Source organism: Pseudoalteromonas sp. 78C3 (assembly GCF_002836695.1).
Classification (GTDB): Bacteria; Pseudomonadota; Gammaproteobacteria; order Enterobacterales; family Alteromonadaceae; genus Pseudoalteromonas; species Pseudoalteromonas arctica.
In genome coordinates, this window is sequence record NZ_PJAV01000172.1 from 1 (window position 1) to 106,626 (window position 106,626).

Genomic DNA, 106,626 nt, shown 5'->3' on the forward strand with positions numbered 1-106,626 from the left:
AATAACTAGATAATTGCATTTTTGGTTAATCTATCGTTAATATAACAAAACATAAAACATCATTTAAAATTAAATAATTGATAATTAAGGTTATTATATTTGGTGCGTGCTTTGCATATAAACATCAAGAGCTGTATTAATAGTAAATATAATAAGGAATGCCCCATGTCTGTAAAAGTCGAAGACCGCCCAATAGAGCAAGTACGCGAACAAGTAATTGATCAATTAATTTATAATTACAGTCATGGGGTTATTTCTGTTGATGCATTTGAGAGACGCTTAGATAACGCGATGGATGCACCTAATAACGAAGCTCTTTTAGCCTTAGTAGAAGATTTAACACTTAATACTGATCAGCAATATAAAGCAGAAAAACAATCGCAATTTACACCACATTATAGTGCACAACAAAACAGTGATGATGATTTTACATTACGCAGCATTTTAGGCTCTAACGAGCGAAGCGGTCAGTGGGTCGTGCCAAAGAATATATATTTGAGTAACTTTATGGGATCGGTGGTGCTAGATTTTACCGATGCCATTTTTGCGCATCAAAATGTAACTATTCACGTTAACTGTATTTTTGGTAGCGATGAGATTTACGTACCAGAGCATGTAAATGTAGTGTCTAAAATGTTTTGTATTTTAAGTAGTCTTGAAAATAAATCTGTGTCGCTTAACAAACGCCAAGGTCCTACTATTCATATTGAAGGAAAGGCAGTTATGGGATCGGTTGAAGTAAAAATAAAGCGCACAATTAAAGAAAAATTTATGAGCTTTGCAAATGAGCTAAAAACCCAGTTTGGCACGGGTAATAATAGCCGCTAACTATAATTGAGTAGCAGCACTTTAGCGTGCTGCTTGGTATTTTATTATAAATCGTTATTTCGCTCGCTTGGTATGTCACTTAAATACTCTACAAATTCCACCTCAAACCCGGCGGGATCAATAAAGTAGACATTCTTTCTGAAAGGATTCTCGCTACCTTGCTTGCTTAGAGTAAAACCCACTTTATTTAAGCGCATTACTACTGCGCTTAAATTATTAGTTACATAAGCAAAGTGTGCAAAACCAATTTGATGGCCCGATAAGTTTCTGTTTTCACCCTCACCATGATCGCTTATCGCAATGTAATGCGTGTCATCTCCAAAGTGTACCCAGCGTCTTGGTTTTCCATGCCAATCGCCTCTGCCCTCACTTCTAATCGACCAATGTGGAAATACAGCGCGATAAAATTTAAGCATGCTACCTATATCACTCGCGACTAAGTTTACGTGCTCTAAATGCATAATGTTGTCCTATCAATTAAGTTAGGAGCACGATAAAACCTCAAGCTAACTTTAGGTAAAGCGTTATTTAAAATTAATTCGATTTAATAAACACATAAAGGAACATAATGACTTATTAATTGCTCATTATTATTTTTTAAAAATATATACACATTTCAATCTTGTATAAAAAACAAACATAAGTATTTGGGGTTTATTGTTTACTTTATGTCAAAAGTCGCTAAAATACGCCGGCTGAAATATATAAACGTTCTTTTACAACCCAAAGGTAATACCATGCATCCAATGTTAAACATTGCGGTTCGCGCTGCGCGCAACGCAGGCAAAATTTTACTTCGCGCAAGTGAAGATTTATCAAAAGTTGAAGTGCAACAAAAAGGCGCTAACGACTTAGTAACTAACATTGATAAAGAAGCCGAAGCCGTAATTCGTGACACTATTTTACAGTCTTACCCTACTCACTCAATTGTTGGTGAAGAACTAGGTGAGCATAAAGGCAAGGATGATGATTACCAATGGATTGTAGATCCTATTGATGGAACAACTAACTTCATCAAAGGTATCCCTCATTACGCGGTTTCTATCGCACTTAAAGTTAAAGGTCGTTTAGACCAAGCTGTTATTTATGATCCAATTCGTGGTGAGCTTTTCACTGCATCTCGCGGTCAAGGCACTCAGTTAAACAGTAAACGTCTACGCGTTAGCAAAACTACGGTTCTTGCAGGCACTGTACTTGCTACTGGTTTCCCTTTCAAAAACAAAAACCACATGGATGCATACACTGAAGCGTTTAAAGCATTATTTGTACACACTGCTGATATTCGCCGTGCAGGTTGTTCTGCTTTAGATATGGCATACGTTGCAGCTGGCCGTGTTGATGGATTTTTTGAAATTGGTTTAAAACCTTGGAACTCTGCTGCGGGCGAACTAATGGTTAAAGAAGCGGGCGGTATGGTTGTAGATTTTGCCGGTGGTAATAACTATAATCACAGCGGCAATATTATCTGTGGTTCACCAAAACTGACTCAAGCAATTATTCGCGAAATTCGTCCAGTATTAACTGAGTCGTTACTTCGCTAATTAAATGCTATTAATAGCATACTAAAAAGGAGCCCAGGCTCCTTTTTTTGTGCCTAAAAATAAGGGTTATCGAGTTTAATCTCTATCGTTTTACCTTTTGTATAAGGTAGTGTATTTAAATCCTTTGCGAAGTATTCATTAAATAATGCATCAAACTCGCCGTTTGTCTGCATTAATATTAAGCCCTCCTCTACTGCCTTTGCCAATTCGGGTTTACTCTTAGTCACAAAATAATAAATACCCGTTGGGTAGCTTATATATAAATTAGGCACAACGACTAAGTTACTTTGTTTGTTTTCAATAAGCTCAGAATTAACCTCAATAAACGAGCGAGGAAAGTAATCTATCCGCCCACGGCTCGTTAAAGTGAACATGGCTTGGTAATTGGTAAGCGGCCTTACACGTAAGCCGTTATAGGACATTATTCTTGTATCTGGCCAATCATGACCTTGCACCGCAGAAAGCCTACCTAACTGCTCTAAGCTCGTAACACCTTTAAATCTAGCAATGCTGTTCTTACTTGTTAATAGTGCCCTTTTACCTATGTAGCCTTTAAATAATGGGATTTTAATCGCAATAGCTAAAGACTCTCTTTCGGGGCTGCTCATACTCCAGTATAAATCTAAATTTTTTGTATCTAGTGCTATTAAAGTACGTTGTTGATGGGGATGAATTAAAACGGGGTTAATCTCTGCAGGGTATTGTGCGCTCACCAATGCTTTTTCTAATAGCTCGTTAAGGTAGTCGTCACGAGCATATTGCACACGCTACTCCTGCGCTACATTTACGATATTTACCTCACTCGCTAAAGCGCTGCATACAAACAAACTTACTACGTTAATCAAATACTTTAATGGCAACATAATTATCACCCTAGTTATTATCGGTAGTTTTAACAGTTATTATTGATAGTTTAAATTATCGCGTTATTTAAGCTAAACAGCTTCCAGCGCCTAAATATAAGATGACGATATTATGATTAATAACCGCGCTATTAATACTTATTTTAAATACATAGTACGACGTTACACTCATGGCGTGCTCTACAAAGTTAGCACTGTTTATTCATACTTGCACAGTAAAGCTAAAACAATCGTGAGCATAAATATATTACAGGCAATAAAAAACCGCTCATAAGAGCGGTTTTTATTAAGTACAAACCTAGTTACGGCATAGCGTCTTGGTCTGCGCCTTCTTTTTCTATCACTTCTGGTATTAAATCTTCTTTGCTTACGCCCATTGCTATAGCAACAGAGCTTGCAACATAAATCGAAGAATAAGTACCAATAAACACACCAAACAGTAATGCAGTTGCAAAACCATGAATGGTTTGTCCGCCCCATGTAAACAAGGCAATCAATACTAAAATAGTCGTGATTGATGTTACAAGTGTACGGTTAAGTGTTTGCGTAAGTGAAATATCAATAATTTCTATCGTATCGTCAATGCGTACCTTACGGAAGTTTTCACGTATACGGTCAGATACAACAATCGTATCGTTAAGTGAATAACCAATTACCGCAAGAATGGCCGCTAATATAGTTAAATCAAACTCTAAACCTAATACCGAAAATAAACCCACAGTAATGATAACATCGTGTAGTAGTGCACCTACCGCACCTACTGCAAAGCGCCATTCAAAACGAAACGCAACGTAGATTAAGATACAAATAAGCGCAGTTAACATGGCAAGGCCACCCTGCTCTTTTAAGTCCTCACCTACACTTGGGCCTACAAATTCAATACGGCGCATTACTACGCTGTCGTCTGCTTTTTTAAGTGCATCGATTACTTGGTTACCAATCACCTCAGCTTTTACATCGCTACCGCGTGGTGCTAAGCGAACTAAAATTTCTTGGCTTGAACCAAATAGCTGCACTGATGCATCAGCAAAACCATTATCAGCTAGTGCATCACGTACTTTTTTAAGGTCAGCCGGTTGTGAAAAACCCACTTCTACCGCCGTACCGCCGGTAAAATCTAAACCAAAGTTTAGGCCCTTAACAAAAATTGATGCAAACGACGCTAAAATTAATAACGTCGAAAAACCCATAGCCACTTTTCGAAGAGACATGAAACGAAGGGTTCTACTACCCAAACTTAAAATTTGCATGTCAGCTCCTTAAATCGAAAGTTTATCAATACGTTTACCACCAACAAATAAGTTGATTACCGCACGGGTACCAACGATGGCTGTAAACATTGAAGTTAAAATACCAATCGCAAGTGTTACTGCAAAGCCCGCTATTGGGCCGGTACCTACTGCAAACAGTATAATGGCAGCAATTAGCGTGGTGATGTTGGCATCGAATATAGTGCTAAATGCGCTATCGTAGCCAAAATGAATTGCTTGTTGAGGGCTTCGGCCATCGGCTAGCTCTTCACGGATACGTTCAAAAATAAGTACGTTAGCATCAACCGCCATACCTACCGTTAATACAATACCGGCAATACCAGGTAGCGTAAGTGTAGCGCCTGGAATTAAAGACATAACACCAACAATCAGTACTAAGTTAGCCGCAAGCGCAAGGTTTGCAACCATACCAAAGCCTTTGTAGTACACAAGCATAAACACAAGTACAAACGCAAAACCAAGTGCAACCGCAGTCATACCCGCTTCAATATTTTCTTGACCTAAACTTGGACCTACAGTGCGCTCTTCAACAATTTGAATTGGTGCTACAAGCGCACCTGCACGAAGTAGCAAACTTAAGTTATGTGCTTCAGCTGGGTTATCGATACCGGTAATACGGAACGAGCGATCAAGACGTGCTTGAATTGTTGCTACGTTAATAACTTCTTCAACCTTAATAGGCGGAAGCGCTTTACCGTCTGCATCTTTTTTACCTGATGGCTTGTACTCAATAAATACCGTTGCCATACGCTTACCAATAGCACGTTTGGTAAAGGCATTCATTTTTGCCCCACCTTTGCTATCTAGCGTAATACTCACTTGCGGGCGTTGGTATTCATCAGCGCCAGATTGCGCGCCAGTTATATGGCTGCCTTCTAGAATAATACGCTTTTTAAGTACAACAGGGTAACCGTCGCGGCTCATGATCATTTCAGTACCCGCAGGGATACGACCTTGAGCAGCAGCGCTAATATCAGCGTTTTCGTCTACTTCACGAAATTCAAGTGTTGCTGTTGCGCCTAAAATTTCTTTAGCGCGTGCTGTGTCTTGAATACCAGGTAGTTGAACAATAATACGCTCAGCGCCTTGGCGTTGTACGTTAGGTTCTGCAACACCAATTTGGTTGATACGGTTACGAATAATCGTTTCATTTTGCTTGATAGCGTAGTCACGAATTTCTTTGAGTTTTTGCTCACTCATTGTCGCAAAAAATGCTTTATCGTTACTGCTGTCATCAATGTAGACATTTAGCGGGTAGCGAGTTTCTAAGAAGCTCTCTGCTGCATTTTTGTCTTCTTCAGTACGCATTTCTACACGCATACGATCGGAGCCTGCTACGCGGCGAACACTACGGTAACGTAGTTTTTCTTCGCGCAGGTCGCTACGAAAATCTTGTTCCATTTGCTCAAGCTGGTTATCAACCGCTGTTGCCATGTCGATTTCCATGGTGAAATGTACGCCACCACTTAAATCAAGACCTAGCTTCATAGGGTTACCACCAACTGCTTTTAACCAAGCTGGTTGAGCAGGTGCCATATTAATAGCAGAAATGTAATCGTCGCTCAGCGAATCACGAAGTAAGTCATGCGCTTTAAGCTGTTCTTCAACATTTTTTAAACGAACTAAAATTTGCCCATCTTCAAGTATTGTCGATTTAGCGGTTACATTATTTTTTTCAAGGATTGCGTTTACTTTGTCTACAACACTGAGATCGACATCAGCGCCTTTAGCACCTGAAACTTGTATAGCCGGATCGCGACCATACAAGTTTGGAGAGGCATATAAAAGGCCAATGGCTACCACAGCTAAAACAAGTAAATACTTCCAAACTGGAAACTTGTTTAACACGGGGTCGTCCTTATTATTTTTATAGCGACTTCATTGTGCCTTTTGGCAATACTGCAGATACTGCAGATTTTTGTACTGTTACTTCTGCTTGCTCGTTTAAAGAGATAACAATGAAATCTTTCTCTTCAGAAATCTTCACAATTTTACCCACTAAACCGCCTTGGGTAAGTACTTCATCGCCTTTAGCCATCATACTCATTAAGCTTTTGTGCTCTTTAACGCGCTTAGCTTGCGGGCGGTAGATTAAAAAGTAAAAAACCAAACCGAAAATAGCTAACATTATTAGCATTTCCCAACCACCGCTTGCCGCAGGTTGACCAGCTGCTGCGTGTGCATTTGAAATAAATAAACTCATGATACTTCCTCTTTAATTTTAAAGTTTAATTTTTTATATCTACTAGCTCTGGCACGTCTTGGCCTCGGCGAGCATAAAAATCTTGTACAAATTCTTCTAATTTACCTTCGCTAATTGCATTACGTAAACCTTCCATAACACGTTGATAGTAACGTAAGTTATGAATTGTGTTTAGTCGCGCACCTAAAATTTCGTTACATTTATCAAGGTGATGCAAATAAGCTCGTGAATAGTTTCCACACGTATGACAATCACACTCAGGGTCAAGTGGCCCTGTGTCTGTTTTATGTACTGCGTTACGTATTTTAACGACACCCGTGGTAATGAATAAATGGCCGTTACGCGCATTACGTGTTGGCATAACACAGTCAAACATATCAATACCACGGCGAACAGACTCAACTAAATCCTCTGGCTTGCCTACACCCATAAGGTAGCGTGGTTTGTCTTCTGGCATTTTAAACGCACAATGATCAAGAATATTCATCATTTCGTTTTTAGGCTCGCCTACTGATAGACCACCTAATGCATAGCCATCAAAGCCAATTTCTTCTAAGCCTGCTTGCGATTGTGCACGTAATTCTGGGTACATACCACCTTGAATAATACCAAACAAAGCAGATGGATTGTCGCCATGCCCTTCTTTTGAGCGCTTAGCCCAACGAAGAGATAACTCCATAGAATCTTTAGCTTCTTTTTCAGTTGCTGGATATGGCGTACACTCGTCAAAAATCATAACGATGTCTGAGCCTAAGTCGCGCTGTACTTCCATCGACTTTTCAGGCGACATCATAATTTCATCACCATTTACTGGAGATTGGAATAACACGCCTTCTTCAGTGATTTTACGCATTGCGCCTAAGCTAAATACTTGAAAACCGCCTGAGTCAGTTAAAATTGGGAAATCCCAATTCATAAAGTCGTGTAAATCACCATGTTGCTTAATGATTTCAGTACCTGGACGAAGCATTAAATGAAAGGTATTACCTAAACATATTTGCGCACCAGTGGCTTTTACTTCATCTGGCGTCATACCTTTTACAGTACCGTAAGTACCAACAGGCATAAATGCAGGTGTTTCTATTACACCACGGTCAAAAATTAAGCGGCCGCGGCGCGCTTTTCCGTCAGTACAATCTAATTCAAATTTCATATCATCCTCAATGTCAGAAAAACAGTCCAACAAGCTATAATTTAACCGCTCGATTCTACCCTTTTTGCCTCATTAATACTATTAGCTGCGATAAATTCAGTTTTGCTTATTATGCTAAACAAAAACCCCAGCTTCGTTGCTGGGGTTTTTAGTGTTTTTTACTGAGTATTAAATAATAAATGGTTACTTACGTGTTAAAAACATCGCATCACCGTAACTAAAAAATCGGTACTGCTGCTCTATTGCCGTATTGTATGCACCCATAATATTGTCTTGTCCGCTAAAAGCGCTGACTAGCATTATAAGCGTTGATTCTGGTAAGTGAAAATTAGTGACCATGGCATCAACAACATTAAATTGGTAACCCGGAAAAATAAATATATCGGTATCACCAAAATACGTATCTAATTTGCCGCCGTGAACTTTAGCTGCCGACTCTAATGAGCGTACTGATGTTGTGCCAACCGCAATTACGCGCCCGCCACTTGCTTTGGTTTGTGCAACGGCAGCAACTACATCATCGGGTACTTCAATGTACTCGGAATGCATTACATGCTCATCAACACTATCCACTCGTACTGGCTGAAAAGTACCGGCGCCAACGTGCAAAGTAACAAAAGCCATGTTTACACCTTTATCTTTTAGTGCCGTCATTAACTTATCGTCAAAATGTAAGCCCGCTGTTGGCGCAGCAACTGCACCTGGCTTTTCTCCATAAACAGTTTGGTAACGTTCGCGATCAGCTTCGGTATCAGGTCGGTCAATATAAGGAGGCAGTGGCATATGACCAATATCATTAAGTATATCTAGCACGTTTTGGCTATGATCAAACTCAAGCTCAAATAATGTATCGTGGCGTGCAACCATTATTGCCTTGGCTTTGCCTTCAAGAATAACTTCGTTACCAACCTTAAGCGACTTGCTCGCGCGTACGTGCGCAAGTACGCGATGTTCATCTAGCACTCGCTCTACAAGCACTTCAACTTTGCCGCCAGAGGCTTTTTGACCAAACATACGTGCTGGAATTACGCGTGTATTGTTAAAGACTAACAAATCGCCTTCGTTTACTAAATCAAGTATGTCGCTAAACACTTTATGTTCTAGAGTTCCGCTTGGGCCATCTAAAGTAAGTAAACGGCTGCTAGTTCTGTCCGCTTTAGGAAAACGAGCTATTAATTCATCAGGTAAGTCAAAGCTAAAGTCAGCCACGCGCATAATTAGTAATCCACATCATTTAAAATCGCGCCAAGTGTATATGTATCGGGTATTAAGCTCAAGAAATCAGCCAAACTTATAATGTCTTGTTTGCGTGTTTCTCATTAAATTTTCTTGTTCTTATGGTTAAATGTCACTATTCTTGTTCGGCTGAATTATTATAAGTTACATTAGGGGTGTTCAACACGTGCCAAACCAGCTTAAATTGCTAATATTAAACGCAAGTAGTGCTGAACGTCGCGCGATTAAGGGCACTTTAGATAGCTTAAATGTATTTACCTTTATTGATGCGCAAGATAGCCAACAAGCTTTAAAGCTTTTAAAACAACACCCTGTTGATATTATAATAACGGGCATTAATGTTGGAAAAATTGACGGCTGGCGCTTTTCGAGGATGATCCGCTCAGGATTATTAAAAACACCAAAAAACACCCCAATTTTACTTATTCCGCCAATTTACTGTGAGCGTATTGCCGAAACAACAGCCCGAAGCTACGGGATAGATGCTGTACTGCCGTTTGAACATAAAGACATGCTCCCTCAAGTACTTGCGAATGTTTTATCTACTCACTTAGAAAAAAGTAGTCGGCTAAACTTATTATTATTAGAGCCACTTCAAAATACGGCCGAAAAAATTAGTGAACAGTTAAAGTTAAACTTTGCTATTACTCACGTTACCTCAGCCAAAGCAGCACTAAACGCTTACAACCAACAGCAGTTTTCAATTGTGCTACTCGATGCCACTACATCAAGTGCAGAGAGCTCAAGTGTACTCGTTGAAGAAATCCTACAGCACAATTCTAAACAAGCTATTGTTACGATTATAGAAAGTGATGATGCTGATTACGCTGAGCAGCTTTTGCTGTCTGGTGTTACCGATTTTATTAGAGCCCCATACGACCCTTCATTTTTAAATAAAGTGTGTGACCACGCCGCACGACGTGAAGATTTTATGGTGAGTTATGCTGAGTTTGCTTACAAAGTAGAGCAGCTAAGCGTGAGCGAAGTGCGTTACAAAGAGTTATTTTCGGCTCATCAGCGTATTTTATTGCATTTGAATACGGTTGTTTTAGAGCTTGATCAGCAAGGGCATATTCGTTTTATTAACCCTGCATGGGAGACATTAAGCGGTTTTGGTGTTAAATCATCACTACAAACCCCATTAAGCGCTTATTGTAATAACGAAGATAAAGGAAGACTAAATTATACTATTAATGACATTTTACATGGTGGCGAGCAACAGCAACAAATAGAAGTAAAGCTCACCCATAAAAATGGCAATTTAATTTGGGTCGAATGCAGATTACAGCTAATCAAAAATAGTCGTAATAACGCGACCATAACCGCCACTATCGACAACATACACGAACGTAAACAAGCAGAGATCCAACTACGTCATTTAGCACACCATGACCCATTAACTGGTTTACATAACCGTTATTACTTTGATCAACAGCTTAATAAAATATGCCAAGATAAATACACGTATGATGGCATAGAGCATGCTGTTATTTATATTGACCTCGATCACTTTAAAATAATAAACGACAGCAAAGGTCACCACCAAGGTGACATAGTATTAAAAGAAGTGGCGCAATTATTTAAAGCAAATATTGGCGAAGACCATTTGGTGTGCCGAATAGGCGGCGATGAGTTTGCAGTCATACTTACCGATATGAATTTACTGGATGCACACCTTATTGCTGAAGGTGTGTGCAGCGCAATAGAAAAACATGCTTTTAAATCAGAAGAGCAGATATACACAATTAGCTGCTCTATCGGTTTAACTCAAATTACGACACAAAACAATGATCCTAATGAATGTTTAAAACAAGCCGATATTGCTTTGTATATTGCCAAAAATTTAGGGCGTAACTTAGTACATTGCTACTCAAAAGAGGATGCTCAAAACAATACGCTTCAAACAGGGCTTGAATGGGGTCACGAAATTCGCCAAGCACTGCAGCAAGATAATATTGAACTGCATTACCAACCTATTTGGGATTTTAAAGAGTGCAAAGTTGCTTATTTTGAAGCGCTCTTACGCTTAAAACTCAAAGGTGAACTTGTATACCCAAATCAATTTATTCCCTCTTTAGAGATGCTTAACGACACATTTTTGATGGATCAATGCGTTATACGTAATGCCGTTGCTTGTGTGTCTAAGCACCCAGAGTTAAACCAAGTTGCTATTAATTTGTCAGCACAATCATTCTTAGATGAACGCTTATTGCCATTAATTGAATCAAACCTTGAAAAGTATAACGTGCCCCCTTCGCGGATAATTTTTGAAATAACTGAATCAGCAAGTATTAACAACTTAAAAGCGACTCGTAAAATGATTGAGAAGCTTAATAGCTTAGGCTGTCATTTTTCTATTGACGATTTTGGAACTGGCTTTAGTACATTTAACTATTTAAAGCAGCTTCCAGCACAGCATGTAAAAATTGATGGCTCATTTGTAAGCGACATGCTTAATGACCCTATAGACTTAGCGTTAGTAAAAGCAATAAATGATATTAGTCGGTCTCTCGATAAGCGCTCTGTAGCTGAGTACGTTGAAAACGAAGAGATATTTTTTGCACTAAAAGAGATAGGTGTTGATTATGGACAAGGCTACTTTATTGCACGCCCAGTACCTGTTGAAAAAGTAAAAGATGAACTTGAAAAAATTTCAAAAAATAAAACGTTTTACCAACAACAAGCTAGCCCAAAATAAACAAAATTAAACAATTTGTTACTACCAATATTACCTTTCTTGCCTATACTTTCAGTATCAAATAAAAAATGTCGTGCCTTTTAATGTATTTCACTTTAAAAACATGACATTACCTTTTGGCGACGTAGTGCTGATATTTATAGTGGGTTTCAAAGCTATTTAAGCTTTTAAGGAGAAAGGTATGACACAGCTAGTTATGTTATTACTGATTATACATTTTGCAATCGCGTATCAGTGTTATCGTTACGCAAATATTAAAGGCTACCCAGTTAAGGTTTTTACTGTATTAGGCTGCGTGCCTTACTTTAACTTGGTGGTATGGATTTATTTACTATTTTTACCCGAACTTGAGCCTTTTGAAAGCCATCTTCAAAATCAAAAGCAGCCTTTATAGGCTGCTTTTATTCATTTCCTATTCTTATTTAGAAAAATCTAAACTACATTGGCGCTTTAAAAATATCTCAAGCTGTTGACTAAATAATTTAAAGTCGCGGATCCGCCCTGTAGTTTTACGCCACAATATGCCAATATCTCTATATGCATCGCTTTGTGATGGTGTCGCCACCATATTTTTATTATCTAAAATTCCGGCGTTAATCGCCATTTGTGGTAAAAAAGTCACCCCGAGCTGATGCTCAACCATACTCAATAATGTATGCAAGCTTGCTGCTTCAAATGGGTTAATACAACTAGCACGGTTTAAATGACATGCACTAAGCGCATGGCCTGTCATACAGTGCTCACGCTCGAGTAAGAATACGCTAGCCTCTGGTAATAGATTAAAGTCGACTACGCCCTTTGCAGCGCTGTAGTCCTTATGGTGCACTAAACTAAACTGATCTTTTGCCAATACTTGTGTATGAAATTTATCGGTTTCGTATGGCAGTGCAAGTAGCGCTAAATCAATATGCCCATGCTCAAGTTTATCCAGTAGCTTATCACTCGTATCTTCTATTAATACCAGCTCTAAATCACAAAAGGTTTCTTTACAAAAGTGATACAGAGGAGCCGCTATAAAGCTAGCAATTGTAGGTATAACACCCACCGTTAATTTACCACTCAGTGGTGTTAAAAAGCTTTTAGTGAGCTCTTTTAAACTAATTGTATCGTTAATTATTTTACGAGAGCGCTCAACAACCTCTTCACCAATACTGGTAAACATAAGGCTGCGATTTTCGCGTTCAATAAGCTGGCAACCCAACGTTTCTTCAAGATTTTGAATAGCACTGCTTAAAGTAGATTGCCCAATAAAACAGGCACTGGCAGCTCTGCCAAAGTGCTGATGTTGATGAACAGCTAATAAATACTGTAGCTGTTTGATACTTGGAAGATTGGTCATTTTTTCTTTCCACAAATAAAAAGACCCCAACACCTAGGGCATTGAGATCTTTTCAAGCTAAAAGTCTTTGAGTACTTTTTTGTTAAACCCCAAATGCGGTTCTTAGTACGTAGAAAATAACAATAGCAAGGGCAGCGCCAACTGGCAATGTAATTACCCAAGAAACTACAATGTTTCTGATAACACCCATGTTAAGTGCACCAATTCCACGTGCCATACCTACACCTAATACCGCACCTACTAAGGTTTGAGTAGTAGAGATTGGCATACCAGTACCTGATGCAATAACAACGGTAGAAGCAGCGGCTAGTTCAGCAGCAAAACCACGACTAGGCGTTAAATGTGTAATGCCTTCACCAATCGTTTTAATTACTTTTTTGCCCAAAATAGCAAGACCCGCAACAATACCAAAACCACCTAGAGGTAGAATCCACCAAGCAATAGCCGCTTTTTTAGCAATTTCACCATTGTTTTCAACAATATTTACAACAGCAGCTAGTGGACCGATTGCATTAGCAACATCGTTAGAACCATGTGCAAAGGCCATACAACATGCTGTTAATACCATAAGAACAGCAAACACTTTTTCAACATTGTTGAATTGCATTTGTTTATCTGCTTTTGGATCGATATTTAAACGAGAAATAGCAATTTTACCAATTATAGCAACGACAACTGCTACAGCTATTGCTAAGGCGTACCCTTCGGCTGCACCTAAATCAACACCAACATGCTTTAAGCCTTTTTTAATTGTAACCAAGGCCATTATAAAACCGGCTAAACCCATATAAAGTGGTACATAGCGTTTAGCATTTTTTAGTGGTGCATCTGTATTAAAAATAAGTTTTTGTGCACTCATAAATATTAAGTATGCAATAAAGCCTGATATGGCGGGCGTTATAATCCAACTACCAACAATACCACCTACTTTATCCCATTGAATCGCCTCAGTACCAACAGCAACTAACGCAAAACCAATGATTGCACCAATGATTGAGTGAGTCGTTGATACTGGCCAACCCAAGAACGAGGCCATTAATAACCAAGCACCCGCTGCAAATAAAGACGAAATCATACCCAGAACCATAAGTTCAGGAATGTCTGCAAATGGTGCGGCATCGATAATTCCTTTACGAATTGTTGATGTAACCTCACCACCTGCTAAGTAAGCGCCTGCAAATTCAAAAATCATCGCTATAAAAATAGCTTGTTTGATTGTTAGCGCTTTTGAACCTACAGATGTGCCCATGGCGTTCGCTACGTCGTTCGCGCCAATACCATAAGCCATAAAAAAGCCGACTGCTGCGGCAATTAAAATTAATACCGTGCCGTAAGATGCAATGATATCCATTGTAAAACCTTAATCTTTCGTGTTTGAACTGATTTTAAATTAACGAGCTAACATCAGCTCAAGACGTGATCCTACGCGCTCTGCAATATCTGCAAGCTCGCCAACCCATTCAATGATTTTGTACAAAAACATAACATCAATTGGATTTAACTCACCCTCTACATCACGTAGCTGGCGGCGTACTTTTATCTGCATTTCGTCCGTGTCTTGTTCTATGGCATCCAATTCAACTAACATTTTTTCTACTAAGGTGACTTCTCGACCTTTAAAACCCGTTTCTAGCAATTCTTCTAATTCGTTAATTGCTTTAGATGCTTGTTTAGTCGCATCTACACAACGGGTTAAGTAAGCTAAGAAATCAGCTTGCATAACTTTTGGAATGGTCATTTCACGACCAATCACTCGCCCTGCAATGTCTTTCGCTTTATTAGCAATCTTATCTTGTTGAGTTACTAGTTCGAGAAGATCTGTACGCTCTACCGGCATGAATAAACCACGCGGTAATTGTAAACGTATATCTCTTTTCATATCATCAGCTTCACGTTCTAAATTGCGAATAGTGATGCGAAGCTCTTCTGCTTGTACCCACTCTTCTTTAAATACGTGATTAAAAAAAGGTATCAAAGCTTTACTTGCTTGATGAACCTTCTTGATGTGTTCTTCCATTGGTTTGATAGGAGATTTTGCAAATACTCCTAAAAACGCGTTTGTAGGCATAACTGACCCTTTAATCAAATTGATATGCTTTGCAGCATGAATTTTACAGTATTAACCAAGATTGTGAACGCTTTTTATTACTTCACTAAAGCTTGCAACACACAAAGCGACACTAAGCCGCTTTAATAGAAAAGCATGATGGGTAAAAAATCATAGTGATTTTTCTATATCTTCTTGAGATGTATGGCGAATATCTTTGCCATTAACAAAATAAATAATGTATTCAGCAATGTTCTGACAGCGATCACCAATACGCTCTAATGAGCGAACAGACCAAACTAAGTCCATGATTTTAGGGATTGAGCGTGGATCTTCCATCATGTAAGTCATTATTTGACGTGTGATAGCTTCATATTCGCGGTCAACTTTTGCATCTTCTTTATGTACTTGAAATGCACGTTGCACATCCATACGCGCAAATGCATCCAGTACGTCGTGTAGCATTTTTAAAACTTGACGGCCCATATTTTCAATATTTACTAATAAATCTTGCTGATCTTTGGTAAATGAGTCTAGTGCAACTTTAGCAATTCGCTCAGCTTCATCGCCAATACGCTCTAAATCAGCGATTGTTTTAGCTATTGCAATCACTAAACGCAGGTCACTTGCTGCAGGCTGACGACGAGCAATAATACGCGTACACTCTTCATCAATGCTTACTTCCATAGCATTCACTTTATAATCGTTCTGACGTACCTTTTGAGCAAGCTCTGCATCGTTACGGCTCACAGCATCAAGCGCACTATTTAACTGCTGCTCAACTAAGCCACCCATGCTTAATACATGATTACGTACATTTTCTAGTTCTTGGTTAAAACGCCCAGAAATATGTTTATTAATATTATGTTCCATAGTTACCTTCTCTCTTAATCTTGCACAACACGCTACAACGGGCTAATTAACCGTAACGACCGGTAATGTAATCTTCGGTCTTTTTCTTCGTTGGTGTAGTAAATAAGGTATTTGTGTCTGAGTACTCAATCAATTCGCCCATATACATAAAGGCTGTTTGATCAGATACACGTGCTGCTTGTTGCATGTTATGTGTAACAATAACAACGGTAAATTGGTTTTTTAAATCGTTTATTAGCTCTTCGATTACCAAAGTAGAAATAGGGTCAAGTGCTGATGTAGGTTCATCTAATAAAAGAACTTCTGGCTCAATTGCAATTGAGCGAGCAATAACTAAACGCTGTTGCTGACCACCCGATAAGCCAAACGCGCTATCGTGTAATCTGTCTTTTACTTCATCCCATAAAGCAGCACCACGAAGTGATTGCTCTACCACTTCGTCTAACTTACGCTTCTCTTTAATGCCTTGTAAGCGTAGGCCATAAACCACATTTTCATAAATTGATTTAGGAAATGGGTTAGGACGCTGAAACACCATACCTACATTACGACGAAGTGCTGCTACATCTACGCTCTTATCGTAAATATTTTGACCGTGAAGTAATATTTCACCTTCAATACGGCAAATATCAACCAAATCGTTCATGCGGTTAATACAACGTAATAGAGTTGATTTACCACAGCCCGATGGTCCTATAAACGCAGTTACTTGGCCTTTTGGAATGTTCATATTTACTTTATTAAGCGCTTGCTTATCACCGTAGTAAAGATCGAGATCTTTAATCTCTAGCGCTTTTTGGTCATCCGTTAAATTTTCTAGGTCTAACTTCTGGCCTATATTAGCTTGGTTTACTTTTGGAGCGACTGTAATCATTTTTGTTACCTATAAAATCTTTACTAATTAGTGTTCAAGCGATCTGAATTTTTCACGTAAATGGTTACGTATACCAATGGCCGTTATGTTTAGGGTAATAATCACCGACACCAATAAAAAGGCCGTTGCGTATACCAGCGGGCGTGCCGCTTCAACATTAGGGCTTTGGAAGCCAACATCGTATATATGAAAGCCTAAGTGCATGAACTTTCTATCTAAGTGAAAATACGGGAAGTTGCCATCAAGTGGTAATGTAGGAGCCATTTTTACAACGCCTACTAGCATTAACGGTGCAACTTCACCTGCAGCACGCGCAACTGCCAGTATTAAACCTGTCATAATTGCAGGGCTTGCCATTGGAATAATTATGCGCCATAACGTTTCAACTTTTGTTGCGCCAAGCGCTAGTGAACCATCGCGTACGGTACTTGGAATACGAGATAAACCTTCTTCAGTCGATACAATAACAACTGGCAACGTTAGTATAGCGAGCGTTAATGCCGACCACATTACACCTGGCGTACCAAATACTGGCGTTGGCGACGATTCTGGATAAAATAATTGGTCTAAGCTACCACCTAACATGTATACAAAAAAGCCGAGGCCAAATACACCGTATACAATTGAAGGAACACCGGCCAAGTTAATCACTGCGATACGAATCATTTTAGTGATTGCATTTTTTGCGGCGTACTCGTGTAAGTAAATTGCAGCAACAACGCCAAACGGCGTCACAATTACAGCCATCAGCATAACCATAAATACAGTACCAAATATAGCAGGGAAAACACCGCCTTCTGTATTTGCTTCACGTGGATCATCGGATACAAACTTACCTAGTTGCACAAAGTAGTGGCCTAGCTTTGCAAAAAAGCCCATATCGTTTGGAAACCAAACATCAAGTACTTGATACATAGGAATTGTAACAACTTCACCGCGCATATCTTTTACAGTTACGTGGTCACGTTTAGCTTGTTTGCGTAGTGCAAATAAATCTTTTTCGAGTACACCATACTCTGCACGTAATTCAGCACGTGCTTGAGCAAGCTCAGCAACACGTTCATCAGTGAGAGCGTTATCAAGTAAGTAGCCTTTTTCTTTTAAACGTAAGCGTTCAAGTGCGTAGTTAATATGCCCAATGTCGCCATTTTGCAAATCAAGTGCTTCGTCATTTAAGTCTACTGCACGCTCTACAAGCTCATGTAGCGCTTCAATCTTATCGCCTTCGACTGGTTTACCGTCTTTAATAACGTTTTGCACATAACCATAAAAGTTACCGTTTTTACTACGCTCAAATACTGCAAGCGCCGCTGGTGCTGTTTTATTTGTTATGTCGGTTTCTAATATCCAACGAAAATCTAAATCTACATATTCGCGGTTACCTGTTTTAATAAGTAAGCGCTCTATTTCTTCTTTTTCAAATCCGCTAACATCAATACCTGTGGCGGCTAAACGCGTTTTTGGTACTAATTCACGGTCGTAAACTTCGCCAATAACAGTTTGCTTTGCAATCGACCCTTCAAGTTCAAACTGTACAACTTCTGAAGGCCAGAAAAAGCTTAACCCTTTCCAGGCTATCATTGCTAATAAGCCTAAAACTGAAATCAAACTGATGCTCACTGCACCACCGGTCATCCAAATCCAAGGAGAACCAGACTTAAACCACTGCTTTACCATGTCATGTCTCTCCGCTTACATTGAGCTGTATTTTTCACGCAGTTGCTGGCGAACAAACTCAGCGACTGTGTTAAAAATGAATGTGAATATGAATAATACAAAGGCCGCTAAGAATAATATTCTATAGTGCGAACTACCTACTTCTGACTCTGGCATTTCAACTGCAATATTTGCCGCAAGCGTACGCATACCTTGGAAAATGCTCCAATCCATAATCGGTGTATTACCGGTTGCCATAAGTACAATCATGGTTTCGCCAACTGCTCGGCCAAGTCCCATCATTACCGCAGAGAAAATACCTGGGCTTGCTGTTAGTAATACAACACGTATTAGTGTTTGCCACTGCGTTGCACCTAATGCTAATGAGCCATTTGATAAATGCTTTGGAACACTAAATACCGCGTCTTCTGCAATTGAGAATATAGTAGGAATAACCGCAAAGCCCATCGCAATACCTACAACAAGCGAGTTACGTTGATCGAATGTCATACCTAGCTCATTTGTTAAGTACTGACGTACATTGCCGTCAAACATCCAAAGTTCAACAAATTCGCTCATAGCAAACGAAAACCAACCAATAAGTAAAACGACCGGAATAAGGATGATTGAATGCGAACCATCAGGAATTCTATGGCGTATTTTTGTTGGTAATTTAGTCCAGGCTAAACCTGTCGCTAACATACCTAAAGGTAATAATATGAGTAACCCAACAATGGCAGGTAAGTGCTCTTCTATTAATGGGGCTAACCAAAGACCCGCTAAAAAACCTAAAATAACGGTTGGTAATGCTTCCATTATTTCAACGGTAGGCTTAACCACTTTACGTAATTTGCTCGACATAAAGTATGCCGTGTAAATAGCCGCCGAAAGCGCAATTGGTACAGCAAACAACATCGCATAAAGTGCTGCTTTTAATGTACCGAACGAAATTGGCACAAGTGAAAACTTAGATTCAAAGTCGTCACTGGCTGATGTTGACTGCCAAATATAACCTGGCTCTGGGTAACCTTCGTACCACACTTCTTGCCAAAGTGCTGACCAAGTAACTTCTGGGTGCTCGTTATGAATGTCTAATACTGTTAGCTTATTATCCGCTAAAATTAACGCAGCATTTGAACGTGGTGCAATTGCAAAGTTCTCTATTGCGCCTTCACTTACTTTTCCCTGCCATAATTTTGCTTCGCTGGTTGTGTAGTACACGCCTAGCTCACCATTATTGCCGGTAGTAAAAAAAGTACGACGGTAAAACTCAGTAAATACATTTAATTTACTTTGCTTAGTTGTTTCAAATGAGCGAATTTTTTGATATTCACGGCCTGTGTCAGTGTTTACTTCAAACCACTGCGAAACCTCACCGTTATCATTAGCAAGCATGAGTGAGTTTGCGCCCGCTAGCAGTTGTGCAGATACAATATTTGCATTTTCTTCGTTAGCCGAAAGCAACTGAATTTGCTCCACATCACTTGGGTCGCGAGTATCGTATACGTACACTTGATTAGCAGAACGTACAAAAGTACGTGTTGTATCTGGCGACATTAATAACTCGTCTACACGTCCATCAACATCAAGTTCTGTGCGCTCAACAACCCACTCTACTTCACCGGTAAACATATTCTCTTCAGCAATAAAGCTGCTAAATAATACACGCTTATCTTCTGTAAGAGCTACAACCGCTGTTTTGTCTTCATAGTGACTAAATGCAAAGCGTTTAATAGCTGCACCTTGTTCATCTACTTCTAAAGCCATTTCCCCTAGAGGAAAACCTAAGCGAGGTGTTAATTTACGCTCGTTGTTTGGAAAGGTAACTAAAAATTTAGGTGCAACAACCATTACGGTGCCATCTTCTAAACCAAACGCATAATGCCCTTGAAAAGGCGCGCTTGTTGCAAAGCTTGTTGCATCACTTGGTAAATCTGCATTAAGTGTTTTGAGTTTTTTACCAAAACTACCTGACTCAACACTGTAAAAATCAACCTGACCTTGCTGACTTAGTAAATAAGCAACTTCAGTTTGCTCTTCTACACCTAAGCCTGCTATTTGCTGTGAATTAGCAACATGAAAGCTATCGCGTTTTTCTACTTTTGCTGATTCAAAAATTGGCTGTACTACATAAAGAAGGTAAAAGAATATTAATAGCAGTGCTACCAATACCATTATCCCACCAGCGGTTATGCCAAACTTGGCAAACCGATCTTTAAATAGACGGCTTCGATCCGTATTAAAAGTCGGCTTATTCGGATTTGAAGTCATCAAAACACCCTTAAATCTTAACGTTGCATAAATTATATTTCATCAAGATGACAGTAATGTTACAGCAGTAATAATAAGCACTCTAAAACAGCTTTAAATAAAACTAACGAGGGAAAAGTCTAAATTAGCTTCAAATAGGTGATTTATAAGTGAACTAAATTATAAAATAATTGGACAAAGTATTTATCGAGGTCAATACTAAAAGAGTACTTAGTAAATAATAATGACTATTAATACTGCGTATAGTCAACACAACTATATCCATTTTTTTAATTTATAATCAAAGATTTATAAAAAAGTGCAACAACACACAATTTAAATTAGACAACATACTTAATGCCTATGCATTTACTTTCTTTGGGCTTAAAAAGAGAATTACTTATGAAGCAGTTGGTTATAACTATTTTAGGGAAAGATCGCCCTGGTTTAGTAGAGAGCATCTCATCAGTCGTATTACAAAATCATGGCAACTGGCTTAGTAGTAACTTAAGCCATTTATTAGGTCATTTTGCAGGTATTATTCAACTTGAAGTTGCTGAGGAGCATTTTCAATCATTACAAAGTGCTTTAAATAAGTTACCTAAGTTAGACGTTCGTATTGAAACCGGAAACACAGAGATTGAGCCATCAACACTAGAGCAAATTAATCTAGTTATAACAGGTAACGACCGTCCTGGTATTGTTCAAGAACTGGCAAGTGTAATACGTCATAAAGGCGCTAATATTACTCACTTAAATTCAAGGCAACAAAGTGCACCTAATTGGGGAGTGCCTATTTTTAGCGCTGTTGCTACCGTTACTTTGCCAAATGGTATGGATAAAGACGAAGTTATTGAAGCATTGGAATCAATTACAAGTGATTTAATTGTAGATACGGAAGAAGTTTAACCTCCATTTATGCGTGCCATACAACTGACACGCATACCATTTTAGTCCATCAAAATGCTCTGCAGATTATTTAACGCAGACATAAAATAAGCCGATGCAAGCATCAGCTATTTTAAATAATCACCTTAAAGCTAATAAGAGCAAGATAAACTCAGTAACCCCGCTCTTTTATAAAGCTACATATCCATATGACGATTAGTACTTTGCATCATTTGCTTTATACCTTGCTTTTCAAGCTCTAGTATTTGTTGAAGCTTTTCTTGCCCACTTTGAGTTTCGGCGCGTTCAAGTAAGTATTCATATAACTCAATCACTTTTTGATGTTGCTGTGCTAAATAGCCTTGAATGACTTCTTCATCGAATTGCTGATCTTTACTAATGTCTTCAAAAGTAATTAGCTCAGGATTTTTAGCAAAGTATTCATAACTGTACGTATCGAGCGTATTTATTTCAGTTATCGCTTTAAACCCGACTAAATCTTCGGCGAGTTTTTTTTCGTAATTTAGGTAGTAGTCCACCAGCATTGCATTATGTTCATCGAGTAAATCCTTTACGCTATAAAAATTAGCCGCCATTTGCGTATGAAACAAAACGGTCCAATCGTATACCTCTTTAATTGTTTTAACTTGCATGTGCATTCCTTACTTAGTTGACTGTATAGGTAATACACTGCGTAAAGCATGCCAATTAAAAAGCTATTTAAAAACAGTTAGTTAATTTAAATGTGAGTAATAACTAGCTATTTAATAGAACAACTTACAAATTATAGGTAATTTTTATAGAGCAATGCGTGGGTAGTAACAGCATTGCTCTATCGTCTGTTGCTTTATATTATTTAAGTCCTTGTTTGCGCCATAGTAGGTAAACCGCAGGAATAACAAGTAAGGTGAGTACAATTGCACTGCCCATACCGCCAACCATAGGCGCTGCTATTCGGCTCATTACTTCGCTTCCGGTGCCCGTGCCATAAAGTACAGGTAATAAACCGATAATAATTGTCGCGACAGTCATCATAACTGGGCGTACTCGAAGCCCTGCTCCTTCAATAATAGCTTGCTGTAATTGCACTAAGCTAAGCGGTTTTCCGGCTTGCTCTGCTTCGAGGCACTTTTCTTGATAGGCTTGGTTTAAATACACCAACATAATGACCCCAATTTCTACCGCTACCCCAGCTAAGGCAATAAAGCCTACACCTACTGCAACTGAAAAGTTAAAGCCCTCTAAATACATTAGCCATACGCCACCAATCATTGCCAGTGGCAACGTAGCCATAATAATAGTGACCTCAGCAAAGCTTCTAAAATTAAGGTAAAGCAATACAATAATAATCGCTAATGTAAGTGGTAATACATAAGTCAGTTTTTCTTTAGCGCGCTGCATGTATTCATACTGCCCAGCCCACGTAATTGAGTAGCCAGCAGGTAGTATTAGGTCTTTATCGAGCACTTGCTGAGCGTGCTCAACGTAAGTACCAATATCAACGCCATCTATATCAATAAAACTCCAACCGTTTAAACGTGCATTTTCGCTTTTTATACCAGGCGGTCCATCTTCAATAAATACATCGGCTACATCACCAAGTGCTATACGCTGCCCTGTAGGCGTTACAATAGGTAACAACATTAACTCTTCTGGCGAGTCTCTGTATGCTTGCGGATAACGTAAATTAACAGGGTAACGCTCTTGCCCTTCTACCGTTTGTGTTACGTTTGTACCACCTATTGCAGTAGATACAACTTGCTGTACGTCGCTGATGTTTAAGCTATAACGCGCGGCTTTTTCACGATTTATATCTACTTTTATATAACGTCCACCGGCTACTCGCTCTGAGTAAACCGATGCGGTGCCTTGCACATCTTTTAAAAGCACTTCTATTTGTTGACCAATTTTTTGAATTTCACTCAACTTTGGTCCCGCAACTTTAATTCCCACAGGGGTTTTAATACCCGTTGCAAGCATATCAATACGCGTTTTAATTGGCATTACCCACGCATTCGTCAACCCAGGAAACTTAACCAAACCGTCGAGTTCTTTTTTAAGTTTTTCAAGAGTCATACCCTCGCGCCATTCGTCTTTTGGCTTTAGCTGAATAAACGTCTCTATCATTGTAAGCGGCGCAGGATCTGTTGCAGTTTCTGCTCGCCCAACTTTACCAAATACTGTTTTAACCTCGGGCACTGTGGCAATTAGCTTGTCGGTTTGCTGTAATATTTCGCGCGCTTTACCTACCGATAAACCAGGATACGTTGTGGGCATATACATTAAATCGCCCTCATCGAGTGGCGGAATAAATTCACTGCCTATTTTATTTACCGGGTAAAAGCCAATAACAGAAACAACCACCGCGAGTACCAGTGTCATTTTTGGAAATTTAAGCACCCAGTTAAGTAGTGGTCGATACGCTGCGACGAGTAATCGGTTAACTGGATTTTTTTGCTCCGAAATAACTTTACCTCTAATAAAGTAACCCATCAATACCGGCACTAAGGTAATCGCAAGCCCAGCAGACGCTGCCATAGCATAGGTTTTAGTGTAAGCGAGTGGCGCAAACATACGTCCTTCTTGCGCTTCTAAAATAAATACCGGCATAAAGCTGACGGTAATAATTAATAAACTAAAAAATAATGCAGGACCCACTTCACTCGCCGATTTAGCCACAACTTCCCAGCGGTTTTCGTTGGTAAGGGGCGTTTTTTCCATATGCTTATGCATATTTTCAATCATGACGATAGCACCGTCGGTCATTGCGCCTATCGCTATTGCAATTCCTCCTAAAGACATAATATTGGCGTTAATCCCCTGCCAATACATAATTATAAATGCCGTTAAAATTCCAAGCGGTAACGTAATAATCGCCACCAGCGATGAGCGCACATGAAACAAAAACACCACACACACTAAGGCAACTACAATAAGCTCTTCAATTAGCTTACTTGTTAAATTATCTACCGCGTTATTTATTAAGTTGGAGCGATCGTACACAGGGACTATTTCAACGCCCTCTGGCAATCCCTTTTTAAGCGATTCTAATTTTGCTTTTACAAGCTCAATGGTTTTTTGTGCATTTTCGCCATAGCGCATAATAACAATGCCGCCGGTTACCTCGCCTTCACCATTCAGTTCTGCAATACCACGGCGCATTTGCGGTCCGACTCTAATATCGGCTACATCACGTAATTGCAGCGCAGTACCGTTGGCGTTTACACCAAGCGGAATAGCTTCCAAGTCGGCAACACTCTTAATGTAGCCTGTGCTTGTTACCATGTATTCTGCTTCAGCCATTTCAACTACTGAGGCGCCCATCTCTTGGTTGCCTTGTTGAATAGCGGTTTGAATGAGGCTAAGCGGAATACCATATGCGCGTAATTTATCGGGCTCTACATTGACTTGGTATTGCTTAACCATGCCACCAACAGCAGCCACTTCAGATACACCGGGCACAGTTTGTAGCTCAAACTTTAAAAACCAATCTTGTAAGCTTCGTAGCTGACTAATATCGTGTTTATTTGTTTTATCAATTAGTGCGTATAAGTAAATCCAACCTACGCCTGTTGCATCAGGGCCAAGCTCTGGCGTAGCGCTATCGGGTAATCTACTCGCTACTTGGCTTAGGTATTCTTGTACTCGGCTACGCGCCCAATACAAATCGGTTTTTTCGTCAAAAATAACGTAAACGTACGAGTCTCCAAAAAACGAAAAACCCCTTACAGTTTGTGCACCCGGCACAGAAAGCATTGCTGTGGTGAGCGGAAATGTAACTTGGTCTTGCACTACTTGCGGCGCTTGCCCCGGGTAAGTGGTTTTTATAATGACCTGAACATCAGATAAGTCAGGCAAGGCATCCACGGGAGTATTTTTTACAGCAAACAATCCTCCACCCAGTAAAATTAATGTAAGCAACAACACAAAAAAGCGATTGCTAACAGACCAGCGAATAATGGCAGTTATCATAATGGCTCCTAGTGAGAACTATGTTGCATAGTAGAATGATCAATCGGCTCTGCGTTTTGCGCTTTAGTAATTACAAATTCATCGTTAATAATGCTAAAAGTAAAATTAATATACTGGGCATTTTCAAACTGACTAATATCAATATCTGGCGCTAATACAAAGTCCATTGTGGCGGGTTCTCGATTCCATTTTTCAATGGCTTCTCGGCTAATATTAATAATGCGATTTTGTGTATCTATGGCATTAATAGTGCCGTTAACCGTGGCGTTTTGTGGCTGCATATCCATGTTCATATTCGAGCCTGAAACAGAACTCATACCTGAGCTAATACCAGAACTAGGCATTTCCATTCGTTTAAAGTCGGAGCTTTTACTCGATTCAGAGTCTATTAAAAATTGCGCTGAAGTCACTACCGTGTCACCTGTCATTACACCTGACAAAATAACCGCTTCATTACTATTAATTTGCCCAACTTCAACTTCTACCGATTTAAAACGACCCTCACCTAATGCAATAACCACGCGGTTTTGATGCTGCGTGCGGATTACCGCTTCTTTAGGGACTGTAAATTGCGCCTTACTCGCTTTAGAGTGAATGCTCACTTGTGCAAACATATTTGGTTTTAACCGATGATCTGCATTTTCAAACCTAAGCCTTACACGCAGCGTCCGGTTTTTAGCATCAAGCGCGGGGTAAATGTAATCAACCTTACCTTCCCACTTTTGACCTTTTAAGTAATCAAGCGTCATCGTTACAGGTAAACCAACGCTCACTTGTTCTGATTGGCGCTCGAACACTTCCGCCTCTACCCAGATTTCATCAAGCTGGGCAATACTCATCATTGATGTGCCTGGTTTAACATAAAAGCCTTCTCGTACTGTTAGCTCATCTACCACACCACTTTGCTTTGCGTAAAAAGTAATATTTTGCATTATCTTTTTATTTTTTTGTAAGCGCTCGATAAATCCATCAGACACATTTAACGACTCTAAACGCGCCTTTGCAGCGCGAATTAACACGGTATTATTACGATTAACTGCCAATAAAAGCTCTTCCTGTGCGTTCACCAATTGTGGTGAATACAATGTATATAAAGGCTCACCGGCTTTAACTTCTGCGCCTTGTGCTTTAACATATAAACTTTCAATCCAGCCTTCTACACGCGGATGAATGTGAATAAGTTGGTCTTGGTTATATTGCACATAACCCACAGTATTTATATCGCTGTGAAGTGTTTTAAGCTCTACTTTAGCCGTTCTTACGCCAAAGTTATTAACGACTGCAGGCGAAATAGTTACAGCACCTGGCCCATCCTGAGCGTTGCTAGCGTTTTCATACACAGGTACTAAATCCATTCCCATTGGCGAAAGCCCTGGCGCGTCACGCCTGTAATTACTATCCATAGGGGCTACCCAATATAAGGGCTGTTTGTCAGCGCTTTGTTGTTCATTTATTGCCGAGTTGCTAGGTAAAAACTGCATTACTAAGCCGCCTATTAACCCAAAGGCGCCTGCGCCAACTAAGGCGGCAACAAGTAACTTTAAATTAGTATTCATTGTGTAATTCTCCAGTTTGCTCGCTCATTACTTGGGGGTCTAAGCTACTTGCATAATAATTAAGGCGGGCGGTAATAATATGTTGATCTACTTGAATATTCAGTGCATCAATTTTGGCGTTAAGCTCACTAATACGCGCGCGCATCACGTCAGAAAAATCCCCGTCGTCGCGTGTATAAGCATTTAGTGTTGCTTGAGATTGCTCTGACATTTGCGGTAATAACGTATTTTGATAAAGCGCATCGCGTTTTTGCAAACGAGCGAGTTGGCTAAACTCCTTAAAGTACATGCCTTTGAGTTTTTGAAGCGCCACCAGCTTTTGTGTTTTAGTAGCTTCTGCACTAGCAATAGCCGATTTAACTTGTTGATCTTGTCTGTTATCAGTAAACAATGGCAAATCAATGCTAAATCCTACTGAAAGTAAATCAGCTCGCGACTCACCCATCGGGGTATCATCTCGGTAACCATAACCCACATTAACGCCCATTTGAGGTTTGTAGCTTTGCTTAGCGAGTGCAACTTCGGTTTGCTTTGCCGTTACGGTTTTATCTATCGCAATAATTGCGGGATGCGCCATAAGCAACTGTATTAGTTTATCAAATTCAAGGCTCGCAAAATCAACCAGCCCTGCGGTTTTAGTAAACTCAGTATTTAAAGGCTGCATAAGCATATCCATAGGTAACCACTGTGCTAAGCGGTTTTTAGCACTTTCAAATTGCTGCTCAAGCATAACCAGCTTATCTTCAAGACGGGTGAGTTCTAATTGCGCACGAATAATATCTTGCTGACGTGTTTTACCTAAGGTGCTTGCGTAGCTTGCTTCGGTAATGTCAATAAGTTGAGTAAATAGCCCTTTATCTTGCTCAATTAAAGCAATACTTCGCTGAGCACGATACGCGTTTAACCACGACTCAATCACAATTGCTTTTACTTGTGCTAAGCGATCGGCGCGCTGCCAAGGGTATTGTTGAGCAGACTGTGCTAATGCTTTTTTTCTAAGCGCTAAACTATTCCCTCGGCTAAACTTTTGGCTCAAATCAACTTTAAGCTGCGTCATCCCTTCTTGGTCAAACGCATAACCGTTAGTAGGTAAGTTGAGTAAGCCAACCGTTAAAACAGGATCGGGTAAGGTGCCTGCGGCAATGCTTTGCGCTATTGCTGCATCTTCTTGGTAGCCACTCGCTTTTAGCCATGGCTCATACGTTAGCGCATAATTAAGCGCTTGCGTTAAGCTAAGCGTTTGCTCATTACTAGTTTGCTTTAGTATTTCGGTATTTAGGTTATTTTGATTGTTTTGCGCATTAACAGCTGTGCTAAATAACACAACACTACATAATACGACTTTAATACTTACAGCGTGGTTCATCACCTGCTCCATCTAAAAATAAAAGAAAATCTTAAATTAGAAAGCAAAAAAGGTGTTTAGGAGTTTTACAAAAACCTTTTATATCAATTGCATTGAATTAATGATCTATTATTGCGGTAGGGAAATAGCTCTATAACAAGGAAAAAATTACGCAGTATAGTTGCTTTATATAAGTAATTTTTAACGCAGTTAGAGAGTTATTTAACTCGCTAGAATGAGCATGTTTTCAATAAAATTGATATTACACCTATCCTGCTATTAAGCAGACATAGGAGGGCGATAGAGTGAACGAGGTATATTAATTTGTGTAGTAAATACACGTACATTTACTTTTTCAGATTCAAGTAAAGTAACGCTAAATAAAGTATCAACATTAAGCATTGAGTTAGCAGCGCAGCCACTCATAGGGCATTTACAGTCATTTTGTGGCGTACTTTCGTCGTCGCAACAATCCATCTGCATCATATTTTCAGACATGCTAACGACAGCTGTTGCATCACTACTTTGTATCATTGGCATTTGGGCATGCGTTGCTGTTTTAGTTGGCATATGTGGCATTTCGCATACCATAGCTACAGACGCAACTGCCTGACCCACAAAAGTGAGCAGTAAAGTTATCATGAGTAAACTAGAGTAAAAACGTTGCAACATTATGCCTTTTAATAAACTTTAAAATGATTGTAAGGCAACCTAACGGCAACCACAAATACTTTAATTATGTAGACTGCGGTTTAGCAGGTGTTTTAATTAAGTTACTCGCGATAATTGCAAATATACAATATGCGCTAAAATACCAAAACCCTTCACCAAATTGTGCATTCATAACAAGTAGCTCGCCACTTTTACCATGGGCGTTACCTGCTAAGTAAGTCACTATTAATGCAATAACAAATACATCAACCATGCTCCACTTACTTAATGCACAAATAACCAGACCGAGCTTTTGCTTAAACCCATTCAAAGGTAGGCTACAATAAAGCAACTGTAATAATAGCTTTAAGCTTGGAATAACAATAGAAAACAACCCCACTAAAGCGGCTACAAATAAATTATTATTGCTAGCAAGCTCTTTAACTGTGCCTAAAATACTTTGTGTTTTGTTATAGGCGCTAATCTCACCTTCTAACTTATCAAGCCCTAGCATGTTCGAGAACATTATTAGCATACTGCGAGTTCGACCATCGCCCTCTTCAGCCAGCATTTCAATACCCGCTTGCGCTAGTTTTGATTTATCTATGTTGCCCTCTATTGTTAATACTGGTTTTGTAATACCAGGAAACAATAAACAAAGAGCAACCACTACACTTATAACCGACAACCAATTACGCATATTTATTCTGCTATTGCCTCAATAATATCGTCACTGTATAAAACAGCATCCAGTAAAAAATTAAATATATCGCCAATGTGTAGCTCTGAGTTTATGTTGGCCAAATGGACCATAGCTTCATCTACATTATCTAATTCAAATTCTTTTATAAGCGATAAACAGCTCCCTAAAATGCCGATCTCTAATAGTAACGCATCAGATATAGCTGCATCTAAGGTAAACTCTTTAACTATGTCTTTTAAATCAGCATCTAAAATAGCATCAAGCACCGAGAACAAACCCACTAGATACCCTTGCTCGGTCAGCTCTTTATTATTTTGCTCTAAAATAAGCGACATAAATTGAGCTCGCGTTAAAGCAAGCTTAGTTAATTCGGTTGGTTTTTCGACCCCCAACTCACTAATTGCTAATACACGAACAAATTGCCTTATTGTATCTTCACCTAAATAAATAACCGCTTGTGAAATAGAAGTAATAACTAAATTTGCTTTTCCTGAACGCGCGTTTGCCAGCTTTAAAACCCTGGCTGTTATGGCTACATCTCTGGCCACTCGTTGATAAACTTCTTTAAAGCAAAGTTTTTGTTTTGCTGTAAAACGCAATAGATCAAAAACAGTTAACTTTGAAGGCTCTACACCTTTATACGTAATCATTTCTGGGCGAGAAAAAAAGAACCCCTGAAATAAATCACAGCCTGCCAATTTTAATATATTAAATTGTTCATGCGTCTCTATTCGTTCAACAATTATTTTTGCATGTGGATTTGCGCGTTTTATTTTTTTAATGCGCATATTGGTTTTAATAACCGGATCATCTATCTCAATTTTTATGTAATCAACATGTGCTAATAGTGGCTCCCATTTTGGATCGCCATCGTAATCATCAAGTGCAAAAACATACCCTTCTTTTTTAAGTTCTTGCACACGCTCAGCAACCGCAGGAATATTGCCCGTGCGCTCTACTATTTCAATAACACTATTTTCTGGCAATAAAAGTTTGGGAAAGTTATCGAGAATAGTTTCTGATGACAAGTTTATAAAAGCTAAATGATGCGCGGTAAGTCTATCTAAACCTACCAACATTAATGCATTAAAAAACAGGCGGCTTGTCGCATGCACATCAGAAGTGCCCACAGGAAACGCATTGTTGGCTGAGTCTCGATAGAGCAGTTCGTACGAGAAAACATTCTGGTCTATATCAAAAATAGGTTGCCGCGCGACAAACTGAGTTATTTTTTGTACCTCATCAGGTATGTTATTTAATTTCACTTGGCTCTAAACCTATAAATAAGAGATGGCAAAACAGCCAATAATATGTGTACTTTAATGCAACTCGCATAAGATAAACATAGTCGTCATTGCAAAAATGTTAAAATTACATAACACTAATATAAAAATATTAATATAAAAGGTGGAGATTTGGCTAACTTTATTCGGTTATTAGTACTGAGCCCTCTGCTATTTGTATTTTTTAGCTATGCCAGCATTAACCCTACTCCCCTCAAATACAATGTTAGCGCGTCAGGTAGTCATTATCCATATTATACAAATGATCCAGAAAAGCCTGGTGTATTACCCGAAATTATTGAAAAAGCACTCGATGATGCAAATATTGCAGCTTCTCATATCGACCTACCCACAAAGCGTATTACCAAATATTTACAAGATGAAATAATCGATTTTGATGTTATTTCATTAGAATGGCTCCCAAAGGATGAGAGAAATGACTCTCGTTATGTTTTTTCAGAGCCGCTTATTTATGCCACAGAAATGATTGTTACCTTGCCTCAAAATGCCCAGAACTGGCAAAGCGCTGATAGCTTAAAGGGCAAATATATAGGAACAGTACTAGGTTACTATTACTTTAATGACAACACCTTTGAGCGCGTTGACTTTCCATCCGAGAAAGAACTTATGACCGCTCTCTCAAGAAACCGTGTAGAAGCTGCACTAGTAGGTAAGTTAACTGCGCTCTATTGGGCAGAGCAGTTAGAGATAAACATTGCCTTTGGCGCACAGCATTCCCATGGTTTTTTAAGAATTCGCTTATTGAGCAAACATAAAGAATTATTGCCACAAATAAACCTAGCAATTAAAAACCTTCACGCTCAAGGATATATAAAAAGTATTGAAGATAAGTATATGAGTAATATACCCACACAAAATTAAGGGACTAATGGCGCAGAGCTCGTGTTTTGGAGTATAATAGTAGCAAATGTTAACTCGACCAGAATCAGAAAGAGCCCCATGAGTATTGAAAAAGCCTTAATCGAACGTAGTAATAATCAATGTGAATTGTGTGCAGCCACCGAGAACTTATCTGTTTATGAAGTACCACCGGTAACTGAAACCCACTCAGATAAATGTATTTACACGTGTCAAACATGTAAAGATCAAATCGAGAATAACAGCGAAATAACACCTACACATTGGCACTGTTTAAACGATAGCATGTGGAGCCAAACTCCTGCAGTACAAGTTGTAGCTTACAGAATGCTTTCGCGTTTAGCGCCTGATAATGGCTGGGCACAAGATGCGCTAGACATGATTTACCTTGAAGAAGACACGCTAACCTGGGCTAAAAAAGCACTTGCCGAAGATGACGATTTAAAGCATGTAGATAGCAACGGTGTAGTACTTCAAGCAGGCGATACTGTTACCCTAATTAAAGACTTAGACGTTAAAGGTAGTAGCCTTACAGCTAAACGTGGAACAGCTGTTCGTAATATTGGCCTAACCAGCAACCCTGAACATATTGAAGGGCGAGTTGACGGCCAGCGCATTGTTATTTTAACTAAGTTTGTTAAAAAATAATCGTTTGTTTTTAATTATTAAAGGCGCTAATGCGCCTTTTTTTATGTTTAAAATAAGTTAAGGAATGATTAAGTAACTAGGTAATACACTAAGGACATAATATTGAGTAAGGATAACCAACATGGAAAAGCATCAAGCAGTATCTTCGCGTAAAAAGGCAGTTGCAGGGATTGGCTTATTGGCGCTTAGCGCTTTTGCAGTAACTGGCTGCGGTGAGCAAACTAAATCGACTGAAAACACAGAAATTGCAGAAGCAATAACCAGCCTAACTATCCAAGCTAGCTACAAAGATCGCAGTATGCTTCGCCCTGGCTCGCAATTAATAGTTACGCTTTCCAATGTATCTAAAATGGATGTAAAAGCCGATATAATCACACAAGAAGTGATTGATGTAACCCAAGCCCCGCCATTTACCGTTGAGCTAATTTATGATGCCAGCAAAATTAGCGATAAACATCGCTATAGCCTAAGCGCCAGAATTATAAATAAAGACAAAGTGCTTTACACAAGTACAACAAATCATGACCCGTTTGCAGAATCACAGTTAACTACCCCCTATAAAATTGAGCTTTCAAAAGTGTCGACTCAAAAACCCGATGTAACACTCACAAATACTTACTGGAAAGCAATAACAATAAATGCTCAAACTGTGAATGTTACAACTAAAGAACCATTCATTCAGTTCAATAAAGACCACCGCGTTAATGGCTTTTTAGGCTGTAATAATTTTAGCGGAAGCTATAGTACCGAGCAGCAAACAATTACACTTAGTCAGCTAGCAAGTACAAAAAAGATGTGCTCGGATAATATGAGCCAAGAAGCGGCTATGTCTGACGTACTTAGCAAAACTTCAAAGTGGGAAATAACAGGTGAATCACTAAAACTTAAAAACAGTCGCGGTAATACACTTGCTACTTTTAGTGCGGTTTATTTTAATTAATATTTAGCTCCCTTATATAAATATTACCTAACACATTCGTATTGATTTTAAATAAAATGCCCAGCAAAGCTGGGCATTTTATTATTCGTTATAAGCGCTATTTAAAGTTACTCATCAACGAGTTGTTCACTTCTGTAAAAACCACTTGGCTCACTTAACAAACTAACAAGTTCAGGCATTATTGCATCCATTGTTTGCTTTAGCTTCCATGGAGGATTAATTACAATCATGCCCGATGCTGTCATACCGTGTACATCAGTATCGGCTTCAGTGCCTAATTCAAATAACTGAATGTTGCGCATTCCTGAATCAATTAAGCCCTGCTCCATATTATCAATGCGTTCTCTATCAACAACCGGATACCAAATCATGTAAGTACCTGTAGCAAAGCGCTGATGAGCTTTAACTAAGGTTTTTACAACCGTTTCGTAGTCATCTTTAATTTCGTATGGAGGATCAATTAATACACACGCTCTGCGAGATGCTGGTGGTAACAAACCAACTAAGCCTGCAAAACCATCCTCTCCACGTACACGAATAGATCGCTTACCTTGCATGTTTTCTTCAAGTAATAATAAATCGCGCGGGTGCAGTTCAAAAAACCAACCCTTATCTTGGCGGCGTAAGTAGTGCTCTGCAATTTTTGGTGAACCTGGATAAAACGCAAGTTCGTCAGTGTCGTTAAATGACTTAATTAATTCAATGTATTCATTAAGCTCAGCATGCTCACTTTTATGATGCCAAAGTTTTTCAATACCATCTTGATACTCTTGCGTTTTTTGCGCATCGGCAGCTGCAAGTTCAAAAAAGCCAGCACCTGAATGTGTGTCTATATAATCAAGCGGTTTATCTTTAATTGTTTGATAATTTAGCACTTGTGCCAGTACTAAGTGTTTAAGTACATCGGCAGGATTACCCGCATGAAATGAGTGTCTGTAACTAAGCATTATTTATTTTCGCCATACGCAATTTAATATCGTAAGTGAACCATAAGCACTAGGCTTTGGCAACTTACACCAAGATAAGAGAGTGTTTAAGTGAACCATTTCTGAATGAAAAAGCCCATATGCTGAATTATCCCTTAACGCAAAAGAAAAATCAGCTAAAACCACCGTAAATGCTGGCAAATCAACACACTTTGCTTTACATTTGCATGACATTAATTACAGTTATATGAGCGCCTTTATGAATAACACTACTCTTCAACAACTCGAACAACTGATCGATTCTTTAATCGAACGTAATAACCAATTACAAACAGATGTTGTTACTTTAAAAGAACAGAACACTAAACTAAGCGATGACAACGAATTGCTACAACTTGAAGCTTTAGAAAATGAAGAAAAGCAAAAAGATGCCAGCACTACTTTATCTGGTCTTCTTGATAAGTTACAAAGCGCACAACAGGCTAGCTAATGTCTGAGCTGCAAAACCAGCGGGTCACTGTTGAGTTGCTAGGTAAAGAGCAGCAATTTGCTTGCCCTGAAGGGCAGGAAGATGCATTAATAGCAGCAGCTAAAAATCTAAATGACTTAGTTGAGCAAATGAAGCAACGCTCAACCGTTAGAAACGATCAAAAAGCCCTACTAATGGCAGCATTAAACTTAAGCCACGAATTGCTAGAAGCAAAAACACAGGCTACAGTTGAGCAACAGCATCAAGACCAAATGATTGATAAACTCAGTCAGCATTTGGCAAATGACCCCAAACACCAAAAATAAAAAGCGCATACTGCGCTTTTTGTTTATTATTAAAGTAATTAAACATCAGCGTAGAGATAATAAATGAAGTTAAAACTTTCAAACATAGCCTCTTCATGTAAGCACTTACTATTAGCATGCACTTTATTATCAATAGTACCTAGCACCTATGCAGCCGTCACTTGGAATACAATAAACCCTCATATTCAGTTTTTAAAGCAACAAGACAAGCTTCGCTTTTACGACTCTAACCAAGTGTTAATTGAAGGCGAGAAATGTGCCCTACTTGTTGATACGAGCGCCAATTTTGCTGCAGTTGAACAACTTGCTGAAGATTTAAAGAACCGCCTTAAAACACCCTTATGCTATTTAGTGGCTACCCACTACCATGACGATCACTTGCTAGGTATGGCGGTTATGCAAAATTTTTATCCTGATGCCAAGCTCATTGTTCATCAGCAGGTAAATAAAAATTTTAACCTTTATCAAACAGCATATACCGACAAGCTAGACACGTATGAAAAGAGCATTGAGCTGAGCTACCAACGATTAGCGAATGTGCCCAAAGAAGAGCAAGCTAAATGGCGAAATAAGTTAGAGCTTGCAAAAAAACGACTTTTTCGCTGGCAAGAATATCAACTTGGCGAACCAAAAATAATAATCGATAATCATAAAACTATCGACCTTGGTGGTTTTGAGATAACCATTGAGCCGCAGCAAGCCCATACTAACGGTGATTTAACTATTACTACTAATAATGGCAGTGTGCTGATTGGTGGCGATATCGTTGACTGGCTTCCTTACCCTGGACACGGTGAACTTAAAAGTTGGCAAACGTTGCTTAAGCAATATATTAACGACGAAAAGCTCACTATTATTTTACCTGGGCACGGCGGTACATTAACAAAAGAGCAGCTGAAACAGCCTCTATCATTTTTAACAGCCATAACAGAGCACGTTAAAAACAATAAAGATCAAAGTATTGAGCAGTTAATGCTGTCGTTTCCTGAATCAGTTATTGAGCCTTATAAACAAGAAGCGCTTAATATAAAATCGAGCAACTTCTTTTTACAAGCTGGCCTAAATCGCGCAAAAAGCGCAGAATAACTCAACACAACGGATTGTGTTAAAATAATAAAAGGAATTTACAAAAGTGATCACTATGCGCAGTTTGGTTTTATGTTGTTTGGGTATTTTGTTATTTGGTTGTCAATCAACGGAGCAAGAACCACAAGAAGCTCCACAAATATTTACTCATTTTGAGCCTGACTATACTTATGATATTGATGATGAAGTAGCTCAAACGCCCCAAGTTAGTGAGCACGTTACGCCACTTCAATTCAAAAAAACAATCGTAAAAAAGCGCCCACCAAAAACCACCGATCTGTGGGTGCATATAGCCAACAATCTACACTTTACGGTTTATCAAAATCGCGCGTTAAAAAAGCGTATCAGCTGGTACGCAAAGCAACCTAACTACTTACAAACTGTGAGTAAACGCGCAGCGCCTTACCTGTATCATATCGTAAAAAAAATTGAGCAAAAGCAACTACCTATGGAGCTCGCTTTACTACCATTTGTAGAAAGCGATTTTAGACCAACGATAGCCTCATCACAGCAAGCTGTTGGTGTTTGGCAGTTAGTTGGCGCAACAGCGCATCACTTTGGAGTTAAGTCAGACCAATGGTACGACGGTCGCCAAGACGTACTTGCTTCAACCGATGCTGCACTTGATTACTTAAGCTACTTACATAAACGCTTTGATGGTAATTGGCTACATGCTTTGGCTGCTTATAACAGTGGTGAGGGCCGCGTTAAACGCGCAATCGAAAAAAACAAAAAACGCGGTAAAAGCACCGATTACTGGTCACTCAGTCTGCCAAAAGAAACCGCCGACTACGTACCCAAGTTACTCGCTTTAAGCTATTTAGTTAAGCACCCACAAAAGGGCATTAAACGCCCAAAGCTTGCATATAAGCCATTTACAACACAGATGAATATAGGCCAGCAGTTCGACTTTTCAGTCATCGCTAAGCTCTCTGGTATAGGTTCAAAGCAGTTACACGCGATTAATCAGGGATATTTAAAAAATCAAAGCTCACCTAACGGGCCGCATACTTTACTGCTTCCTATAGGACAAGAGGCTTTATTAAAAAGTCAGTTTTTTAAATCAAACTTTGCTGGAGAGTACATCGTTAAACAAAACGACACGCTTTACGGTATTGCTAGACGTTTTAGTATGTCGGTAAAAGCTTTAAAACAACTTAATAACAAAAATAATAATTTAATAGGCGTTGGAGAAAAGTTATTAGTTGGACAACCTAAAACCCTGCCAAGCACATTAACTGTTGATTACAAAATTAGCCCTTATTTAGAACACCAAGAGATTGCGATTCCCACCATTGAAATAGATTACGAAGTTAAGTCGGGCGATAGCCTTTGGAGTATAAGTCAGCTTTACGATGTACCTCATAGCGACTTGGCAAAATGGAACAAACTCTCTGCATCTAGCATTTTAAAGCCTGGTACTCAATTAGTGCTGTTTATACCACAGGCTGAAAAGCAAAAAGCAGCCCCAACAAAAAAAGATTTTCTGCTAAATTTACAAAAAACACTAAATCAGCCACGTTAAGTTTATAAACAAGTATATTTCGCGTAAAATTGCGCCCTAACATAGTTATTATTTGAAGAGACAAGCATGCAAATTAGCAAAAATTCAGCAGTTGAATTTCATTACACCCTTAGCGAAGCGGGCGAGCAAATTGAAAGTAGCACAAACGAAGCGCCACTTACTTACATTCATGGCAGTGAAGGCATGCTTCCTGGTTTAGAAAAAGCACTTGAAGGCAAAGAAGCTGGCGAAAAATTTAGTGTAACTCTAGAGCCAAGTGAATCATACGGCGAGCGTGTTGATGACTTAATTCAACGTATTCCGCTTAAGCACCTACAAGGCGACGTTAAAGTATGGAAACCAGGTATGACAGCAATGGTTAGCTCTAACCAAGGTCGTCATCAGGTTACTATTGTTAAGGTTGGTCGTTTTAACGCAGATTGTGATTTAAACCACCCATTTGCAGGCAAAACACTAACGTTTGACGTTGAAGTTATATCGGTACGTGAAGCAACAAGTGAAGAAGTTTCTCACGGACACGTGCACGCTGAAGGCGGCTGTGGTCACTCTCACTAGTTAGCAATAAAGGAAGTAAGTATGTCTAAAGTTGCAGTCGTTACAGGTGGTACAAAAGGTATTGGCTTAGCCGTAGTAAAGCGTTTGCTAAACAATGGCTATGAAGTACATAACCTTGATATAGAACTGAGCGAAATCGGTATATTTCATCAGTGTGATGTAAGTGATGTATCGGCGGTACAAAGCTGTATCAACGCTATCTGTGAACAAAGCAAACGTATTGATGTACTTGTTTCTAATGCTGGAAAACACTTAAGCGCAAATATAGAAAGCACCGACGAGCAAACTCTCGATGCACTTTTTGCGCTTAATGTTAAAGGCGCTTATGCCGCAATACAAAGCGTATTGCCAAGCATGAAAGCGCAAAATGGCGGCGCTATTATATTAGTCGCTTCCGATCAGGCAATTATAGGTAAGCAAAACTCTTTTGCGTATAACCTAACAAAACATGCCCTTGCCTCAATGGCTAAAACAACAGCGCTTGATTACGCGGGTTTTAATATTAGAGCAAATGCGGTATGTCCTGGCACAATAGAAACCCCGCTATTTCATAACGCGATAGATGCGTACTGCGCAAAAAGTGGCGCAAACAAAGCTGAAATAGTTGCCGAGGAAGCAAGTCTTCAACCGCTTAACCGATTAGGTCAAGCCGATGAGGTTGCTGCCCTTGTGAGCTTTTTAGCAAGCGACGATGCCAGCTTTATTACTGGCAGCCTACAAAGCATTGACGGTGGTTACACAGCGCAATGAGCATGCAAATTATTGACCCTCATGTGCATTTTTTTAATCTTGCCGAGGGGCAATATACTTGGCTACAAGGCGAAAACCCGCCAGCATGGCCTAACCTAGAAAAAATTAAACAACCAATAAGTGCAGAGCAACTTGTTAAAAGTACTGATTTTGAACTTGCGGGTATTGTGCACATTGAGGCTGGATTTGATAATCAATCACCTATAAACGAGTTAAACTGGCTAAGCTCGCATTTAAAAAACCTTTCATTTAAGGCTATTAGTTACAACCAAATTGACTCATCGGCTGATCAGTTTATAAACTCGTTAGAAGCTTTAACTCATCTGAGTTTGTGTGGCATTAGAGATATAACCGAAGGTACTGACGCAAAGCGTTTATTAGATGCTAATAGTTTTAAAAACCTAACAATATTATCAGATACCCAACTGCATTTTGAAGCTCAATTTGATATTGAAAATAGCGAAATAACCAAACAAATAGCTTACTACGCTAAGCAGCTACCGCAGCTTCAAATTATAATTAATCATGCAGGACTGCCAAGTAATTTAAATGATTGGCGACAAGGTGTTGAGTTACTTGCTCAGCATGACAACATAGCAATTAAATTCTCTGGTTTTGAATTACTACAACTCACCAGCGAGCAACAAGCCGCGTGTTTTAGTTTTCTTTTTAATCACTTTGGCCAGCAGCGTATTATGTTTGCTAGCAACTTCCCTGTGTGCCAAATAAATACAAGCTACAACAATCTATGGCACTGCCATAAGGCGTTATGCTCAAACAATAAGACATGGCATGACCTTAGCTATACAAACGCTAAGCACTACTACCAAGTGTAAGTAAAACTAGTTATATTAAACTCTCTTTTTATGATAATACGGCCAATTTATGAAAATGTACTTTTTACTAATCGTTGTATTTTCAGCGCTTCTTCTCAATGGCTGCATATCTCAAAATCCAGACCCGACACCTAAGCTGCAACATGCTCTACTGGCAAAGCCAAATAAAACAGCGGTTAGCAAAGCAATTAAAATACTTGTACATATGCAAGAGACTCAATTAGCTGATGATGTATTTACTACCAGCAGCACAGTAACCCTTAGCAATGTAGATGGTAATAATATTATCGACACGCAAAGTCGCAATACACCCGATCAGTTTGAATTGATGATTAAAGGCAAGCAATGCTATATACGCCACCTTGATAGTAAAGCAACTATTGAACTTAAAGACGTGGAATGTAAAATCAACGAGTTATAACAAGCTTTACCTCCCCCCAAACGAGTAAAAGCCGGTAAGTGACTAATCACTTACCGGCTTTTTAATGTATGACCTAAAGTTAGGTTAAAAGGCTATTATTTTATTTCTACGCGTTGAGAACGCATAACAATCTCATCGTTTAATTCAATACCCAATCCAGGCTCTTCTGACACTTCAAAGAAACCATTTTTAGGTTGTGGGTCTTGTAAACACAACTCGCGGTTCCACTTTTTAATCGCATAAGTGTGGTGCTCATGAATCAAAAAGTTAGGGATAGCCGTTTCTAAGTGCAGTGATGCTGCCGTTGCAACAGGCCCGCCACATACGTGAGCTTGAATACGCACATCAAAAATATCAGCGTAATCACACACTTTTTTGGTTTCGGTAAAACCACCACATAAACCAATATCAGGTTGTAGAACATCAATACTTTGATCTTCTAAGTACGGGCGCACACCCCAGCGATTATACAAACGTTCACCACCAGCAATTGGCACATTAACTTTATCTGCTACTTTTGCATGTAATGAATGGTTTAAATAGTTAACTGGCTCTTCAAAGTACATACAGTCAAATTCTTCTGCAATTTCACCCAACTGAATGGCTGTTGTAACACCCGGTAAACTGTGGCATTCAAAAATAATATCTACTTCGTCGCCTACCGCTTCGCGAATAGCTTGCATGCGTGCACGGTATAGCTTCATTTCAGTGCGTGAAATTATTTTTGTACGGTCGTAATAAGTATTGCCGTCTTTATCGTACTGAATTGGGTCTACTTTTACTGCGTCGTAACCTTCAGCTATCGCTTTTAAAGCAGCTTCTGCGTATTCTTGCGGCTGTACTAGCGCTTTAAATTCGCTATCCCAGTCAAACTGTAATTGCGATGCGTACGTACGTAGTTTGTCGTTAACTTTACCGCCTAATAATTGATATACAGGTAAACCAAGCGCTTTACCTTTAATATCCCAAAGCGCGGTATCAATTGCGCTCATTGCAGCATATACAACAGGTCCGCCGCCTAAGCCCCAAAAGCTTTCACGTAACATACGAGACCATAGTTTTTCTGTTTGAAATGGGTCGTGGCCGATTAAAAAGGCGTCGGCCATTTCTTTAATCATAGCCGCTGCAGCACTGTGACCTAAATCGTATGCAAGGCCCGCTTCGCCAACACCACTAATACCTTCGTCAGTATGAATACGTACAAACACAGGTGTCCAAGAAGGTCTATCAGGACAGTGAATATCAAATACTTCAACGCGATTTACTTTCATTAAAATTCCTTATTAACCGCTATGGGTTATTTTGCAAAACTAGGGTCAAGTCGATACGCTTTACGTAACATAGCAGGCCACGCAAGTTGCCCGCCAGTGCTACCACTGTGTACTACGTTTGCTTGATTATAAATATTGTCGATTATAGGTTGCGGTACTTCAATCACCTCTTGCGAGCTTGATTGTAGCGCTAGTTGTATTTCACACGCTCGCTGTAAATCATAAAAGCGCATAAACGCATCGCCTACCGTTGGGCCTACCGTTAAGCCACCGTGACTTACCAATAACATATGGTTGGTGCTGCCCAAATCATCTTGTAACACTTTTCGCTCGTCGTCGTTTACTGCAAGCCCTTCGTAGCCATGATAAGAAAGCGATGGCAGTGAAAACATTGAATACTGGCTAAGCGGTAATAAACCATTTTTTTGTGTAGCGACAGCGATTGTTTCTTTGGTATGAAGGTGAATAACACAATGAGCGTCTTCGCGTACCTCATGAATCGCACTGTGAATAGTAAAGCCAGCAGGATTAATACTAAATGGCGTATCGTCAATAATGTTACCGTCTAAGTCGACCTTCACTAAATTAGAGGCAGTTACTTCATCAAAGGTTAAACCAAAGGCATTTACTAGGTAGTGATCGGTGCCAGGCAAACGTGCTGATAAATGCGTATAGATTAAATCCCCCCAACGAAAGTGATCTACCAGTCTATAACACGCGGCTAAATCAACACGAAGTTGCCACTCTTGTGCTGATACTTTATTTTTTAAATCGAGTTGGGGTAAATCAAACATAATGAGCCTTATAAAAACGTACATTATTAACCTGTACGAACAGATGTTTAGAAGTCTAAAGCAGTCTCTATTTTATAGCAAACACCAAACAAAACAGCCACACTATTGTGTGGCTGTTTGTAAAACTAAAATACCAATTGTATTAAAATGGTATAGCTGCGTAAATTATTTTACGTTAGCTAGGTAATCTGCAATTGCTTCAAACTCTTCATCAGTTACCGTTGCAACCATTGCTTTCATAGCCATGGTCATACCGTTATTACGTGCACCTGATTTGATGTCTTTCATTTGCGCTACTAAGTAGTCTTTGTTTTGACCGTTTAGTTTAGGGTACATACCCATAATTGGTGCTTTACCTTCAGCGCCATGACAAGTTTGACAATTTTTAGCGGTATAAAGTGCAGCGCCATCGGCAGCAGCTGCATTAAACGAGAAGCTTGCGGCTAAAGTAATACCCGCGCCTAATAGTAGTGTTTTCATCTTGCTCATTGTATTTACTCTTCTTTTTTGACGGTTAGAAAAACTGTTCTATTGATTGTAGTAAACAATCAAATAAAAAGCATACGTACGAAACGACGCTAGACGATCAACTTAACCAAAAACCGCTAACTCGTCTCTGTCTCACTTTTATATACTTTAGCAAATAAAAATGAGCTTACCCTTAATAGACTATTACCACACTATATCATCTGGTACTTCAAAGTCTGCGTACGGGTCATCTTCATCTTTTGGTTTGTTTTCTGGCTCTACATGAAAAACAATATACTTTTCGTCAACTTCAGCCACTTTGCGTGCTGGTTCGTCGTCTAATACGTAAAATTGCCCTTCTAGTACACAAATAGCTAAACGACCGCCCGATAACGCTTTTTGCGTTTTCTCGTTCACGTCGATATTTTTTACTTTGTTTTGATAAGTAAAATTAAATGTGCGCTCACCACGAATAGCGTCTTGGTTGTGGTGCTCTAAAATTTGTTTAACACGCGCTTCTTGCTCGCGCTGCTTTAAACTCACTTGGCGTGTTTGGTTAAGCTCTTCAGCTTTTTTTTGCTGTTCTAGCTTGGTTTGTTGAATATGCTTTTGCAGATCACTTGGGTTGCTAGTAGCCCCTTTCTTTTGCTTTTTTTGTTGCTTACGCTTTTCTGATTTAGCAACTTTAGCATTATGCGATGTTGTTAATCCTGCTTGAAGCAATTGGTCTTGTAATGAACCCATGGCTTTGTTCCACTAAAAACTAATATTATCGCTATTTTAATCACCAACGAGTTCAAATAACAGCGCTATCGACATTAATCTAGCAAACTAGTTAAAACAAACCATGATATAGCGCAATGACTATGGTTTTAATTATGAATTAAAAGCAATTTTTAATACAATACCACGCAATCAATCAGCAAATGCACGAGCCATATAATGCGTTTACCTCATCTACTCGTTTGCTCGGTATTTATATTTTTTGTGCTTTATGCACCCCAACCCCTACTTAGCCTTTTTGCGAGCGAATTTAATGTAGCACCTGCGGTAGCTGGCAGCTTAATGACTGCAACTATGCTGCCCTTAGCCATTGCCCCGCTCGTTTATGGTTTATTTTTAGCAAAAATAAATCCACTACTTATATTACGTATTGCAATGGTGCTTTTAGGCCTTAGCTGCTTACTTTTTATTTATGTACCTAGCTTTGAGCTTTTATTATTAGTCAGATTTTTACAAGGTTTAACGCTCCCCGCAGCTTTAACAGCAATGACTAGCTATATAGGTATGAGCTATAGCGCTGATACACTTCAAAAAAACATGACCCTATATATTGGTAGCAGTATAGTTGGTGGTTACTTTGGTCGTGTGCTCGCAGCTTTGTTTAGCGACTTATGGAATTGGCAGAGCTTTTATTACGTAATTGCTTTTATGCTTATTTGCTTAGCTTTGACAATTAAGCATTCTCGCTTTACAAACCCAGCTACACCGTCGCAGCTCTCCCCTCTGGATTACATTAAACAACTTAAAGAAGGCGCTATCCTTAAAGTGTACGGTGCCGTCTTTTGTATGTTTTTTTGTTTTGCTGCATTACTTAATTACTTACCGTTTATATTACAAAACACGTTTTTAATTACCAATACTCGTGACATAGGTTTAGTTTACAGTGGTTATTTAGTTGGGGCCCTCGCCTCTATTGCTGCACCTTGGTTGCTTAAAAAAGTCCCTTCGCCTTGGCATTTATTAACTGCGGTATTTAGTTTTTATAGTGTGAGTATTATTTTATTAATGAGCCACCAGCTTAGCTTATTTTTAATCGCATTTACTTTGTTTTGTGGTGCTATGTTTGTGATTCATTCAACTGCCGCACCGCTCGTTAATAAAATAAGTAAAGCCCCGCCAAGTGTAACCAATGGCGGATATGTATCGTTTTATTACAGTGGCGGTGCATTGGGGTCGTTATTACCCGGTGTGGTATACCAACATCATGGGCAAACAGCGTTTATGTTTACGCTGCTTGCGGTTTGTTTATGTGGTTTATCGTTAATTATGTGGGCTTATTTTGAAGGTAAAAATACAACGCGCGGTTGATGCTTTGTGTGATTAAAAAATGTTTCTAAATCAGCTTTACTAAGCAACCATGTTTGGGTGTTTTCAAACGGATGACAATGAAACAAATCACCACCCCAAATATCTTGATCGACCCATAAGCTCACTTCGTTTTGCTTGTCATTTAAAAGAGCCAACATAGATACACACCCAGGAGCCACTTTTAAATATTTAGCTAGCCGCTCACTTGATGCAAACCCTAAACGCGAAAGCCCTTGTTGCTTTGATAGTGCCTTTAAATCGAGTTGCTTATTGTGCGCTGTAATAACTAAAAAGTGTCGCTTGCCTTCGTTATCGCGTAAAAACAGGTTTTTAAGACGAGTACCTGGGCGCTCAATCATAAACTCATCAGCCGCTAAGCTAGTATGTAGCGGCGGATGTTCTATTGCATCGTAAGTAATATCGAGGCGCACTAAAAGCTCTGCTAACTTAGTTTTATCAGCCAACATATTACAAGCAACGTCCTCTTAGCTGTACGCTCAAATCTCGCCATAAAACATCATTAACTTCATGTTTGTTATCGCAATACTCACGCTCTTTTAGCTCTTGATTTAATAATTCAACTGCTTGATCTTCTAGCTGTAACTTTAGAATGCTCGATTCTTCAAAATGCTCTTGTTCAATATACTGCTTAACCTCACCACGGCTTGGTCTCTTGTTAGGACCACGGTCAAGGTTAAAGTTTTCACGATGCTTAGCTTTTACCGAAACAACATAAGCAAAAAGTTTATTACCTTGCTCATCTTGCTTTTCGTGAAACTGTTTATTATTTATTTCAAAAGGCGGCTCATCATTTGAGGCACAGCCAGCGAGTAAAACCATAAGCGCTAGAACACATTTTTTCATTGTTTTTTATCGTTTTAGTTTTGAATTAAGCCGAGTCTAACAAAAATTGACGTAAACAGTGAAAATTTACGAAAAAATACTTGACCAATTTTATAAAAAAACTTAAAGTTCGTCCCGCTTGGAACTCAGCAGTCAAGCAGTTACATTATATGTAACTTAGGAATGTGGGGCTATAGCTCAGCTGGGAGAGCGCCTGCCTTGCACGCAGGAGGTCAGCAGTTCGATCCTGCTTAGCTCCACCACTTTCCTATTCCTTTTCAAATTCGCTCTACTCTTCTATTTTTCCATTGTTTTTATTGTTTTTTGACACCCTACTATTCTAATTTTTCATTCTATATAATTTTAAATTTATCCATTCAACTTGTGTCTTTACAAGTTCTTAGCTATATATAATGTCACACATTAATACTTTAGGCTTAACATGGACATACCCAAGCGTTCAACGCTAAAAAAGCTAGCTGCAATAGGTTTAACAGCTGGTGCAATAACACATGCGCCTTATGTTTTTGCCCGAAAAAAAGTCACATTAAGAGTACTTGGTACGCATGTAACACTCCAAGAGGCTATTCGCAAGCAAGCGATGAGTGACTTGGGTATTAATATAGAATTTACTCCCGCAGGCAGCGCTGCCGTTTTGCAAAAGGCATCAATGGACCCTGGCTCCTTTGATTTATACGAACAATGGTCAAACAGCATTAATGTGCTTTGGGATGCAGGTTCCATTCAGCCAATAGAAAAAAAACGACTCACCTACTTTAACGAGATAAATCCACTTACTAAAACGGGAAAACTAACCGAAACTGCAAGTATTGGTGCAGGTGATGCTCCCTATAAATTATTAAATGTTCAACCCGATGGCACATTAAGCTCACAAGAAAGCGATCATATTAGCTTTTTACCTTATGTGCATAATGTTGACTCTTTTGGTTACAACACCGATTTTATTAAGCCCGGTATAGCATACGAAACCGAAAGCTGGAGTTGGCTGCTTGATGACGAGAACAGAGGTAAAGTAGCTATCGTAAATGCGCCTACCATTGGACTCTTTGACCTAGCCCTAGCAGCACAAAGTAAAGGGCTTATAAAATTTAACAATATAGGTGCGATGACTCGTTCAGAACTTGATAGATTGTTTAGTATATTACTCGACTTTAAACGCCAAGGTCACTTTAGTGGCTATTGGAATTCGGTTCCTGAGTCGATTGAATTTATGAAAAGTAAGCGAGCCCATATAGAAAGTATGTTTTCGCCTGCCGTCTCTGCGTTAAACAGCCAAAATATTAATGTTCGTTTTGCCGCGCCAAAAGAAGGCTACCGAGGCTGGCATGGTGTTATGTGTTTATCGTCACAAACACAAAGTAGCGTAAAAGATGCAGCTTACGATTATATGAACTGGTGGCTTTCGGGTTGGCCTGGTGCATTTATTGCTCGCCAAGGTTATTACATTAGTAACCCACAACGCTCTAAACTACTCTTATCGCCGGCCGAATGGGATTACTGGTACGGTGGAAAAGTAACAAGCATAGATTTATTAAATACAAATGGCGACGTAGCAGTAAAAGCAGGTGGACAACGTAATGGCGGTAGTTACCATAAACGCTTTAGCAATGTAGCAGTATGGAATACAGTTATGCCAACCTATGACTACAGTCTACAAAAATGGTATGAGTTGATTAGCCGATAATGATAATAAATTCAATTAAATCAAAAATAATATTAGCTTTGTGTTCGCTGATTGGATTACTTCTTTTACAAAGCTATTTGTTTAACTATTCACAAACGTCCTTACTTAACTTGCAAAAGTCGCAGCATAACGCGCTTATTCAAAGTGAAGCTGTGAATCACTTAGAAAACGATATTATTTCCCTGCAAGGGCATGCAGTTTCATTTATTGACAATGCAAATGAAAATACGATTACCAAATTTAATTTTTACTTAAATAAGGCAAATCTAGATCTTAAGCAACTAAAAGCAAACACTCAAAACCATACACCACAGTACAAAAACTCACTAATACGCCTTGGCGAGTATCTAAATAATTACCAAGATACATTTGGCCAAGTTGTCGTAAACAGACAAAAACGCGAACACCTTTACACTACTCAGTTCAAACAGCCTATTGATGACCTACAGGTAACAATTAGTGATTTAGAAGGGTCTTCAAACAATGATAATAAAGTTATTTTTAACGATGTTTTACTCACAATAAGTAATTTAAAACACGCAATTATAAGCTATCTCTATAAACCTAATTTTGATGAAGCACAAAATGTAAAACAAAACTTAAATCACTTACATAAAAAACTAACGAGCACCTCTGTAATAAATGAATCCCTCTCCAATAAAACAACAAGCTTAAAACAAGCTTATAACCAACTTGTATTACTCACCCGTAGCTACACTTTTTCTGTAAATGTAGTGCTTACAGGCATAGAAAACGAATTGCTGTATTTAACTAATGAAATTAAAAACATAGAAAAAAATAAACTAATCAAAACAGAAGAGCTACTAAGTAGCCACTTAACAAAAAATACAGAACAGGCAAATATATTTGCCGTTTTAATTATGTTAATCATTTTATTTTTAAGCTATTTTATTTTTAGATCGGTTATAAAACCAATTACTCAGCTCACTTTATTACTTAAAGATATGAATAGCGAAAAGCCAGTGACTATTTCAAATAACAGCCAAAATCAAACTGAAATAGCATCGGTAATAAAAGCAGCTAACGCTTTATATTTAAAAAATAAGCAAACCAAAGAGCTACTCAATAAAACCCGCGTATTAAATTCCCAAATGGAAGCAATGAATGCCGACCTGACGAGTGCTATGGAGCAAACCGATAAAGCCAATAAAACAAAAATAGATTTTGTAGCCAATATGAGTCATGAACTTCGCACCCCAATGAATGGCATATTAGGTATGTTGCAACTTTTACAAAGCAGTGAGCTTCCCTCAAGGCAAAAACACTATGCAGATAAAGCCTTTTCAAGTGCTCAAAATTTATTGCAGATTTTAAATAATATTCTAGATTTTTCTAAACTAGAATCGGAAAAAGTTCAGTTAGAGCAAATCCCTTTTACCTTACATACTATAGTTTCTAACGTTCAAAATTTATTCTCAACAAATGCTAAGCAAAAAGGCTTGTTATTAAACTTTACTTTACACGTTGATGCAGGGCTTGAACTTATTGGCGACCCAATGCACTTAAGCCAAATAATAAATAACTGTGTAGGTAACGCAATTAAGTTTACTGAGCATGGTGAAATATCATTAATTATAGAAGCGACATCTCAACACGAAAAAACAATAAACCTTCGCTTTAGTATAAAAGACACGGGTATTGGGATGACTGAAGAGCAATCAAAAATTATATTCCAGTCTTTCTCGCAAGGTGATTCAAGCACAACAAGAAAGTATGGTGGGACCGGTTTAGGACTCACTATAAGCAAACAATTAACTAAATTGCTGGGCGGAGATATACAAGTAAGGAGCACGATTAATCAAGGTAGCGAGTTTTTCTTTACTCTACCCTTTACTTTATCTGAGCAACAAAAGCTTAAAAAACACGCCTTATTAATTAGCCCTGATAATGAGCAAATTAAAAAATTAATGGACTTACTAAGTGATATAAATATAACGACAGAAACAACACAAGAACCATTAAGAGCCATTGCAAAAATGTCTCAGCCTAGTAGCCCATTTAGTATTGTAATAATGTCGATAGAAAAAAAAGAGCTCAACGATAACTTTATTTTACAACAACTGTACGCTCAAAATAAAAACGCTAATGAAAAATTAACACTTATTTTATTAATTACCGATGAAGAGTCTCCTGAGCCAATTGCAAAAAATGAAAATATAGACATTATAAATATTGGTAATAAAAATAGTGAAGTAGAAATTTTAAGAGCACTCTCACCAAATAATTTTAAAGAAAAGCAATTAAAGCCTCACCCTAAATTCTCGGGTTTTAATGCATTAGATAAAGTAGAGATAAATGACATCGATATTATTTTTATGGATGTTCAAATGCCAGTTATGGATGGGCTAGAAGCAACAAGCATATTAAGAAAGCGAGGCTACAAAACTCCCATAATTGCAATTACGGCAGCCGCAGATCCTAATGATAAAAAAGCAGCGTTTAGAGCGGGTATGGATGACTTTTTAGTAAAACCGATTATTTTTGATTCACTTTACGAAAGTATAGAAAAGCATCTGCAAAGTAGCGAATCTCTGAGCACTATAAACCTGCCATTAGCAAAAGAAAACCTAGAAAACAATGACGAATTGTTAGCCAAATTATTTACTCAGTTTGTCAACGATTACAATGACTTTTCGATTAAAGCTGATATATTAATCAAAAATGGAGAGTTAGAAAGCTTAATTCGACTAGTACATACACTCAAAGGCTTGGCCGGCACATTAGGCTTTGAGCTACTGCAACAAAGCGCGCAAAGTGTTGAGAAAAGCTTAATAGATAAGAAAATTATTAATTTATCTCATTTTAATGAGCAATTAATACTTACACTTTTTGCTGTAAAACAATTTTTGATAGCTGACAGCTTTAAAAAAGAACATATACAGCAACATGAACTAGAAAACGAAGACTCGGTTATCGATAATATATACTCATTAGCATTAACCGCTCGCCCCGTACCTAGCAGTTTGGTTAGACAGCTAGAAATGAATCAATATGAGAGAGGCCACTCCCTATTTAAGCTCAAAGAAGCAATTGATCATTTTAACTACGCGTTAGTAATTGAGCTTATTGATATGTATAGAAACGATAATAAAAATTAGGCATAACCACTAACCTGAACTAGATTTAATATTGTAGAGAACGCAGAGAAGGACAGATAGTGCATTCAAATTACCTCGCAAACAGTAATGGATTAACCACAGAACAAAAGCATAAACCTTTAATTCTTATTGTTGATGACGAACCTAGTAATTTACACGTATTAGTAGAAGGACTTTTAACCGACTACGATGTACGTATTTCTACTAGTGGTGAGCAGGCTTTGATCTTTATTGAGTCAACTCGGCCTGACTTGATTTTATTAGACATAATGATGCCAGGCATGGACGGCTACGAAGTATGTAATATACTCAAAGCGAAACAAAATACCAAAGGTATCCCCGTCATATTTGTGACTGCGCTTACCGAAGAAGAGTCTGAAGAAAAAGGCTTTGCAATGGGCGCAATTGATTATATCCACAAGCCTTATAAACTAGCCCTAGTTAGAGCACGTATACGCACTCATATTACCGCTCAAGGCATGCTAGATAGGCTTATCGAAAAAAACTTTGACCTGCACGACAAGCTACTTGAAATAGAATCGCTAATACAAGAGCTAAGCCAGCGAGAAGAAGAATTAAAAGAACTCTCATCAAAACAAAAATTATTTTATCAAGCCCTAACGGGAACCGCTGATGGCGTTGTTATTACCGACAGTAACGGAAAAATTATTGCCGTAAACCCTTCATTTTGCCGGATTACAGGTTACTCTGAATCTGACTCCCTGCAAATGCAGTTGCACGATATTAAACAAAATAACCACCCTAGTATTAGCTTTGATCAAGTATGGGAACATGCTAGCCAAGCAGGCTATTGGAGTGGAGAACTTGTAACTAGACGAAAAAATGGCGAGCTTTACCCTGAGCTGCTAACTCTCAGTATGGTAAAAAGCGAGCAAGATACCAACGTGCACTATATTGGTGTATTTAGTGATATTTCTAGCGTTAAGATAACGCAAGAAAGAATTCACTACCTCACATGGCATGATGAACTTACAGGTTTGCCCAACCGAAATGGTTTTTTAAAGCAGTTAGAGCAGCAACTTCAGGTTTGTAGTACCGAAAATAGTTATGCCTATATTTATATTATTGACATAGACAGCTTCCACTCAATAAATGATGGATTAGGCCTACTCGCTGGCGATAACATTTTAAAAGAATTAACTAAACGAATTCATTCTAAGGTGAGTAAAAAAGATGTTATTGCTCGCTTAGGCAGTGATGAATTTGCAGTACTGTGTACAGTTGAAAAAGGCGTTGGCAGAGCTAGAGCTCAAGCTATGGCTGAAAATAAAGCCCAAGAGCTACTTATAGGTATAAACTATCCATTTAAAGTGGATGAGCAAGAGGTTAGCTTAACGGTAAGTATTGGTACGTATATTTTTCCACGAGAAGATCAATGGGAAAGCGCTATTGAAACAATTCGTAACTGTGAAGCTGCCTGCTACAAGGCAAAAGAGAAAGGCGGCAATAGGGTTACCTTTTTTGATACTTCATTTGGCGAGCAAGCAAAACGCCGTTTTGAAATAGAGCAAGATTTACGTAAAGCTATTTCAAATAATGAGTTATCCCTATATTTACAATCTCAATTTGACCGAAGCCAAACCCTTAAAGGCGCTGAGGTTTTATTAAGATGGGAGCATCCTCAAAAAGGCTTTATTAGCCCTGGTGAGTTTATATCTATAGCTGAAGAATCAGATATAATTTATGACTTAGATTGCTGGGTAACTTCAAATGCACTTGAAATATTAACGCAACTTAGTAAAACTCACCCTAAGTTAAACCTATCAATTAATGTAAGTGGCAGGCACTTTCATGAAGCGCGTTTTTTAAGCTTTATTAGCCAACAAATAAAGCAACATAGCATTAATCCTCAGCAACTCACTATTGAGATAATTGAAGGTACATTACTTAATCACATGGAAGCGGCTATTGAGGCTGTTCACTTTCTCAAGAAGCTAGGTATTAGGGTATCAATTGATGACTTTGGTACTGGATATTCGAGTTTAACTTATCTTAAACAACTACCAATACAAGAACTTAAAATTGATCGTTCTTTTGTATTGGAAGCACCGACTGATAATAACGATAAGTTAATTATTGATATGATTGTAAGCTTAGGCCGTTTATTTGAACTCGAGATAGTTGCTGAAGGTGTTGAGAACCAGTCCCACTTTGATTTATTGCAGGAATATCCAGAAGTTATTCTTCAAGGCTATTATTTACACAGGCCTGAACCTGCAAGCGACTGGCTTGAAAAACTAAATTAATTACAGAGTAGTCTGAAAAAACAAAAAAGCCGAGTATTTCCATACTCGGCTTTTTAATGAAATTAAGCTTTAGCGGTTACTCGCGAACTTGGCCTTCACCATTCACTAAGTACTTCTCAGTAGTCAGTGACTCAAGTCCCATAGGGCCGTATGCATGAAGCTTAGAAGTTGCTATACCAATCTCTGCGCCTAGACCCAGCTGTGAGCCATCAGAAAAGCGAGATGATGTATTAACCATAACTACAGAAGCATCAACACTACGCTGGAATAACTCTGCAGCGGCTGCGTTTTTAGTGCAAATTACTTCAGTGTGGTTTGAACCAAACTGTGCAATGTGTTCAACCGCTGCCGTAAAGCTTGGAACAACGCGAATAGCGATTTCTAGGTCTAGGTATTCTTCACCAAATTCGTTATCGGCTAACACAGTTGCATTATCAAAGTATTTAGCTGCAAAGCTGTCAGCATTTATTTTTACACCTTCTTGGCGTAATACAACTGCGCACAGATTTAAAAACTCATCTGCAACATCTTGATGAACTACTAAGCCCTCAAGTGCATTACAAACACCCGTACGTTGCGTTTTACCGTTAAGTAGTAAGTTAAGCGCAATTTCTAGGTCTGCATCTTTATCTACATATAGATGACAAACGCCTTTGTAATGCTGAATTACTGGGATCGTACTGTTTTCAGTTACAAAGTTAATTAAGCCTTCACCGCCACGTGGAATTATTAAGTCAATGCTTTCACGTTGCTGCATTAATTCCATTAATAGTGCACGATCTGGATCTGGAATCACTGAAATAAGTGATACTGGTAAGTTATGCTTTTCAAGTACGCTGTGCATTACACTTGCGATAGCTTGCGAACTTTTAAGTGCTTCTTTACCGCCACGTAAAATTACGCCATTACCTGATTTAAAACATAATGCGCCAGCGTCTGCTGTTACATTTGGGCGTGCTTCGTAAATCATACATACAACGCCAAGAGGTACGCGCATTTTACGAATTTTAATGCCATTTGGACGCTCTGTAATATCACGTAGTTGACCAACAGGATCGTCCAGGCTTACGATTACTTCAATACCTTCTGCCATTGCTTCAATACGCTCATCGTTTAGCGTTAAGCGGTCGATCATTGAGGCTGCTAAGTTATTGTCGCGTGCTGCGCTTAGGTCACTTTCGTTTTCTTTGATTATAAATGCTTTTTGCTCTCTTAATGCCGCTGCCATTTCAACTAGTACTTGATTTTTAGTCTCGGTATCGAGTAAAGCAAGTGTATGGGCAGCTTTAGCTGTCTGGCGTGAAATGTCCGTAATTAAACTCATGACTTCTCCAATAATGCGATATGTTTTTCAGATATAACTGGTCCAATTGAATCCTGCATTTTTTCGCTGAATTCACTCTGTTCGTTGTCTGCAATAAAGTTTAACAAACAGCTACTATAATTTGCGGTCGCTTTAGCTAAACGCGTACCGTCTTCACTACGTACTAAAATGGTATCACCAACAGCAAATTCACCATGGACTTCCATGATTTCATCACCGCGAATACATCCACTTTCACCTTCAAGGGATTCATCAAATGATCCATCAACAACAACTTCACCTTGCTCATTTGCTGTGTGTGTCATCCAATGTACAGAGTCCTGCATCGGTTTTTCGTACGGTAAAAATATGCTGCCAGGATTTTCCCCAGCTAGCAGTTTTGTAAATGTTTCTTCTTTAAAGCCGTTTATAATATAAGTCGCTATACCATGTGACGTTGCTTTTTCTGCCGCTTCTATTTTGGTTTTCATGCCACCAGTACCAACGGCACTTGTAGCACATCCTGCCATAGCATAAATAGATTCATCAATTGATTTTATTTCAGGCAGTAACACAGCATCATCATGCAAGTTAGGATTTTTATCATACAGCCCATCAACGTCTGAGAATATTAATAAAGCATCGGCATCGGCAGCTGCTGCGACCATTGCTGATAAGTTGTCGTTATCACCCACTCTTAAGTCGTCGGTAGTTACAGCATCATTTTCATTAATGATAGGAAAAACACCATGCTCAAGTAAAGTAAACACTGTTTCGCGAATACTTTGATAACGCTCGCGGTCACGTAAATCGCCATGCGTTAATAATAACTGCGCAGATGGAAAGTCAAAAAAGCGGTCCCACATGGCGATCATTTCTGTTTGGCCTGCTGCCGCCATTGCTTTTTTCATCACCACAGAGCGAGGTTTGTCTGATGGGAATAAATGCGCTCCAGCCGCTACAGAACCCGATGATACTAAAATCACCTCGATTCCACGGGCACGACAACGAACAATGAACTGTGCGATGGTTAATATGTAACGCGAACGGCAGCCATCTTGATCTGGTGCAATTAATGCACTACCTACTTTAAGTACGATACGTCGCCAATTTAACTTTTGCATAAATGCTCAACTTTCCATTTTATCTGCGCTCATCTTAATTAGACGAGCTAAAACTAAGTAGCTAGGTTTAAAACATAGCTTCGAATTTTTCTTTTCATTTAGGCAACACTTTTTTACACACACGCAAAAACCATATCTAAAACAAGAAGCTTAGATTTGAGGTTAAGTAAAAGTAGCAACAACCCAATAATATTGAGCAGCACTAATCAAAAAATTTAAAAGTGTTGTTTATGCATCGCTGTAAAAAGCTGTGTGTGGCTTTTTTATTAACAACATACATAGAGCCTCTAAAGTCTGATACACCAACAGATAGGGTGAAGACCAAAGGACCGAGATTTAACCGCCACGATGGGGGGCTAAATATTGAAAGTAATAGTTCAACTCAAACCTTTATTTACTTAAATAATTAAATAAACTTGTTTGGCAAAACCATACCAAGAATTCGGCAAATGATATTTTGTAATGCTCAAATACTAGAAACATCACTAACACATGATTATAAAGATTAAAAATGACGTTAAGATTAACAAGCCTGTTTTATCTTCAATAAACTTCGTTAGATGACTAATTATTAGAACACGAAGTATAATACACCAAATACCCCTTTAAAATCAAGGTTAAAATTCGAACTAAGTTAATACAAAACACTCATACCCTTTATATTGTTATTAAAATTCAATAAATTAAACAATTAATACACTTTAAAATAAGGTGGCTAAGTTCTCGCTAAATAATTTAAGCCTACTAATCTTTTATAAGCAGCTAAAATTGATTAGTAATATTTGAGTTTCCGGTGTATACCCCTGTATTAATAATTAACAAAAGTTATACTTTCTAAACATATCGTCATAAATAAGGAATTCTTAATCTATGTCAGCAATTTACATAGCCGGTATCGCACTTTGCTCTGTGCTTGCCCAATGGGTCGCGTGGGCTTTTAGAGTACCCGCTATTCTTTTCTTATTGCTTACTGGTCTTTTACTTGGACCATTTAGTGGTGTTTTAGACCCTGATGCACTTTTAGGTGATTTACTGTTTCCAGTAGTATCACTAAGCGTTGCCATCATTTTATTTGAAGGTTCCTTAACTCTGCATTTCAGAGAATTAAAAGGGATAGGAAAAGTTGTAAGGAATCTCTGCTCAATCGGTATGCTTACTACCTGCATTATTATTAGCCTAAGCGCCTACTGGTTGCTTGAGCTTAACTGGCGTGTTGCTGCGGTACTAGGCGCAGTACTCGTTGTTACTGGCCCTACCGTTATAGCACCGCTATTAAACTCAATGCGCCCAACACAAGACATAGACCGTATACTTCGCTGGGAAGGTATTGTAATAGACCCAATTGGCGCATTATTTGCTGTATTGGTATTTGAAGCTGTAATGCTTGTAGGCCAAGGCGAAGTATTTAGTCATACTATTATTGCTTTAGTTAAAACCCTAGGTGTCGGTTTAAGTATTGGTGTTGCTGCAGGTTGGCTAACAACCCTATTAATGCGTCGCGAGTGGCTGCCATTTGAATTACATAAGTTTGGGATTTTAGCACTAGTCCTTATTAGTTTTTCTGTATCAAATTATTTAAGCCATGAATCAGGCTTATTAGCAGTAACTGTATTTGGTATTTGGCTTGCGAACCAAGACGATTTAGAAATAGATTCTGTACTTGAGTTTAAAGAAGACTTGTCGATGATATTAATATCAACGCTGTTCATTTTACTTGCAGCACGTTTACAGCTTTCTGATTTGATGATGCTCGACAGCGATGTATTTATATTTTTAGCTATTGTGCTTTTTGTTGCACGCCCACTGTGTATTGCTATTTCGACCTTTGGTACTGACTTACCAATGAAGTCTCGCTTGGTACTTGCCTGGATTGCTCCACGCGGTATAGTTGCCGCAGCAGTTGGGTCGGTATTTGCACTAAGTATGATGGAAGCTGGCGTTGCTGATGCTGAAAAGATGGTGCCACTTATATTTACGGTGATCATCATTACGGTTGTGCTGCAAAGCTTAACAGCCATCCCTGTTGCCAAGCTATTAGGTGTACGCCAACCATCGCCAAACACAATATTAATTATTGGTGCAAACCATGTATCGCGTGCAATTGGACGTGGCTTACAAGAGCAGAGTATTCCGGTTCATCTTTCAGACCCTGCATGGGAAAACTGCAGAATGGCACGTATGGATGGCTTGGCTTGTTATTATGGTAACCCGCAATCAGAGCATGCTGAACGCTACTTACCTCTAACAACTATTCGCAGTGTCTTAGCGCTATCGCCAAACCGTCATCATAATGCGCTAGGCGTTCAATACTTTTCGCATTTACTTAATGAAAAAAATGTATTTTCGCTTCGCTCATCAACGTCGCATGCTAAAGCAAATAAAGACAGTGCAACGTTTTTATCCAGACAAATACTGTTTGGCGACGAAGGCTCATACGCACGTTTGAGCAGTATTATAGCTAAAGGCGGTAAGGTTAGTTCAACACGTATCTCGGATGAGTTTAGCTGGGAGCAATACCTAGAAATGAACCCTGAGGCTATCCCTTTGTTTATTCTTAAAGGTGATAAAGACAGCGACGACGATACGCCTATTAAGCTAAGACCGTTTACAATCAACATGGAAAAACCACCGCAAGAAGGCGAGCGTGTTGTTGCATTACAGCCGCCTAAAATGTCGGTCTTAAAAGACCCGCAAACAAAGGCTAAAGAAGAAAGTTAAACACTTTTACAGGTAGTAAAAACTCAAAAACCCTAACTTAAAAAGTTAGGGTTTTGTTTTTTAAGAGCCATTAAATAGGAAGACGAGCTCGCGCAACCACACTATCTGGCATTTTTTGCGCTAACTTAGTCAACGCTCGCTCAATTTTTTTATGAGTCGCTTTATCTGCCACCATAGAATTAAATAGCCAGCGGTATGCATCTTCAAAATCACGCGGGCTGCCATAGCCATCATTAAATAATTTAACCAAACGTAGTTGTGCTTTTAAATTGCCTTGCGACGACGCTTCACGCAAATACGTAATTGCCATTGCTTTATCTTGCTGAACTAAACGCCCGGTGTCGTAGTAACGCCCTAACTGCTCTAGCGCTGCCGCTAAGCCTTGCTCAGCCGCTTTTCGCATGTAATACACACCTAACTCTACATTACGATCCACGCACACGTTATAAGCCAGCATATCGCCGTATAAAAATTGATAAGACGGCAATGCCATTTTATTGGCTCGTGCTTCTATATCTTGCACTAACTGGCAATCATCTGCCTTCACCCGCGCTAAATGCGTATTTTTATTTATTAACGCAATTAGCTCAGATTCTGTATACAGCGGTACAGCAGCAGGGCTTTCTGTAGCTAAGCTGTTGGTTGCTATAAATAAAGACAGCGGAATTAATGAAAGCCTTAATACGCAATTACGGTAAAATAAACGCATGCTCACCACTTATAAAAATAAACTTATTAAAATATATACAAAGATCGTTCCAAGGTGAATTTTAGATACAAAAAAAGCTGCCCTAGGCAGCTTTTTTTAATCTAATGGTAATTACGCAAACGGGTTGCGAAGTACCATAGTTTCCACGCGGTCTGGACCTGTAGAAATAATATCAATTGGAACACCCGTAATTTCTTCAATACGCTTGATGTAGTCAATCGCAGCTTTTGGTAAACCGTCAAGACTCGTTACACCAACAGTGTTTTCTGACCAACCTGGCATTTCTTCGTATACTGGCGTTACTTTATCGTAACCTTCAGCTGCTAATGGTGTTACGTTAGTAACTGTGCCATCTTCAAGCTTGTAACCAATACAGATTTTAAGCGTTTCTAAGCCATCTAAAACATCAAGCTTAGTTAAACAAAAACCTGAAATACTGTTGATTTGAACCGCACGGCGCATAGCCACTGCATCTAACCAACCAGTACGACGAAGTCGACCTGTTGTAGCGCCAAACTCATGGCCTTTATCACCTAAGTGCTTACCAACTGGATCTTGTTTCTCGAGACCGTCGTAAAGCTCTGTAGGGAAAGGACCTGAACCAACACGTGTAGTGTACGCTTTAATAATACCTAAAACGTAATCAAGGTTTAATGGACCAAAACCTGCACCAGTAGCAACGCCACCAGCTGTAGTATTTGAAGATGTTACATAAGGGTAAGTACCGTGATCGATATCAAGTAACGTACCTTGTGCACCTTCAAATAAAATGTTTTCGCCTGCTAAACGCGTTTGATCTAAAAGCTCAGTTACATCTACAACCATTGCTTTTAAGATATCAGCAACAGCCATTGCATCATCAAACGTTTTTTGGAAATCTACAGCGTCTACTTTGTAGTAGTTAACTAAAGTGAAGTTATGGTATTCAAGAACTTCTTTTAATTTAGCTGCAAATAATTCAGGATTAAATAAATCGCCTACGCGTAAACCACGGCGAGCCACTTTATCTTCGTACGCAGGACCAATACCACGGCCAGTTGTACCAATTGGCTTATCGCCACGAGCAGTTTCGCGGGCTACATCTAATGCAACATGGAAAGGCAAGATTAGCGGACATGCTTCACTTATTAAAAGACGCTCACGTACTGGTACGCCGCGTTCTTCAAGCATGCCAATTTCTCTCATTAGCGCTTCTGGTGATAAAACTACACCATTACCAATCACACATTTAACATTGTCACGTAATACACCCGATGGAATAAGGTGTAGAACCGTCTTTTCACCTTCGATAACTAAAGTATGACCCGCATTGTGGCCACCTTGATAACGAACTACTAAAGATGCTTTGTCTGTAAGGAGATCAACTACCTTACCCTTTCCTTCGTCACCCCATTGGGTGCCTAATACAACAACGTTTTTACCCATCGTAAATTCACTTAGAGAAAATTAGGACGAGATTTTACCAGAAAACTAAAGTAAAGATCACCCCTGTTCAGCTTATTTTTTCTGCGCGCATTTGTTATATCCAAATATTAGCTAATAACCACATAAATAACAGTGATTTAAAGCACTAGACTATGTTTAACAAAAAGCCCCGCAAATGCGAGGCTTTTTAACTTTTAAATAATTAGCGTAAAGCCTATTGAGCTTTAGCGCCTTTCATATATTGGAAGAAGTCGCTATCTGGTGAAAGCACCATAACGTCTTGCTTATTTTTAAAAGTCTTTTTGTAAGCCTCGAGCGAACGCACAAAACTAAAGAACTCAGGGTCTTTGTTATACGCGCTTGCATAGATGCCTGCTGCATCAGCATCGCCTTGACCACGTACAGAACGCGCATTACGCTCTGCATCGGCAAGCATTACTGTTACACGACGGTCAACACCCGCACGAATAGTCTCGGCTTTTTCCTGACCTTCAGAACGGTGCTCTTTTGCAACAGCAGTACGCTCAGCGCGCATACGTTGGTAAATAGAGCTACTCACTTCTTGTGGTAGGTTAATTTGCTTAACACGTACGTCTAGCACCTCAATACCAAGCTCACGTGCACTTTCAGAAGCTTGTACTAACGCTTCTTCCATCAACTCGCTACGCTCACCCGATACAATTTCGCGAATTGTACGTGTACCAAAGTTTGTACGAAGACCATTATTTACTTTTTGTTTAAGTAGCGTTTCAGCATATTGCTTATCGCCACGGGCACGCAAGTAAAAAGCGCTAAAGTCATTAACACGCCATTTTACAAACGAATCAACAATTAAGTCTTTTTTCTCACTAGTAACAAAGCGGTCCGGAGCACCATCTAGCGTTTGAATACGTGCATCAATGCGACGTACTTGGCTAAAAAATGGCACCTTAAATTGTAGGCCTGGGCCATATACAATCGCTTGATCGTCGCTGTCTTTTTGTACTTTACTGAATAACATTACAATTGCTTTTTGCCCTTCAGGTACAACAAATACCGATGAGAAAGACATAACAATGGCAGCTAATAGTATTACTAAACTAAAGTTTTTCATTATGATTATCTCCCATCATTGAAGCGGTCGTTGTTAAAGCGGTCATTGCCACTATTAACAGAGCTATTGCGCGACGTATTTACTTTATTGCGTAAATCTTGAATATCACTAGAGCTTGGAAGTGCAACACGTGTTGCTGTCCCTTGCTTATCCATGATCTTATCAAGTGGTAAATAAAGCATATTATTACCGCCCTTAACATCAACCAATATTTTAGAACTACTCCCTAACACTTCTTCCATTGCATCAATGTATAAGCGCTCACGAGTAACTTCTTTAGCTGCTTGATATTCAGGTAATAGCTTTTCAAAACGAGCTACTTCACCTTGTGCTTCTAATGTAATACGCTCTTGGTAACCTTCCGCTTCTTGAGTCATACGCGTTACTTGACCACGAGCACGCGGTTCAATTTCACGAGCATATGCTTCTGCTTCACGAATGAAACGTTCTTCATCTTCTTGTGCAGCAATCGCATCATCAAATGCATCTTTAACTTCAGTTGGCGGACGAGAGTCTTTAAAGTTCACGTCAGTAACAATTAAACCTAAGTTATATGGTTCGATAATCTTATTAAGCTCATCCCATGTATTTTGACGAACAACCTCACGGCCATTAGTTAATACTTGGTCCATTTTTGCATGGCCCACAACGTAACGTAGTGCACTATCTAGTGCTTCTTCTAAGCTACTATCAGCGTTAGTTACGCTAAATTCATAAAGGTATGGGGCAATAACACGGTATTGCACCTGAAACTCAACGCTCACTACGTTTTCGTCTTCAGTAAGCATAAAACCAGAAGCCGATAATGAACGAACTGCTTCAATATCTACTGGGATTACCGTTTCAATAAACGTCATTTTCCAACGCAGACCAGGATCAGCAATTCGGTCATATTTACCAAATTGAAGAACCACACCACGCTCGGCTTCTTTAACCGTATAAATACCACTTAACGCCCATACAATAACGGCGATAATAAGTATGAATGAAATACCGGCTCCGCCAAGTCCACCGCCGCTACCATTGCCGGATTTTTTCCCGCCAAATAAGCCGCCGAACTTGTTACTAAACTTGCGGAACACCTCGTCTAAATCAGGTGGGCCTTGATCACGTCCGCCTTTATTATTCCACGGATCTTTGTCATTGCCATTATTACCCGGTTCATTCCAGGCCATAGCTATACTCCATTGTTATCTAAATAAATTAGGAAATTGTGTTAAATCTAACAAATCTACCGCGTTTCTCATACAAAAACCGACATTAAAACGTCAATTTTTAATTACGGTTGATAAAACCAGCAATTTCAGGACCAAATTCTTTAATTAAACGATTCCACTCAACCATTGGCATTCTAACATCTAACAGCCAATTACCTTGCTCATCAAATCGCTCTTCATGTACTGCATTTAAACTAAACAATGCAGCTCTTAGGCGACCATACAATGGCGTAAGAAATAATGTTTCGTTAAACATCTTCTTAGCAAGTAGTTCACTAATAGCCTCACTAAGTAATTCACACCCTTCACCAGTCTGAGCGCTAAGCCATACTCTTATAGGTTGGCCTTCGTCATCTCGATCAATACGTGGGCTTACGTTATCCAGCGCATCAATTTTATTATAAATTAATAGCTGTGGTACTTCATCGGCTTCAATTTCTTTAAGCACCGATTGTACTTGTTCAATATTCTCTTGAAGACGAGAGTCTGCTGCGTCAATTACATGTAACTGTAAATCAGCTTCACGAGTTTCAGTTAGCGTTGCTTTAAAAGCAGCAACTAAGTCGTGCGGTAAATGACGAATAAAGCCCACTGTATCAGCTAAGATAACAGGACCAACATCACCTAATTCAAGCTTACGTAGAGTCGGGTCAAGCGTTGCAAACAACTGATCGGCCGCGTATACATCTGAATTCGTAATTCGATTGAATAATGTAGATTTACCCGCATTGGTATAGCCAACTAACGATACCGTAGGTATTTCGTTACGAGTACGAGCTCGCCTACCTTGTTCGCGTTGCACTGCTACTTTAGCTAAACGCGCACGGATATTTTGAATTCGGGCACGAAGTAATCGTCTATCTGTTTCAAGTTGGGTTTCACCAGGTCCACGTAAACCAATCCCGCCTTTTTGGCGTTCAAGATGGGTCCAGCCCCGAATTAATCGAGTAGACATATGGCGAAGTTGTGCCAATTCAACCTGCAGCTTACCCTCATGGGTACGTGCACGTTGGGCAAAAATATCAAGAATTAGCGTCGTTCTATCAAGCACACGACACTGACAAACACGCTCTAAATTACGCTCTTGTGACGGTCTGAGTTGATGATTGAAAATTACGACATCTGCATTGTGGATTTTGACAATCTCAGCTATTTCTTCTGCTTTACCGGTACCGACGAATAGTTTCGGATGTGGTGCTTGACGGCTGCCTTGCACAACCGCCAAACTACTAACACCAGCAGAAGATACCAACATTTCTAATTCATGAAGATCTTCACGATCCCCTTCTTTAGGTAAGTCGATATGAACTAAAATTGCCTGTTCGCCGGATTCATAGCGGTCAAACAAACATTATGCTCCTAATTAAAAGTTACCAGCTTCTGGCTCTTCAGTTTCTTCACTCCCTTGAACTGCTTGGAAGTTAACTGCGCGAGCAGGGACAACTGTTGAAATTGCATGCTTATAAACCATTTGATTTACGGTGTTCTCTAGTAAAATAACAAATTGGTCAAATGACTGAATTTTGCCTTGTAATTTTATGCCATTTACCAAAAAGATTGATACTGGAATGCGCTCACGTCGTAGTGCATTCAAAAATGGGTCTTGTAACGATTGGCCTTTTGCCATGTTATTGTTCCTTCGTTCTAGGTGTTATTATAATTAAGTGGCTGAACTTATTTGATAAAAAAACATTCAACTACTACTAGCTTAGCGAACTTACTACACGATGCAAGTTTTCTTCGTCACCTGTTGTTAACCAAGTAACATCAGGCCAGCTACGAAGCCACGTTAACTGACGTTTTGCCAATTGACGTGTTGCTGCGATGCCACGAAAAACCATTTCATCATGGCTTGTTTCACCCGCAAGGTAATCCCACATTTGTCTATAACCAACACAACGAATAGAAGGCATATTGGGGTGTAAATCCTTACGTAGATATAGGGTCGAAACTTCATTTTCAAACCCCTGATCAATCATTATTTTAAACCTTTCTTCAATTCGGCTGTGTAATTCGCTGCGTTCTTGCGGTGCAATCGCAAATTGATGAAAAGTATAAGGTAAAGCCGGCTGCTTTTGCTTTTGCAACTCAGTCATGGTCTTACCAGTTAACCTGTAAACCTCTAAAGCTCGATTAATTCTTTGTGAGTCATTTTCACTTATTTTTTCGGCTGCTTTTGGGTCAACTTTAACTAATTCTTTATATAAATGAGGCCAGCCAAATTCTTTAGCTTGTGCTTCTAGCTCTGATCTTATTACTGTATCTGCTTCAGGCAAAGGCGATAAACCATCAATTAAAGATTTGAAGTACAACATTGTACCTCCAACCAATACAGGTACTTTACCTTGTCTATGAAATTCGTCAATTTTTTGTACTGCATCGCGCCTAAAATCAGCAACTGAATATGTTTCACTCGGGTCAAGTAAGTCGATCAGATGATGCGGAGCTTTAGCAAGTTCTTCTGCATCGGGTTTTGCAGTACCAATGTTCATATCTTTATACACTAACGCTGAATCAACGCTGATTATTTCTGTATTTAAATGCTCGCACAGTGAGATTGCCAATGCTGTTTTACCAGCAGCAGTTGGACCCATTAAAAATATGACTGGTAAATTACTCAACACTGATACCTTAATCTAATTGCATTAAATAGTGATTTAGCTCTATTTTAACTGCTTTTTCGCGTAAGCGTTCAATAGTTTGCGGATTATTTTGTAAGCGCATTTGTTGCGCTAAAAACACATTGCTTAAATAAAACCGGGGAGGTACACATTTTATCTGCCACTCTAACCAATTCTCTATATTTTCAAGCCCTGCTTTACACCCATCAAGTAGCTCACCTATCGCTGTACTTACATCAAGTAAATATAAGCACGCTGGCAATTTTTTAACCATTACAAACTGTTTTTCTATTACGAGTTCAAAACCAAGTAAAGTAAACCACGATTGCTGAGCTTCTATAAGTAAGCAATCTTCTTTTGATAAGTTTACTCTTACGGGCAGCAAAAGGGCTTTCCCTTCTAAACTTCCGGACTCTTTAATTTGATTATGCCAATCATCTACCAATACATATTTGAAATGTGAGCAATACAATTGCTGCTCAACACTAAATACACACGCACCTTCATTAACACTGATGATTGAAACTGTCTTTAAAACATTATGCGCAGACTCTAACTGGTGTTGTGCTACAGGTATGTTTGCTACATTATCAAAATGCGCAGCGTGTTGCTCACTCACACCTTGATAAAACGCGTTTACATCATGATGGCTTGTACTTGGTGTAGCACGGTATGCCCCGCCACCGCCAACACTTCTAGTACCTGATGACGAACTACCAGCACTTCCAGAGTAAGAGGGCTGTAATTGCGATTTAGGGTAATCAAATACTCCATCCGCTTTTGTATCATTAGAACTACTATGCGCTGACCCCATAAACACAGGCGCAGATTCCACCTCAGAGCTAAGCGGTTCATTCGTAAACTCACCTTGCAGCGGCACTACCACTTGCTTAATAGCCTGTAATATAAAGTCATGAATTAAGCGCCCTTGATGAAAACGCACTTCATGCTTAGCTGGATGAACATTTACATCAACCTGCCGAGGGTCTATATCAATATAAATGACAAAACCGGGTAATTCTTGTGTTCCGCTTACTTCTTCAAATGCCTGGCGTATAGCATGCAGAATAAGTTTATCGCGCATCATACGATTATTAACATAAGTATACTGAGTCGTATTAGCTGAACCTACAGGTAGCACCCAACCATGCAGCTGTAAGCCACCCTCTCCTGATTGAATATGCAAACCTTGCTCAGCAAAAGCCTTACCTGCAACTTGCGCTACACGTGTAATAGCCTGAGAGGGATCTGTCTTCGCACGATACTGCCTTACTACTTTTTCGTTGTGAGTTAGTGTAATAGAGACATCAAAGCGACTAAGCGCAATACGCTTTATCAACTCATCAATATGGCTAAATTCAGTTTTTTCGGTACGCAAGAATTTACGACGAGCTGGGGTGTTAAAAAATAAATCTTTTACTTCAATGGTTGTGCCATCAGGGTGCGCTACTGGCTTTACTTGCACGGCCATATCGCGACCTTCTGCAAATGCTTGCCAAGCAGCTTCTTGATCTTTTGGTTTTGAGCTCAGTGTTAAACGCGATACAGAGCTAATTGACGCAAGCGCTTCCCCCCTAAAACCAAGTGAACAAATATTTTCAAGGTCATCAAGAGATTTTAATTTACTCGTAGCGTGACGAGAAAGCGCGAGCGTTAGCTCATCTTTACTTATCCCTGAACCGTTATCACGTATACGAATAAGCTTATGACCGCCACGCTCTATATCTATCTGAATACGTGTAGCGCCAGCATCTAAACTGTTTTCGACTAGCTCTTTTACTACCGACGCTGGGCGCTCAACCACTTCGCCTGCGGCAATTTGGTTAGCTAAACGCGCGGGTAATATTTCAATATTCATGAGATTTCCTAGCAAGCATTGCGCTAATAATAATGACTAACTTTGTGGTATATCGAGCTCTTGCCCAATAAACAAAGTATTAGAGCTAAGCTTATTAACTTGTTTTAATTCAGTGACTGTAATGCCATAGCGACTCGCCAACATACTTAAAGATTCACCCGGGCGTACCTTGTGCTTTGTGGGATATTGCGACTTTAATTTAGCAAATAAAGAGTCATCAGGTGGATTTTTTAAATAGTAATTTTTAATTGAAGTAAATATAGCTTTAGCCAAACGCTCTTGATGGTTTGCACTTTTAAGCAGCTTTTCTTCTCGTGGGTTAGATATAAACCCTGTTTCTACTAAAATTGATGGGATATCTGGTGATTTAAGTACAGCAAGACTCGCATGTTGGGGATCTTTTTTATGCAGCTTAGCAACTTTACGTAGCTCTTTAACCACTTCGTCAGCTACGTTTAAGCCGGTTTTCATAGAGTGATCCATCGACATATCAAGTAATGCTTGCGCTAAGTATTTTTCGTTAGCGGCATCTTTCATTACATCCGCAGCGCCACCTAAAAGCTCAGAGTGCTTTTCTTTATCTTCTATCCATTTACCTATCTCTGAATTAGCACGCCTTAACGACAACACCCAAACAGAGGCACCATTTGGTCCCGGGCTCGTAAATGCATCAGCATGAATAGAGACAAAAAAGTCGGCCTTTTTTTCACGAGCACGATTGGTACGCGTATTAAGTTTTACAAAGTAGTCACCGCTTCGTACCATGCGCGAAATCATCCCACGTTCGCCATCAATCATGCGCTCTAAACGTTTTGCAATTTGCAGTGTTACTGTTTTTTCGTACGTGCCAGAGGGACCAATTGAACCTGGATCTTCGCCGCCATGACCCGCATCAATTGCAATCACAATATCGCGTTCTTGTCTTAACTGGCGGTTTTTAGCGGCTGTTTGAGCAGGAGAAACAACTGTGGCAGCTTGGCTTTTATTGTATAAATCAACAACGAGCCTATTTTTATAAGGGCCTGTAGGCGCTAAAGCAAATACAACTGGCTTTACTGGTGCGTTTAATTCAAACACTAACCGAACACTGTGCTTATTTTTAGGTTTTGAGTAGCGTAGCTTGCTCACTATTTGATGTTTTGGTGGTACACCTGGTAGTATTTTTAACTCGCTAGTGTTTTCTAAATCAATTACTAAGCGGCTTGGGTTTTTAAGCATGAAATAGCTAAAGTCAGGCTTATCATTTAAATCAAATACCACACGCGTACTATCAGGGGACGGCCATACGCGTACACTATTAATTGTATTTTTGGCCCACAGCGGCAAGCTTATGGTAATAACCATAAGGTAAATAAAGAGTTTAACTACACCTCGGCTCATTTGATAATTACTGCCTTAACTATATTATTATTTGTTATTTAGTTTTTCGACAATTGCTACACCACGCTCACTGGCGCTATTAATAACAATTTTACGTTCGTTACCCATATAGCTTAGAGTAATATCTAAATCAGGCACAGGAATAAATTCACCACCTTTTTCAGGCCACTCAACAACGCAAATTGCATCTGGTGAAAAATAATCGCGTATTCCCATGTATTCTAGTTCTTCAGGGTCACCTAAGCGGTATAAATCAAAATGATAAACATTTGCGCGCTCGAGTTCATAAGGTTCAACAAGTGTATACGTTGGGCTTTTAACTTTGCCTGTATGTCCAAAGCCTTGCACTAGCCCTCTTGTAAACGTTGTTTTACCAGCGCCTAAATCACCATGTAAATAAATAACCGCACCTTGCTCTATAATATCAGCAACGCGATTACCCATTGCAACCGTGGCTACTTCATCAGTCAAATGAAATTCAAAACTACGCGTCATTACTACCTCAAAAATTCATTCAAAAGCGCATATTTGCTAATCATACCAGAATATTAATTTAAGGCGATAAATTGAGGTTTTAGACATAAAAAAACCAGATAAGCTGATGATGAAAGTTGTGTATGGATGTCTATTTTCGATACTTTGAAACTGTATCATTGTAATAAAATAAGGTAAGTGAGTTCTCAAACTAAAAGACTGTAAAAGAAAAGTAACACCACGAATTAGATGACCCCATGTTGGCATTAAATTAACTGAGATATGTAAGTTTATTATCTAACTTCTTCTGATTCAGTAGATGGTTCTGCTAGCAAAAAAGTAACTGGTACATGAAACTCTCAACTACTCCCCAAGATAACTTTGTATTTTCAGATAGAAGACTAATCCAGGTGACCCGCTCACCCTAGTTTACTGTTTGCAGGTGCTTTAAATACAAAAAGCCCCAGCTAATGCCGAGGCTTTTTTAAAAAACTAACTTAATTAAAAAATTAAGCTTGTTTTGGACTAGAAATAACGTCTACTAAAGTCCAAGATTTATTCTTAGAAATTGGTGCGCATTCACGGATAGTAACTACGTCACCCGCTTTTGCTGTGTTATTTTCGTCATGTACGTGTAACTTAGTCGTACGTTTAATGAATTTCCCATAGATTGGGTGCTTCACGTAACGTGCGATAGCGATAGTGAAAGATTTTTCCATCTTGTCGCTGATTACACGGCCTTGAAGAGTACGAATTTTATCGCTCATTATTGACCTGCCTTCTGGTTAATAACTGTTTTTACACGCGCGATATCGCGGCGTACTGTTCTTAGCGTGTGTGTCTGAGCTAACTGACCAGTGCTAGCTTGCATGCGCATATTAAATTGCTCACGAAGTAGTCCTAGAAGTTCAGCATTAAGCTCTTCTACGCTTTTGTCTTTTAGTTCGCTAGCTTTCATCACATTACCGTCCGAGTTACGAAAGTTGTTTTGAATGGCAATTTACGAGCAGCAAGGTCGAATGCTTCACGAGCAAGCTCTTCTGAAACACCTTCCATTTCGTAAAGTACTTTACCAGGCTGAATTTCAGCAACCCAATATTCAACAGAACCTTTACCTTTACCCATACGAACTTCAAGAGGTTTTTCTGTAATCGGTTTGTCAGGGAAGACACGAATCCAGATTTTACCTTGACGTTTCACGTGACGCGTCATAGCACGACGAGCTGCTTCGATTTGACGAGCAGTCATACGGCCACGGCCAGTTGCTTTCAATCCGAAAGTACCGAAGCTTACTTTGTTACCGTTTTGCGCTAAACCGCGGTTGCGGCCTTTGTGCATTTTACGGAATTTTGTACGTTTTGGCTGTAACATTAGTCGCTACCTCTACTTAGCACTTTTCTTGGCTTTCTTTGGTGCGCGTTTAGCTGGCTTCTCTTGCTCTTGTACTAGTGGTAAACCACCAATAACTTCGCCTTTGAAGATCCAAACTTTAACACCAATGATACCATAAGTGGTTAAGGCTTCAGAAGTTGCGTAATCGATATCAGCACGAAGAGTATGTAGAGGTACACGACCTTCACGATACCATTCTGAACGTGCGATTTCAGCGCCGCCAAGACGACCGCTAACTTCAACTTTAATCCCTTTAGAACCGATGCGCATTGCATTTTGTACCGAACGCTTCATAGCGCGACGGAACATAACACGACGTTCTAGTTGAGAGGCAATGCCGTCTGCTACTAGTTGTGCATCTAGTTCTGGTTTACGTACTTCAGAGATATTAATCTGAGCAGGTACACCAGCGATTTTAGTTACCGCTTGACGTAATTTTTCTACGTCTTCGCCTTTTTTACCGATAACAACACCCGGACGAGCCGTATGAATTGTTACACGGATTGATTTTGCTGGACGCTCAATAACGATTTTAGACACAGAAGCCGTTTTCAATTCCTTAGTAAGGAATGTACGAACTTTGTGATCGCCAAAAAGCTGTGCAGAGAAATCTTTTGAACTCGCGTACCAGGTAGAAACCCAAGGTTTAGATATACCTAGGCGAATACCAGTAGGATGAACTTTTTGTCCCATTACTTATACTCCTAGCTATCTGAAACCATAACAGTGATATGGCTTGTACGCTTAAGGATGCGGTCTGCGCGTCCTTTAGCACGAGGCATAATACGTTTCATTGTAGGACCATCGTCCACAAAGATCGTTGTTATACGAAGCTCATCAATGTCAGCACCTTCGTTATGCTCTGCGTTAGCAATAGCAGACTCAAGTACTTTCTTAACTAATACAGCCGCTTTCTTCGGGCTGTACGCCAGGATTTCTAGTGCGCGATCTACAGGTAACCCGCGGATCTGATCTGCAACTAGACGTGCTTTTTGCGCCGAACCAGAGGCGAATTTATGTTTAGCTAATGCTTGCATTTATCTTCCCCTCTTATCGTTTCTTCGCTTTCTTATCCGCAGCATGGCCACGGTAAGTGCGAGTTGGTGCAAATTCACCTAGTTTGTGACCGATCATTTCGTCAGAAACGAAAACTGGTACGTGCTGGCGACCATTATGGACAGCAATGGTCAATCCGATCATGTTAGGTATGATCATTGAACGACGGCTCCAAGTTTTAATTGGCTTTTTCTCACCGCTTTCCAAAGCTTTCTCTACCTTCTTCAGCAAGTGTAGGTCTATAAAAGGACCCTTCTTGAGAGAGCGTGGCATGGCTATTCCTCAATATTACTTAGTACGACGACGTACTATAAATTTATCCGTACGCTTGTTCTTACGCGTCTTCGCACCTTTAGTCGGTTTACCCCATGGAGACACAGGATGACGACCACCAGATGTACGACCTTCACCACCACCGTGTGGGTGATCTACCGGGTTCATGGCAACACCACGAACTGTCGGACGAATACCACGCCAGCGATTTGCACCTGCTTTACCAAGTGAACGAAGCATATGCTCAGCATTGCCTACTTCACCTAGAGTCGCACGACAATCAGATTCAACTTTACGAACTTCGCCTGAACGAAGACGTAATGTTACATATTGACCATCACGAGCAAGGATTTGAACGTATGCACCAGCAGAACGTGCGATTTGAGCACCTTTACCTGGTTTTAATTCTACGTTGTGAACAGTCGAACCTACAGGCATATTACGCATTGGTAATGCATTACCAGGCTTGATTGGTGCATCAACACCAGACTGGATTGCATCGCCAGCTTTTAAGCCTTTAGGTGCGATAATGTAACGACGCTCACCGTCTGCATATAATACAAGAGCGATGTTTGCGCTACGATTTGGATCGTATTCTAAACGTTCAACAGTAGCTGGAATGCCATCTTTAGTACGTTTAAAATCGATTAAACGGTAGTGTTGTTTATGACCACCACCGATATGACGAACCGTAATACGACCATTGTTATTACGACCACCTGATTTAGAGTTTTTCTCTAAAAGTGGTGCGTATGGCTTACCCTTATGTAGATCAGAGTTAACCACTTTAACTAGGTGACGACGGCCCGCAGAAGTAGGCTTACACTTTTGAAGTGCCATAATTCTATCCCCTTATTACTCGGCGCCGCCGACAAAGTCTAGCTCGCTGCCTTCTTTAAGAGTAACGTAAGCTTTCTTCCAGTCGCTACGACGACCGAAACGTGCGCCAGTACGTTTTGTTTTACCCTTAACGTTAAGTGTGCGAACACCAGTTACTTCTACTTCAAAAAGCTTCTCAACTGCTACTTTAATTTCAGCTTTAGTTGCGTCATTTACTACTTTAAAAACAATAGTATTGTTTTCTTCAGCAGCAATTGTGCTTTTTTCAGAGATATGTGGAGCAAGGATCACTTTTAAAAGACGTTCTTCGCGAATCATGCTAGCGCCTCCTCAAGTTGCTTAACAGCAGCGGCTGTAATAAGTACCTTATCGAAAGCAATTAAGCTTACAGGATCGATACCAGCTACATCACGTGTGTCAACCTTATAAAGGTTACGTGCCGATAAGAAAAGATTTTCATCTACTTCTTCAGTCACGATAAGAACATCTTTAAGCTCAAGTTCTTTAAGCTTAGCAACTAGTTCTTTAGTTTTTGGTGCTGCTAGAGCAAAACTTTCAACAACGATTAAACGCTCTTGACGAACTAATTCAGATAAGATGCTTTTAATCGCACCACGGTACATTTTACGGTTTACTTTTTGGCTGTGGTCTTGTGGTTTAGCTGCAAAGCTAACGCCACCTGAACGCCAAATTGGGCTACGGATTGTACCGGCACGTGCACGGCCAGTACCTTTTTGAGCCCATGGTTTTTTACCACCACCGCTTACTTCAGAACGTGTCTTCTGAGCACGAGTACCTTGACGAGCACCTGCTGCGTATGCAACAACTACTTGATGTACTAATGCTTCGTTAAACTCACGTCCAAAAGTAGCTTCAGAAACTTCAAGACCGCCAGAAGCGTCTTTAATTGCTAATTCCATCACTAAATCTCCAGGACTTATGCTTTAACAGCTGGTTTAACGATAACGTCACCGCCAATAGCTCCAGGTACTGCACCCTTAACTAAAAGCAAATTACGCTCAGCGTCAACGCGAACTAGTTCTAAGTTTTGAGTCGTTACACGCTCAGCACCCATATGACCGGCCATTTTCTTACCTTTAAACACCTTACCAGGTGATTGGTTTTGACCGATTGAACCAGGAGCACGGTGAGATAGAGAGTTACCATGTGTAGCGTCTTGCATGCTGAAATTCCAGCGCTTAACACCACCTTGGAAACCTTTACCTTTAGAAGTACCGGTTACGTCAACCTTGTTGATTTCGTTGAATAATTCAACAGTAAGCTCAGCGCCTACTTCAAAATCGCCTTCACCACCGTTAAGGCGGAATTCCCACAGACCGCGACCCGCTTCAACACCAGCTTTAGCGAAATGACCCGCTTTAGCTTTGTTTACACGACTTGCTTTTTTAGTGCCTGCGGTTACTTGAAGCGCGTTATAACCGTCTGTTGCGTCAGATTTGATCTGAGCAATGCGGTTAGGTGTCGCTTCAATAACTGTCACAGGGATAGATACACCATCTTCAGTGAAGATTCGTGTCATACCCACTTTACGACCGACTAGACCTAATGCCATTTTCCTAAAACCTCTCTAATCTTTCGATTAACCCAGGCTGATTTGAACATCAACACCAGCAGCAAGATCTAAACGCATAAGCGCGTCTACAGTCTTGTCAGTTGGTTCTACGATGTCTATCAGACGTTTATGGGTGCGGATCTCGTACTGATCACGCGCATCTTTATTAACGTGCGGTGAAGTTAGTACAGTAAAACGTTCAAAGCGTGTAGGTAGTGGGATTGGACCACGTACTTGTGCGCCAGTGCGTTTCGCAGTTTCCACGATTTCTGCCGTTGATTGGTCAATCAAACGGTGGTCAAAAGCTTTTAGGCGAATACGAATGCGTTGATTTGACATTCTTAACCTCAATATAAAGAGCATATAAAAGAGCATAAAAAAACGACCGAAACAATCTTAAAACTTAAGATGTCGGCTGTTTGATTATATCTACGTTGAGTTCCAAATCGGAACTCCTGTTTATTAGCTTGAAATCCAAGCTTAATTTATCCTTTCTAATTCCCAGAGGAATTTTGAAAGCCTGCGTATTATAGAGGTATTGGTGATAAATGCAACAACTATTTAGAAACAATACAATGGCTGTAAATTTGATTAAATAAGCGCCCATACATGCTTATTAGCTATACTTGAACTAATAGCTCTACTTGCTAGTCAATAAACAAGTTAACACCTTAATTACGCAAACTAAGTGATTTTTAGATATTATGGTATCCTACTGCGCTAATTTTGCCCTTAATACTCTCAATATGGTGAGTCGATGCGTATTTTTAATTATTGTTTAAATGTTATGTCTGCTGGATTTAGCCGCTTATTTGTAAAAAGCAAAGTGCTGCCAGAAAATCCTATTAAACAGTATGATCTAAACCCTGAGTATCCTACATTTTATATAGTGCGTTTAAATTCACGATTTGATTTAGCGGCTCTCGCACATGCGTGTAAAAAAAATGGTCTACCTAGCCCAACTGAAGAGCAAGTATTAGGTAACCAAGATTTAGACCGTTTTATTGGTATTAAAAATCCACCACCACTGTTTGGTGATGAAGCTAAGCCAACCAATGCTTTAGCTCAAGGTAAACAAATTATTGAATACCTAATACAAAGTGGGCAGCAAAACGTACAAGTGGTTCCGGTTACTATTTTATGGGGTCGCGACCCGGGTAAAGAAAAGCCGGGGCTACGAACTTTAATTACGCACTCTCTAACTCCTAGCTGGTTTAGAAAGTTTTTTGTGGTGTTGTTTTCAGGACGCGACAACTTTATTCGCTTTAGCCAACCACTCGACTTATCGCTTTTAGTTAATGAAAAAGCCGATGTAAGCGAGTTACCACATAAATTATTACGTGTAGCACGTGTTCACTTTAAGCGCCAAAAGCTAGCTGCTACAGGCCCTAAAATGCCCTCTCGTGAACAATTATTTAATTCATTATTAGCGTCACCTACAATAAAAAAAGCAATTCAAGATGAAGCTAAAGCTAAAAACATTAGCCAAACAGAAGCCCGCCAAAATGCACTTAAGCTACTTGATGAGATAGCTGCTAATTACTCTGAAGCAATGATACGTGTGGCCGAGCGATTTTTAACTTGGTTGTGGAATAAGCTCTATAACGGTATTGATATTAAACACGCAGAACAAATTCATGAACTAACAGATAAAGGCCATGAAATAATCTATATGCCTTGTCATCGCAGTCATATGGATTACTTACTGCTTACTTACTCTATTTATCATTTAGGCTTAGTTCCACCACATATAGCGGCAGGTATAAATCTTAATTTTTTCCCTGCCGGTGGCATATTTAGACGCTCCGGGGCATTTTTTATTCGTCGCTCGTTTGCAGGCAATAAACTTTATTCTGCCATATTCAAAGAGTATTTAAGCCAACTGTTTATTAAAGGTTACTCTGTTAAGTTTTACACGGAAGGCGGTCGAAGCCGAACTGGGCGCTTACTTCCACCTAAAACAGGTATGCTATCTATGACATTACAAGCAATGCTACGCGGAATAGACAGACCAATATCTATCGTTCCTGTGTACATTGGCTACGAGCACGTCATGGAAATTAACACCTACCTTAAAGAGCTGGATGGAAAAGATAAAAAAGGCGAATCTATATTTGGTATTTTTAAGGCAATCAAAAACCTTAAAAACTACGGTCGTGGTAATTTAAACTTTGGTGATCCAATCTCGATTAACCAATACTTAAACGATAACCAACCTGATTGGCGTGATTCAATACACCCTACCGATGTGCAAAAGCCACAATGGTTAGCGCCACAAGTAACTAAACTTGCCGACCAAGTAATGGTTAAAATTAATAATGCGGCCGCGCTTAATGCGGTTAACTTACTAGCGATGATATTGCTGGTTAACGATAAACAAGCATTGAGTAAACCAAAGCTATTAGCACAACTTGATTTTTATCTGCGCTTACAGCGCGATGCAAGCTATAGCGATAAAGTAACCGCGCCAGACGAAACACCAGAGCAATTACTAACGCATGCATTAAAGCTGAATAAGTTTGAAGTTATCAGTGATGAATTTGGCGAAATTATTACTATTAGCGATAAAGAAAAAGTACTGTTTAATTACTACCGAAACAACATTTTGCACTTGTTTGCAGTACCAAGCTTAATTGCACTACATCTATTCAAACAACACAGCACAACTATTGAGCAATGCCAGCAACTTGTAAAAACGTTTTATCCGTTATTTGCTAAAGAATGGTATTTACAGCCTCTTGATGAAAACTATATAACGCGTATTTTAGCTAATTTTGCTGATCAAAATTTAATTGAGTTTGATGGCGATAACATTCATATAACGAACAGTAATGACTGCTTAGCTAAGCTAGAAATGCTTGGACGAGCACTTAGTTTTACTCTACAACGTTACGCTATTGTGATTGGTTTTATTCAAACAAGTGATGGCATTGAAAAAGCAGAATTAGAACGAGAGAGCCAAGTGCTTGCACAACGTTTAGGCACACTGCATGGTATTAAAACACCTGAATTTTTTGATAAAAAAGTACTTGTTAGTTTTATCGAAAACTTACGTGGCGAGTCGTTAATAACAGATGGTGATAAAGGCTTAGTAGGCAGTACACAACTTTGCGAAACCTACGCACACCTTAAAACATTACTGCCAGCACGCGTCTGGCAGTCAATCAGCGATATAGTACAAGATCAGTGTAACTAGTACTCTATCCATAAAAGGGGGTTAGCGCTGACGCATAACCCCTTCTTGCATTGTTGAGGCAACCAAGTTGCCTTGGCGATCAAAAAACTGCCCGCGTACCAAACCACACCCATTACTCGCACTTGGACTATCAATTGAATACAAAATCCAATCATCCATTCTAAATGGGCGATGAAACCACATTGCATGATCAATAGTAGCTACTTGCATATTTGGCTGCATAAACGATACACCATGAGGCTGCAATGCTGTTGGTAAAAACTCAAAATCAGAGGCGTATGCTAATAAGTAATTGTGGATGCGCTGATCGTCTGGCATTTCACCATTAGCTTTAAACCAAATATGCTTTACCGGCTCCATAACTTCTGGTTTAAATGGGTTATGAAAAGTAACCGGTCGCATTTCAATTGGCATTTCACGCGTAAACTTATTACGGATGATTTCAGGGATATGCGAAGCGTTATCTTGGTAAAACTCAAGTGATGAACGTAACTCTTCAGGTGCGGGTACATCAGGCATTGTAGCTTGATGCGACAAACCATTTTCTTCACCTTGGAATGACGCTGTCATATAAAAGATTGGCTTACCGTACTGAATCGCTTTTACTCGGCGAGTACTAAAGCTCTTTCCATCGCGAATAGTTTCTACATCATAAACAATCGGTTTAGCTGGATCGCCTGGGCGTAAAAAGTAAGAATGTAATGAGTGAACTATACGCCCCTCAGGTAGAGTTTCTTTAGCGGCAGAAAGCGCCTGCCCCATAACTTGACCGCCAAACACAGCACCAAAGCCTAAATCTTGGCTTTGTCCTCGATATAAACCTTGCTCAATTTCTTCAAGTGTTAACAACGACAATAAATCATCTAATACTTGGCTCATTACTTCTTCCTCATTACCCTAGTATGCAAATGATACTATACAATAGTGGGAAGTAAATATTTGTTAGGAATACTGTTATGGCTTACTGGCTATTTAAAACTGAACCCGATGCGTTTTCATTAGATGATTTAAAAAACGCACCAAAACAAACGACTCTTTGGGAAGGCGTGCGTAATTATCAAGCACGCAATTTTATGCGTGATGGCGTTAAGGTCGGGGATTCAGTAATGATTTACCATTCAAGCTGTAAACAGGTGGGCGTAGTGGGCATTGCCGAGGTTACAAAAGAAGCCTACCCAGACCCCACTCAATTTGATTTAAGCAGCGACTATTACGATGCAAAAGCCACCAGCGACAAACCACGCTGGGTTGTTGTTGAAGTTACTTACCAAAGCCATTTAAAAAAATTAATTAGCCTTAAAGATATTAAAGCCAATAATAATATTACTGAAATCGCACTTAAAAAAGGCGGTCGATTATCAATAATGCCCGTTACTACAAATGACTGGGATGAAATAATCAAAATGGCGCAGTAACACCCTCTCGGTTTGACCTAATTTCATTGAGTTTGATATGATCTATGCTGACTTATAGCTGGAGGATTAATGAAATTACTATATTGGTTAGATGAATGGTTAACTCTCCCGCGCAATGAGCAACAAACTCGATTACCCATGACAGGTAGTGATTTACTCGGTGACGTATTTGTTAAGTATGATTTTGTTGACGTTAATAAGCCCCTGCTTTTTACTTTTTCACCCGCAGGTACTAACGTGCAAGAGCAAGATCTTCACCCTGATTTTGCACCATGGGGTTATCACTTAGCTCAAAAACAAAACGTAAACGTAATCGCTTTTCAGCATTTAGGTAAAAGTAACTGGTTTCGTAATCGTAATTTAATCTTTTTTCTCGAGCAGTTATCAACATTACTTACGCCGTTTAATTGTCGACTAGGCTATGGCTTAAGCCGTGGCGGATTTGCTGTTGGCGCTTTTGCTAAACTATTAAGGCTAAACCAAGTACTGTTCTTTCATCCGGTAAGTACTAAAAATAAAGAATTAGTACCGTGGGATGACCGCTCTAGTACCGATATAGCTCAGCAGTTTGACTGGCAACAAGATTATCACGATCTAGATTTAGGAGATGCCCAAGGCTATATCATTTATGATCCTACTAATCGTATAGACCGAATGCACGCCAAGCGCTATAAGCAGTTAACTCACTTGCGAGTATTTGGTATGGGACATGGCACACACGCTACATATTTGAATAAGTTTGGGTTTTATAAGCAAGTAGCCGTTGATTTCATTCAACATCAGCAAATCGATATTGCACAGTTTCGCCTGCAAACCAAAACCTTACGCTTAAAAGAAGATTATTATCAAAGTCTCAATACGGCTAATGCAGACTCCCCTCATCGTTTAGCATTATTGAGTACAGCGCATAAAATTTTAGCTGATGAAAAAGAAGTGTATGTACAAGAGCATCAAGCAAAAATTGATATTCAGCCATTAATAGATGTGGCACTTAAGCACCAAGATGAGCACCCTAATGATGCTATTCAGCTATTAGAAGTCGCCCAGCAACTTCTACCTGACGACCCTCTAATTGAGCATAAACTCAAACAGTTGGAAGAGTAATTATTCCAACGAAAACTGCTATAAAGGCTAACTACTCTATTTAGCCTTTTTCTTTTTGTGCCTATGCTTGGGCACAATGGTAAAGTACATCATTAAACCTAACCAAGAAAATACAATGATTCCCATTAGCCAGCCATTCTTTTCATGACCCTGTGTACGCTTACTGTTGAGTACAATAACGACAGGTAATATGTAAGCACTTAAAACAACAATTAAAAATACAACTTCATTCATTATTTTTCTAGGCTCGACCAGTCTACTTCACTACTTAATACTCGTTCTACCGATATATAGTGCAAAATATCGCCTTCACTTACTTTGTAATCTAATGGTGGGTTTAAATCCATATTTTGCGCACTTAAATTATGAGCAACACCTAACAGTATTGCATCATGCTCAAGCTTAAAATGATGAAACAAAGTACCAAACTCCATATCTTTGCAGCCACTTGGTACTTTCAAGCTAAATTGTGTATCGCCGTGCAAAGTAGATAGCAGCTCCTCTTGCACACGGCTCGAACCTGGATCTTGCATTGAGCGTACTAATATCTCAGCTGATTTTGCACTACTACATTCTACATTTTGGCAATGCTCTAACATCATCTCAACTTTGGTTTCATCTAAAAAGTGAGCACTTATATGACAATCATCTTTTACTAAGCGACTTATGCGCAGGGCTGTCGTAAATGTCTGGTCGTCATCTTGACCATCAATAATCACCTTATCAGCACTACGAATAGCTACCCGCTCTAGTTCAGCTAAATTTGTAAAACTCGTTAAACGTGCAAAATCAACGCTTTCGTTAGCTAAAAAAGGATGCTCCATTTGCTCTGTTACTGCGAGTAAAATACGACGGTCAGTACGTTTCGTATCTGCCAAAATGTAATCAATCATCTTTTTTGTACGAGTGTCGTGCCAACCAAAAATAATAATATGGTGGTTACTGTGGGCAAAGTTTTTATCACCAGTCATAGCGCGCCTAATTAAGTAAGTAACAGTTTGTCCTGCTTTTCCTAGCAAAACACCAAATAAAGCTAAACCAAATGGAATTTGTATTAATGCAACCACCCAACGACCAAGATCAGTAGCTGGACTAAAGTCACCATATCCCACTGTTGATGTTGTTACTGTGTAATAGTAAAAAAAGGTAGTAAGCGAGGTTAACGCTTTCTCATTCGCTATAAATAGTAAGCTCCATGTTAATAGCATATGAGTCAAAATAGCTAATGCCACTGCTTGCCAACTCAACTGATCTATATGAGCGCGAACAAGTAACGCTAGCCTTTTAAATATCACCGGCATAATACAAAGTCTTCGTTAGTAAATTATCTATAAACAGTACGTTACTGTAAGCGATGCTTTTAAGCAATGTTTAAGCTTTTAACCGCAAATATAAGACTAAATGCTGTTTGCCAATGGTGATTTTTCATGATTAATTAGCGTTAAAATAATAACCAAAACAGTTGTGCTTATGCTTAATAAAATAGCCCGCCCTTTTACTAAAATTGTAGAGCGCTATCTTCCCGACCCTTTTATATTTGTAATTCTACTTACAATAATCACCCTTATTAGTGCGAGCTTATTTACAACCGCAACCAACATTGAAGTATTACAAGCGTGGGGAGGTGGATTTTGGAACTTATTAAGCTTTGCTATGCAAATGCTACTAGTGTTAATTACAGGCTACATGTTGGCAAGTACGCCACCTATAAGTAAGTTATTAGAAAAACTAGCAACACTCGCAAATACAGCACCTAAAGCAATTATATTAGTAACGCTTATTTCGCTTTTAGCGAGTTGGTTAAATTGGGGATTTGGCTTAGTTATTGGTGCCCTTTTTGCCAAGGCAATTGCTAAACATACTCGTGTTGATTATCGATTATTAGTAGCCAGCGCTTACTCTGGTTTTGTTGTATGGCATGGCGGATTAGCCGGTTCGATTCCTTTAACTATCGCAACCGATGGTCACTTTTCAGAGGCCAGCATTGGTATTATTAGTACAGAGCACACTTTATTTGCGGGCTTTAATATAGCCATATTAGTTGGTTTATTCATTATTATGCCGCTTGTTAATCGCTATATGCTGCCAAGCGAGCAAGAAAGCGTATATATCGACCCAGCTCTTTTACAAGAGACAACACCTAAGCCCACAACAATAACCAGACCCGCTCAACATTTGGAACAAAGTAAACTACTCGGTATGACAATTGGCTTATTAGGTTTGGCATATTTAGGCTATTACTTTTTTATTACTGGCGGAAACTTAAACCTTAATAGCGTTATTGCCGTATTTTTGTTTTTAGCTATTACGCTGCATCAAACACCCCATAATTTACTTAACAGTCTGCAACAAGCAATCCCAAGCGGGGCTGGCATTGTTATTCAATTTCCTTTTTATGCCGGCATCATGGCGGTAATGGTTGATAGCGGACTAGCACAACAGATATCACGTGGCTTTATTGCCGTTGCAGATGCTGATAGCTTGCCATTCTTTAGTTTTATAAGTGCAGGGCTCGTTAATATGTTTGTTCCCTCTGGCGGTGGCCAATGGGCTGTACAAGCACCTATTGTAATACCTGCAGCACAAGAGCTAGGTGCTGATATATCGCGCGTTGCAATGGCTGTTGCATGGGGTGATGCCTGGACTAATTTAATTCAACCTTTTTGGGCGTTGCCCGTATTGGCTATAGCAGGCCTAAAAGCAAAAGATATTATGGGGTTTTGTGTTGTGCAGTTGTTTGTGACAGAGGTTTTTATATCGCTGGTATTGAGCTTTTATTAAATGTAAACATAATAAAAAGGCGTGTAAAACACAAGTACTGGTCATTTTATGCACTCTCGCTCTGCTGTTGTAGCTCCACCAACCTACCCTCTTTCAGTTGATAGACTTTGCTGGCCATGTTAATGGTTTCTTGGCGATGAGCAATCATAATCCGTGTGATGGGTAAGTGCTGAATTTGCTCACTTATTTTCGCCTCGTTATCCTTATCTAAATGGCTGGTTGCTTCATCCATAAACAACACGCAGGGCGATTGATACAATGCGCGAGCAAGGAGTAAACGCTGTACTTGACCGCCAGATAAGTTTGATCCCATATCACCTACTAATGAGTTATAACCCATAGTCATTTTGGTAATATCATCATGAATAGCCGCATGTCGGGCACATTGCTCTATTTTTAAGTAATTGGGCTGTGGGTCAAAAAAGCTGATGTTATCGGCGATTGAGCCAGCTAACAATGTGTCATCCTGCATTACTGCAGCTATTTGTTTGCGGTAGTTTTTAAGGCCAAGCTGAGTAATATCTTTGCCATCAAGCAACACAGTCCCTGAGGTTGGCTGTAATAACCCTAGCATTATTTTCATCAACGTAGTTTTACCCGCACCAGATGGACCCGTAATCGCAATCGAGTCACCGGTATTCAGGGTTAAGTTAACGGTGTTTAAAATAGGCGCTTGCTCTTCACTGTAACTAAAGCAAATATTTTCGAGCGTAAGCTGACCTCTCACTTTACCTTCGTCATCACCTGTATAGGCCATTTCACCGTCACGATTAGCTTCTTGTTTCGTGAGTGCTATATCTGCAATACGGTCTAAGTGTAACCGCATCATTTTGAATTGAATAATTTGCTCAATTAAGTTGGCAAAGCGGCTGGTTAACTGGTTTTTATAAGCAATAAACGCCAGTACCATACCAACAGACAAGCTATTGCTCATAACTAGCAATGCAGCAAAGTAAATCACCAATACATTTTCAAGGCCAAATAACAGCTTATTAAATGAATCAAAGCTAATGTTTAAACGCCCTAAACGAATTTCACTGTTTATTACCTCTGCATAACGGTTTTGCCAAATACCTTGGCGCTGCGATTCATTACCAAACAATTTTATAGTTTGCATACCCCGAATATTTTCTAAAAAGTTCGATTGCTCTGTGGCAGATGATTGAATCATTTCTTCGGTGGCTTGATGTAGTGGACGATACAGCGCTAAACGTACCAAGGTATACAGCACAATTGCACCAACAACTACCGCAGTGAGTTTTAGCGAATAAATTAGCATCATAATCAATACGGTAATGCCCATTACGCCATCGACCAGTGTTTCTACAAACCCTGTAGTTATGCGCTCCCGTATTTGCGCTAATGAGCCAAAGCGCGAGACAATATCGCCAATATGGCGGGACTCAAAATAGTTCATTGGCAAGCGCAATAAGTGCCTGAGCAAATTCACGCCCATTTGCATATTGAGCAAACTCGAAAGCCGTAAAATTAGCCAACTTCGTACCGCATTAGTCACCACTGAAATTATCGCAATCAGAGCAAAACCCATGGCAAGTACCGTTAATAACGATTCATCAAAACTAATGAGTACTTCATCCACCACCCACTGCATATAATAAGGGGTCATCAAAGCAAATAATTGCAATACCAGTGACAACGCAATCAGTTTTATTAGCCCTGCTTTTAAGCCCTTCATTGAGCTCCAAAGTTGGGTAAACTTCATCTGTGCTTGTTCTTGTTTGGCTTCAAACTGACTGGTTGGAGTCAGCTCTAAACAAATACCGGTAAAGTGTTTACTAAACTCATTACTATTTAAACTACGCTTACCAACAGCAGGGTCGTTAATAGCAAATTTATCCTTTGCACCTTTGCCAGAGACTTTGGTCAATACCACAAAGTGATTCATATCCCAATGTAAAATACACGGAGTTTGTAGTTTATGGACTTCATCAATAGGGCATTGCAATGCACGACTGGCGAGCCCCAAGTTATCACCCAGCTCAATCAGCTGTTGTAAGTTCATCCCCTTTAAATTAGCCGAAAAGCGCTTACGCATGGCTGGCATATCCAGCCTATGACCATGATAGCTTGCCACCATTGCCACAGAGGCTAGGCCGCATTCAGCTATTTCGGATTGGAGAATTAGAGGAACTGACATGTTTATTTTAAATTCTATTGTAGCTTGCATGATAAAGGGTAAATTTTCCGTTGTTAATATTATTACCACTATAAATAAGATGGCAGAATGGAAGTACAACTAAGAAGTTTTCTATATAGTTTTACTTTCTTCTAGATATGTATGCACAAATAAAAACTGACGCTATCTCAATAATTACAACTAAAATATCTATTTTGGCGACACGTGTATTCAGGTTAGAAATACTTTCTAATCCCTCTGTCTAGCTGAAAAAGTATCATTAATAGCCTCAACCTTTACGATAAAACTCCTCTTAGTAACTGCCAACGAAACTAAAGTAGTTTTATTTTCTAATATTTTTTAAATATTCATATAAATAATAAGATGGGATCATTAAAAATATTATATATAATGGATAATATAAATCAGGACTTATTATTTTTTCATAAATATTAAAGATCAAATGAATTAATAAAATATAAAGTAAAGATAAGATAATTTTTTGAATATTATTCATACATTTTCCTGCGGCTTTTTAGAGCAGCTTTAAAAAGCTACTCTATTACCTCTTTCAGCTAAATATGCTAGTTAACAGGTCGGTTCACACCCTGCTTGTTTTGTTTCTTTAGAACTTTGGTATTGTTTGTACTTTTCATGTGCATAGCCAACAATAACCCCTGCAATAAAAGTAGCAGCTATAGCTCCTAATATAGGAAAACCACCACTAACATTACTTTGCTCTTTCTTGGTTAACTCTCTCATAATTAGTCCCTTATTAATTAGCTAAAGCTTTTCCAACTTCGTTACCTACAACACCAGCACCGCCTAAAGCTGTAGCAGCAGCCGTAGCTTTCGTTCCTGCTTTAACTATTTTATAAATTCTATAAGCAATAAGTGCTACAACTATAGGATTACCACCATTTACGTCTTTAATTTCATTTACGTTTAATTCACGCATAATGTTATACTCCATAAATCCGATGCTTTTTAATTAAGTCATCGGGTTGTTAATATGCTCCCCTTCAATAAAGGTGAGCGGTTAATAGGCTAGCTTTAGCTGCTCGCTAAAGTTAACTAAAGCTGGCCGTCTTTTTCGGTTGTTTGCATTTAGCAAACCACCAAAACTTTCAAATTTTTCTTTATTTTATAAAACGCTACACTTAACTTACGCGCCCTTTTAGGCTGTACAGTGGCTCGAGTAACCACTCGATTAATGTGCGCTGCTCCAACATAATATCTGCCTCAAACAACATGCCACTTTTCAGCTCAAACGCCTTACCATAGGCCTGCATTTGTTGTTGGCTGAGTGTCGCTCGCAAACGGTACACTGGCTCTTGCAGGGTAATAGGCAGGCGTATTTCATTTGGAGTAATGAGCGCCTTGTCGATACGGCTAATTTTACTGTTAATAAAACCAAAGCGTTGGTAAGGGAAAGCATCAAAACGCAGGCGCGTATCGTTACCTAGCTGTATAAAGCCTGCTGAACGTGTTGGTAGCAGCAACTCTGCTACTAGCTCTGATCCTTCGGGAATAATATGCAACAGTGGTTTGGCTTGGGTAAGTGTTTCGCCTTCAACCACTTGAATGCCAGTAACAACACCGCTGTTACTGGCTGTTATGGTATATTGATAGTTACTTTTAATTTGTGTGAGCTGGTTTTGAATATCCGCTTGTTGGCGTTTAAGGCTATTTATACGCAAAGTATACTGCTGGGGCACGTTAGCAATATTAAAACTAAGTTGACTTAATTGATTTTCTTGCTGCATAAGCAAGCGCGCTAGGTTTTGTTTTTCTTGCTTAACATCTAACAAAGCTTGCTGTTGTTGCTCTCGCTCGATGTTTGATAAAAAGCCATTTTTATTAAGTTGATTAAGGTTGCTTTGTTGGCGGTTAAGTAGCCCTAATTTTTCATCAGCCAGAGTAAGTTGACTTTGTAATGCAGCTTGCTCATTAGTAAGTGCACGTTTTTGCGCTTGCAAGTTAAGTGACTCTTGCTTTTGTAGGGTATGGTTTTGTGTTATCTCATCATTGAGCAACTGTATTTGCATACTTAGCTGCTCAACAAGCTGGGTACTCAAAGCTATGCCTTGGCTGTTATTTTGCTGCACAATAATGGTCGCCAGCGGCTGACCTTTAGTAACGGCATCACCCTCTTGTACAAATAGCTGCTCAATCATACCACCTTGATTAGCAAAGCTTTGGATTATCCCTTTATTGGGTATTAAAAACCCCCGAACTGTTTCCTTGCGTGAATATTCTGCTGTAAATAAAAAGGCTATCACTACAATCGAAATACATACCAAAATAAATACGGTAAGTTTTATTGATAGTGGTTGTGCGAGCGTAATCACTCCTGTTAAACGCTCTCTTTGCTGAGCGACAGCTTCCTTTCTAAATAACATCCAGTTGATCCGCTAAGATTGTTCTAATTTATATTACACTAGAATTCAATTAACAATAAATCAACATAAAAGTCAAAAAATAAAATATTAATGCAAAAAATGAACTTATTTAGTTAGAAAAAATAAAAATACTAGCTCGATAAAATAGTCATCGGCAGACTCAATATTGGATTTTCCGAATCGGCAAAGTGCATCATTACAGCTACATGCCCAGCGACTACAACTGCATACATAACCGCTGAAAAGCCTTGGCCATATTTATCTAGTGGCATTAAATGCGAGTAGTGGCGACCTCGCCATTCAAATACAATTTCCAGCGCACCTACAAACAAAAAGAATACCAGTAACATTAAGCCAAAGGTGTAGCTCAGCCATAAGCCAAATAGTACGCCTAATAAGCATACGCTTAAACCAATCCATGAACGCATTGAAAAACTGATACTTTTTAATACATGCCCGCCATCAAGCGGTAAAATTGGTAACAAGTTAAATAAATTTAATAACGCACTAAGAACCGCCACACCTGCAAATATTTCCATTTCGGTGACGTAATATAAAACGACACCCAGTACCGAGGTAATTAAACCAAATGCAGGTCCCATTAGCGATATAACGACATCTTGCCAACGAGTCGTTATTTTGTCGTCACTTACAGCTAGCCCACCTACAAATGGGATTAAGTAAATACCTTTGGTTTTTATGCCAAAGTATTTCATTGCTCGCACATGGCCGTATTCGTGTACAACTAAACACCCAATTAGCATTAATGCAAATTCTATACTAAATAACCACGCATAGCCTGCAACAGAAGCCCCTGCAAGCACTACTTTAATTACCTTAGCACTTTTAAAAAGCTTAAAACCTAATGCAGCCAGCCCCAAAAAGCCTTTTTTAGGTGATCCATTTGTAGGTGCTGGTAACGCAAGTTGTGTTGCAAATTGATCATCTACAAAGAGCGAAATGCTTTGCTCTTCGACTGTCTCTGTATCAATACCTATTACTTTGTTGTCGTAAGTAAACTGATAATAGTTTTCACGAGGGTTATCAAAGGTAATGGCTTGTTGCGCGTGAAATACCTGCACAATTTTTTGCCCAGACACCATAAGCGAAAATGGCTGCTCGGCTAAAGTAAGATCTATTCTTATCATAATTAAGACCGTTTAAAACAATGGCGCTAGTATACCGACTCACTTACAAAACACGAGCCGCATAATAAAGATCTCTTTTTTAATTAGAATTATCAGATAAAAATATAAATTAAAAGTACTGACAAAATACAATAACGCTACTACTTTTACAGTAATAATAAATTCGCATTGGAAGGGATTACTGTGAAGAAAATAGTACCTAATATTTTAGTTGTTGACGACTCAAAAGCAATTTTGATCGTTATGGAAGCTATACTTAACGAATTGGGTATGTCTAACACTATAACTACGTGTCTGAGTGCAAAAGAAGCTCTTGAAAAAGTAACAGAAGATGTTAACTACTTTGATGCTATTTTTACTGATCTCAATATGCCCGAAATGGACGGCATGGAATTAATCCGCCACTTAGGAGAGTTACATTATCAAGGCGGTATTATTATTGTTTCTGAAATGGACCATAAAGTTATTAGCTTAGCCGCCAACCTCGCGAAACAACATAACGCCCACCTCATTGGTAATATTTCAAAGCCAGTGCAACTGTCTCAGGTTAGTAGGTTACTTATTAAAGTGGCGCAATTAAACAGCCACACTTTATTAAAAGAGTCAGCCATTTCAAAAGATGAGCTTATTGATGCATTAAAAAACGATGAAATAACGCCTTTTTACCAACCAAAAATAAACGCTGATAACAATAAAATTGAGAGCGTTGAAGTCTTAGCGCGTATTTTATCAAGTAAAGACGGCAATATTATTTTACCTAACCGTTTTATAAACACTGCCGAACAACACAACTTAATTAATCAAATTACATTTTCTCTTTTTGAAAAGGCCACCAGCGAATTCAAAAATATGAAAGCGCAACTAGGTCATGATTTTAAAATGGCATTTAATTTATCGCCAACTCAGCTCGACGACTTAAACTGCCCTAATAAATTACTACTCATTTTAGAACTAAACCGACTCACGCCTAGTAATATAATTATAGAAATAACAGAACAACATGCACTCTCAAGCCTCATGCAATTAGAAACACTAAACAGATTAAGAATGCATGGCTTTGGTATATCACTAGACGACTTTGGTGTTGGTTTTACTAATATGAATCAGCTTCGAAATCTTCCTTTTACTGAAATTAAAATAGACCGTTCACTTATTAGCCATATAGAAACAGATTTATTTTCTCAAGTGGTCGTAAGTTCGTTATTTAATATTACGAGTAAAGATAATTTAGATCTAGTGGCAGAAGGTGTTGAACGCCCAGAAGAGCTCGTTTATTTAAGGCATTATAAAAGAAAACTAGCCATACAAGGTTTTTTATTTAGCCGCCCTAAACCACAAGACGAATTTATATCTTGGGCTAAAGATTGGCTGAAAACTGATGGCAGTCCAGCTTAAGAGGTATTAATATTTAATCGGGGCTGGTTAACTAATTATCACCCCGAGTGTGTTTATCTTCTTCACTGACTATATGCGCACTGCTTGCTAAACGTTTGTGCCAACGCTGCCTTGCTACTGCGCGCATATTAGTAGATTGGTCACGCTCATCTACAATCTCTAGCCCCATTAAAGCTTCAATCATGTCCTCTAGCGTTACAATACCTTGCACGTCACCGTACTCATCTACAACTAGGCATATATGCGTGCGCTTTGTTAAAAGAGTTTGCAGTAACGACGATACATTTTGAGAACTCGGCACCGTATAAATAGGCTTAATCAATTTGCTAATTTTGTAATCGGTACCTAAACGATGAAATGCCAGCATAATATCGTTTTTATGCACAAACCCTACAATATCGTCGCTGTCTTTATCAAATACCAATATACGAGAAAATGACGACGAGCCGTGATCGTTTAAATACTGATTCACGGTTAAGTCTTTGTGGATTTTAAAAATAACAGTTCGAGGCGTCATTAAATCGCATAATTTTGCATGTCTAAAATGCAATAGATTACGAATTATTTCGGACTCATCCTGATGTAATGCACCCGACTCCGTACCTATATCAGCCATTGCCTCTATCTCTTGACGAATATAGTAAGCCTCATCGTGCTTTGGACCCATTAAATTTGTTAGCTTTTGTGCAAACCATACAAAAGGCTTTAGCGATATAACTAAAAACCGCAAAGCGTAAGTAACACTTGGCGTTAGAGCTCGCCAGTAATTAGCCCCCAAGGTTTTAGGGATAATTTCAGAAAGTATTAATACGAGGAATGTCATAATGGCTGATGCAATACCTACAGCCGCATCGGAAAACACGACAGCTGCCTGTGCGCCTACCCCAGCAGCACCCGCAGTATGGGCAACCGTATTTAAAGTTAAAATAGCAGCTAAAGGCTGATCTATATTGTTTTTAAGCTTTTTGAGCTGTTTAGCCAGCTCTGGGTGCTCTTTCCTAAGTGATGCAACATAGCTGGGCGAAATACTTAATAACACAGCCTCCATCACAGAACATAAAAACGAAATAACAATCGCCACTACCATATAAACTATCAGTAAAGTCACTTTCTCTCCTCTATATTGGATATGTGAGCATGGTATCAATACATGCTATATTTGGCCAAACTTCCAATAATAATAGGCATAATAATGAAATTTAGCGCACCATGGTGTCATCAAAATAAGCTATTTAAGCATGCAGCGACTCTTTTAACGCTTAGCAGCTTAAGCTTTGCTGCAATAGCTGCACCATTGGATAAATCAAAAATTCAGTTTATCGGCCCACTTGCCGAAGACATGCAGTTAAAGCCTTTTCAAACACCTCATGGCAATGCCATTATTAATAACCTATTGCCGCAACTACAAGCAGACTCAGATAGTTTTTCTGTATTTGGGAAAAAACAAAACTGGCAGCCGTTTAATAAAATCAATGCGCTCACTTTAGGTGGGTTACAGGCACTAAAATTTAATATTGAAACAACCCGCTTTACACAAGGTACGCTTACCTTAAAAGGGATTGAGCAAGGTCAGTTATTTATTAATGGCGAACTACAAACAGGCGATAAAAATAGCTATAAGTTAGCTTTAAATAACAGTACTCACTCTATTTTAATAGTAGCCCAACAAGTAGCTAATTGGCACGACGTAATGCTTGATTTTGCACCTAAAAGCGACGTTGATAAAATTACGCTTAGCGCCTCAAAAACAAAACGCTTATCTGCAAAACAATTGTTTGATGCCCCTATAATCAGCCAATTATCACTCGCACCTAATGCTAAGCAGTACGTTACTACTACTCGCACTTATAGCGATAAAACACAAAACCAAGCAAATACAGTTACAGTACTTAAAGATTCAGATAATCAAATGCTTTATCGCTTCGAAGCAGGCCAACCAAGTAACATTATTTGGAGTCCAGATAACCAATATTTAGTGTATTTGTTAAATGGTGAGCTTAAACAACTTAGCCGTAAAAACTTCTCAATAAAAACATTAGCAAACGATTTAGAAGGAGCCAATAGCTTTACCTTTTATAACGACACCAGCCTTTTGTTTAGCTGGTCTAAATCACCTGAGAGCACTAACAGCTTAACTAAGCACTATAAAGGTCTACAAGATCGCTGGTCGTATGCACGTACCACCAGCCAAATTTATATGTTTGATACTAAAAGTGGTTTAACAAAAGCACTTAGCCAAGGTCCTCTTTCTTACAGCCTTGAAGATTCAAATAGTAACCGTGGCAAAATATTAATGAGCCGCCCAGTAATGGCAATGCAAGCATCAACCCACCCTGAAACAGAGTTAGTCGAACTCGATTTAAAATCAAATAAGCTTTCATCGCTTGGTAAATTTAAAACGTTTAATTTAGCTAAATATGCAAATAAAGACATTTATGTAGTTGCAGGCCCCGATTTTAAAAATGGCGCAGGCAGAGCTCTACCAAAAGCAATGCTTGCCAATAACTACGACGGGCAACTTTATCTACTTACTGAAGGCGGTAAAAACGTAAAAGCACTTAGTAAACAGTTCGACCCCGCTATTGGCCAACTGCAAGTTTTAGAAAACGGCGATGCGCTCATTAAAGTAACAGAGCAAGACACTCAACCACTTTACCTATTTGATTTAAGTAAACAGCGCTTTAAAAAGTTAAGTACGGGATTGGATATTGTTGAACAATTTAGTTACTCATACGACCGTAATACCGAAATTTTACTAAGTGGTACCAACGCTTTAGCTCCACAACAACTAAAGCGCCTTAACGTAAGTAAAAATAAAACAGATTTAATATGGGATTCAAAACCAAGTAGCTATGCAAATACACGACTCCCTACATTAGAAGAGTTTAATTTTAAAAATAAACATGGTGTCGAAATAACTGGTCGTGTGTACATTCCTAGCAACTTAGATAAAACTAAAAAGCACCCTGCGCTCGTGTATTACTACGGCGGTACTTCACCAGTTACGCGTGGTTTTACAGGTCGTTACCCGTTTAACTTATGGGCAGAAAATGGCTACGTTGTTTATGTAGTACAACCTACTGGCGCAACAGGGTTTGGACAAAAGTTTTCAGCGCAACATGTTAATGCCTGGGGCGACTTCACCGCAGACGATATCATCGAAGGCACGCAAGCCTTTTTAAAAAAATACAACTATGTTGATAGTGAAAAGGTAGGGAATTTAGGGGCATCATACGGTGGCTTCATGACCATGTTATTGGCAACTAAAACCGATATATTTAGTGCTTCAATAGCTCATGCGGGTATTTCTAATATTACCTCGTATTGGGGTGAAGGTTGGTGGGGCTACTTATATTCTGGCGAAGCATCAAAAAATAGCTTCCCATGGAATAACCCTGAGCTTTACAGCCAACATAGCCCTGTATTTCATGCCGACAAAGTAACAACACCTATGCTACTTCTTCATGGTGATAGTGATACCAATGTACCTGTTGGCGAAAGCTTAACAATGTACACTGCGCTTAAACTGCTTAATAAGGACGTAGAGTTAATCGAATACAAAGGCGCCGACCACCAAATTTTTGCACGCGATAAACGATTTGATTGGTGGAACACCATGCTTGCATACTTTGATAAAAAGCTAAAAGATGAACCTCAATGGTGGGACTCAATGTATAAAAATGACTGAGTCTAAACCTTTAAAATAACGACTTAATACATATTTATTAATAGTAGTATTAATTATTTAGCACCTTTTAATTAGTTTAAAGGTGCTAACCTCATCCTCTAATAACGTCTTATACACCTTTGAAATATTAAGTTACTTAAAACTAATAAACCCCCTTCTCAGCATTTACCTAATGGTGCTACCATACAGAGCTATAAGCATTCAAAATAAAGTACTATGGCTATTAATGTTTTATTGGTTGAAGACGATGAACTACTCGTTAAACGCATCCAAAATCACTTTGCAGATACCGAATTTACAATAGAGGTAGACCCAACTGGCGCTGATGCACTTAACATTGTAAGGCAGCGGGTAAACCTGCGCGGTGCTATATCATTAGCCATAATTGACATTGTTTTGCCAAAGCGTGATGGGCTTCAGCTGGCAAAAGAATTAAACACACTTACCGATATTGGCGTTATTGTATTATCGAGTCGTGACTCCCAAGCCGATCGTATTGCAGGCCTTGCACAAGGTGCTGATGACTATATTTGTAAGCCTGTCGATTTACTTGAGTTAGAACTTCGCATGCGCGCGCTCTATAAGCGTGTTGCCGTTAACCTAGAAGACGACGAAAGCGAAGAATTTATAGAATATGCTGACTTTAAGCTTCACCCCGATAACCGCACACTAATTACTGCTGCAGGCGTTGAATCACGCTTAACTGAAGCCGAACATAAAGTGCTTATTTGCTTAATTAGTAATGCAGGTAAAGCCACATCCCGTGAAAAAATATCAGAAGAAATAGGCCAGCCCGATTGGAGTCCAAACGATCGTACTGTTGATGTGCTGATTGGTCGTTTACGTAAAAAATTAAATGACGAAAAAGATCAAAAACGTATTGTTACCGTTCGCGGTAAAGGCTATATGCTCTCTATTTAATATTTAGTTAATTGCGCAATAAGGCGCTCAAATGCACGGTAATTAAGAGCTTCCTTAAGCTCATTTAAACTAATATTTTCAGCCCCCTTTAAATCACTAATAGTTCGCGCCACCTTAATTACTCTATGATAAGAGCGTGGCGATAAAGACAACTTTTCGCTTGCTCTGGCTAAAAACTGCAACTCTGCTGGCGCCAGTACACAGTGCACACTCATTTCTTTATTATTAAGCCTCGCATTAACCTTACCTTGGCGTTTTAGCTGTAGGTAATAAGCCGCTTCAACTCTTGCTCTAACCTCAGCACTACTTTCCTCTGGCTGAGTACTTTGTAGTTCAACGCTCGTTAGACGAGGTAGTTCTATTTGCAAATCAATACGGTCAATAAAAGGCCCCGACACGCGCGATAAATAACGCATAACTTGATCGGGAGTTGCCCGCTTATCTGTATGACTCCCTGTTGGGCTTGGATTTAATGCTGTAATAAGCTGAAACTGCGCCGGAAACTCCATTTGCCTAGCTGCACGTGAAATAGTAACCGTACCGGTCTCCATTGGTTCACGCAGTGAATCAAGCACCTTACGCTCGAATTCCGGTAACTCATCTAAGAAGAGCACACCGTTATGTGCCAGAGAAATTTCACCAGGCTTGGGATTTGAAGAGCCACCCACCAAAGCAACAGCTGAGCACGTATGATGCGGATTACGAAATGGCCGCTGTCGCCAATTAGTTAAATCTATGGATTGTCCAATAATAGAGTAAAGCGCAGCTGTTGAAATAGCTTCATCGTCCGACATAGTAGGCATAATTGTAGCCATTCGCTGGGCAAGCATTGATTTACCAGTGCCAGGAGGCCCTAAAAATAATAAATTATGCCCGCCAGCTGCAGCAATTTCGAGTACTCGCTTTGCACCGGGCTGACCTTTCACATCGCTTAAATCGAGTAAAAAGTCAGGGGCTTGTGTGCAGTCGGGATACTCTATATTCAATGGTAAGGGTTGTTGATTAAGTAAGTCCCCCCACACTTCTTGAATAGAGCTTACGGCTTTGCGTTTAACGCCATTAACTAGGCTTGCTAGGCTGTCGTTTGCAAGAGGTAAAAAGCAGCAGCGATCTTGCTCTTTTGCAGCAAGTACCGAAGGTAAAATAGCGTTTACACCACGCACCTCACCATTAAGAGCAAGCTCACCATAAAACTCATACTTATGAATATCAGGACACACTATTTGTCCAGAGGCGACTAAAATACCCACCGCAATAGCAAGATCAAACCGTCCACCATCTTTTGGCAAATCGGCAGGGGCTAAATTTACAGTTATTCGTTGATCGGGAAAACCAAATTGTGAGTTTTCGAGTGCGCTACGTACCCTGTCTTTCGACTCTTTAACAGACGCTTCGGGCAGGCCTACAATATGAAAAGCAGGTAAACCATTTCCTAGGTGAACTTCTACAATAACTTCAGGGGCATTTATACCCACTTGAGCACGAGAAAATATACGAGCTAACGACATTCCTTATCCTAGTAAATGGTGTGATTACACCAGTTTAGTCAGGATATTTAAAAACGTGTAATGTGATTTGCCATTTTATAGCAGCCAAACGAAGTAATAAGGTCATTAACATACCTAATACCATCGCCATTTCGGTTACTAACGAAAAACTAATGCCAAGCGTATAAACAGTGCCACCCGCTATACAGGTAATAGCGTAAAGCTCACCTTTTAATAGCATAGGGATCTCGCGTGCAAGCACATCTCGAATTAATCCACCAAAGCAGCCTGTAATTACAGCCATAATTACCGCAGTCATATCGGGCATACCAACAAGCTGCGCTTTTTGTGCCCCCATTACTGCAAAAAAAGCTAAACCAAACGCATCCGCTGTTTGTAAAATATAATGAGGTATCGGCTTTTGTTTATTTATAAGGCGTGTTGTAACAAATACTGAAGCGAGTATGGCAAAAAAGTAACTTTGATCGTGTAACCAAAACACAGGAACATCTAAAATTAGATCTCGCACTGTACCACCACCAATAGCAGTTACTGTCGCTAAAACTACGACCCCAAAGCCATCCATTTTTTTCTCGTACGCTAGCAAAGTGCCCGATACAGCAAACACCGCAATGCCTATTAAATCAAACCAGTGGTAAAGTTCAGTCATATTTGTAACAACCCAAAAACATTTGTGCCGTTTTAACACAAACCAAACAAGGTTTTAAGTAATAACGATTTATTTTAAGAAGTTTATAACATTTTTGAAGTGTATCTCAGGGGGCGGGAGCTTGCGCTTATGAGAAGTGAATGCCTCATGCAGTGAAGATTATCTTTAACCTATAAGCTAAATCACCACACTCATCAAATTTCAGGCATAAAAAAACACGCTTTAAGCGTGTCGTTTCATTCTTATTTATTTCAGTGGTTGCGGGAGCCGGATTTGAACCGACGACCTTCGGGTTATGAGCCCGACGAGCTACCAGACTGCTCCATCCCGCGCCTGAAATTTGTAGACTTATTTAAAGTTGCTTACATTACAACTTGGCTTCCAATTAAAAATTGGTTGCGGGAGCCGGATTTGAACCGACGACCTTCGGGTTATGAGCCCGACGAGCTACCAGACTGCTCCATCCCGCGCCTGTATATTTTAAGTCTATCGACTACTTTATTTTATCTCTTAAGCTAGAGTTTACAGTAACCAAATCTTATAAAAAATTGGTTGCGGGAGCCGGATTTGAACCGACGACCTTCGGGTTATGAGCCCGACGAGCTACCAGACTGCTCCATCCCGCGCCTGTAATTTCTTTAAAACATTTTCGTAATATTTACGAGCCTGCCTTGAAGAGAGCGCTACTATATAGGAATAAACATTTAATGCAAGGCCTAAACTAATTAAAGTTGTTCAACCGAACAAAAAGCAATCAAATTGCTATTCTGCGCTCAACCTTTGATGCGGATTAATCATTTTTTGCCATTCCCAGTCTGGATGTCCCATCACTATAAAGTCAGGGTTCTCAGTACTCTCGCGTTGGTTGTACGTTAGCGGGTTAAATTCTGCATCGGTAATACAACCACCGGCTTCTTCAACAATAACTTGTGAAGCACCTGTATCCCACTCTCCCGTTGGACCAATTCTTAAAAAACAATCTGCTTTGCCTTCTGCAACAGTACAAGCTTTTAATGAGCACGAGCCAATAGCAATAGTTGTAAACTGACTATTTAAATACTGACTCACCGCTTCTATTTTTTGGCGGCGGCTCACTGCAAGCGTCAAGCTCTCTGGCGGCGCTACAGATATTTGCTTATCAATTGAGTTTTCACGTTTAAAGGCACCATTTTTAGCTGTAGCAAAATAAGTCACACCTTTTGCAGGCCAATGAATAACGCCAAGCACAGGATGATTATTTTCAATCAATGCAATGTTTACTGCAAAGTCGCCACTTTCTAAAATAAATTCGCCTGTACCATCCATCGGATCGAGCAACCAATAACGCTGCCAGTCCTGTCTGTCGGCGAGTGCAGGTATAGGTATTTCTTCCGACATAATTGGGATATCGGGCGCTAAGACTTTTAATCCAGCAACCAGTACGTCATTTGCTGCTAAGTCAGCTTTGGTAACAGGCGTATTATCTGATTTCTCTTGTTGGCCAATATCGCCTTTTTTATAAATGGCCATAATTGCATCGCCAGCACGCTCAGCTAATTCAATACACGGTTCGATTAATTTATTCATCGGCAGCTCCAGACGCTAAATACTTATCTAATAATAGCAAAGCTGCAACACTGCGTGCTTCGGTAAAATCTTCTTGGTCTAATAATGACTGCCACTGAGTTAATGGCCACTTAACAACAACAAGCGGCTCTGGTTCGTCGCCAATAAGGGTTTGTGGGTATAATTGCTTAGCAAATAAAATATGCATAGTGGCATTAAAGTAACTCGGCGCCATTGTTACTGTTCTTAATGGTTTAAAATACTCAGCACCAAAGCCAATTTCTTCTTTAAGCTCTCTGTTAGCAGCTTGCTCTGGCGTTTCGCCCGGATCGATTAAGCCTTTAGGAAAACCTAACTGGTAATCGTTTGTGCCCGCACAGTATTCACGTACAAGTAGTAATTCGTTGTCTGCACTTAACGGAACAATCATCACGGCTCCCCGGCCACCGCCGCGAATTCGCTCATACTGGCGCTCTTCGTTATTAGAAAACTTTAGCTCTAAAGACTCCACAGTAAACAGGCGGCTTTTAGCGACAACATTGTTACTGAGGATTTGTGGTGGTGTTGGGTGCTTTTTCTGTGTCATTGGCGTTAATTTGCTATCATGGCAGTTAGTTCAATAATAAACCTTATAAGTTGAAATTCCTATGTTAAATTGGTCAAAAATCGATACCGTTTTGCTCGACATGGATGGAACATTACTCGATTTACATTACGACAGTCATTTTTGGCTTAACGTTATTCCTGCGCAACACGCATTAGCAAGGGGCATTAGCCTAGATGCAGCTAAAGCAGATATTTTAAAACGCTATCAAGCTGTGAGCGGTCAAATACAGTGGTATTGTTTAGATTATTGGGAGCAGCAATTAAGCTTGCCTATAATGGAGCTTAAACGAGAGTCTCAGCATTTAATTAAAATGCGCGAAGACGTACCTCATTTTTTAACTGAGCTTAAAAAAGCAGGCAAAGAGTTAATTTTACTTACCAACGCCCACCCTGAGAGTGTCATGCTTAAATTTGAGCATACAGCGATTGATAACTACCTAGATGGCGTAGTGTCTACTCATGAATATGGAGTAAGTAAAGAGCAACAAAGTTTGTGGCACCAAGTACAAAAAGACTTAGGGTTTAATAAGCAGCGCACTTTGTTTGTAGATGACAGTGTGCCGGTTTTGAATGCTGCACGAGAATACGGCATTGAGCACTTACTTGCAGTTGCTAACCCTGATAGCCAACAACCACATAACGAAATAGCCGATTACCTGAGTGTTACCGACTATCGTAAGATTATTTAACTCAACTTACGTGACTTAAATTTTTGGGTAACGCGCTTCTAGCCCTTGATATACTAACTTTGCAAAATCTGCATGTTCTGTATCAAGGCTTTTAACTACTTCAACTAAATGCTCGTTATCTTCTTGCCCGTTCCATTCTTTAATATAGCTACCATCTTTGTAACCGTGATCTTGGCGGAAAAAGTTTAACGTATTTTTACCTACGTAGCCGCGATATAAATCATCAATATCCATACCCATTTGCGCCATACAGCCGGCAAAGGCACCTGCATTAAACGTTTTATCAGCAACAGCAGACGCCGCTAATATCTCTAGTGTTTGTTTAAAGTCATCAGCTTGTTGAGCATTACTAAGCTCAGTTTCAAGTTGCTTTGCTAAGTCTTCGTAGCTAGTTTCACCGTCAATTCTAAGCGATAGACCAAAATGAAAAATATCAACCAACTCTAAAATAACTTGTTCAGTATCTGGTGTTTGTTTTTTCCACCATTTCCAACCATGATGATCTAGCATTTCAGCACACTCAACCCAAATAGCGCGGTACCATTCAAACCCTTGAGTAAACCATTGCTCATGTACTTTAGTATTCATGGCGTTTTGCATTTCTAGCATCACTACTAGCTTGTTTAAATTGGCAGACATATCAATTCCTGTCGTTTTGGTTGGCGTAATTTTCGTTGGTGTAATAATACAGATAAAATGCTGATTGTGCATTGCTGTATATTTTTATTAGTGTGCTAATTATGTTTATCGTGACGTCGTAAACTCATGCCATGAATCAATTAAATCAATGAAATCTTCAAAGCCACAACCACTACTTAAACCATTTTCTTCAAGCGCTAAATCGTCATCCTGATACGCTATTAGGTCTTCGCTGTCTTGATGAAGCGCATGGGCTTCAAATAATGCTTCGTCTTTCGTTAATATTAAATCTATTTCTTGGCCTTTTAGTGTTAGCGGCTCATAGCTTGAACTTACCGATGCAATAAGCGCTAGTACCATGGCTACTTTGTCTTTGCCTATTTCTTCGTTTAGCCAGCGACCAATAATAGCGTGTTCACTGCTTATTTTAATACGTAGCCCACTAATAGGGTCGCGAATAAATTGATATTCCATAGGGTTTGCCTGTAAATCTTTGATTGCGTAATTATATACGTAAACGCCCGTAAACCACAGGACATATAAAGTAAAATAGCGCCACATGGCGCTATTTTACTCAACTTTAAAACCGTTAACTTCGCGATCTATAACGCGCTGCGTCAATGATCGACCATAAGTAGATAATAGGCACAAGTACAAAGCCTACAAGCACATAAATTAGTGCGTAACTTATTATAATAGCGAGTGCAAAAAATATAGCCGCTAAAATACGCCCTTGCACTAACTGCCCTAAACCAGGAAAAAATATATTACATAATGCTGCGATTACGTTACCGCCAGAACCTTGATCTGCCATACTAACCTCTGTATTTATTTGATTTTATAATTATTTACTTACACACTTTATGCCAATTTATTAAAGCTTACAAATCAAATAGTTAAATTAGTCTAGATTTAGAGAGTTAGTAAATTTTGCTAACTTTAGGTCAAATTAGCAATTTTTGTTATGCGTTTACGCTTTTTATTCGCTTAGTTAATTAGCAAGTTACTCGTTTTGAACACTATTTTATAAATAGCTGTTTATAAAAACAGTATTTTATTTAGCCTAACAAAAACACCTGTTATACTGCCCACAATATTGATTAAAAAGGCGTAACGATGGACGTTTCACAATTACTCGATGGCTTAAATGACAAACAACGCGATGCCGTTGCAGCCCCACTACAAAACATGCTGGTATTAGCAGGTGCTGGGTCTGGTAAAACACGAGTGTTAGTTCATCGTATTGCGTGGCTTATGCAAGTTGAGCAAGCCTCCGCTTACAGTATTTTTGCAGTTACCTTTACTAATAAAGCCGCTAAAGAAATGCGTGGCCGCGTTGAAGAAACACTAAAAGCGCCTGTAGGTGGTATGTGGATTGGTACTTTCCATGGTTTATCGCATCGTATTTTACGTGCTCATCACCGTGAAGCTAATTTACCAGAAGCCTTTCAAATTTTAGACTCTGACGATCAGCTTAGAATGATCAAGCGCTTATTAAAATCGATGAATATTGATGATAAAAAATGGCCCGCTAAGCAATTTGGCTGGTACATAAGCGCCAAAAAAGATGAAGCACTTCGCCCTAAAGATATTCAAGCATACGATATTAATGAGCAAATGATGCTGCGTGTTTATGCCGCCTATCAAGAGGCCTGTGATAGAGCGGGCCTAGTTGATTTTGCTGAAATATTACTACGCAGCTACGAAGTGTTAAAAAATAACCCTACGTTACTGCGTCATTATCAGCAACGCTTCGCACATATGCTCGTAGACGAGTTCCAAGATACAAATACCATTCAATATGCTTGGTTAAAGTTACTTGCTGGCGATACTAACAGCATTATGATTGTAGGCGACGATGACCAAAGCATTTATGGTTGGCGTGGTGCTAAAATCGAAAACATTAAACGTTTTTTAACTGACTTTAGCGCAGAAACCATTCGTCTTGAACAAAACTACCGTTCAACCGCGACTATTTTGAAAGCGTCCAACGCATTAATTCAAAATAACTCAGAACGTATGGGTAAAAGCTTGTGGACCGACGGTAACGACGGCGAGCCAATCTCTATTTATGCAGCATTTAATGAGTTAGACGAAGCACGCTTTGTAAGTAGCAAACTACGAAGCTGGTTAAATGCAGGTAATGCCCTACAAGATGCCGCAATTTTATACCGTAGTAACGCGCAATCTCGTGTACTTGAGGAAGCCATGCTACAAGAAGGCTTAAAATACCGTATTTATGGTGGTATGCGATTCTTCGAACGACAAGAAATTAAAGATGCGTTGTCGTACTTACGCCTAGTGGGTAATCGTCAAGACGATGCCGCATTTGAGCGTGTAATTAATACGCCAGCACGCGGTATTGGCGACAAAACATTGAGCCATATACGCGACTGTGCACGAGCAGAATCGTTACCGCTTTGGTATGCCGCAAAAGCAATTGTAGAACAACAGCATTTATCTGGTCGTGCTTCTGGTGCAGTAAGTAAGTTTGTAGAACTAGTTGAACAAATAGAAGATAAAATTAGCGATCTAACTTTGCATGAGCAAGCCAAGTACACAATTCAAACCTCAGGCTTGATGGCAATGTACCAAGCTGAAAAAGGTGAAAAAGGCCGTGCTCGCGTAGAAAACTTAGAAGAACTAATTAGCGCATGTGACCAGTACGAACTTCCTGAAGACGAAGAATACAGCTCGCCTTTACAAGGCTTTTTAGCACATACATCACTTGAGTCAGGTGAAGGACAAGCAGAAGAGCACGAAGATGCCGTACAAATGATGACGCTTCACTCAGCTAAAGGATTAGAGTTTCCGTTAGTGTTTATGGTGGGCGTAGAAGAAGGCATGTTCCCTTCTCAGCAAAGTAACGAAGAGTCTGGCCGCTTAGAAGAAGAGCGCCGCCTTTGTTATGTAGGCATGACACGAGCAATGGATAAGTTATACATTAGCCATGCTGAGAGTCGCCGCTTATACGGGCAAGAAAAATACCATAGCCCATCACGCTTTTTACGCGAAATACCTGAGGACTGCGTAGAAGAAATTCGTATTAAAACACAGGTTTCTCGCCCGCCGGCCGCCGGGCGTTTTAGCGCATCAGTTAGCCATGCCGCATTTGAAGACAGTGGCTTTAACTTAGGGCAACGAGTTTTGCATGCTAAGTTTGGTGTTGGTACCGTACTTAATTACGAAGGCAGTGGCGCGCAATCTCGCGTACAAGTTAACTTTGACGACCTTGGCAGTAAATGGTTAGTAACGGCCTATGCACGATTACAAGCTGTATAAAGCACACCTAAATGAGTTAGAGCAACAATTAGCTGGCGCGTATCATCGTCAGCTAGTGTTGATCACGGGCAGCCCAGCTTGGTGTTATGAAATACTTAACTCATTAATAGATGAAAACAATACACTTGTTGTATCCAAGCAGTGCGCGATTAAAAATTCGTACTGGCCTACTCGCACACACCAAATTTTAGGGCAAGAATTTGCTCATGCTGTTTACGATGGTTTTAGTGGTTTGCACCCTGATAAACTTGCAGCACTTGCCGGCACCGTTAAAGCAGGCGGTATACTGTTTTTATTACTGCCTGAACTAGATGATTTAGCCTCTTGGCAAGATCCAGCATTAAGTACAGTGCAATCACACGGTCAGAGCATTAACTACAGCATATTTAATCAACGTTTCGCGACTATTATTAAGCGATTACCCGCTTTTCATTTTAGTGAAAAAAATGGCTGTATTAGTAATCTCGTCAGCTCTGTTACACATAATAAAATTGATTATGTACCACAGCAAAACTGCGTTGAACAAATAGTAAAAATAGCTAATGGTCGTGCCAACAGGCCTTTACTCATTAATGCTGATAGAGGTAGAGGCAAGTCGGCAGCACTTGGCTTAGCAGCCGCAAAATTAGCTGATAAAAAAGTAATTATTTGCAGCACTCAGTTTAAAGCGACCCATAGTAGCTTTAAACATTTAGCCAACGAGTTAGACCTGCAATACAACGCTGAACATAAACAGGTCGCCAACTTGCACTACGTTGCACCTGACGCGTTATTAAACACATTACCTGAGTGCGATTTATTACTCATTGATGAAGCTGCCGCGATCCCTGTACCGTTATTGCTAAAAATGCTAGCTCATTACCCTCGTATAGTCTTTGCAAGTACACTGGTTGGGTATGAGGGCAATGGTAGGGGTTATACCATTCGCTTTAGTAACTATATTAAAGCGCACTATAAAGCCTCTAAAGTTGTAACGCTTGATGAGCCACTACGTTTTGCTAAACACGATCCCCTTGAGCAACGCATTCGCACCTTGCTTGCACTCGATGCACAATATAAAGAGTTAAGTAGTGATCAATTAGGGCAGCCAGTTCATAGCGAAATAACTCAGCAATCCCTTGTAAACAATGAGCCTTTACTGCAACAAGTTATTGCCCTGCTTGCATTGGCTCACTATCAAAGTAGTGTAAACGATTTACGCCAACTACTAGACGCACCATCGCAACGAATATTCATCAGCAAAATTAACAATCAACTAGCTGGTGTATGCTTAATTGCCATAGAAGGTGCTTTAAGTGAAGAACTTGCTCTACAGGTTATAAGCGGAGAGCGCCGCCCACAGGGTCATTTAATGGCTCAAACCCTCTCACAACTTAGTTTTAATAATGACTACTTAACACAGTTGAGCGCTCGCGTTGTACGAATAGCGGTTGATCCGAGTTCTCACAATATGGGCTTTGGTAAAAAGCTACTTAGCTATTGTGAGTCGCAAGTAAAAAGCCAATGTAGTTGGTTTGGTGCAAGCTTTGGCGCAACAGCGCAGCTACTTAATTTTTGGCAAAAACAAGGGTTTGATACCGTAAAACTGGGTTATCAACGCGATAAAAGCACAGCTGAACATTCGGCACTTGTGGTTAAATGCTTAAATAACAAAAGTACAACTATACAACCTTTGAAAAAGCAGTTTAAAAACGACTTTTTTTATGGGCTTTTAACACACTTTAAAACACTAGATTGGCAACTTGTAAGTATTTTAATTGAAGGATTTAGCGATGAGTTAGTAAGCCCCGAGACTCGCGAACGATTAGCCTTGCTCGTAAACAGTAGCTTCACTCAATTTAATATCTCTGCGACTCTTTGGCAGGTAGTGAATCAGTCTCCTTCTTGTATGTCTCAATTAACAGAGTCTGATAAACAACTTTTAATAAAGTTAGTGCTTCAAAATGAATGTAATGAAAAAGTGATTCAACACTTAGGTTTATTAGGAAAAAAACAGCTTGGGAATCAATTTAAACGTGCCATAAAAAACCTCACTAGTGCCATCTAATAACTCCTAGTTACCTATCTCTATTAAATCTTACCCTTCTTTAAGCTATTTATTTAATTTGTTCTATCCTTAAAGCATTAATAGGTAAATTAAGATAAAGGCATGGAATTAATAAACTTTAAAGTGGGCTGCAAAACAATTTCACTTAAAATACTCGATATTTTATTAACAGAGCGCTTTGACAATAATCTAACAACTTTACCAAACAATAATAAAAGCTTTATTGGTGTTAAAGATTATATGGATATACCAACGCCTGTGTTTGATTTAGGTATTATTTTAAATAATATCTCAACCGAACAAAGTAATGCGCACGTACTAAAACAACTAAGAACATGGCAAGAAAAACTATTAAACTGGTTCAATACACTTCAAAGTAACTTGCTAAATAGCTCGGCTTCTATTTCAAGCAATGACGCAGAGCTACAAGATTTTGTTCTGTTTTACAAAGAGTTCAACACCGACAATGAAGACTTAAAATTAACAATGTCTCGGCTTAACGAGCCTTTCCAATCATTGCTAGAAACGGTAAAAGAAGCTATATCAGCTCATAATCAAAGCGATTATAAACAAGTATCAGCTCTGCTCGAAAAAATTAAGCGTAGTAACCTAATTCAGCTAGAGCGTTTATTCGAATCAGCTAAAGAGCAAATAACCTTAGACTATAAACCTATTATTGTTTTTACCACTAAAGACGGCTTAAACCCACACGTAGGGTTATTGGTAGATAAAGTCGAAGATAATATCGACTATAAAAAAGAAGACATTAAACCACTAGATAAGCTCACTGAGGTTGGTTTTGATCTAGACCCACAAACTAAAAATATGATGCGAGGATTAATCAAGCTTTCACAAAAGCACAGTGTATTAATTGATCCAAGCGTAATATTTAAACCAACACAACTAGAAGAATCTGAAAGTGAAGAAACTCAAGCTTACGGACTATTTTAAATAGTCTTTAGATTCGGTTATAAACTTTAGTACTGAAGTAATGAGCTATTCAGCTCGACTTGTACATTTAGATAAATTGGAGAGAAATCGAGTGCGTAATGTTAGTTACTCATATTCTACTTTTCTGCAGACGTAAAGAGCCCGAATTTTTAGATGCGGGCTTTCTACAATGTGAAGTCGGTGCGCTACGCAGTAGGATGTCGTAGTGCCCACAGCGGTGGAGAGCCACAGTGAAATGCTACACTATCATCGGTCGAAGCTTTGGTTTCATTACTGAGTTCGGCATGGACTCTTGGCTATTTATCAAATCCCAGACAA

Annotated in this window: 98 protein-coding genes, 4 tRNA genes and 1 pseudogene; 33 read left to right on the plus strand and 70 right to left on the minus strand. The window is 39.4% G+C overall.

Annotated features, from left to right (window positions below):
- Nucleotides 1–165: 165 nt before the first annotated feature.
- Entirely contained in the window at nucleotides 166–828 is a 663-nt protein-coding gene (locus CXF76_RS18245; protein WP_101164314.1) for a LiaF domain-containing protein, read from the plus strand.
- A gap of 44 nt (nucleotides 829–872) precedes the next feature.
- Here the strand turns inward: CXF76_RS18245 and CXF76_RS18250 are convergent, their stop codons facing one another.
- Nucleotides 873–1,289, minus strand: a complete 417-nt coding sequence (locus CXF76_RS18250) for a VOC family protein (RefSeq protein ID WP_101164315.1) — start codon at nucleotides 1,287–1,289, stop codon at nucleotides 873–875.
- A 276-nt stretch (nucleotides 1,290–1,565) separates the two neighbouring features.
- Here CXF76_RS18250 and suhB point away from each other — a divergent pair, with 276 nt between their 5' ends.
- Entirely contained in the window at nucleotides 1,566–2,369 is an 804-nt protein-coding gene (suhB, locus tag CXF76_RS18255) for an inositol-1-monophosphatase (RefSeq protein WP_002957826.1), read from the plus strand.
- A gap of 53 nt (nucleotides 2,370–2,422) precedes the next feature.
- On the opposite strand, the pseudogene CXF76_RS18260 reads toward suhB, so the two are convergent.
- From CXF76_RS18260 to queA, 6 genes and pseudogenes are all read right to left on the minus strand, one after another.
- Nucleotides 2,423–3,232: pseudogene (locus CXF76_RS18260) on the minus strand (substrate-binding periplasmic protein).
- A 302-nt stretch (nucleotides 3,233–3,534) separates the two neighbouring features.
- Complete coding sequence (gene secF / locus CXF76_RS18265; RefSeq protein ID WP_101164316.1) at nucleotides 3,535–4,482, minus strand: protein translocase subunit SecF; 948 nt, start codon at nucleotides 4,480–4,482, stop codon at nucleotides 3,535–3,537.
- A 9-nt stretch (nucleotides 4,483–4,491) separates the two neighbouring features.
- Entirely contained in the window at nucleotides 4,492–6,351 is a 1,860-nt protein-coding gene (gene secD, locus CXF76_RS18270; protein WP_007586473.1) for a protein translocase subunit SecD, read from the minus strand.
- Nucleotides 6,352–6,370: 19 nt separating this feature from the next.
- On the minus strand, nucleotides 6,371–6,706 hold the full coding sequence (yajC, locus tag CXF76_RS18275; RefSeq protein WP_007586472.1) for a preprotein translocase subunit YajC: 336 nt from the start codon (nucleotides 6,704–6,706) through the stop codon (nucleotides 6,371–6,373).
- A 25-nt stretch (nucleotides 6,707–6,731) separates the two neighbouring features.
- Nucleotides 6,732–7,859, minus strand: coding sequence for a tRNA guanosine(34) transglycosylase Tgt (tgt, locus tag CXF76_RS18280; RefSeq protein WP_007586471.1), 1,128 nt, complete (start codon nucleotides 7,857–7,859; stop codon nucleotides 6,732–6,734).
- Nucleotides 7,860–8,042: 183 nt separating this feature from the next.
- Nucleotides 8,043–9,074, minus strand: a complete 1,032-nt coding sequence (gene queA, locus CXF76_RS18285) for a tRNA preQ1(34) S-adenosylmethionine ribosyltransferase-isomerase QueA (RefSeq protein ID WP_007586470.1) — start codon at nucleotides 9,072–9,074, stop codon at nucleotides 8,043–8,045.
- A 187-nt stretch (nucleotides 9,075–9,261) separates the two neighbouring features.
- Between queA and CXF76_RS18290 the strand changes: the two genes are divergently transcribed.
- Nucleotides 9,262–11,793 (plus strand): two-component system response regulator, encoded by a 2,532-nt coding sequence (locus CXF76_RS18290; protein WP_101164317.1) that lies wholly within the window; start codon nucleotides 9,262–9,264, stop codon nucleotides 11,791–11,793.
- A gap of 181 nt (nucleotides 11,794–11,974) precedes the next feature.
- Nucleotides 11,975–12,187 carry a hypothetical protein gene (locus tag CXF76_RS18295; RefSeq protein WP_002957835.1) on the plus strand — a complete coding sequence of 71 codons (213 nt, stop codon included), beginning with the start codon at nucleotides 11,975–11,977 and terminating at the stop codon, nucleotides 12,185–12,187.
- 24 nt (nucleotides 12,188–12,211) lie between these two features.
- Here CXF76_RS18295 and CXF76_RS18300 read toward each other — a convergent pair whose 3' ends face one another.
- The 7 genes from CXF76_RS18300 to CXF76_RS18330 all read right to left on the minus strand — a co-directional run bounded on the left by CXF76_RS18300 (nucleotide 12,212) and on the right by CXF76_RS18330 (nucleotide 20,853).
- Nucleotides 12,212–13,132, minus strand: coding sequence for a hydrogen peroxide-inducible genes activator (locus CXF76_RS18300; protein WP_007586467.1), 921 nt, complete (start codon nucleotides 13,130–13,132; stop codon nucleotides 12,212–12,214).
- An 82-nt stretch (nucleotides 13,133–13,214) separates the two neighbouring features.
- Nucleotides 13,215–14,483: an inorganic phosphate transporter gene (locus CXF76_RS18305; protein WP_007586466.1), complete on the minus strand. Its 1,269-nt coding sequence runs from the start codon at nucleotides 14,481–14,483 to the stop codon at nucleotides 13,215–13,217.
- Nucleotides 14,484–14,522: 39 nt separating this feature from the next.
- A complete protein-coding gene (locus CXF76_RS18310) occupies nucleotides 14,523–15,200 on the minus strand; it encodes a TIGR00153 family protein (protein ID WP_002957838.1) in 678 nt (225 codons plus the stop codon).
- A gap of 150 nt (nucleotides 15,201–15,350) precedes the next feature.
- Nucleotides 15,351–16,052, minus strand: coding sequence for a phosphate signaling complex protein PhoU (gene phoU, locus CXF76_RS18315; RefSeq protein WP_007586465.1), 702 nt, complete (start codon nucleotides 16,050–16,052; stop codon nucleotides 15,351–15,353).
- 46 nt (nucleotides 16,053–16,098) lie between these two features.
- Nucleotides 16,099–16,926, minus strand: a complete 828-nt coding sequence (gene pstB / locus CXF76_RS18320) for a phosphate ABC transporter ATP-binding protein PstB (RefSeq protein WP_007586464.1) — start codon at nucleotides 16,924–16,926, stop codon at nucleotides 16,099–16,101.
- Nucleotides 16,927–16,953: 27 nt separating this feature from the next.
- Nucleotides 16,954–18,603, minus strand: a complete 1,650-nt coding sequence (pstA, locus tag CXF76_RS18325) for a phosphate ABC transporter permease PstA (RefSeq protein ID WP_101164318.1) — start codon at nucleotides 18,601–18,603, stop codon at nucleotides 16,954–16,956.
- A 15-nt stretch (nucleotides 18,604–18,618) separates the two neighbouring features.
- Entirely contained in the window at nucleotides 18,619–20,853 is a 2,235-nt protein-coding gene (locus CXF76_RS18330; protein WP_101164319.1) for an ABC transporter permease subunit, read from the minus strand.
- A 381-nt stretch (nucleotides 20,854–21,234) separates the two neighbouring features.
- Here CXF76_RS18330 and CXF76_RS18335 point away from each other — a divergent pair, with 381 nt between their 5' ends.
- The gene (locus CXF76_RS18335; RefSeq protein ID WP_007586460.1) at nucleotides 21,235–21,741 is read left to right on the plus strand and encodes a glycine cleavage system protein R; all 507 of its coding nucleotides are present in this window, start codon (nucleotides 21,235–21,237) and stop codon (nucleotides 21,739–21,741) included.
- 176 nt (nucleotides 21,742–21,917) lie between these two features.
- Here CXF76_RS18335 and CXF76_RS18340 read toward each other — a convergent pair whose 3' ends face one another.
- The 7 genes from CXF76_RS18340 to CXF76_RS18370 form a co-directional block, all read right to left on the minus strand.
- Nucleotides 21,918–22,373, minus strand: a complete 456-nt coding sequence (locus tag CXF76_RS18340; protein ID WP_101164320.1) for a hypothetical protein — start codon at nucleotides 22,371–22,373, stop codon at nucleotides 21,918–21,920.
- A gap of 199 nt (nucleotides 22,374–22,572) precedes the next feature.
- On the minus strand, nucleotides 22,573–25,692 hold the full coding sequence (locus CXF76_RS18345) for an efflux RND transporter permease subunit (protein WP_024590588.1): 3,120 nt from the start codon (nucleotides 25,690–25,692) through the stop codon (nucleotides 22,573–22,575).
- An 8-nt stretch (nucleotides 25,693–25,700) separates the two neighbouring features.
- On the minus strand, nucleotides 25,701–27,248 hold the full coding sequence (locus CXF76_RS18350; RefSeq protein WP_101164321.1) for an efflux RND transporter periplasmic adaptor subunit: 1,548 nt from the start codon (nucleotides 27,246–27,248) through the stop codon (nucleotides 25,701–25,703).
- On the minus strand, nucleotides 27,238–28,614 hold the full coding sequence (locus CXF76_RS18355; RefSeq protein WP_101164322.1) for a TolC family protein: 1,377 nt from the start codon (nucleotides 28,612–28,614) through the stop codon (nucleotides 27,238–27,240). Before CXF76_RS18355 ends, CXF76_RS18350 begins: the two co-directional genes overlap by 11 nt.
- A 258-nt stretch (nucleotides 28,615–28,872) precedes the next feature.
- Nucleotides 28,873–29,235, minus strand: coding sequence for a hypothetical protein (locus CXF76_RS18360; protein WP_308304262.1), 363 nt, complete (start codon nucleotides 29,233–29,235; stop codon nucleotides 28,873–28,875).
- 94 nt (nucleotides 29,236–29,329) lie between these two features.
- Nucleotides 29,330–29,944 (minus strand): paraquat-inducible protein A, encoded by a 615-nt coding sequence (locus tag CXF76_RS18365; protein ID WP_101164323.1) that lies wholly within the window; start codon nucleotides 29,942–29,944, stop codon nucleotides 29,330–29,332.
- A gap of 2 nt (nucleotides 29,945–29,946) precedes the next feature.
- The gene (locus CXF76_RS18370; RefSeq protein WP_101164324.1) at nucleotides 29,947–31,212 is read right to left on the minus strand and encodes an EAL and HDOD domain-containing protein; all 1,266 of its coding nucleotides are present in this window, start codon (nucleotides 31,210–31,212) and stop codon (nucleotides 29,947–29,949) included.
- Nucleotides 31,213–31,362: 150 nt separating this feature from the next.
- Between CXF76_RS18370 and CXF76_RS18375 the strand changes: the two genes are divergently transcribed.
- The 3 genes from CXF76_RS18375 (at nucleotide 31,363) to CXF76_RS18385 (ending at nucleotide 33,697) form a co-directional block, all read left to right on the plus strand.
- A complete protein-coding gene (locus tag CXF76_RS18375; protein WP_101164325.1) occupies nucleotides 31,363–32,112 on the plus strand; it encodes a substrate-binding periplasmic protein in 750 nt (249 codons plus the stop codon).
- Between the two features lie 78 nt (nucleotides 32,113–32,190).
- Nucleotides 32,191–32,757 (plus strand): PhnA domain-containing protein, encoded by a 567-nt coding sequence (locus tag CXF76_RS18380; protein ID WP_007586451.1) that lies wholly within the window; start codon nucleotides 32,191–32,193, stop codon nucleotides 32,755–32,757.
- 121 nt (nucleotides 32,758–32,878) lie between these two features.
- On the plus strand, nucleotides 32,879–33,697 hold the full coding sequence (locus tag CXF76_RS18385) for an META domain-containing protein (protein ID WP_101164326.1): 819 nt from the start codon (nucleotides 32,879–32,881) through the stop codon (nucleotides 33,695–33,697).
- Nucleotides 33,698–33,804: 107 nt separating this feature from the next.
- Here CXF76_RS18385 and CXF76_RS18390 read toward each other — a convergent pair whose 3' ends face one another.
- Nucleotides 33,805–34,644: a 23S rRNA (adenine(2030)-N(6))-methyltransferase RlmJ gene (locus CXF76_RS18390; RefSeq protein WP_007586449.1), complete on the minus strand. Its 840-nt coding sequence runs from the start codon at nucleotides 34,642–34,644 to the stop codon at nucleotides 33,805–33,807.
- 238 nt (nucleotides 34,645–34,882) lie between these two features.
- On the opposite strand from CXF76_RS18390, the gene CXF76_RS18395 reads away from it, so the two are divergent.
- From CXF76_RS18395 to CXF76_RS18430, 8 genes are all read left to right on the plus strand, one after another.
- Nucleotides 34,883–35,113: a hypothetical protein gene (locus CXF76_RS18395; RefSeq protein ID WP_007586448.1), complete on the plus strand. Its 231-nt coding sequence runs from the start codon at nucleotides 34,883–34,885 to the stop codon at nucleotides 35,111–35,113.
- Nucleotides 35,113–35,418: a cell division protein ZapA gene (locus CXF76_RS18400; protein WP_007586447.1), complete on the plus strand. Its 306-nt coding sequence runs from the start codon at nucleotides 35,113–35,115 to the stop codon at nucleotides 35,416–35,418. Before CXF76_RS18395 ends, CXF76_RS18400 begins: the two co-directional genes overlap by 1 nt.
- A gap of 63 nt (nucleotides 35,419–35,481) precedes the next feature.
- The gene (locus CXF76_RS18405; RefSeq protein ID WP_024590581.1) at nucleotides 35,482–36,504 is read left to right on the plus strand and encodes an MBL fold metallo-hydrolase; all 1,023 of its coding nucleotides are present in this window, start codon (nucleotides 35,482–35,484) and stop codon (nucleotides 36,502–36,504) included.
- A gap of 55 nt (nucleotides 36,505–36,559) precedes the next feature.
- Nucleotides 36,560–38,029 (plus strand): LysM peptidoglycan-binding domain-containing protein, encoded by a 1,470-nt coding sequence (locus CXF76_RS18410; RefSeq protein WP_101164327.1) that lies wholly within the window; start codon nucleotides 36,560–36,562, stop codon nucleotides 38,027–38,029.
- A 66-nt stretch (nucleotides 38,030–38,095) separates the two neighbouring features.
- A complete protein-coding gene (locus CXF76_RS18415) occupies nucleotides 38,096–38,584 on the plus strand; it encodes an FKBP-type peptidyl-prolyl cis-trans isomerase (protein WP_007586440.1) in 489 nt (162 codons plus the stop codon).
- 21 nt (nucleotides 38,585–38,605) lie between these two features.
- Nucleotides 38,606–39,334, plus strand: coding sequence for an SDR family NAD(P)-dependent oxidoreductase (locus tag CXF76_RS18420; protein WP_010554366.1), 729 nt, complete (start codon nucleotides 38,606–38,608; stop codon nucleotides 39,332–39,334).
- On the plus strand, nucleotides 39,331–40,170 hold the full coding sequence (locus tag CXF76_RS18425) for an amidohydrolase family protein (RefSeq protein WP_101164328.1): 840 nt from the start codon (nucleotides 39,331–39,333) through the stop codon (nucleotides 40,168–40,170). Before CXF76_RS18420 ends, CXF76_RS18425 begins: the two co-directional genes overlap by 4 nt.
- Nucleotides 40,171–40,219: 49 nt before the next feature.
- Nucleotides 40,220–40,591: a hypothetical protein gene (locus CXF76_RS18430; protein ID WP_101164329.1), complete on the plus strand. Its 372-nt coding sequence runs from the start codon at nucleotides 40,220–40,222 to the stop codon at nucleotides 40,589–40,591.
- A gap of 95 nt (nucleotides 40,592–40,686) precedes the next feature.
- On the opposite strand, the gene CXF76_RS18435 is transcribed toward CXF76_RS18430, so the two are convergent.
- The 4 genes from CXF76_RS18435 to CXF76_RS18450 all read right to left on the minus strand — a co-directional run bounded on the left by CXF76_RS18435 (nucleotide 40,687) and on the right by CXF76_RS18450 (nucleotide 43,868).
- The gene (locus CXF76_RS18435) at nucleotides 40,687–41,862 is read right to left on the minus strand and encodes a mandelate racemase/muconate lactonizing enzyme family protein (RefSeq protein WP_007586432.1); all 1,176 of its coding nucleotides are present in this window, start codon (nucleotides 41,860–41,862) and stop codon (nucleotides 40,687–40,689) included.
- A 26-nt stretch (nucleotides 41,863–41,888) separates the two neighbouring features.
- On the minus strand, nucleotides 41,889–42,656 hold the full coding sequence (locus CXF76_RS18440) for a class II aldolase/adducin family protein (RefSeq protein WP_101164330.1): 768 nt from the start codon (nucleotides 42,654–42,656) through the stop codon (nucleotides 41,889–41,891).
- Nucleotides 42,657–42,821: 165 nt separating this feature from the next.
- Nucleotides 42,822–43,145 carry a c-type cytochrome gene (locus CXF76_RS18445; protein ID WP_002957866.1) on the minus strand — a complete coding sequence of 108 codons (324 nt, stop codon included), beginning with the start codon at nucleotides 43,143–43,145 and terminating at the stop codon, nucleotides 42,822–42,824.
- 183 nt (nucleotides 43,146–43,328) lie between these two features.
- Nucleotides 43,329–43,868, minus strand: coding sequence for a DUF2058 domain-containing protein (locus tag CXF76_RS18450; protein ID WP_002957867.1), 540 nt, complete (start codon nucleotides 43,866–43,868; stop codon nucleotides 43,329–43,331).
- A gap of 198 nt (nucleotides 43,869–44,066) precedes the next feature.
- On the opposite strand from CXF76_RS18450, the gene CXF76_RS18455 reads away from it, so the two are divergent.
- On the plus strand, nucleotides 44,067–45,215 hold the full coding sequence (locus CXF76_RS18455; protein ID WP_010554361.1) for an MFS transporter: 1,149 nt from the start codon (nucleotides 44,067–44,069) through the stop codon (nucleotides 45,213–45,215).
- Here CXF76_RS18455 and CXF76_RS18460 read toward each other — a convergent pair.
- Entirely contained in the window at nucleotides 45,182–45,682 is a 501-nt protein-coding gene (locus tag CXF76_RS18460; RefSeq protein ID WP_101164331.1) for a prolyl-tRNA synthetase associated domain-containing protein, read from the minus strand. The two genes, CXF76_RS18455 and CXF76_RS18460, sit on opposite strands and share 34 nt — an antisense overlap.
- Before the next feature lies 1 nt (nucleotide 45,683).
- Complete coding sequence (locus CXF76_RS18465; protein WP_024607891.1) at nucleotides 45,684–46,079, minus strand: hypothetical protein; 396 nt, start codon at nucleotides 46,077–46,079, stop codon at nucleotides 45,684–45,686.
- A gap of 166 nt (nucleotides 46,080–46,245) precedes the next feature.
- On the opposite strand from CXF76_RS18465, the gene CXF76_RS18470 reads away from it, so the two are divergent.
- The 4 genes from CXF76_RS18470 (at nucleotide 46,246) to CXF76_RS18485 (ending at nucleotide 53,149) form a co-directional block, all read left to right on the plus strand.
- Nucleotides 46,246–46,321, plus strand: a tRNA-Ala gene (locus CXF76_RS18470).
- Nucleotides 46,322–46,500: 179 nt separating this feature from the next.
- On the plus strand, nucleotides 46,501–47,763 hold the full coding sequence (locus CXF76_RS18475; protein ID WP_101164332.1) for an ABC transporter substrate-binding protein: 1,263 nt from the start codon (nucleotides 46,501–46,503) through the stop codon (nucleotides 47,761–47,763).
- The gene (locus CXF76_RS18480) at nucleotides 47,763–50,882 is read left to right on the plus strand and encodes an ATP-binding protein (RefSeq protein ID WP_101164333.1); all 3,120 of its coding nucleotides are present in this window, start codon (nucleotides 47,763–47,765) and stop codon (nucleotides 50,880–50,882) included. The genes CXF76_RS18475 and CXF76_RS18480 overlap by 1 nt, the downstream gene beginning before the upstream one ends.
- Before the next feature lie 59 nt (nucleotides 50,883–50,941).
- The gene (locus CXF76_RS18485) at nucleotides 50,942–53,149 is read left to right on the plus strand and encodes a two-component system response regulator (protein WP_101164334.1); all 2,208 of its coding nucleotides are present in this window, start codon (nucleotides 50,942–50,944) and stop codon (nucleotides 53,147–53,149) included.
- A 76-nt stretch (nucleotides 53,150–53,225) separates the two neighbouring features.
- Here the strand turns inward: CXF76_RS18485 and CXF76_RS18490 are convergent, their stop codons facing one another.
- Both CXF76_RS18490 and proB read right to left on the minus strand, forming a co-directional pair.
- Nucleotides 53,226–54,473 (minus strand): glutamate-5-semialdehyde dehydrogenase, encoded by a 1,248-nt coding sequence (locus CXF76_RS18490; RefSeq protein WP_024590570.1) that lies wholly within the window; start codon nucleotides 54,471–54,473, stop codon nucleotides 53,226–53,228.
- The gene (proB, locus tag CXF76_RS18495; RefSeq protein ID WP_024608190.1) at nucleotides 54,470–55,576 is read right to left on the minus strand and encodes a glutamate 5-kinase; all 1,107 of its coding nucleotides are present in this window, start codon (nucleotides 55,574–55,576) and stop codon (nucleotides 54,470–54,472) included. The genes CXF76_RS18490 and proB overlap by 4 nt, the downstream gene beginning before the upstream one ends.
- An 870-nt stretch (nucleotides 55,577–56,446) precedes the next feature.
- Between proB and CXF76_RS18500 the strand changes: the two genes are divergently transcribed.
- Nucleotides 56,447–58,294, plus strand: a complete 1,848-nt coding sequence (locus CXF76_RS18500) for a cation:proton antiporter (protein WP_024608191.1) — start codon at nucleotides 56,447–56,449, stop codon at nucleotides 58,292–58,294.
- Nucleotides 58,295–58,364: 70 nt separating this feature from the next.
- On the opposite strand, the gene CXF76_RS18505 is transcribed toward CXF76_RS18500, so the two are convergent.
- From CXF76_RS18505 to rpsJ, 21 genes are all read right to left on the minus strand, one after another.
- Nucleotides 58,365–59,003, minus strand: a complete 639-nt coding sequence (locus tag CXF76_RS18505; protein ID WP_007586412.1) for a tetratricopeptide repeat protein — start codon at nucleotides 59,001–59,003, stop codon at nucleotides 58,365–58,367.
- 111 nt (nucleotides 59,004–59,114) lie between these two features.
- Entirely contained in the window at nucleotides 59,115–60,428 is a 1,314-nt protein-coding gene (locus CXF76_RS18510) for an adenylosuccinate synthase (protein ID WP_010554354.1), read from the minus strand.
- Between the two features lie 214 nt (nucleotides 60,429–60,642).
- Nucleotides 60,643–61,521 (minus strand): protease modulator HflC, encoded by an 879-nt coding sequence (gene hflC, locus CXF76_RS18515; RefSeq protein WP_010554353.1) that lies wholly within the window; start codon nucleotides 61,519–61,521, stop codon nucleotides 60,643–60,645.
- Nucleotides 61,522–61,526: 5 nt separating this feature from the next.
- Nucleotides 61,527–62,696 carry an FtsH protease activity modulator HflK gene (hflK, locus tag CXF76_RS18520; RefSeq protein ID WP_101164335.1) on the minus strand — a complete coding sequence of 390 codons (1,170 nt, stop codon included), beginning with the start codon at nucleotides 62,694–62,696 and terminating at the stop codon, nucleotides 61,527–61,529.
- A gap of 100 nt (nucleotides 62,697–62,796) precedes the next feature.
- Nucleotides 62,797–64,086, minus strand: a complete 1,290-nt coding sequence (gene hflX / locus CXF76_RS18525; protein WP_007586404.1) for a ribosome rescue GTPase HflX — start codon at nucleotides 64,084–64,086, stop codon at nucleotides 62,797–62,799.
- A gap of 15 nt (nucleotides 64,087–64,101) precedes the next feature.
- Nucleotides 64,102–64,365, minus strand: coding sequence for an RNA chaperone Hfq (gene hfq / locus CXF76_RS18530; RefSeq protein WP_024590569.1), 264 nt, complete (start codon nucleotides 64,363–64,365; stop codon nucleotides 64,102–64,104).
- Between the two features lie 76 nt (nucleotides 64,366–64,441).
- Complete coding sequence (gene miaA, locus CXF76_RS18535) at nucleotides 64,442–65,359, minus strand: tRNA (adenosine(37)-N6)-dimethylallyltransferase MiaA (RefSeq protein ID WP_024590568.1); 918 nt, start codon at nucleotides 65,357–65,359, stop codon at nucleotides 64,442–64,444.
- Nucleotides 65,360–65,369: 10 nt separating this feature from the next.
- Nucleotides 65,370–67,217 carry a DNA mismatch repair endonuclease MutL gene (gene mutL, locus CXF76_RS18540; RefSeq protein WP_101164336.1) on the minus strand — a complete coding sequence of 616 codons (1,848 nt, stop codon included), beginning with the start codon at nucleotides 67,215–67,217 and terminating at the stop codon, nucleotides 65,370–65,372.
- Between the two features lie 36 nt (nucleotides 67,218–67,253).
- Entirely contained in the window at nucleotides 67,254–68,597 is a 1,344-nt protein-coding gene (locus CXF76_RS18545) for an N-acetylmuramoyl-L-alanine amidase (RefSeq protein ID WP_101164337.1), read from the minus strand.
- A 27-nt stretch (nucleotides 68,598–68,624) separates the two neighbouring features.
- Nucleotides 68,625–69,092: a tRNA (adenosine(37)-N6)-threonylcarbamoyltransferase complex ATPase subunit type 1 TsaE gene (tsaE, locus tag CXF76_RS18550; protein ID WP_101164338.1), complete on the minus strand. Its 468-nt coding sequence runs from the start codon at nucleotides 69,090–69,092 to the stop codon at nucleotides 68,625–68,627.
- Nucleotides 69,093–69,580: 488 nt separating this feature from the next.
- The gene (rpsQ, locus tag CXF76_RS18555; RefSeq protein WP_002957888.1) at nucleotides 69,581–69,838 is read right to left on the minus strand and encodes a 30S ribosomal protein S17; all 258 of its coding nucleotides are present in this window, start codon (nucleotides 69,836–69,838) and stop codon (nucleotides 69,581–69,583) included.
- Complete coding sequence (gene rpmC / locus CXF76_RS18560; RefSeq protein WP_002957889.1) at nucleotides 69,838–70,029, minus strand: 50S ribosomal protein L29; 192 nt, start codon at nucleotides 70,027–70,029, stop codon at nucleotides 69,838–69,840. Before rpmC ends, rpsQ begins: the two co-directional genes overlap by 1 nt.
- Entirely contained in the window at nucleotides 70,029–70,442 is a 414-nt protein-coding gene (gene rplP, locus CXF76_RS18565) for a 50S ribosomal protein L16 (protein ID WP_002957890.1), read from the minus strand. Before rplP ends, rpmC begins: the two co-directional genes overlap by 1 nt.
- A gap of 12 nt (nucleotides 70,443–70,454) precedes the next feature.
- Complete coding sequence (rpsC, locus tag CXF76_RS18570; protein ID WP_002957891.1) at nucleotides 70,455–71,156, minus strand: 30S ribosomal protein S3; 702 nt, start codon at nucleotides 71,154–71,156, stop codon at nucleotides 70,455–70,457.
- Nucleotides 71,157–71,167: 11 nt separating this feature from the next.
- On the minus strand, nucleotides 71,168–71,500 hold the full coding sequence (gene rplV, locus CXF76_RS18575; protein ID WP_002957892.1) for a 50S ribosomal protein L22: 333 nt from the start codon (nucleotides 71,498–71,500) through the stop codon (nucleotides 71,168–71,170).
- Between the two features lie 13 nt (nucleotides 71,501–71,513).
- A complete protein-coding gene (gene rpsS, locus CXF76_RS18580; protein WP_004588689.1) occupies nucleotides 71,514–71,792 on the minus strand; it encodes a 30S ribosomal protein S19 in 279 nt (92 codons plus the stop codon).
- 15 nt (nucleotides 71,793–71,807) lie between these two features.
- Nucleotides 71,808–72,632 (minus strand): 50S ribosomal protein L2, encoded by an 825-nt coding sequence (rplB, locus tag CXF76_RS18585; protein WP_002957895.1) that lies wholly within the window; start codon nucleotides 72,630–72,632, stop codon nucleotides 71,808–71,810.
- A gap of 15 nt (nucleotides 72,633–72,647) precedes the next feature.
- Entirely contained in the window at nucleotides 72,648–72,950 is a 303-nt protein-coding gene (rplW, locus tag CXF76_RS18590) for a 50S ribosomal protein L23 (RefSeq protein ID WP_002957896.1), read from the minus strand.
- A complete protein-coding gene (gene rplD, locus CXF76_RS18595; protein ID WP_002957897.1) occupies nucleotides 72,947–73,552 on the minus strand; it encodes a 50S ribosomal protein L4 in 606 nt (201 codons plus the stop codon). The genes rplW and rplD overlap by 4 nt, the downstream gene beginning before the upstream one ends.
- A 17-nt stretch (nucleotides 73,553–73,569) precedes the next feature.
- Nucleotides 73,570–74,205, minus strand: a complete 636-nt coding sequence (gene rplC / locus CXF76_RS18600) for a 50S ribosomal protein L3 (RefSeq protein ID WP_002957898.1) — start codon at nucleotides 74,203–74,205, stop codon at nucleotides 73,570–73,572.
- Between the two features lie 27 nt (nucleotides 74,206–74,232).
- Nucleotides 74,233–74,544 carry a 30S ribosomal protein S10 gene (gene rpsJ / locus CXF76_RS18605; RefSeq protein WP_002957900.1) on the minus strand — a complete coding sequence of 104 codons (312 nt, stop codon included), beginning with the start codon at nucleotides 74,542–74,544 and terminating at the stop codon, nucleotides 74,233–74,235.
- 418 nt (nucleotides 74,545–74,962) lie between these two features.
- On the opposite strand from rpsJ, the gene plsB reads away from it, so the two are divergent.
- Nucleotides 74,963–77,401 (plus strand): glycerol-3-phosphate 1-O-acyltransferase PlsB, encoded by a 2,439-nt coding sequence (plsB, locus tag CXF76_RS18610; protein WP_024590565.1) that lies wholly within the window; start codon nucleotides 74,963–74,965, stop codon nucleotides 77,399–77,401.
- Nucleotides 77,402–77,422: 21 nt separating this feature from the next.
- On the opposite strand, the gene tesB is transcribed toward plsB, so the two are convergent.
- Entirely contained in the window at nucleotides 77,423–78,280 is an 858-nt protein-coding gene (gene tesB, locus CXF76_RS18615) for an acyl-CoA thioesterase II (protein WP_101164339.1), read from the minus strand.
- A gap of 77 nt (nucleotides 78,281–78,357) precedes the next feature.
- Here tesB and CXF76_RS18620 point away from each other — a divergent pair, with 77 nt between their 5' ends.
- Nucleotides 78,358–78,816 (plus strand): EVE domain-containing protein, encoded by a 459-nt coding sequence (locus CXF76_RS18620; protein WP_101164340.1) that lies wholly within the window; start codon nucleotides 78,358–78,360, stop codon nucleotides 78,814–78,816.
- 69 nt (nucleotides 78,817–78,885) lie between these two features.
- Nucleotides 78,886–79,920: a cytosolic protein gene (locus CXF76_RS18625; RefSeq protein WP_101164341.1), complete on the plus strand. Its 1,035-nt coding sequence runs from the start codon at nucleotides 78,886–78,888 to the stop codon at nucleotides 79,918–79,920.
- Between the two features lie 36 nt (nucleotides 79,921–79,956).
- Here the strand turns inward: CXF76_RS18625 and CXF76_RS18630 are convergent, their stop codons facing one another.
- Both CXF76_RS18630 and CXF76_RS18635 read right to left on the minus strand, forming a co-directional pair.
- Nucleotides 79,957–80,154 (minus strand): PLDc N-terminal domain-containing protein, encoded by a 198-nt coding sequence (locus CXF76_RS18630; RefSeq protein ID WP_101164342.1) that lies wholly within the window; start codon nucleotides 80,152–80,154, stop codon nucleotides 79,957–79,959.
- Nucleotides 80,154–81,221 (minus strand): potassium channel family protein, encoded by a 1,068-nt coding sequence (locus CXF76_RS18635; RefSeq protein WP_101164343.1) that lies wholly within the window; start codon nucleotides 81,219–81,221, stop codon nucleotides 80,154–80,156. Before CXF76_RS18635 ends, CXF76_RS18630 begins: the two co-directional genes overlap by 1 nt.
- A gap of 169 nt (nucleotides 81,222–81,390) precedes the next feature.
- On the opposite strand from CXF76_RS18635, the gene CXF76_RS18640 reads away from it, so the two are divergent.
- A complete protein-coding gene (locus CXF76_RS18640) occupies nucleotides 81,391–82,701 on the plus strand; it encodes a short-chain fatty acid transporter (protein ID WP_101164344.1) in 1,311 nt (436 codons plus the stop codon).
- Between the two features lie 46 nt (nucleotides 82,702–82,747).
- On the opposite strand, the gene CXF76_RS18645 is transcribed toward CXF76_RS18640, so the two are convergent.
- The 5 genes from CXF76_RS18645 to CXF76_RS18660 form a co-directional block, all read right to left on the minus strand.
- Nucleotides 82,748–84,859: a peptidase domain-containing ABC transporter gene (locus CXF76_RS18645; RefSeq protein WP_101164353.1), complete on the minus strand. Its 2,112-nt coding sequence runs from the start codon at nucleotides 84,857–84,859 to the stop codon at nucleotides 82,748–82,750.
- Between the two features lie 567 nt (nucleotides 84,860–85,426).
- Nucleotides 85,427–85,600: a hypothetical protein gene (locus tag CXF76_RS20670; protein ID WP_155945840.1), complete on the minus strand. Its 174-nt coding sequence runs from the start codon at nucleotides 85,598–85,600 to the stop codon at nucleotides 85,427–85,429.
- A gap of 13 nt (nucleotides 85,601–85,613) precedes the next feature.
- Entirely contained in the window at nucleotides 85,614–85,796 is a 183-nt protein-coding gene (locus CXF76_RS18650; protein ID WP_133120273.1) for a hypothetical protein, read from the minus strand.
- 202 nt (nucleotides 85,797–85,998) lie between these two features.
- Nucleotides 85,999–87,240, minus strand: coding sequence for an HlyD family efflux transporter periplasmic adaptor subunit (locus tag CXF76_RS18655; protein ID WP_101164345.1), 1,242 nt, complete (start codon nucleotides 87,238–87,240; stop codon nucleotides 85,999–86,001).
- 131 nt (nucleotides 87,241–87,371) lie between these two features.
- On the minus strand, nucleotides 87,372–88,388 hold the full coding sequence (locus tag CXF76_RS18660; protein ID WP_101164346.1) for a metalloprotease: 1,017 nt from the start codon (nucleotides 88,386–88,388) through the stop codon (nucleotides 87,372–87,374).
- Nucleotides 88,389–88,571: 183 nt separating this feature from the next.
- Here CXF76_RS18660 and CXF76_RS18665 point away from each other — a divergent pair, with 183 nt between their 5' ends.
- Nucleotides 88,572–89,783 (plus strand): EAL domain-containing response regulator, encoded by a 1,212-nt coding sequence (locus CXF76_RS18665; RefSeq protein ID WP_101164347.1) that lies wholly within the window; start codon nucleotides 88,572–88,574, stop codon nucleotides 89,781–89,783.
- Between the two features lie 31 nt (nucleotides 89,784–89,814).
- Here CXF76_RS18665 and CXF76_RS18670 read toward each other — a convergent pair whose 3' ends face one another.
- Nucleotides 89,815–90,891, minus strand: a complete 1,077-nt coding sequence (locus tag CXF76_RS18670; protein ID WP_101164348.1) for a hemolysin family protein — start codon at nucleotides 90,889–90,891, stop codon at nucleotides 89,815–89,817.
- Between the two features lie 84 nt (nucleotides 90,892–90,975).
- On the opposite strand from CXF76_RS18670, the gene CXF76_RS18675 reads away from it, so the two are divergent.
- Together CXF76_RS18675 and CXF76_RS18680 are read left to right on the plus strand one after the other, a co-directional pair.
- Nucleotides 90,976–93,471, plus strand: coding sequence for an alpha/beta hydrolase family protein (locus CXF76_RS18675; protein ID WP_101164349.1), 2,496 nt, complete (start codon nucleotides 90,976–90,978; stop codon nucleotides 93,469–93,471).
- Between the two features lie 216 nt (nucleotides 93,472–93,687).
- The gene (locus CXF76_RS18680) at nucleotides 93,688–94,392 is read left to right on the plus strand and encodes a response regulator transcription factor (protein WP_002957913.1); all 705 of its coding nucleotides are present in this window, start codon (nucleotides 93,688–93,690) and stop codon (nucleotides 94,390–94,392) included.
- On the opposite strand, the gene CXF76_RS18685 is transcribed toward CXF76_RS18680, so the two are convergent.
- The 7 genes from CXF76_RS18685 to nudE all read right to left on the minus strand — a co-directional run bounded on the left by CXF76_RS18685 (nucleotide 94,389) and on the right by nudE (nucleotide 98,680).
- A complete protein-coding gene (locus tag CXF76_RS18685; RefSeq protein WP_024590552.1) occupies nucleotides 94,389–95,900 on the minus strand; it encodes a YifB family Mg chelatase-like AAA ATPase in 1,512 nt (503 codons plus the stop codon). The genes CXF76_RS18680 and CXF76_RS18685 overlap by 4 nt on opposite strands.
- A 34-nt stretch (nucleotides 95,901–95,934) precedes the next feature.
- Nucleotides 95,935–96,549, minus strand: coding sequence for a trimeric intracellular cation channel family protein (locus CXF76_RS18690; protein WP_007587018.1), 615 nt, complete (start codon nucleotides 96,547–96,549; stop codon nucleotides 95,935–95,937).
- 255 nt (nucleotides 96,550–96,804) lie between these two features.
- A tRNA-Met gene (locus CXF76_RS18695) sits at nucleotides 96,805–96,881 on the minus strand.
- 61 nt (nucleotides 96,882–96,942) lie between these two features.
- A tRNA-Met gene (locus CXF76_RS18700) sits at nucleotides 96,943–97,019 on the minus strand.
- 79 nt (nucleotides 97,020–97,098) lie between these two features.
- Nucleotides 97,099–97,175: transfer RNA gene (locus CXF76_RS18705), tRNA-Met, on the minus strand.
- Nucleotides 97,176–97,311: 136 nt separating this feature from the next.
- Nucleotides 97,312–98,115, minus strand: coding sequence for a 3'(2'),5'-bisphosphate nucleotidase CysQ (gene cysQ, locus CXF76_RS18710; protein WP_101164350.1), 804 nt, complete (start codon nucleotides 98,113–98,115; stop codon nucleotides 97,312–97,314).
- A complete protein-coding gene (gene nudE / locus CXF76_RS18715; protein WP_007586548.1) occupies nucleotides 98,108–98,680 on the minus strand; it encodes an ADP compounds hydrolase NudE in 573 nt (190 codons plus the stop codon). Before nudE ends, cysQ begins: the two co-directional genes overlap by 8 nt.
- Before the next feature lie 61 nt (nucleotides 98,681–98,741).
- On the opposite strand from nudE, the gene yrfG reads away from it, so the two are divergent.
- On the plus strand, nucleotides 98,742–99,389 hold the full coding sequence (gene yrfG / locus CXF76_RS18720; RefSeq protein ID WP_007378908.1) for a GMP/IMP nucleotidase: 648 nt from the start codon (nucleotides 98,742–98,744) through the stop codon (nucleotides 99,387–99,389).
- Between the two features lie 15 nt (nucleotides 99,390–99,404).
- On the opposite strand, the gene CXF76_RS18725 is transcribed toward yrfG, so the two are convergent.
- From CXF76_RS18725 to CXF76_RS18735, 3 genes are all read right to left on the minus strand, one after another.
- Nucleotides 99,405–100,028 carry a dUTP diphosphatase gene (locus CXF76_RS18725; RefSeq protein WP_007586550.1) on the minus strand — a complete coding sequence of 208 codons (624 nt, stop codon included), beginning with the start codon at nucleotides 100,026–100,028 and terminating at the stop codon, nucleotides 99,405–99,407.
- Nucleotides 100,029–100,133: 105 nt separating this feature from the next.
- The gene (locus CXF76_RS18730; RefSeq protein WP_024590551.1) at nucleotides 100,134–100,502 is read right to left on the minus strand and encodes a YacL family protein; all 369 of its coding nucleotides are present in this window, start codon (nucleotides 100,500–100,502) and stop codon (nucleotides 100,134–100,136) included.
- Between the two features lie 115 nt (nucleotides 100,503–100,617).
- The gene (locus CXF76_RS18735; protein WP_002963009.1) at nucleotides 100,618–100,842 is read right to left on the minus strand and encodes a hypothetical protein; all 225 of its coding nucleotides are present in this window, start codon (nucleotides 100,840–100,842) and stop codon (nucleotides 100,618–100,620) included.
- Between the two features lie 302 nt (nucleotides 100,843–101,144).
- Here CXF76_RS18735 and uvrD point away from each other — a divergent pair, with 302 nt between their 5' ends.
- From uvrD to CXF76_RS18750, 3 genes are all read left to right on the plus strand, one after another.
- Nucleotides 101,145–103,310 (plus strand): DNA helicase II, encoded by a 2,166-nt coding sequence (gene uvrD, locus CXF76_RS18740; RefSeq protein ID WP_007586555.1) that lies wholly within the window; start codon nucleotides 101,145–101,147, stop codon nucleotides 103,308–103,310.
- Nucleotides 103,288–105,357, plus strand: coding sequence for a GNAT family N-acetyltransferase (locus CXF76_RS18745; protein WP_101164351.1), 2,070 nt, complete (start codon nucleotides 103,288–103,290; stop codon nucleotides 105,355–105,357). Before uvrD ends, CXF76_RS18745 begins: the two co-directional genes overlap by 23 nt.
- A gap of 102 nt (nucleotides 105,358–105,459) precedes the next feature.
- Complete coding sequence (locus tag CXF76_RS18750; protein ID WP_007586559.1) at nucleotides 105,460–106,308, plus strand: hypothetical protein; 849 nt, start codon at nucleotides 105,460–105,462, stop codon at nucleotides 106,306–106,308.
- Nucleotides 106,309–106,626 lie beyond the last annotated feature (318 nt).

Bases quoted from the DNA above. Each gene is read 5' to 3' on its own strand.
- CXF76_RS18650 (WP_133120273.1), bottom strand. From the start codon at position 85,796: ATGCGTGAATTAAACGTAAATGAAATTAAAGACGTAAATGGTGGTAAT.
- pstB (WP_007586464.1), bottom strand. From the start codon at position 16,926: ATGATTACAGTCGCTCCAAAAGTAAACCAAGCTAATATAGGCCAGAAG.
- CXF76_RS18675 (WP_101164349.1), top strand. From the start codon at position 90,976: ATGAAATTTAGCGCACCATGGTGTCATCAAAATAAGCTATTTAAGCAT.
- phoU (WP_007586465.1), bottom strand. From the start codon at position 16,052: ATGGAACATAATATTAATAAACATATTTCTGGGCGTTTTAACCAAGAA.
- tgt (WP_007586471.1), bottom strand. From the start codon at position 7,859: ATGAAATTTGAATTAGATTGTACTGACGGAAAAGCGCGCCGCGGCCGC.
- CXF76_RS18690 (WP_007587018.1), bottom strand. From the start codon at position 96,549: ATGACTGAACTTTACCACTGGTTTGATTTAATAGGCATTGCGGTGTTT.
- mutL (WP_101164336.1), bottom strand. From the start codon at position 67,217: ATGAATATTGAAATATTACCCGCGCGTTTAGCTAACCAAATTGCCGCA.
- CXF76_RS18655 (WP_101164345.1), bottom strand. From the start codon at position 87,240: ATGTTATTTAGAAAGGAAGCTGTCGCTCAGCAAAGAGAGCGTTTAACA.
- rplC (WP_002957898.1), bottom strand. From the start codon at position 74,205: ATGGCATTAGGTCTAGTCGGTCGTAAAGTGGGTATGACACGAATCTTC.
- CXF76_RS18245 (WP_101164314.1), top strand. From the start codon at position 166: ATGTCTGTAAAAGTCGAAGACCGCCCAATAGAGCAAGTACGCGAACAA.
- hflC (WP_010554353.1), bottom strand. From the start codon at position 61,521: ATGAAAAACTTTAGTTTAGTAATACTATTAGCTGCCATTGTTATGTCT.
- CXF76_RS18250 (WP_101164315.1), bottom strand. From the start codon at position 1,289: ATGCATTTAGAGCACGTAAACTTAGTCGCGAGTGATATAGGTAGCATG.
- CXF76_RS18545 (WP_101164337.1), bottom strand. From the start codon at position 68,597: ATGAGCCGAGGTGTAGTTAAACTCTTTATTTACCTTATGGTTATTACC.
- CXF76_RS18310 (WP_002957838.1), bottom strand. From the start codon at position 15,200: ATGCCTACAAACGCGTTTTTAGGAGTATTTGCAAAATCTCCTATCAAA.
- rplD (WP_002957897.1), bottom strand. From the start codon at position 73,552: ATGGAATTAGCAATTAAAGACGCTTCTGGCGGTCTTGAAGTTTCTGAA.
- CXF76_RS20670 (WP_155945840.1), bottom strand. From the start codon at position 85,600: ATGAGAGAGTTAACCAAGAAAGAGCAAAGTAATGTTAGTGGTGGTTTT.
- CXF76_RS18400 (WP_007586447.1), top strand. From the start codon at position 35,113: ATGTCTGAGCTGCAAAACCAGCGGGTCACTGTTGAGTTGCTAGGTAAA.
- CXF76_RS18745 (WP_101164351.1), top strand. From the start codon at position 103,288: ATGCACGATTACAAGCTGTATAAAGCACACCTAAATGAGTTAGAGCAA.
- CXF76_RS18405 (WP_024590581.1), top strand. From the start codon at position 35,482: ATGAAGTTAAAACTTTCAAACATAGCCTCTTCATGTAAGCACTTACTA.
- CXF76_RS18640 (WP_101164344.1), top strand. From the start codon at position 81,391: ATGCTTAATAAAATAGCCCGCCCTTTTACTAAAATTGTAGAGCGCTAT.
- CXF76_RS18305 (WP_007586466.1), bottom strand. From the start codon at position 14,483: ATGGATATCATTGCATCTTACGGCACGGTATTAATTTTAATTGCCGCA.
- hflK (WP_101164335.1), bottom strand. From the start codon at position 62,696: ATGGCCTGGAATGAACCGGGTAATAATGGCAATGACAAAGATCCGTGG.
- CXF76_RS18445 (WP_002957866.1), bottom strand. From the start codon at position 43,145: ATGAGCAAGATGAAAACACTACTATTAGGCGCGGGTATTACTTTAGCC.
- CXF76_RS18625 (WP_101164341.1), top strand. From the start codon at position 78,886: ATGAAATTACTATATTGGTTAGATGAATGGTTAACTCTCCCGCGCAAT.
- rpsJ (WP_002957900.1), bottom strand. From the start codon at position 74,544: ATGTCAAATCAACGCATTCGTATTCGCCTAAAAGCTTTTGACCACCGT.
- CXF76_RS18455 (WP_010554361.1), top strand. From the start codon at position 44,067: ATGCGTTTACCTCATCTACTCGTTTGCTCGGTATTTATATTTTTTGTG.
- CXF76_RS18635 (WP_101164343.1), bottom strand. From the start codon at position 81,221: ATGCCGGTGATATTTAAAAGGCTAGCGTTACTTGTTCGCGCTCATATA.
- rplP (WP_002957890.1), bottom strand. From the start codon at position 70,442: ATGTTACAGCCAAAACGTACAAAATTCCGTAAAATGCACAAAGGCCGC.
- CXF76_RS18450 (WP_002957867.1), bottom strand. From the start codon at position 43,868: ATGGGTTCATTACAAGACCAATTGCTTCAAGCAGGATTAACAACATCG.
- CXF76_RS18330 (WP_101164319.1), bottom strand. From the start codon at position 20,853: ATGACTTCAAATCCGAATAAGCCGACTTTTAATACGGATCGAAGCCGT.
- rplB (WP_002957895.1), bottom strand. From the start codon at position 72,632: ATGGCACTTCAAAAGTGTAAGCCTACTTCTGCGGGCCGTCGTCACCTA.
- CXF76_RS18750 (WP_007586559.1), top strand. From the start codon at position 105,460: ATGGAATTAATAAACTTTAAAGTGGGCTGCAAAACAATTTCACTTAAA.
- CXF76_RS18465 (WP_024607891.1), bottom strand. From the start codon at position 46,079: ATGAAAAAATGTGTTCTAGCGCTTATGGTTTTACTCGCTGGCTGTGCC.
- rplW (WP_002957896.1), bottom strand. From the start codon at position 72,950: ATGATTCGCGAAGAACGTCTTTTAAAAGTGATCCTTGCTCCACATATC.
- CXF76_RS18475 (WP_101164332.1), top strand. From the start codon at position 46,501: ATGGACATACCCAAGCGTTCAACGCTAAAAAAGCTAGCTGCAATAGGT.
- rpsQ (WP_002957888.1), bottom strand. From the start codon at position 69,838: ATGAGCGATAAAATTCGTACTCTTCAAGGCCGTGTAATCAGCGACAAG.
- CXF76_RS18300 (WP_007586467.1), bottom strand. From the start codon at position 13,132: ATGACCAATCTTCCAAGTATCAAACAGCTACAGTATTTATTAGCTGTT.
- CXF76_RS18685 (WP_024590552.1), bottom strand. From the start codon at position 95,900: ATGTCGTTAGCTCGTATATTTTCTCGTGCTCAAGTGGGTATAAATGCC.
- nudE (WP_007586548.1), bottom strand. From the start codon at position 98,680: ATGACACAGAAAAAGCACCCAACACCACCACAAATCCTCAGTAACAAT.
- secF (WP_101164316.1), bottom strand. From the start codon at position 4,482: ATGCAAATTTTAAGTTTGGGTAGTAGAACCCTTCGTTTCATGTCTCTT.
- CXF76_RS18415 (WP_007586440.1), top strand. From the start codon at position 38,096: ATGCAAATTAGCAAAAATTCAGCAGTTGAATTTCATTACACCCTTAGC.
- CXF76_RS18645 (WP_101164353.1), bottom strand. From the start codon at position 84,859: ATGTCAGTTCCTCTAATTCTCCAATCCGAAATAGCTGAATGCGGCCTA.
- CXF76_RS18480 (WP_101164333.1), top strand. From the start codon at position 47,763: ATGATAATAAATTCAATTAAATCAAAAATAATATTAGCTTTGTGTTCG.
- CXF76_RS18390 (WP_007586449.1), bottom strand. From the start codon at position 34,644: ATGCTTAGTTACAGACACTCATTTCATGCGGGTAATCCTGCCGATGTA.
- pstA (WP_101164318.1), bottom strand. From the start codon at position 18,603: ATGGTAAAGCAGTGGTTTAAGTCTGGTTCTCCTTGGATTTGGATGACC.
- CXF76_RS18335 (WP_007586460.1), top strand. From the start codon at position 21,235: ATGAAGCAGTTGGTTATAACTATTTTAGGGAAAGATCGCCCTGGTTTA.
- CXF76_RS18440 (WP_101164330.1), bottom strand. From the start codon at position 42,656: ATGTTTGATTTACCCCAACTCGATTTAAAAAATAAAGTATCAGCACAA.
- CXF76_RS18510 (WP_010554354.1), bottom strand. From the start codon at position 60,428: ATGGGTAAAAACGTTGTTGTATTAGGCACCCAATGGGGTGACGAAGGA.
- CXF76_RS18500 (WP_024608191.1), top strand. From the start codon at position 56,447: ATGTCAGCAATTTACATAGCCGGTATCGCACTTTGCTCTGTGCTTGCC.
- CXF76_RS18365 (WP_101164323.1), bottom strand. From the start codon at position 29,944: ATGCGTAATTGGTTGTCGGTTATAAGTGTAGTGGTTGCTCTTTGTTTA.
- CXF76_RS18630 (WP_101164342.1), bottom strand. From the start codon at position 80,154: ATGAATGAAGTTGTATTTTTAATTGTTGTTTTAAGTGCTTACATATTA.
- CXF76_RS18350 (WP_101164321.1), bottom strand. From the start codon at position 27,248: ATGAATACTAATTTAAAGTTACTTGTTGCCGCCTTAGTTGGCGCAGGC.
- CXF76_RS18345 (WP_024590588.1), bottom strand. From the start codon at position 25,692: ATGATAACTGCCATTATTCGCTGGTCTGTTAGCAATCGCTTTTTTGTG.
- queA (WP_007586470.1), bottom strand. From the start codon at position 9,074: ATGCGCGTGGCTGACTTTAGCTTTGACTTACCTGATGAATTAATAGCT.
- CXF76_RS18355 (WP_101164322.1), bottom strand. From the start codon at position 28,614: ATGAACCACGCTGTAAGTATTAAAGTCGTATTATGTAGTGTTGTGTTA.
- CXF76_RS18435 (WP_007586432.1), bottom strand. From the start codon at position 41,862: ATGAAAGTAAATCGCGTTGAAGTATTTGATATTCACTGTCCTGATAGA.
- CXF76_RS18490 (WP_024590570.1), bottom strand. From the start codon at position 54,473: ATGAGTTTAATTACGGACATTTCACGCCAGACAGCTAAAGCTGCCCAT.
- CXF76_RS18505 (WP_007586412.1), bottom strand. From the start codon at position 59,003: ATGCGTTTATTTTACCGTAATTGCGTATTAAGGCTTTCATTAATTCCG.
- uvrD (WP_007586555.1), top strand. From the start codon at position 101,145: ATGGACGTTTCACAATTACTCGATGGCTTAAATGACAAACAACGCGAT.
- CXF76_RS18430 (WP_101164329.1), top strand. From the start codon at position 40,220: ATGAAAATGTACTTTTTACTAATCGTTGTATTTTCAGCGCTTCTTCTC.
- tesB (WP_101164339.1), bottom strand. From the start codon at position 78,280: ATGAGCCAAGTATTAGATGATTTATTGTCGTTGTTAACACTTGAAGAA.
- CXF76_RS18395 (WP_007586448.1), top strand. From the start codon at position 34,883: ATGAATAACACTACTCTTCAACAACTCGAACAACTGATCGATTCTTTA.
- CXF76_RS18380 (WP_007586451.1), top strand. From the start codon at position 32,191: ATGAGTATTGAAAAAGCCTTAATCGAACGTAGTAATAATCAATGTGAA.
- CXF76_RS18620 (WP_101164340.1), top strand. From the start codon at position 78,358: ATGGCTTACTGGCTATTTAAAACTGAACCCGATGCGTTTTCATTAGAT.
- tsaE (WP_101164338.1), bottom strand. From the start codon at position 69,092: ATGACGCGTAGTTTTGAATTTCATTTGACTGATGAAGTAGCCACGGTT.
- CXF76_RS18680 (WP_002957913.1), top strand. From the start codon at position 93,688: ATGGCTATTAATGTTTTATTGGTTGAAGACGATGAACTACTCGTTAAA.
- CXF76_RS18730 (WP_024590551.1), bottom strand. From the start codon at position 100,502: ATGGAATATCAATTTATTCGCGACCCTATTAGTGGGCTACGTATTAAA.
- CXF76_RS18725 (WP_007586550.1), bottom strand. From the start codon at position 100,028: ATGTCTGCCAATTTAAACAAGCTAGTAGTGATGCTAGAAATGCAAAAC.
- suhB (WP_002957826.1), top strand. From the start codon at position 1,566: ATGCATCCAATGTTAAACATTGCGGTTCGCGCTGCGCGCAACGCAGGC.
- CXF76_RS18295 (WP_002957835.1), top strand. From the start codon at position 11,975: ATGACACAGCTAGTTATGTTATTACTGATTATACATTTTGCAATCGCG.
- CXF76_RS18425 (WP_101164328.1), top strand. From the start codon at position 39,331: ATGAGCATGCAAATTATTGACCCTCATGTGCATTTTTTTAATCTTGCC.
- rpsC (WP_002957891.1), bottom strand. From the start codon at position 71,156: ATGGGACAAAAAGTTCATCCTACTGGTATTCGCCTAGGTATATCTAAA.
- rpsS (WP_004588689.1), bottom strand. From the start codon at position 71,792: ATGCCACGCTCTCTCAAGAAGGGTCCTTTTATAGACCTACACTTGCTG.
- rpmC (WP_002957889.1), bottom strand. From the start codon at position 70,029: ATGAAAGCTAGCGAACTAAAAGACAAAAGCGTAGAAGAGCTTAATGCT.
- yrfG (WP_007378908.1), top strand. From the start codon at position 98,742: ATGTTAAATTGGTCAAAAATCGATACCGTTTTGCTCGACATGGATGGA.
- proB (WP_024608190.1), bottom strand. From the start codon at position 55,576: ATGCAAAAGTTAAATTGGCGACGTATCGTACTTAAAGTAGGTAGTGCA.
- CXF76_RS18340 (WP_101164320.1), bottom strand. From the start codon at position 22,373: ATGCAAGTTAAAACAATTAAAGAGGTATACGATTGGACCGTTTTGTTT.
- CXF76_RS18735 (WP_002963009.1), bottom strand. From the start codon at position 100,842: ATGGCAGATCAAGGTTCTGGCGGTAACGTAATCGCAGCATTATGTAAT.
- cysQ (WP_101164350.1), bottom strand. From the start codon at position 98,115: ATGAATAAATTAATCGAACCGTGTATTGAATTAGCTGAGCGTGCTGGC.
- CXF76_RS18460 (WP_101164331.1), bottom strand. From the start codon at position 45,682: ATGTTGGCTGATAAAACTAAGTTAGCAGAGCTTTTAGTGCGCCTCGAT.
- rplV (WP_002957892.1), bottom strand. From the start codon at position 71,500: ATGCAAGCATTAGCTAAACATAAATTCGCCTCTGGTTCGGCGCAAAAA.
- plsB (WP_024590565.1), top strand. From the start codon at position 74,963: ATGCGTATTTTTAATTATTGTTTAAATGTTATGTCTGCTGGATTTAGC.
- CXF76_RS18660 (WP_101164346.1), bottom strand. From the start codon at position 88,388: ATGATAAGAATAGATCTTACTTTAGCCGAGCAGCCATTTTCGCTTATG.
- CXF76_RS18360 (WP_308304262.1), bottom strand. From the start codon at position 29,235: ATGATAACTTTACTGCTCACTTTTGTGGGTCAGGCAGTTGCGTCTGTA.
- CXF76_RS18385 (WP_101164326.1), top strand. From the start codon at position 32,879: ATGGAAAAGCATCAAGCAGTATCTTCGCGTAAAAAGGCAGTTGCAGGG.
- yajC (WP_007586472.1), bottom strand. From the start codon at position 6,706: ATGAGTTTATTTATTTCAAATGCACACGCAGCAGCTGGTCAACCTGCG.
- hfq (WP_024590569.1), bottom strand. From the start codon at position 64,365: ATGGCAAAAGGCCAATCGTTACAAGACCCATTTTTGAATGCACTACGA.
- CXF76_RS18420 (WP_010554366.1), top strand. From the start codon at position 38,606: ATGTCTAAAGTTGCAGTCGTTACAGGTGGTACAAAAGGTATTGGCTTA.
- CXF76_RS18410 (WP_101164327.1), top strand. From the start codon at position 36,560: ATGCGCAGTTTGGTTTTATGTTGTTTGGGTATTTTGTTATTTGGTTGT.